This window comes from Bacillus paramobilis, assembly GCF_038096195.1.
Lineage (GTDB): Bacteria > Bacillota > Bacilli > Bacillales > Bacillaceae_G > Bacillus_A > Bacillus_A mobilis.
Window position 1 is genome coordinate 945,870 of sequence record NZ_CP151108.1, and the last position, 115,343, is coordinate 1,061,212.

Consider the following 115,343-nt stretch of genomic DNA (forward strand, 5'->3'; position numbering starts at 1 on the left):
ACCATGCTATATATGGCTTATATATTGCATTTACAGCTAAGAACAATGCGGTTTCTTACGGTTATTTCCGTAACTGGATGTTCGTCTTCCAAAGAATTTCAGGTATCGTTACGCTGATTTTCATTTCTTGGCACGTCTGGGAAACTCGTATTCAAGCAATGTTAGGTAAAGAGGTAAACTATGATATGATGGCAGATATTTTAAACAATCCAGCTATGTTTGCATTCTACTTAGTCGGTGTTGTTTCAACAATTTTCCACTTTGCAAATGGACTATGGACATTCTGCATCAGCTGGGGAATTACAGTATCTCCACGTTCACAAAGAATCTCTACTTATGTAACATTAGCTATTTTCTTAGGTCTATCTTATGTAGGTGTGAGTGCATTATTAGCGTTCATCGATCCACAGCTAGCAAACCAGTAAGGAGTGGGAGAGCATGAAAGGGAAACTTATAGTAGTCGGCGGTGGCTTGGCTGGCTTAATGGCAACGATTAAAGCGGCGGAAGCAGGAGTAAATGTTGAACTGTTTTCTTTAGTACCAGTAAAACGTTCGCATTCTGTATGTGCCCAAGGTGGAATTAACGGTGCCGTAAATACAAAAGGTGAAGGGGATTCTCCATGGATCCACTTTGACGATACAATTTATGGTGGGGACTTCTTAGCGAACCAACCACCAGTCAAAGCAATGTGTGAAGCAGCACCTGGTATCATTCATTTAATGGACCGTATGGGTGTTATGTTCAACCGTACGGAAGAAGGACTTCTTGATTTCCGTCGTTTTGGTGGAACACAACATCACCGTACAGCATTTGCTGGTGCGACAACTGGACAGCAATTACTATACGCATTAGATGAGCAAGTACGTCGTCATGAAGTAGCAGGACTTGTAACGAAATACGAAGGTTGGGATTTCTTACGAGCTGTTGTGGATGACGAAGGTGTGTGCCGAGGAATCGTTGCACAAGACTTACAAACAATGGAGATTAAAAGTTTCCAAGCTGATGCCGTGATTATGGCAACAGGGGGCCCTGGTATCATCTTTGGAAAATCAACTAACTCTATTATAAATACAGGTACAGCAGCTTCTGCTGTATATCAACAAGGCGCATATTATGCAAACGGCGAGTTCATTCAAATCCATCCAACGGCAATTCCTGGAGACGATAAATTACGTCTTATGAGTGAATCTGCACGTGGTGAAGGTGGACGTGTTTGGACATATAAAGATGGTAAGCCATGGTACTTCCTAGAAGAAAAATATCCGGCTTACGGAAACCTTGTACCTCGTGATATTGCAACGCGTGAAATCTTTGACGTTTGCGTAGAGCAAAAACTAGGTATTAACGGTGAAAACATGGTGTACTTAGATCTTTCTCATAAAGATCCGAAAGAACTAGATATTAAACTTGGTGGAATTATTGAAATCTATGAGAAGTTTACAGGTGATGATCCTCGTAAACTACCAATGAAAATCTTCCCAGCAGTTCACTATTCAATGGGCGGGTTATGGGTTGATTATAAGCAGATGACAAGTATTCCAGGTTTATTTGCGGCAGGTGAGTGTGATTATTCTATGCACGGTGGTAACCGCCTTGGTGCGAACTCACTATTATCAGCAATTTACGGTGGTATGGTAGCAGGACCGAACGCGATTGAGTATATGAAAGGTCTTTCTAAATCATCTGATGCTGTTTCATCTACTGTATATGAACAAAATGAATTAATCGAAACAGAGAAATTTAACAATATTTTAACGCTCGATGGTAACGAAAATGCGTATGTTCTTCATAAAGAGCTTGGAGAATGGATGACAGATAACGTTACAGTAGTTCGTGAAAATAAAAAGCTACTAGAAACTGATGCGAAAATTGAAGAGTTAATGGCTCGTTACAAACGCATTAACATTAACGATACAGCGAGATGGAGTAACCAAGGTGCTTCATTTACACGCCAACTTGCAAATATGTTTGAGTTAGCACGTGTCATTACAATTGGCGCATATAACCGTAATGAAAGCCGCGGAGCGCATTACAAACCAGAATTCCCAAATCGTGATGATGCAAACTTCTTAAAAACTACGATGGCGAAATTTGAGGGAGAAGGAAAAGCACCAGCATTCCATTACGAAGAAGTGGATGTTTCATTAATTAAACCACGTAAACGTGACTATTCCTCAAAACATGATGTAGCTGCTAAGGGTGAAGAGAAGGGGGATAAGCAACATGTCTGAGAAAACAATCCGCCTCATCATTACGAGACAAGATGGACCAGATGCACAAGAGTTTGACCAAGAGTTTGAAATTCCATATCGTCCAAATATGAACATTATTTCGGCACTGATGGAAATTCGTCGTAATCCTGTTGATTCAAAAGGAAACCAGACGACTCCGATTGCATGGGATATGAACTGTTTAGAGGAAGTATGTGGCGCATGTTCGATGGTGATTAACGGAAAACCACGTCAATCATGTACAGCTCTTATTGATCAATTAGAACAACCAATTCGCTTAAAGCCGATGAAGACATTCCCAGTTGTACGTGACTTACAAGTTGACCGTAGTCGCATGTTTAACGCTCTAAAACGCGTTAAAGCTTGGATTCCAATTGATGGTACGTATGACTTAGGACCAGGACCAAGAATGCCTGAGAAGAAACGTCAATGGGCTTATGAGCTTTCAAAATGTATGACATGCGGTGTTTGCTTAGAGTCATGTCCAAACGTAAATAGTAAATCTGACTTTATTGGACCAGCACCGTTATCACAAGCTCGTTTATTCAACTCACATCCAACGGGTGAAATGCATAAAGCAGATCGCTTACGTGCAATTATGGGAGATGGAGGACTTGCAAACTGTGGTAACTCTCAAAACTGTGTGCAATCATGTCCAAAGGGTATTCCATTAACAACTTCAATTGCGGCATTAAACCGTGATACAACAATTCAATCGTTCAAAGATTTCTTTGGTAGCGACAATAACTATTAATAAATATTGCCTCTTCATGTAGAAGAGGCAATATTTATAACTTTATTTTTCTGTTTATTCTGTTTATTTTGAGGCGAAAAGGAGAGGGAACAATGAAGAGAATTTCTTATATTGAAGACTTTGAGCAATGGGAAAGTGGTTTTTCATTCTACAATCCTGTAAAAGTTCGTTTTGGTGAAGTAGATATGTTTGGACATGTAAATAATGTCGTTGCCTTTACTTATTTTGAAGAAGCACGTATCGCATTGTTTAAAGAACTTGGATTTATGCAAGAATGGACGCATGAATCTTCAGAAACAATGATTGTTGTTGCAGATTTACAATGCAATTTTATTAAGCAAATATATTTTGATGAACAGTTGAAGGTGTATGTAAAAGCGGGAGCGGTTGGGAATTCTTCTTTAGATTTGCATTATATGGTGAAGAATGCAGAAGGAGAAGTTTGTTTAGTTGGTCGTGGAATGATGGTTCAAGCATCGAAAAAAACAGGAAAAGGCGAACCGTGGCCTGGAGAGTGGAAGAAAAAATTACTACAATGATAGAGTGAAAGAAAAATAAGAGAGCAATTTGCTCTCTTATTTTTTGTCTTTCATTGCTTCTTCTAATGTTAAATGATGTTTATATATGTATGTAGCGTATGGATTACCGACGTAGCGTAAATGCCAAGGTTCATATGCATATTCTGTTGTTTCTGTTTTATCTTCTAAATAACGAATGACAAAGCCAAATTCATGAGCATGTTCTGCAACCCATTTTCCTTCGGCTGTCTCTCCGAAGATAGGCTCTAATTGGAATTTAGCAGATTTTGAACTAATATCCATTGCTAAACCAGTTTGATGTTCACTCGTACCAGGAATGGCACTTACTGAATCAGCTTCAGCTTTTCCTTGACGTCTAACATATGTATCATGTAATGATTTTTGGCGTTTGTATGAACGATAACCAGATACAGCTGTAAGTTCAAGTCCTTCTTTCTTTGCCGCTTCAAACATATTTTCAAGCGCATCTGCAGCATCTTTGCGCAGCAATGTTTTTTCTTTATCTTTTGGACTAGTAAATGGTACGTTCGGTCTTGTTAAGTCTTCAGGTGTGTATCCGTCTGGTAGTTTTCGATGTTTATTAACTAAGACAAGATTAGACTCTGGATTTGTTACAACGGAAAAATCATTGTCTAGTTTCTTTGCATTATGATCAGCTTTTGGAAAAGCAGGAATCTCTTCTTTTTGGTGATTACTATGCTGTTGATTTTCGACAGCTTTCGCCTCGTTTTGCAGTTGTGATTTAGAACCAAAGTAAGCGAAAGAAGTGATACCGATTACAATAGTAGTGGCAGAAATAATGATTATCTTTTTCATGATGCCTTGTAATCACAGTCCTTTCTTAATAAAATATGTATCGTTTTTTATTATAAATCTAGTTTACAGAAAAAGAAATATAAGAGTCGTAACGTAATAGAAATGCAAAGAAAATGTCAGAAAATGTGTGAAATTGTAGTATTTTTTCATATAATTCATTTCTTATCTTTCATGAAATTCATTTTTTATGTAATATATATACATAAGAAGATGTAGCGATTATCGAGAATGAAGAACTTCTTGTATAGACTAGGAGTGAATGGGAATGGATTTTGCAACAATTATTGGGCTCATTTTAGGATTTGTAGCGGTAGTAGTAGGGATGGTCGTCAAGGGCGCTGACGTAACAGCCTTATTGAATCCTGCCGCAGCATTAATTATTTTTATCGGTACATTTGCTGCAGTATGTATAGCATTTCCGATGAATCAACTAAAAAGGGTTCCAAAATTATTTAAAGTTCTTTTTGGTTCAAATAAAAAGGATTTAAGTTATGAACAGTTGCTAGAATTGTTTGTTCATTGGACATCAGAAAGTAGAAAATACGGTATTTTGTCTTTAGAGCAACAATTAGACAAAATTCAAGATGAATTTCTTTTACGTGGTATGAAATTTGTGATTGATGGCGTATCCGCAGAAGATTTAGAGCAGATTTTAGAAGCTGAATTAGAAGCAATTGAAGAAAGGCATGCAAAAGGAGCGGCAATTTTTTCTCAAGCTGGTACATATGCACCGACATTAGGGGTATTAGGTGCTGTTATTGGTCTTGTAGCTGCACTGGGCAATTTAACTGATATTGAAAAGTTAGGTCACGCTATTTCGGGTGCGTTTATTGCAACGATTTTTGGTATTTTTTCAGGCTATGTATTATGGCATCCATTTGCAAATAAATTAAAGCAAAAATCTGCAGCTGAATTAGAGAAAAAACGTTTAATTATTGATTGTTTATTAATGTTACAAGAGGGTACATATCCGTTTATTATGAAGAACCGCATTTTAGGTGCACTTTCTGCAACTGAGCGTAAAAAGCTTGAAAAAGGGGCAGAAAAAAATGCGGAGTAAAAAAAATAGAAGACGTAAGAAAAAAAAGCATGATGAACATATCGATGAAACTTGGTTAATCCCTTATTCTGATATGTTAACATTGTTATTTGCATTGTTTATCGTTTTATTTGCGATGAGTAGTATAGATGCTGCGAAGTTCAAACAGATGGCAGTAGCGTTTAGAAGCGAATTAGCAGGTGGAACAGGAAACAAAGAGTTTTTAAGTGATCAAAAGCCGAATGAAGAGAAAGAGTTATCGGCAAGTAGTCTAGAATCTGAGAAGATTAAAAAGAATGCTGAAGCTGAAGTAAAGCAGCAAGAAATGAACGAATTAAAAGCGGTACAAAAAGGTATCGATAAGTATATTGAGGAAAATCAATTATCTTCTTCTTTTAAAACTGATTTAACAGAAAAAGGACTAAAGGTAACGATATTAGAAAATGTACTATTTGATTCTGGGAAAGCGGACGTGAAATTAGAATCGCTAAGTATTGCAAAAGAAATGTCTAATTTACTTGTTTCAGCATCACCTCGTGAAATTACAGTATCTGGTCATACAGACAATGTTCCTATTGCAAATGCTCAATTTGCATCGAATTGGGAATTAAGTACGCAGCGAGCAGTTAATTTTATGCAGGTATTACTACAAAATAAAGAATTACAGCCAGGGAAATTTAGCGCAGTTGGTTACGGTGAATACCGTTCAATTGCCCCGAACGATACGCAAGAAGGAAAGGCGAAAAATAGACGTGTAGAAGTGTTTATTTTACCTTTAACGAGAAATATGCAATAAAGAGGATGGCGAATGCCATCCTCTTTTATTTTACATCAAATGATTTTAAGTTGTCGCGGCGGATTTTATCTTTTTCTGCATCTGATTTTTTGAAATCATAATCATATAAAGCACCTTCCCAATCACCATACATTGGATTCGGGAAAATAATAAATTTCTCACCAAATTGTGCTTTTGAATCTGCGACTGCTTGATTGCGATCGTTTACAGACTTTCCATCAAAACCAGTGAAATCAGATAAGTTATCGCCGAAGAATAAGACGATATCATGTGTTTGCGAAACGAGTTCACGGCGTTTTTCTTTTCCTTTTTCTTTCGGATCTTGTAGTAATATATGTTCTTTCGTTGCTTGAGGAGCACCTACACGCTCAAGATTTTTAATTGTTGCATCTAGTTGGTTCGTTTTACGATTTGAGATGTAGTAAATATCTACACCTTTAGATTCTGTATATTTTAAGAAATCAATTGCGCCTGGAAGGGCTTCAGCTTCAGCCTTATTAATCCAGTCATCCCATTTGTAAGGATAGCCTTTTCCTGTCTTTACACTCATTGCTTGATGAGGACTGTTATCTAAAACAGTTTCATCTAAATCCAGTACGATAGCAGGTTTTTTCTCTGTCCCTTTTGCAAGAATTGCATCGAGCTTTAATTGACCGATATTGTATCCTTGGTAGTAAAGTGCTTTCGTCTCACCAGCTGTTTGATACCATAAATCAGCCATTAATTGCTGGTCTGGTAATTTTGCCTTCTCTTCTTTCGCCACAGTTTTCTCTTGTGTTCCTGAACATGCTACAAGCGATGTAGATAGAACTGCTACAGATAATAAAGTGGTAATGCCCCTCTTCATCTTCATATGTATCCTCCTTGATGTTAGAAAATCAGTTAATATTATATATCGAAAAATAATATTTTTTGTATGAACATTTGCATATTGTCTTTTGTATATATAGTAGTATGTCCTATATTAGAAAGATAAGAAAAAATGATGGGAATTATTTTGACAAGTTTAATTGTCGAAATGACAATTATAATTGACAAATGACGTGATATTATTTACAATTTTAACTAAATAGAACAAATGATGGATTAAGGAGATGTTACATTTTAAAAGGGTGAAGCGTAGTGCTATATTTTATCCTGCATAAACATAGTCTTTGAAAGAGAGTATGAATGATATTAAAGGGGAGGCTTTATACTTTGAGTTTACAAATTCAAAACTTAACGAAACTATTTGGAGAATCAAAAGCAGTTAATGGCTTGCAAATTTCGTTACCTAAAGGTGAAGTGCTAGGATTACTTGGGCGAAATGGTGCAGGGAAAACAACGACAATCAAAATGCTTCTCGGATTATTAACGCCTAATGAAGGCTCTATTACATGGGATGGAAAAACATTTGGGACTAGTGGGGTAACAATTGGATATTTACCAGAAGAGAGAGGTTTATATACAAAAAGTAGAGTAATAGACCAGTTGCGATATTTTGGTAGATTAGAAGGAATGACGAAAAAAGAAGTAGATCTTGCTATTGATCACTGGTTAGATCGATTGGCAATACCGGAATATAAATTTAAAACGGCAGGAGAGCTTTCAAAAGGGAACCAGCAAAAAATCCAATTAATTGCTGCTCTTCTTCATAATCCTGAACTTCTCATTTTAGATGAACCGTTTAGCGGACTAGACCCAGTTAATGCTGGAATGTTAGCTAGCATTATTGAAGAACAAGTACAGAGCGGAAAGACCATTATTTTATCTAGTCATCGTATGGAACAAGTAGAGGCTTTTTGCCAGCATGTATGTATTTTGAAAAAAGGCGAAGCAGTCGTAAAAGGCCAGTTAAGTGATATTAAAAAAGAATATGGTTTCCGTAATTTAACGATTGAAGATACAGAAGAGAATGAGAAGGGATTAGAAGCTATACATGTATCGTATGAAAAACAACAAGGCCTTCTTTATGTGCAAGTACAAGATGATGCAGAAGCTCTAAAGATTTTGCAACAGTTGCAAGAACAAGGTGTTACTTTACGACAATTTAAAATGTTAGAGCCGACGTTAAACGAAATCTTTGTAGAGAGGGCGAAATAACGATGCGTAAATTTTCTCACGTATTTTCATTTTATTTTAGGGAATCATTTTTATCTAAAAGATCATTAATTACGAGTGCGATTTTGTTTTTAATTGTGTTTGGGATTTTTGCATTTAATCATTTTACTTCAAGTAATGATAAAAATAAGGATAAAGATAAAATTGCAGTTGTAGTAGAGAGTTCTACATATAAAATACAAAAAGAAGAGTTAAATAAGTTACTACCATCAGCTAAATTAACAATTGGTCTAAAAGAAGATTTTAATAAACTACATAAACAAGTAGAAGAAGGCGAGCTAGACGGTTTATTTCGTATAACTGAAAAGAATGGAGTTCCAGAAGTTACGTATATGTTTAATGGGTTCCCTAGTGAAACAACTTCTACAATTATGGCTAGTTATTTTAAGGCGCAATATACGGCGGTAACAATTGCTACACATAATGTTTCACCGGAAATTGCACAACAATTGCAAACTGAAATCTCAGTGAAACAAGAAGCGATTAAAGATCGTTCTGCTTCTTTCGGAATTGCCTATTTCTTTACATTTGCTTTGTATATGTTTATTGTCATGTTCGGAAGCACAATTGCGATGAATATTGCTTCTGAAAAAGCTTCTCGCGTTATGGAGGTCATGATTCCGAAAGTAAAACCGCTTACGATGATGTATGCGAAAATTTTAGCGGTTGTTTCAACGGCTTTATTACAACTTGTCATATTGGCATGTGGTTACCTAGTTCCTTGGTTACTAGGATGGGTAGATTTAGAAAATGGTTCCTTATTTGGATTGCCAATTGATTTTACAAAGTTAGATGCACAAGTTATCGGTATGTTCCTCATTTATTTTGTTACAGGATATTTCCTCTATGCGATGATGTATGCAGCGGCTGGTGCGGTTGTTTCTAAGACTGAGGATTTACAAGGTGTAATGGTACCGGTGTCGATTTTAATAATGGCAGCATTTTTTATAAGTCTTAAATCGCTAGGTGATCCAAATAGTACGATTGTTGTTGTAAGTTCTTATGTTCCATTCTTTACCCCGATGGTCACATTCTCACGCTTTGTAGCTGGTGAGACGGGTATGTTAGAAATTACGATAACACTGCTAGTTCTTTTAACGACAATCGGCATATTAAGTGCTGTTACAAGCCGCATTTACGTAAACGGTGTAATGAATTACTCAGATAAAGTGAAATTTAAAGATTTAGCGAAGTTTATAAAGCGTCAATAATGAGAGAAAAGTATGATTTCTTATTGGAATCATGCTTTTTCTTTATGTATAAATTAAAAATAGTATATAATAATAAGAGTCGTCTTTTAATAGAATGAATACAAAGGAGGGTGTGCAGATGGGGATTAGTAGTCGTTTTACAGTAGGTGTTCATATGTTAACGTTACTTGCGATAGATCGAAACTCTCGCTGTACCTCTGAATGGATTGCTGGTAGTGTGAATACAAATCCAGTTGTGATTCGTCGCATTACAGGAATGTTGAAGAGAGCAGGACTTGTTGATGTACAAGCTGGTAAAGGTGGTACGACACTTGCTCGTGATTTAGAAGAAATTACATTACTTGATGTATATAAAGCAGTGGAAGTTGTAGAAGAAGGACAGCTATTTTCCTTCCATGAAAATCCCAACATTGAATGTCCAGTAGGAGCTAATATTCAATCAGTACTAGAAATTATTTTAATGCAAGCGCAAGAAGCGATGGAAAACGTACTTGCAAATGTAACGGTAGATCAATTAGTTACAAACTTAAAGTCTAAAATGAAAGAGTAAAAAAGCGAGCATCCTCATAATGAGGGCTCGCCTTTTTTTATTCAGAAATATTGAAAATTCTATTTTTCAGTATTTAAAATAAATTTACCAACAATAGCTGCTACGATACCACCAAGAATTGGTGCAACGATGAATACCCATAGTTGAGAAAGTGCTTCTCCGCCAGCGAATAAAGCTGGTGCGATACTACGAGCTGGGTTAACAGAAGTTCCAGTTAACGGAATTCCTAATAAGTGAACTAAAACTAATGTGAAACCAATTACTAATCCTGCTAGAGAAGAACTTCCTTTTTTACCTGTTACAGCAACGATAACTAATACGAATACGAAAGTTAAAATAAATTCAACTAGAAATGCTCCAGATAAACCAAGAGTTCCAAAACCATTTTGTCCTAAATTATCTAAAGGTGTTTTAGCAGAGCGTAAAATCGTTACTAAAGTTGCAGTTCCTAATAAACCACCTAAAATTTGAGCTAATACATAATAACAAAGTTCCATAGCGTTCATTCTTTTGTTGATGAACATAGCTACTGATACTGCTGGGTTAATGTGACATCCAGAAATTGTTCCGATGCTATATGCCATAGCCACAATAGATAGACCGAAAGCCATAGCGATTCCTAATGTTCCAATTCCTTCAATTCCGCCGCCAATGACAGCTACTCCAGTTCCGAATAATACAAGTACAAATGTACCAATAAATTCAGCGATTGCTTTTTTTAACATAATTTACCTCCTAATATTGCACATGAAACGTATTATAACATAGGTTTTAGTATAAACAGCTAATGAAATACTATTCTGATAAGGCGAAATAGGGGGACAATAAAAAAGAGTATGGTTCTTTGTTATAGAACCATACTCTTTTTTATGCTGTTTTTTTCTGTTTAACGACTGGAACAGAGCGGTTTAAAATGCTATTTGCAACCATTCCTAACATAATAATAATCATTCCAATTAGGGAAAGACCACCAGGGAATGAACCATTTAAGAAAACAATTTCGCCAAGTACGGTAAAGACCATCGTTCCAGCTTGTGTTGCTTCAACAGCTCCAAGTAGAGCGAGGTTATCTTTTGCTAAGTCAGTAGCAAAGAAAAATGTCATCGTTGCAATTACGCCAGAACATAATGCTAACAAAAAGCCTTGCAACATTTGACTCGATGTTGGAATACCGGTAGTAGAAAATCCGTATATACCAAGTAAAATTGTTATAGGAAGACTTCCGATTGCCATTCCTAATACGCGTTGAAACGTATCGAGACGCCCGCCAACAAGTTCCATCATTTTTCGGTTGCCGAATGGATATAAGAAGGCTGCTACTACGACAGGTAAAAATCCTGAAATAAACTGAGTCATTGTAATATGACCTGCTGCAGTTGCTTGCATACAAATTACACCAAGTAAAATAAATAATGCAACATATAAACTGCGAAGTGGAATTTTTCCACGTACAAGTTTTGTGCCTGATTTCGTTTCTATTTTAATGAAGAATAATGGGGATAAAAGTAACCCTGCTAATATCGTAACTTGCCAAGTTCCAGCAACGAGCCAAGCTGGAGAAAAGACAGCTGCAAAACTTAATAAAGAATAGAAACCAATACCAGCAACAGAACCCCATCCGATCCATGCTAATGGATGTTTCTTTAATTCTTCCCATAAGTCTCTTAAGTTTTTGCGAAATAAAACGATAAGGAATAAAATAGGGAGAGCAAATAAAAAACGGAAGGAAGCTGTCCAGGCCCAGCTCGTTCCAGATACATTCATCGCTCGATTAATAATAAAGGTTGCGGAAAAAAAGGCTGATGATAAAAGGCCTAATAAAATTGCGCGCATAAAGTATTGCACTCCTTTCGGAATTTGATGATTATGTATAGTATAATATACTTTAAAAAGATAAAAGTAAACTATTTTATACTTTAAGGTGGTTTTATAGATGAAAGAACATGAAGATATGCAAACGAAAGAAGTCATTCAGCAAGTAGGTCAGCTATTAAGACAAATTCGAAATGAACAAAAATTAAGTTTAGAAGAATTAGCCCAAAAAACAGGAGTTAGTAAATTAACATTAGGAAAGATTGAGAGAGGAGAAACGAATCCGACGTTAGCTGTCATTTGGAAAATAACAAAAGGGTTATCGATTCCTTTATCGAGGTTGATGGTTGTTGGAGAACCTGTAGCTGTTGCGCGCTGCGGAGAAGGATTTGCAGTAGATGTAGGACAAGCATGGCACTTAGAAACGATGTTCCGTTATACGAAAGAAACAGGAATGGAAATGCACCGTGCTTGTTTAAGATCGAATAGTATATATGAACCAGAAGCTCATCATGAAGGTGCTATTGAGCTTGTAACGGTCATGAAGGGGAAAGTATCGATTCAAGTGGAAAACGATGTATACGAATTAAATGAGTTTGACTCTATTCAATTTGAAGCGAACAAAAAACATAGTTATAGAAATGAAGAAGATGAAGTAGCGGTATTACATTTAACGATGAAATATTCTTCATAAAAAAATCACCTATAGAATTCTATAGGTGATTTTTTATATTTCGATTAAGTATATGCAGGATGACACTAGTACGAACGTGGCATAAGTAATAAACAAATGAAATAAACTAAAAAACCAGTCCCAAAACATAAAACAGCAATGACCCAAAGTATGCGAATGAGGGTAGAGCTAATATCAAAATATTCCCCTAAACCACCGCATATACCAAATAGCATTTTATCAGTTTCGGATTTACATAACCTTTTTGACATCTTCCAATCCACTCCTTTTTTAGCAAGCTATATACTTCTATTCTATATGGAAATTTATGAGAAGACTATGCGGTTGTATTACATTTTTTTTAGGGAACAGTCGTATTAATTGTCTTAATTTTCAGTTGATATTAAAATTATAGTAAGAGGTATGAGGTAACTTTTAATAAAGGGTGGGGGAATAGAGATGATGGTATATTGGTTGACTAATGTAATGCTTGAATCGGGATATACATATGAAGAGGGGAGAATTTCCCAAACAGAAACAGAGTTATGTAGTTTACTCATTGAAGATGGACGAATTAAAAAAATAATAGCAGGGGCTGTTCAAGAGGAAGGGGTACTAATTCTTGATGCTAATCGTTTATTAATTTTGCCTGCTTTCGAAGAGATGCATATTCACATTGATAAAACCTATTATAGTGGCCCTTGGAAGGCATGTATGCCAGCAGAGAATATTTTCACGCGTTTTAATGAAGAAGAAAAAATTTTGCCGAAGCAATTAGCAACTGCTCAAGATAGGGCGGAAAATATGTTAGCGTTATTGCTTCGAAATGGTGCAACGAATATAAGAACGCATTGTAATGTTGATCCGGTAATTGGACTTGGTAATTTGGAGGCGACGTTAGCGGCGTTGGAAACATATAAAAATCAGGTTTCTGGTAGAATTGTTGCTTTTCCGCAACATGGATTATTGCGCAGTAATTCTGTGCAACTTGTGAAAGATGCGATGCGTATGGGGGCGAATCTAGTCGGTGGAGTAGATCCAGCTACAGTGGATAATGATATTGAAAAATCATTACATACCATTATGGATATCGCAGTAGAATTTAATGCGGATGTTGATATTCATCTGCATGATGCGAATAATCTTGGAACGTTTACGATGAAGAGATTGGCAAGTCTAACAGAAGAAGCGGGATGGCAAGGTCGCGTAACAATTAGTCATGCGCTTGGACTTGGTGGTGTTACGGATAAAGAAGCTGAAGAAGTGGTGGAAAGACTAGCTGCTTTAAACATTGATATTACTTCAACCGTGCCAATTGGGAAACAAGTAATCCCGATTCCGTTATTAGATAAAAAAGGTGTGAAAGTTTCGTTAGGAAATGATAGTATTACTGATCATTGGTCACCGTTTGGAACAGGTGATATGCTGCAAAAGGCAAATCGATTGGCAGAACGTTTTGGGTGGAGTGATGAAAGGTCTTTAGGAAAAGCCCTTCGCTTTATTACGGGAGGAAAAGAAACGTTAAACAATGAGGGGAAGCGAGTATGGCCGAATGTAGGAGATGAAGCGAGTTTTGTTTTGACAAATGCAATATGCGTCGCTGAAGCAGTAGCGCGTCAAACAGAGAAGCGTTTCGTTGTACATAAAGGAAATATTGTTGTTGGTAGTTTAAATGAGGTGGAATTAAATAATCTTGTGTAAAAGAATCGTTTGAATGCTTTGAGGAGGGTTCTAATTGTGAGTGTAGAACTCTTCTTTTTTATGCTTACAATATATTTCTTATAGGTTAGCTAGGAAGGATGAAAAAGTTGGACAATCAACATAACCAAAATCATATTATGGGAACTTTGCAATGGTTTATATTTTTATTAGCGAATTCAATCGCATTACCAATTGTCGTTGGCGGATTATTTCATCTTACGACGGAAGAAATATTTTATTTAATGCAGCGTACATTCTTTGTAGTTGGTATATCTTCTTTTTTACAAGGTTGGCTTGGACATAGACTACCAATTGCGGATGGACCAGCTGGATCTTGGGTTGGCGTATTTACTGTACTTGCCTACGCAACTGTCGGGCAAGATCAATTACATAGTACGTTGCAAATTTTAGAATTAGGAATGATAATTTCCGGTGTTGTTTTAATAGGATTAGGAATCACTGGTTTTATCGGACGTATTTTATTTTTATTTACGCCGCTTGTGACAGGGACGTTTTTACTTTTATTATGTTTACAATTAAGTGGTGTATTTCTAAAAGGAATGCTAGGAATTACTGCTACCGTTTCTCAAATCGATGGATTTACAGCGATAATTGCGTTTAGTATATTTCTTTTCGTTATTATACTATCTAACTTCGGAAAAGGTTTTGTCAAAAGTTATGCGGTTTTAATAGGATTAATTAGTGGGTGGATTCTTTTTCTAATGGCAGGAAAAGTGACGATTCCATCTCAAGTAACTCATTTTGTGCAACTTCCACAAATATTTGCTTGGGGACTTCCGAAATGGAATACAGGTATGGCTGTATCAAGTTTCGTTATGGTATGTATTTTAGTTTCTAATACAGTGGCAGCTATTATAGCGATTAATCAAGCTACCATTCAAAAAGGGACTATTGAACAGAAACAGTTGAAGGATGGTACATGGGTTGGAGGGATCTCGCATATCATTTCTTCTGTATTTTCAACTGTAGGTGTCGTGCCATTACCAGCGACGGCAGGGTTTATACGTTTAACGAAACAAAAGTATATACAATCGTTCTTACTAGCATGTATGTTACTAGTCGTAATGTCGCTGTTTCCAAGTATTATTCGTTACTTAGCATCGTTGCCATCCGCTGTCGCATCTGCAGTTTTAATGGCTTCGTTCGTACAGCTAATTGGAATTGGATTTCATAATATAAAACAAGTGCCAATGAGCGAAAGGAATGTAACGATTTTAGGAGTTGCTGTATTATTTGGAAGCGGTGTTATGTTTTTACCGTCTGGAGCACTCCAATCACTGCCGTCTGTGATGCAATATATATTCGGAAATGGTTTGTTCGTAGGTACAGTTGTCAGCATATTACTAGAACAAATATGGCGTACTGAAAAGTGAGTGGATACAAAGAGTGTCTGCACTGTATAAAAGTCTAAAATAACATGTGAAATAAAGCCCATTTTCATTCACCACCCGCACATTTCGTTCATACAATATCTTGACTAAATAAACACCCAACTTACACACACACGGCTCTGGCTTAAGCAAGGAGGGTTATACCAGTTGAAGGAAAAAGCGTATCAATCTAAACCGTTACTCACAAAGAGAGAGAGAGAAGTATTTGAATTACTGGTTCAAGATAAAACAACGAAGGAAATTGCAGGTGAACTTTTTATCAGTGAAAAAACAGTACGCAACCACATCTCAAACGCAATGCAAAAGCTAGGAGTTAAAGGACGTTCACAAGCAGTTGTTGAGCTTCTTCGCATGGGAGAGCTCGAACTATAAAAAGAAAGCCGACTTTTATATGAAGAGTCGGCTATTTTTCTGTCTGTTTCATGTTCTATAAGAACACTTCATACATAAATAGGTAGTAAGGAGGGGATATGTTGAAAAGGATATTGTTAGTTTCAACAAGCGCTCATGATATGAATGGACACCCGACTGGTTTGTGGCTGGAAGAGCTCGCAGCTCCTTATAATGTATTTAAAAAGGCTAAGTTCGATGTTGATATTGTGTCGATAAAGGGTGGTAGAGTACCTATTGATAGAGTGTCTATTCCGAACGGGATACCTCGTGAATTTAAGCATGTTGCTTCTTTATTGCAAAATGCGAAGCCGATCTCAACGGTTCAGTTTTCGGATTATGATGCGGTTTTATTTGGTGGTGGGCACGGAGCAATTGTAGATTTTCCAGGTAATCCATATGTTGCAAATTTGATTGAGAATATGTACAACAATAACCGGATTGTAGCAGCTGTTTGTCACGGAGTAAGCTCTTTAGTCGGTGTGAAAAATAAAGATGGCTCGTTTTTTGTTGCCGGTAAGCGTATAACAGGTTATACGAATGATGAGGAAAAAGCTGTACATTTAGAAAAGCGAGTGCCTTTTTTATTAGAAAGTAAATTGAAAGAAGAAGGGGCTTTGTTTTATGTTGCTCCAAATTTCACGCCGCATGTCGTAGTAGATGGGCGTTTAATTACAGGGCAAAATCCGCAGTCTAGTATGGAAATAGGTAAAGCTATAAGAAGAGCTGTTAATACATTATAGAAAAAGTGCTCGCTACTCACAAATATAGCGGGCATTTTGCTATAGTGTAAATAATAAATCCCTTAAACTAAAAAGATATATTGAGTATAATGACTTCATTTATAATTAATCGTGAATTTGCTATACTATTTGTATGGACAAAAGGGGAGGCTCTTTTAATGAGAAAAGTCGCGTGTGCAAATACTTATATTAATAAAATAAAGCCCGTTATTAGAAAAACGAGTTTTAGTCAATTGAAAATAGATGAAATTGCGAAATATATGGATATTAGTAAAGCTACTTTATATAAACGTTTTTCTTCAAAAGATGAGATTATTGAAGCTGTGGTAGAAGATTTTATGAACTACCTTCTTGAAGGAGATGCGGATAATCAAGATGAAAGTATGTCTTTTGCAGAACGTTTCCAAAAGACGTTTATCCACTCTTTAAAATGTGTGACATATATTTCCGATGTCTTTTTACAAGATTTGAAAGAGGCATATCCGCACTTATCTGATCAGTTAGTCGCTGCACAACAAAATCGTAATCAAAATTTGCAAATGTTTTTTGAAGCTGGTATGGAACAAGGCTACTTTAATAAAATGAATGCGCAATTATTTATGGTGCAAGATGATGTGATGTTAAGACGTATTATAGATCATTCTTTTTGTATTCAGTACGATATTACGTTAAAGAAAGCGATACTTGATTTTTATCAACTAAAGAAGTATCAACTTTTTAAACCAGAGTATATAGAAGCAATTGATGATTCTAAAGTTGAAAAAGAAGTTATTGCTATTTTGCAAATGATTTCGTAAAAAAGCAGATTTTCCTGGATTAATGGAAAATCTGCTTTTTTATTACTTGTTATTTGTTTACGTGTTGTAATACTAATTCAGCTACTGAACCACCTGAAGCTGGGTTTTGACCAGTGATAACACGATTATCTTCTACAGCGTAAGCTTCCCAAGGCTGCGCAGCTTTTTCGTAAAGCCCTCCGTTTTTAATGAGTTCATCTTCTGTTAAAAATGGAACGAATTGATCTAGTTCCGCTAATTTTTCTTCTTCGTTTGAAAATCCTGTTACTTTTTTACCGCTAATTAAACGTTCCCCATTACTTAATGTGATGTGAAATAAACCAGCAGCTCCGTGACAAACAGAGGAAACAATTCCGCCATTTTCATAAATGTTGCGGCTAATCATTTGAAGTTCTTTATTTTCTGGGAAGTCCCAAATTACACCGTGACCGCCTGCGTAATAAATAACAGCGTAGTCTTCTGGATTCAATTCACTCGGCTTCATTGTAGAACCGAGACGATTCATAAATTCTTTCTTTTGATACCATTCCCAATCGATGCTCTCCGCCATTGCTAAACTATGCGGATCAATCGGTGTATAGCCGCCTTGTGGGCTGACATAATCTACTTCGTAACCAGCGTCTTCTACTTTTTTTACAAAATGGACAGCTTCACCGAGCCAAAGCCCAGTCGCTCTATTTAAATTTGGATATTTTTCTACGCTTGTTAATACGACTAACATTTTTTTCTTCATCATAATCCTCCTGTAATTTTTCTTCTATATAAAAGTTCTTTATTTATTTGGTTTTATTAAGTTAGAAATTGCAAATTTGAATAACCATGTCAGTCCTCCTTATATCGGATTCGAAATTAGTGTATAACAATTTTTGAACAAAGTAAACTAAAAACACTAAATCAGTTCACTTTGTATATTTTTCGTTGACAAACTGTAATGCTGAAACTATGATAGTTCCATGAATATCGAACAACGTACGTGTTTCGTTTCGAATTCAGTTTGTCGCGCGATACATGTATATATTTGATGCAGTTGTTCAGTAGTGATAGAGGAGCTAAACAACTTTATCCCGCATTAACGGGCAGTAAGATCCTCCACCTCTAAATTCAGCGAAAGCAAAGAAGTTAGGTGGGGATCAACTGTCCGTAAAAGCCCGATTGGTGAAGGCTAATAATCAGCAGGGAATGAAGAACCCACGCTGATTAAAGTTTCACTTTGTTTTTCATTTACAGTTACTACAATCAAGAGAGGTGTTACACATGGGGAAAGATATAAGTAACCATTCAAAATGGTTTGTTTTCACATTATGTTTTATCGTTTTATTAGGACCGATGAATGCGGTTTTATTTAATGTAGCGTTAGAGGATATGGCTCATGATTTATCCATTAGCCAGTCGAAAGTAAGTTGGGTTGTAGTAGGTTATTCCTTAATTGTCGGTATTGGTTCGATGATATATGGGAAGCTGGCTGATCGTTACAGTGTAAAAAAACTATTAATTATTTCAATTATCATATTTGTAGCGGGTTCTATTATTGGATTTATGAATCAATCTTATGCGGTTACCATTATTGCAAGATTAGTGCAGGCGAGTGGAGGAGCGGCGTTTATTGCGCTTAGTATGATTGCAGTGGCAAAGTTAGTTGTTCCTGCTAAGAAGCCTGGTGCGTTAGCTATGATTAGTTCATCTATTGCATTAGCGATAGGTATTGGTCCTTTAGTTGGTGGCGCTATTACAAATACATTAGGGTGGCCATATTTATTTTTATTTATGGTTATTTCAGTAGTGGGGATTTTCTTGCTTATAAAATTTATGCCAGAAGAAGCGCGGCATACGGATGGAGCGTTTCATTTTGATTACATTGGAGCGGCGTTATTATTTGCATTCATTACGACTGTGTTATTAGGAGTAAATATTAATAGTTGGCTATTTGTGTTATCGGTTGCTTTCTTATTTTTATTCATGGTTCGTATGAAGAACGCGGAGCATCCATTTATTGATATTGAGTTGTTTACAAATAAACCATTTCTTCGTTTAATAGCGGTCGGATTTATAATGAATGTGGCACTATGTGCTAGTTTATTATTATTACCATTACTGTTAGGAAGAGAGCACGGATTGTCTCCATTCGTTATCGGAATTGCACTGTTTGTTGCATCACTCTTTGGTATTGTATCTAGTTTTCTTACTGGAAAGATTGTCCCTTCGTTTGGAAATGTGAACATGATTTATGTAGCGTCTGCCATTATGATTGTTGGCTTTTTAATTTTAGGGCTTATTCCGAATGGAAGTATAGTCGTTATTGTATTGGCGATTATTTTAACGTTTATGAGTTATTCGGCTATTCAAGTATCAGTAAACACATTTATACCGAAAACATTACATCCAGCTAAAGTTGGAGTCGGTCTTGGTTTATATAATTTAATTAACTTTTTCGGTATGGCATTTGGACCAGCTGTAGCGAGCAAAATTATGGAATCTACAAATAGTTATCGTTTGAATTTTATTTTAATCGTCATGTTAATTTCTGCTCATTTCTTCTTATTAATAGGAATGTCTTCCTTCCAAAAAAAGATGGAGCAATAAATACGCGCTTTATATAGAAGAAACCGACTTTCATATAGAAGGTCGGTTATTTTTCTATCTTGCAAATTATGAAAAAAAGGAGCAAAATAAAAAAGGTCCTAGTCTATACAGGTACAAATGAAAATTTTCATACAGAAGCAGTTTAAGTTAGCCAACTTAAAGTGTGTAAAATATAATGATAAAAAAAGATGATGAATGAGAAAACGGGTGATGAAGTTGAATAGAGCAATCGGTGTTATCGATTCAGGAGTTGGCGGTTTAACAGTAGCGAAGGAATTAATTCGTCAGTTGCCGAAAGAGCGTATTATATATTTAGGGGATACAGCACGTTGCCCTTATGGTCCGCGTTCTCGAGAAGAAGTGCGTCAATTTACGTGGGAAATGACGGAGCATTTACTAGATTTAAATATCAAAATGTTAGTTATTGCGTGTAATACAGCAACTGCGGTTGTGTTAGAAGAGATGCAGAAACAATTACCAATTCCAGTGGTAGGAGTTATTCACCCAGGATCACGTACAGCTTTAAAAGTGACAAACACGTATCATGTTGGGATTATCGGAACGATTGGAACGGTGAAAAGTGGTGCATACGAAGAAGCGTTAAAGTCTATTAATAACCGTGTTATGGTAGAAAGTTTAGCGTGTCCGCCTTTCGTTGAGCTTGTAGAGAGTGGCAATTTTGAAAGCGAAATGGCATATGAAGTTGTAAGAGAAACGTTGCAACCGCTGAAAAATACTGATATTGATACACTTATTTTAGGTTGTACACATTATCCGATTTTAGGTCCTGTTATTAAAAAAGTAATGGGAGATAAAGTGCAACTAATTAGTTCAGGTGATGAAACAGCACGCGAAGTAAGTACAATTTTATACCATAGTAAAATGTTGAATGAGGGAGAGGAACAAAGTGATCATCTCTTCTTAACAACAGGAAAAATAGGCCTATTTAAAGAAATTGCATCAAAATGGTTCGGTCAACCGATTGAAAATGTGAAACATATTTATTTAGAAAAAGAATAATAGTAGAATTCATATAAGTGAACTCCTGAGAAATCAGGAGTTTTTTGTTTAGAAGAAGCACAGCTTGTTCTAAAACATGAAACAGCTCGTATACATAATAGTACAAACTTAGATTTTAGGGGGGAATGGCATGCCTAAATCCACTTTTAAATGGGTTGTTGGTGCTACTGTGAGCGCTGTTTTACTAACAGGGTGTGGCTTTATAAATCAGGAGAAAGCAACGGAACAAATTGATCCGCCAAAACAAGTTACGTATACAGAGGGTGGAAAGAAAGAAGTAGCTAAGAAAGATAAGCAAGGACAAATGGTGAATAGAGAACTATACCTTGTTGATAAAAATGGTTATGTTGTACCACAAACGTTAGCTGTACCTACTCCGAAAGCAAATGAGGTTATTCAGCAAACGTTAGAGTACCTTGTGAAAGATGGACCGGTAACGAATTTATTACCGAATGGGTTCCGTGCAGTTATTCCAGCAAATACATCGATGACCTTGGATTTGAAAAAAGATGGGACGGCAGTCATTGATTTCTCTAATGAAATGAAAAACTACGCAAAAGAAGAAGAACGTCAAATTGTTGAGTCAATAGCGTGGACGTTGACGCAATTTAAAGAAGTAAAACAAGTGCAGTTCCAAATAAATGGTGAGAAATTGGCGAAGATGCCTGTTGGTGGTACCCCGCTTGGTGAAGGGGTGAGCCGTGCTAACGGTATCAACTTCGATGACGAGCAAGTAGCGGATGTAACAAATACAAAACCAGTTACACTTTATTTTATGGCACAAAATAATAATAAACAGCAATACTACGTACCCGTAACACGCCGCGTTGTAGAAGGAAAAGAAAATGATTATGCAGCAATTATAGATGAGCTTGTAAAAGGACCGATTCATCAGTCGCTTCTGAATGATTTTAATCCAGGAGTTAAGCTTATTACGAATCCGAAATTACAAGATGGAAATCTTACATTAAACTTTAACGAAAATATATTTATAAACCCAGATAAAAATATGGTTTCAAATTACGTATTGAAGTCGTTAGTTTTATCTTTAACTGAAAAGAAAGGTGTGAAAAGTGTTTCTATTGAAGTAAATGGTAAAGCAAATCTTATAGATGAAAAGGGCGGAAAGTTAATAAAACCTGTAGATCGTCCAGAAAACGTGAATACAGGTAGTTTTTAATCGTCAATAATTTGATATACTTATTAAGTAAGAAAGGGGAATTGCTTTTTGGGTTCCTCTTCTTTTATTGTATACATATCATACATTTAAATTTGGCTATACTAACAAGTAGTTATGAGGAGGTTATTTTTATGCGAGTAGATGGTAGAGAGAAAACAGAATTACGCCATATACATATTCATACGAATTATTTAAAACATCCAGAGGGATCAGTATTAATTGAGGTTGGGGATACAAAGGTAATTTGCTCAGCGACAATTGAAGAGCGTGTCCCGCCGTTTATGCGTGGAGAAGGAAAGGGCTGGGTAACAGCTGAATACGCGATGATTCCACGTGCAACAGAACAACGTACAATTAGGGAGTCAAGTAAAGGGAAAGTAACAGGACGTACAATGGAAATCCAACGCTTAATTGGACGAGCTTTACGTGCAGTAGTTGACTTAGAAGCACTTGGTGAAAGAACAGTTTGGATTGATTGTGATGTTATTCAAGCGGATGGTGGAACGAGAACTGCTTCTATTACAGGTGCATATGTAGCAATGGTATTAGCGTTTGAGAAGTTATTACAAGCAGAAAAAGTATCTAAAATTCCAGTAAAAGATTATTTAGCAGCAACGTCAGTAGGGATTGTTGAAGAACAAGGTGTTGTTTTAGATTTAAACTACGCAGAAGATTCTAAAGCAGACGTGGATATGAACGTAATTATGACTGGAAAAGGTCAGTTTGTTGAAGTGCAAGGAACTGGAGAAGAAGCGACGTTTAGCAGAGCGCAGTTAAATGAATTACTTGATGCTGCGGAACAAGGTATTTTCCAACTGATTGACATGCAAAAAGAAGCGTTAGGCGACATCGTATCTCATATAGAGTAGAGGTGGAAAGTATGAAACAAGTTGTTGTAGCGACAAAAAATATGGGGAAAGTACGTGAATTTGCTGAGTTATTTGAGCGATTTGATTTAGAAGTGAAATCATTACACGATTTTCCTCATATTGAAGAAGTCGAAGAAACTGGTGAAACATTTGAAGAAAATGCGATTTTAAAAGCGGATAGTTTGAGCAAACAGCTGAATGCGATCGTAATTGCGGATGATTCAGGTCTTATTGTAGATGCTTTAAATGGAAAACCAGGCGTTTATTCAGCTCGTTTTGCTGGAGAGCCGAAAGATGATCAAGCGAATATTGATAAAGTGCTACAAGAATTAAATGAGGTAGCGTTTGATAAGCGTAAAGCTCGCTTCTACTGTGCATTAGCAGTGGCTTTCCCTGAAGGTGATAAAAAGCCTGTCATTGTAAACGGGACGTGCGAAGGGTATATTTTAGAACAGCGCCGCGGAGAAAACGGCTTCGGATATGATCCGATTTTTTATGTGGAAGAATATAAAAAAGCGATGGCGGAACTAAGTTCAGATGAGAAAAATGCCATTAGTCACCGAGGACGTGCTCTTCGTAAATTAGAAGAAAAAATCCCTGAATGGTTTTTAGGAGAATAAGGGAGAGAGATTGATGAAAGCTTTAATCGTAAGCGATAGTCATAGCTCTGTGAAGGAATTACAACAGTTAAAAGAGAAATATGAAGGGAAAGTAGATATCATGATTCATTGCGGTGATTCAGAGCTAACGCCTGCTCATGAAGAGCTGCAAGGTTTCCATGTTGTAAAAGGGAACTGTGATTATGCTAACTTTCAAGATGAAATTGTAACTGATTTAGATGGCATTCGTTTCGTAGTTGTGCACGGACATCGTCATAACGTGAAAATGACATTACAAACATTAGCGTACCATGCAGAAGAGGTAGGGGCGCAAGTTGCTTGCTTCGGACACTCTCACGTATTAGGTGCGGAATTAATCGATGGCGTTTTATTTATTAATCCAGGCAGCATTTTATTACCGCGTCAGCGTGTAGAAAAGACATTTGCTTTATTAGAAATGGATGAAAATCAAATGGAAGTTCGTTTTGAAACATTAGATGGACAACTAGTTGAACAAGCAGTTTTTAAAAGAGGATAAGAAAAATTATCCTCTTTTAAAAAAGGTGTTGACTTTATGTATGGTTATACATATAATAAATATTGTCGATAGGGCAACAGCGCTAACGAAGAAAAATAAAATAACATATGCGGGTGTAGTTTAGTGGTAAAACAAGAGCCTTCCAAGCTCTGGTCGAGAGTTCGATTCTCTTCACCCGCTCCATGTCCCAGTAGCTCAGCCGGATAGAGCATACGCCTTCTAAGCGTACGGTCGGGAGTTCGAATCTCTCCTGGGACGCTAACAAAACCTTGTTATCTTTTGATAACAAGGTTTTTTGTTTGTCTAAAAATTGATGTATGTGCAAGAAGTGTAAAAAATATAACGTAACATATGATAATTATTATATACAACAGATTAAAGTGCATTAAAAAGAGCGCCGTTTATGCGCCCTGTTCCTCATATTTAATTTAAAGAATAAATAGGTTTATGATGGAACTCGAATTCATATCCAGATTCCCCTAATTAATCACTTAGAATGTTATAAAACTTTTTACAATTCTAGTACGATTGAGCAGCTGTGATCGAAACTTATCCCCGACAGTGTGTTACAATTAATAGAAGCGGAAAGCGAGAATCTCCAATTGACTGGACGTGTGATGGGTTGGACAGTTTAAGAAGGTTGTATAAAAAAGGGAGATGGCGCAAAGATGGCGAGATCAAATGAGAATGATTTAACGGAGAAATTGGCAGAAGGTCACCGAAAATATGGTGATGGCAACTTTACAGTACAGAACATCGGTGATGAAACTAACCCGGATTGGACTGTCGTAAAAAATGTGAGGAAGGGATCGGCAGGCATTCGCGAAGGCGAAGATATATTAAGACTGCGATCAAAATATATAAAATAGTACGGAAATGGGTGCTCAGGAGTTCGAATCTCTCCTGGGGCGCCAAGAAACCCTTGTTATCTTTTGATAACAAGGGTTTTTGTTTAGTTATTAATAAACTTCTCAAATACAAAACCATAATCTTTCAAGTTATATTGTTTCTTCGTATCAACGAGCCAGTTAAAGGCGATTTCATTCATTTCTTTAAACTGCTCTGCTAAATTTACTTGTGCGTTTGAAATACGGCTGAAAGCGTTAGATGCCATATCTAGACTTTTATGTGCATATTGCAATGTAATATCGTTGTCGTATGAGATTTCTTCTATTTTAAGTAAAGCTTTATATAAATCTTTTAATTCTTCAATATGTTTTTTATGAACATCAATTGAATAATGCTCATCTCCCATTTGAAACTTAATTTCTACATCTAAATCAATTGTTCCAGCAGTTTCAAGTGCTACGTTTTTAATTTGATATTTACTATAACTAAAGCGGCGTAGTGTACGTTTTTTACTTGTTGCGCTTGTGCCATCTAGGTGGAGTAATCCTTTGTTTGTGAAACAATATTCATCTGATTTTGATTTAATGAGAAAATAAATTTTCTCCCCATCTTCATGCATCACGTAATCATCAGCATCAACTTTATCGTAGTCTTTTGGTGTGATGACAGAACCTACATCGCTTAGTCCTAATACATCTGCAGCCATTTTTTTAAACATACATAATCCCCCTTTTAAATTAAATTCTTAATTGTATAAAAATATATTAACACGATTTCAATAAAGTGTTTTCTTATAAATGAAAACATTTGAAGGTAAGTTAAGGAAAGTAACGAATAATTATTTCAACCCTAAGTTATTTAGTAAATCTATTAGTTTAAGGGTGGATTCTCCGAAAAATAACCAAGAGAAAAACAAGTGCTTATAGAGAAATTCCGTGATGTCATCTCAAGTAATATGAGGTATTTTTCTATCCTTTTTTGAAATCTTACAATTCTGTAAGGTAACTGTAAGGAAGTTCGATGGTAACAAATTGCTAATCCTCTATAATGAAGGTAACAACGATAAAACGAGGAGGAAAAGATGATGAAAGGGTTAATCGTAACGGGTTTAACAGTTGCTTTTGGATTTGTAGCGTATGAGAAATTAACGTATGTAGTTGATGTTGTAAAACATTTAATCGCTTAGTAAAAAAACTGCCATGAGAGGGAAAGGGAATGAGTGAATGAATGGAATGGTTATTTGGAATTATAGGTACTTGTAGTGTAGTGTTATTGTTCTTTGTCCCGAGTGGTATACTTAGTTCGACAACGAGTTTGTTCTTCTTAAGTTTGTTTGCTTGTACGATGCTTATTATTATGTTTTTAATGAAGCGAAGTAAACCAATCTTCTATTTTAGCATGATTGTTATGGCAATTATTGTTCTCCAAATTATTACCCTTGTTATATACCCCACTATTATAAAAGCTTTCCATTAATGATGAATCCTCTGCTTTAATTGCTGAGGGTTTTTATTTGCACATTTTTAATTTTTAGTAAGGATTTGTTTATATTGAAATATAGAAATTGAATATTTTTATATTTCAAACAAAAGGTTTTGGGATGTTGTGTTCTCATTACTCATTTGATATATTTACTTTAAAGATAATTAAAATCTAGAAAAAGAGGCGGACGTATGGATAAAAAAGAAAATACGGTCGTATTGTTTCCGCAGCTATCAGAGCGATATATTGATGAAGGTTTTTTAGCACTGAAAGAGCGGAAATTCGAAGATGCATTGCGCTGCTTTGAAATATTACGTCAGTATAATGCAGAAACGGAACAAACGGAACTCGCTTCTGTTATTTGTTTGTTAGAATTAAAGCATATGGAAGAAGCGAAAGACAAATGTGAACAGTTGCTTGAAACAGGAGCTGTGTTATTTGGTGATATTCTTGAAACATATGTGACGATTTTAGTTCAAACAAATGATTATGAAGGCGTTATTGAAACCGTCGAAAAAGTTTTGCAAACGAAAGATATAGTGCCTGAGCAAAAGGAAAAATTAGCACAGCTCGCTTTATTTGCAGAAGGTATGATAAATGAAGTAGATACGTCACTAGTCGATTCGAATTTTGAGTTGGATGAGTTTACTAATGAAATGTTTGGAGAAAACTTTGGGCAAAAGTTAAGAGCGATTCAGCAACTTTCGTTAAAAGACTTGGATCTTGCATTACCTATTTTAAAGAAATTTTTAATAGACGAAAAACAGCACCCGTATTTGAAAACTTCTATTTTGTATAAAATGATAGAAAATCAAATAGAAGAAGAAATAGAGGTAGAAAAGTTTGGGAATACGATTAAGGTGATTCCAGCATTTACAGGTCATAATGAGGAGCAATCCGATAACATTATACATACACTATCAAGCCGATTAGAGCAAAATTATCCCGATATATTTGATGCGATGGTTACATATTGGAAAGAATTGCGAATTAGCATTTTCCCATTTGCTCTATTAATGGATAAAGTAGAGATTTGGGCTGCTGTTTTAGAGAGAATTGGAAGAAAGCGTTTCGGATTAATTATTGATGAAGAAGAGCTTATGACAGCGTATAATATTGAATTGGAAGAGTTTCATATTGCCTATCAATGGTTATTACGTGTTGAAAGAGAAGGATATTTGCCCGTATAATTATGAAAAAGAATCGTTCGGTTCTTGAAACGAGCATATTCTATGTTATAATGTAAGGGTTGCAAAAGGCAGAAATCTGCCTGTTTGTAAGAGAAGAGAAGTGTAATTCTCTTACTTAATATGTTTCATATTATTCTCGAACAAAATATACCGTAGTTGTCTCTTAGGCAATTAGTAGATTGGAACATTATATCTGAAAGCTTTTGCTAGAGGATTATTTGTATTTTTGTTATTTCGAAAAAGAGATAATGAAGATTTTAATCTATAGAGGTATGTGCATACATTATTATAGTTGGAGGGAAAGAATAAATGGCTGCAAAATGGGAAAAATTAGAAGGTAACGTAGGCGTTTTAACAATCGAAGTTGATGCTAAAGAAGTAAACAACTCTATCGACGCTGCGTTCAAAAAAGTAGTACAAACAATCAACGTACCAGGTTTCCGTAAAGGAAAAATGCCTCGTCCGTTATTCGAACAACGCTTTGGTATCGAATCTTTATATCAAGATGCTATAGATATCATCTTACCAAAAGCATATGGTGAAGCGATTGATGAAGCTGGTATCTTCCCAGTTGATCATCCTGAAATCAACATCGAGAAGTTCGAAAAAAATGCTAACCTTATCTTCACTGCAAAAGTTACAGTGAAACCTGAAGTTAAATTAGGTGAGTACAAAGGTTTAGCAGTAGAAAAAGTTGAAACAACTGTAACTGACGAAGATGTAGAGAACGAATTAAAATCTTTACAAGAGCGTCAAGCTGAATTAGTTGTTAAAGAAGAAGGAACTGTTGAAAACGGTGATACAGCTGTAATCGACTTCGAAGGTTTCGTTGATGGCGAAGCATTTGAAGGCGGAAAAGGCGAAAACTACTCTCTAGCAATCGGTTCTGGTACATTCATCCCAGGTTTCGAAGAGCAAGTAATTGGTCTTAAATCTGGTGATTCTAAAGATGTTGAAGTATCATTCCCAGAAGAGTACCACGCTGCTGAATTAGCTGGCAAACCAGCAACATTCAAAGTAACAATTCACGAAATCAAAACAAAAGAACTTCCTGAGTTAAACGACGAGTTCGCTAAAGAAGCAGACGAAGCTGTTGCAACTCTTGATGAATTAAAAACAAAACTTCGTACAAACTTAGAAGAAGGCAAAAAGCACGAAGCTGAGCACAAAGTACGTGACGAAGTAGTAGAATTAGCTGCTGCTAACGCTGAAATCGAGATTCCAGAAGCTATGATCGACACTGAGTTAGATCGTATGGTTCGTGAATTCGAGCAACGTTTAAGCCAACAAGGTATGAACCTTGAGCTTTACTACCAATTCACAGGTACTGACGCTGACAAGTTAAAAGAGCAAATGAAAGAAGACGCTCAAAAACGCGTAAGAATCAACCTTGTTCTTGAAGCTATCATTGAAGCTGAAAACATCGAAGTTACTGAAGAAGAAGTAACTGCAGAAGTTGAAAAAATGGCTGAAATGTACGGTATGCCAGTAGACGCTATCAAGCAAGCTCTTGGAAGCGTAGACGCTTTAGCTGAAGATCTTAAAGTGCGTAAAGCTGTAGATTTCTTAGTAGAAAACGCTGCATAATAAAATAACAAGGCACGATTTTAATCGTGCCTTGTTTTATAAATATAGAAATATATTTATAAAACTTTTCGATGAAGAAGGAAAACTTCCTTTACAAGTCGAATATACATATTTCAAAAGTTTTAAAATTTTTTTATTTGTACATAACTAGTCATATTATTTGTATTTCTCGCCACGTAGTGACATAATATGTATTTACATACGATACATTTATCGTGTACATACGAAGGCAAGAGGTTAGCACTTTGTAAGGGGTGTGAAAATATGTTTAAATTTAATGATGAAAAAGGTCAATTAAAATGTTCTTTCTGTGGTAAAACACAAACGCAAGTTCGAAAGTTAGTTGCAGGTCCAGGTGTTTACATTTGTGACGAGTGTATCGAACTTTGTACTGAAATTGTACAAGAGGAGCTTGCGAAGGACGAAGAAGTAGAATTCAAAGATGTACCGAAACCGGTAGAAATTCGTGAAATCTTAGATGAGTATGTCATCGGACAAGATAACGCGAAAAAAGCACTAGCGGTAGCGGTATATAACCATTACAAACGCATTAATTCTAACAGCAAAATTGATGATGTAGAATTAGCGAAGAGTAATATTTCACTTATTGGGCCAACAGGTAGTGGTAAAACATTACTGGCACAAACATTAGCGCGTATTTTAAATGTTCCATTTGCGATCGCGGACGCAACATCTTTAACAGAAGCTGGATACGTTGGGGAAGATGTAGAAAATATCTTACTAAAATTAATCCAAGCAGCTGATTATGATGTAGAGAAAGCGGAAAAAGGAATCATTTATATTGATGAGATTGATAAAGTGGCACGTAAGTCCGAAAATCCATCAATTACACGTGATGTATCTGGTGAAGGTGTGCAGCAGGCACTTCTGAAAATTTTAGAAGGTACTGTAGCAAGCGTTCCGCCTCAAGGTGGTCGTAAGCATCCGCACCAAGAGTTTATTCAAATTGATACAACGAATATCTTATTCATCTGTGGTGGAGCGTTTGATGGCATCGAGCCAATTATTAAACGTCGTCTTGGTGAAAAAGTAATTGGATTTGGTGCTGAGAAGAAAAATGCTGATGTAAATGAGAAGCATGTTTTATCTCACGTATTACCAGAGGACCTTTTAAGATTTGGTTTAATTCCAGAGTTTATCGGTCGTCTTCCAGTTATTGCGAACTTAGAGCCGCTTGATGAAGATGCACTTGTTGATATTTTAACGAAACCGAAAAATGCACTTGTTAAGCAATTCCAAAAACTATTGGAGCTTGACGATGTTGAGTTAGAGTTTGAAGAAGGTGCACTAATTGAAATTGCGAAAAAAGCAATTGAACGTAAAACAGGTGCTCGTGGACTTCGTTCTATTATTGAAGGCTTGATGCTTGATGTAATGTTCGAACTGCCATCTCGCAAAGATATTGAGAAGTGTATTCTTACGAAAGAAACAGTAGCTGATAATGAACCGCCGAAATTGGTGCTACAAGACGGTACTGTACTTGATACAAAAACATCTGCATAGTGCGAAGAAGAAACAGCAATTTTTATAATTGCTGTTTTTCTTTATGTTTAGCTATGTTCCTCCGCGGAAATACTAAGAGATAAAACATTGCGGGAGGAAATAAATGATGAGCTGGACAAATATATTTTTACTTGTTCAACTTGTTTTTGGTGTAATTGTCGGATTGTACTTTTGGCATTTACTTCGAAATCAGCGAACACAAAAAGTTTCAATTGATCGAGAATCGAAAAAAGAATTAGAGCAGCTTCGTAAAATGCGCGAGATTTCTTTAACAGAGCCGCTTGCGGAAAAGGTGCGTCCTACATCCTTTTTAGATATTGTAGGGCAAGAGGACGGGATTAAGTCGTTAAAAGCGGCTCTTTGTGGCCCGAACCCGCAACATGTGATTATATATGGTCCACCAGGTGTTGGAAAGACAGCGGCAGCACGTCTTGTTTTAGAGGAAGCGAAACGAAATCCAAAATCTCCATTTCGCACGAATGCAACATTTATCGAACTTGATGCGACAACAGCAAGGTTTGATGAACGTGGTATTGCAGACCCTTTAATCGGTTCGGTACATGATCCGATTTATCAAGGTGCTGGTGCAATGGGGCAAGCGGGTATTCCGCAACCGAAAAAAGGTGCGGTAACAGATGCACATGGTGGTATTTTGTTTATTGATGAGATTGGTGAACTACATCCGATTCAAATGAACAAAATGTTAAAGGTGTTAGAAGATCGGAAAGTGTTTTTGGAAAGTGCATACTATAGTGAAGAGAATACGATGATTCCAACATATATACATGACATTTTTCAAAAAGGTTTGCCAGCCGATTTTCGCTTAGTTGGAGCGACGACGCGTTCGCCAGAGGAGATTCCACCTGCTATTCGGTCCCGCTGCTTAGAAGTATTTTTCCGTGAGTTAGATACAGAAGAAATTCAAAAAGTAGCGAAGAATGCAGCTGATAAAGTGGAAATGCAAATAGGTGAGAACGGTATTGAAATGATCGGGATGTATGCAAGAAATGGACGAGAAGCGATTAACCTTGTACAAATTTCTGCTGGTATGGCAATAAATGAAGAACGTTCTTTCATTAAAGATGAAGATATAGAGTGGGTTGTTCACTCTAGTCAACTTACACCGAAATATGAAAAACGTATTTATCCTATTCCGAGAATCGGCCTTGTAAATGGACTGGCTGTATATGGACCAAATACAGGCGCGTTATTAGAAATTGAAGTAACAGCAATCAAAGCGAAAGATAAAGGATCGGTAAATGTTACCGGAATTGTTGAAGAGGAAAGTATTGGTAGTCAAACGAAATCCATTCGCCGTAAAAGTATGGCGAAAGGTTCTGTAGATAATGTATTAACGGTACTTCGTTCTCTAGATGTGTTGCCAGAAGGGTACGATATACATATTAATTTTCCAGGTGGTATCCCAATTGATGGGCCTTCCGCAGGTATTGCTATGGCAACGGGTGTATATTCAGCAGTGCATCGTACGTATGTGAATAATGAAGTAGCGATGACCGGTGAAATAAGTATACACGGTGAAGTGAAACCTATTGGTGGTGTGTACGCAAAAATAAAAGCTGCGAAAAAAGCAGGTGCGAAGAAAGTCATCATTCCTGCTGAAAACATGCAACCGTTTTTGTACACAATAAAAGGAATTGAAATCATTCCTGTTCGTAAGTTAAAAGAAGTATTTGAGCTAACATTTATGCAGGAAAATATGCATCGAGAGCTGGATATACATACTGCTGTGGACGAAACAGATGCACAATCAATGTGAGAATGAACGATAATAAAATTTGCCAGACTTCGTTTAAGTTTGTATGCTTAAGCGGAGTCTTTTTTCCTTTTTATAAGGGAGAAAAACGAGGGATTTACAATTGCGGAAAATCTCTGCAATTGCATCTAGATGTATTGTAATATAAAATAGTTGAACAGGAGTTTAATTTATTATGGAGGTGCTATGTCTAGTATGAATACGAATGAAAGAATCGTACCCCTCCTACCATTAAGAGGCGTTCTCGTATATCCAACGATGGTTCTGCATCTTGATGTAGGACGTGATAAATCGATACAAGCACTAGAGCAGGCGGCAATGGATGAAAATATCATCTTTTTAGCGATGCAAAAAGAAATGAATATCGATGATCCGAAAGAAGATGACATATATAGTGTAGGTACAGTAGCGAAAGTGAAGCAAATGTTAAAATTGCCGAACGGTACGCTTCGTGTCCTTGTAGAAGGTTTACATAGAGCTGAAGTAGTAGAGTTTATCGAAGAAGAAAATGTAGTGCAAGTTTCTATCAAAACGGTAACGGAAGAAGTGGAAGATGATTTAGAAGAGAAAGCTCTTATGCGTACATTACTGGAGCATTTCGAACAATATATTAAAGTTTCGAAAAAAGTTTCAAATGAAACATTTGCAACGGTAGCTGATGTAGAAGAGCCAGGAAGATTAGCTGATTTAATTGCTTCTCACTTGCCGATTAAAACGAAGCAGAAACAAGAAATCTTAGAGATTGTATCTGTGAAGGAACGATTACATACACTTATTTCAATTATTCAAGATGAACAAGAGTTACTTAGTTTAGAAAAGAAAATTGGACAAAAAGTGAAACGTTCAATGGAGCGCACGCAAAAAGAATATTTCTTACGTGAGCAAATGAAGGCGATTCAAACTGAACTTGGCGACAAAGAAGGTAAGGGCGGGGAAGTTGAAGAACTTCGTGAGAAAATTGAACAATCGGGAATGCCTGAAGAAACAATGAAGGCTGCACTGAAAGAATTAGATCGTTATGAAAAGTTACCAGCAAGTTCTGCGGAGAGCGGTGTTATTCGTAATTATATGGATTGGTTATTAGCACTTCCGTGGACAGAAGCAACAGAAGATATGATTGATCTTGCTCATTCTGAAGAAATTTTGAACAAAGATCATTACGGTCTTGAGAAAGTGAAAGAGCGCGTACTCGAATATTTAGCTGTACAGAAGTTAACGAATTCATTAAAAGGACCTATCCTTTGCTTAGTAGGACCTCCTGGGGTCGGGAAAACTTCGTTAGCGCGTTCGATTGCAACATCATTAAATCGTAATTTTGTCCGTGTATCCCTTGGTGGTGTACGTGATGAATCTGAAATCCGTGGTCACCGTCGTACGTACGTTGGAGCGATGCCAGGACGTATTATTCAAGGTATGAAAAAGGCGAAAACAGTTAATCCAGTCTTTTTATTAGATGAGATTGATAAAATGTCTAACGATTTCCGTGGAGATCCATCAGCAGCATTACTTGAAGTGTTAGACCCAGAACAAAACCATAACTTCAGTGATCATTACATTGAAGAACCATATGATCTATCGAAAGTTATGTTTGTAGCAACTGCGAATACACTTTCAAGTATTCCAGGTCCGTTACTTGACCGTATGGAAATTATTTCGATTGCTGGCTATACAGAACTTGAAAAAGTGCACATTGCCCGTGAACATTTATTGCCAAAACAATTAAAAGAGCATGGTTTACGAAAAGGTAATTTACAAGTACGTGATGAAGCGCTTCTTGAAATTATTCGTTATTATACACGTGAGGCTGGTGTTCGTACACTAGAGCGTCAAATTGCAAAAGTTTGTCGTAAAGCAGCAAAAATTATCGTTACAGCAGAACGCAAGCGTATTGTAGTAACAGAGAAAAACATTGTTGATTTACTTGGTAAGCACATATTCCGTTATGGGCAAGCTGAAAAAACAGACCAAGTTGGTATGGCGACAGGGTTAGCGTATACAGCAGCAGGCGGCGATACACTTGCGATTGAAGTATCTGTAGCGCCAGGTAAAGGGAAATTAATTTTAACTGGGAAACTTGGGGATGTTATGAAAGAATCCGCACAAGCAGCGTTTAGCTATATTCGTTCTCGTGCAGAAGAGCTTCAGATTGATCCGAATTTCCATGAGAAGAATGATATTCATATTCATGTTCCAGAAGGAGCAGTTCCAAAAGATGGACCGTCAGCAGGTATTACGATGGCAACGGCACTTATTTCTGCACTAACAGGTATTCCTGTAAGTAAAGAAGTGGGGATGACAGGTGAAATTACACTTCGTGGTCGTGTATTACCAATTGGTGGTTTAAAAGAAAAAACATTAAGTGCTCACCGCGCAGGCTTAACAAAAATTATTTTGCCAGCAGAAAACGAGAAAGATTTAGATGATATTCCAGAAAGCGTAAAAGAAAACCTTACGTTTGTGCTTGCATCTCATTTAGATGAAGTATTGGAGCACGCATTAGTAGGAGTGAAACAATGAAAGTAACAAAAGCAGATATTGTAATTAGTGCTGTTAAACCAGAACAATATCCAGACAGTGATTTACCAGAAATTGCATTAGCAGGTCGTTCAAATGTCGGGAAGTCTTCCTTTATTAATAAAATTTTAAATCGTAAAAAGTTAGTACGTATTTCTTCTAAACCAGGAAAAACGCAAACGCTGAACTTTTTCTTAATCAATGAGATGATGCATTTTGTTGACGTTCCAGGTTATGGATATGCGAAAGTATCTAAATCAGAGCGCGCAGCATGGGGCAAGATGATTGAAACATACTTTACAACGCGTGAGCAATTAGACGCAGCTGTATTAGTAGTTGATTTACGTCACCAACCAACAAACGATGACGTGATGATGTATGATTTCTTAAAGCATTATGAAATCCCAACAATTATTATTGCGACGAAAGCCGATAAAATTCCGAAAGGGAAATGGCAAAAGCATTTAAAAGTTGTAAAAGAAACGCTTGCTGTTGAAATTGGCGATGAAATTGTTCTATTCTCTTCTGAAACAGGACTTGGAAAAGAAGAAGCGTGGAAGGCAATTCATAGAATGACAAAAACAAAAAACGCGTGACGAATGTCGCGCGTTTTTTGTTTTATTTACTAAATTTTTTTATCTTACGTTTAATGTAACCTCAATATTACCTCTTGTTGCTTTCGAATAAGGACATACACCGTGAGCAGCTTCTACAAGTTCTTGTGCTTCGGCATGAGAAACGCCAGCAACGTGTACATCAAGTACAGCAGATAGGCCGAAACCACCATCTGTATCTTTTCCGATAGAAACGTGAGCAGTTACTTCTGTACTTTCTACTTTCACACGTTTCGTACGAATGACAAGTTGTAATGCACTATCAAAACAAGCGGCATAACCAGCAGCAAATAGTTGTTCTGGATTTGTTGCCTCTCCGCCTGCACCACCTAGTGCTTTCGGCATTTTTACATCAAGATTTAATATGCCATCATCTGAAATTACTTTTCCGTTTCTTCCACCTGTAGCAGTTACTGAAGCAGTATATAATTTATCCATGTTTATTCCCCTTTTCTATCATTTATTGTTTTCATTGTTTCAATTAGTTTATTTAATTGAATTAATAAAGAACGATATTCTTGTTCTGTAATTCCTAAATTTGTTGCCATTGTTGTCGGCAATGAACAAGCCTTTTCTTTTAAATCTTTACCTTGTTCTGTTAATTCAATACAAACTTTGCGCTCATCTTCTTTGGAACGAACGCGTTTTACAAGTTGTAATGATTCCATTCGTTTCAACATAGGTGTTAACGTACCGGAATCTAAAAATAGACGTTCTCCAATTTCTTTTACTGTTAATCCATCTTGCTCCCATAGTACGAGTAAAGTAATGTACTGTGGATACGTAATACCCATCTCTTCTAAATATGGTCGATAAAAGCGGGTAACTTCTTTAGAACAGGCGTAAATAGAAAAACAAAGCTGGTTATCTAGATGTAAAGAATTCTCTGTCATACATAACTCCCTTCTGATTAAGTTGTGCACAATTTAATTTTGTAAAATCAATATAACGAAAAATAAATACAATGTCAAATACATTGTATTGAGAAAGTTTGTGCTACAATTTGGAACAATCATACATATTTTTCTTCATGATGAAAGAAGATAGGAAAGATGATGTTATAATTCATATGGAATAGTTTCCATCACTTGATTATGAGTGCTTTTTTTGGTAACGTACAAATAGAGTTATTAATTTATAATCATTATAAAGTAGGAAGTCTTTATTAGTTTTACTGAATCTCCTTTATTACATACGGAGAATAAATAAAAATAATCGGTTGTTCACACGATTGTCAGATTCATAAGAGGAAAGTTGTATTATGATAGTAGATAAAGTGATAAAACGGGTGAAGGGGGACATGCTGCGTGCATATTCTTGTTGTTAGTGTAAATTATCGAACAGCCCCTGTAGAATTTCGTGAGAAACTCACATTTCAAGCAGCAGAGCTAGAGCAAGCAATGACTACATTACAAAATCAAAAGAGCGTGTTAGAGAATGTCATTGTATCAACTTGTAATCGCACTGAGATTTACGCTGTTGTCGATCAATTACACACGGGACGGTATTATATTAAGAAGTTTTTAGCTGATTGGTTTCAGCTTGAAATAGAAGAAGTTGCACCATATTTAACTATTTTTGAACAAGATGGTGCAATAGATCATTTATTCCGCGTGACGTGCGGTTTAGATTCTATGGTAGTCGGAGAAACACAGATTTTAGGCCAAATAAAAGATAGCTTTTTAGAAGCGCAACAAGTAAAAGCGACAGGCACAATTTTTAATGAATTGTTTAAGCAAGTGGTTACGTTAGCGAAACGTGCGCACTCAGAAACGACGATTGGTGAAAGTGCGATGTCGGTTAGTTATGCTGCTGTCGAGCTTGGGAAGAAAATATTCGGCGAGCTAACAGATTGTCACGTACTTATTCTTGGTGCGGGCAAAATGGGTGAACTGGCACTGCAAAATTTATATGGAAGCGGTGCTCGTAAAGTAACAGTTATGAATAGGACGCTGACGAAAGCGGAAGTAATGGCTGAGAAATATATGGGACATGCAAAGCCTTTAAGTGAACTACAATGTGCACTACTAGAAGCAGATATTTTAATTAGTTCAACTGGTGCATCGGAGTATGTCATTACGAAAGAGATGATGACAAAGGTAGAGAAAATGCGCTCTGGTCGTCCTTTATTTATGGTGGATATTGCAGTGCCACGTGATATTGATCCAGCGATTGATGAGCTAGAAGGTTCTTTCTTATATGACATTGATGATTTGCAAGGAGTAGTGGAAGCAAATCGTACGGAGCGTTTGAAAGAAGCAGAGAAAATTCAATTTATGATTGAAGAGGAAATTGTTTTATTTAAAACGTGGTTAAGTACACTTGGTGTTGTACCGTTAATAGCAGCTCTTCGTGATAAGGCACTTGCTATCCAAAGTGAAACGATGGATAGTTTGGAACGTAAAATACCGAATCTTAGTGATCGTGAGAGAAAAGTAATTAGTAAGCATACGAAAAGTATTATTAATCAATTATTAAAAGACCCAATTTTAGTAGCAAAAGAAATAGCTGCTGAAGAGGGAGCAGACGAAAAATTAGCGTTATTTGCAAAGATTTTCGATTTAGAAATGGAAGACGTAGAGAGTAGTGCGGAAGAAGTAGAACATAAAAGAGCGTGGACACCATCCGTTCCATCTTTATAATTTGGAAGGATGATCGGATGAGTTTTTTAAATAACAGTATTATTTATCATATTGCAATTATTTTATATGCTTGTAGCATTAGTTTATATTTTATAGATTATTTTCAAAGTAACCGAAAGGCGAACCGATTTGCTTTTTGGTTACTTTCGATTGTGTGGGTTCTGCAGTCTATCTTCATGTTACTTCGGGCTACAGATTCAGAAACGAACCCTATATTAACTTTATTATCAGGGATTTATTTTTATGTTTGGCTATTGATTACAATGTCGTTAGTCATTAATCGATTTATGAGAATCGACTTTCTAGTCTTTTTTACAAATGTTGTCGCATTTGGCGTAAGCGCTTTTTCTATTTTTACACCGCTCGGAAAGATGTCGCCGGTACTCGCGGAGCAATTAGTTTCGGAACTTGTATATGTACACGTCGGTATGGCTATTATTTCTTATGCAACATTCACTGTATCGTTCATTTTTTCTATCATGTATTTATTACAATATCGCCTATTAAAAAAGAAAAAATGGAATGCGAGATTAAGAAGGTTAGGGAATTTACCGAAGCTAGAATCGATGTCTTACGGATTAAATTTATTTTCTGTTCCATTTTTCTTACTAGCTATTTTATTAGGTTGCATATGGGGATATACGAAATTGGACAATTTCCATTGGTATGATACGAAAGTGATCGGATCTTTTGTCGTTCTATTTGTATATTGTGCTGGTCTATATTTACGAGTGGCAGATGTGTTGCAAGGGAAGAAAATCGTACAGTGGAACATCGGAGCATTTCTCGTAATGCTAATTAATATTTTTCTATTAAGCAGTTTATCCAACTTCCACTTTTGGTATTTATAATGAGGAGAGAGAATTATGCGCAAAATTATTGTAGGGTCACGAAAGAGTAAATTAGCATTAACGCAAACAAACTGGTTTATTGATCAGTTAAAAGCGCTAGGTTTACCATATGAATTTGAAGTGAAAGAAATTGTCACAAAAGGTGATGTTATTTTAGATGTTACTCTTTCAAAAGTAGGCGGAAAAGGCTTGTTTGTGAAAGAGATTGAACATGCGTTACTTACGAAAGAAATTGATATGGCTGTACATAGTATGAAAGATATGCCGGCCGTACTTCCAGAAGGATTAATGATTGGTTGTACACCGAAGCGTGTTGACCCTCGTGATGCTTTTATCTCAAAAAGCGGAGCATCGTTTAAAGATTTAGCAGAAGGCGCTATTTTAGGTACGAGTAGTTTAAGACGCAGTGCACAATTATTAGCTGCTAGACCAGATTTACAAGTGAAATGGATTCGCGGAAATATCGATACACGTTTACGCAAATTACAAGAAGAAGATTACGATGCAATCATTTTAGCGACAGCTGGATTACAAAGAATGGGCTGGGATGATGAAGTTATTACAGAGCATTTAGATGAGACGTTATGTGTACCTGCTGTAGGACAAGGTGCATTAGCGATTGAGTGCCGTGAAGACGATAAGGATTTACTACAGCTGTTAGCGCATATGAATGATGCAGTAACAGAAAGAACAGTGGCAGCAGAACGAGTATTTCTTCATAAACTTGAAGGTGGATGCCAAGTTCCGATCGCTGGATATGCAACCCTTACAGAAAATGATGCAATCGAATTAACAGCTCTTGTCGGTTCTATGGACGGTTCTGTTTTATTGAAAGAGACAGTAGTAGGAACTAATTCAGAAGAAGTAGGATTAGAGGCTGCGGACCGTTTAATTAAACAAGGCGCAAAAGAACTCATTCTTGCTGCAAATAAGGGGCAACAATAAATATGAACGCTCTCGCTGGCAAAACGGTATTGATTACACGTGCCCAGCATCAAGCAAAACAAATGAGTGTAGTGGTGAAAGAAAAGAGCGGAATTCCATTGGAAATTCCGCTTTTGCGTATGGAAGGTATGTCTGATAGACAGATTCAACATATAGCAGGGCAACTACATTCGTATGACTGGGTTATTTTTACGAGTAAAAATGGGGTAACTTTTTTTCTAGATCGTTTGAGAAAGAAGCTTCCCGTAACGACTAAAATTGCTGCAGTAGGCGTGAAGACAAGGTTAGAGTTAGAAAAACGGGGCTATGAAGTGGAATTTGTTCCAACTTCATTTGTTGCAGAAGTATTTGCAGAAGAGTTTGTAAAAAGACTAAGTGGAAACGAATGCATTTTATTTCCGAAAGGGAATTTAGCAAGAGATGTAATTCCAGTTGCACTTCGCGAAATTGGTGTTTCTCTAGATGAGCTAATCGTATATGGTACGAAAGAAAATGCAGAGAAAAAACAAGAGTTGATAGAAGCGTTAGAAGTAGGGAAAGTAGACATTATTACATTTACGAGCCCTTCAACTGTTACTAGTTTTGTTCGTTTACTTGAGGGTACAAACTGGAGAGAATGGACAAAAAAATGTACAATTGCTTGTATAGGGCCTATTACGGAAAAAGAGGCGAGCCTTTATTTTCCGCATATTATTATGCCGAAAGAGTACACTGTAGAAGCATTGCTACAATGTATTTGTGAATCTATAAAGTGAAACTTTAATTAGTAGGGTCTTACTGCCCGCAAATAGCGGGATAAAATAAAAGAATGGGGATAGAAATTTATGAACTCTTTACAATTTAATCGTCATCGTCGCTTAAGACAAAGTGGTAATATGCGTGCGCTTGTGCGTGAAACGTTTTTACATACGGAAGATTTTATTTACCCTATTTTTGTATTAGAAGGAGAAAACGTTCGTAATGAAGTGCCTTCTATGCCAGGCGTATATCAAATGTCTTTAGATTTATTGCAAGCTGAAATGCAAGAGGTTGTTGATTTAGGTATTCGTTCTGTTATTGTATTTGGTTTACCTGCTGAAAAAGATGAAGTTGGATCATCAGCATATTGTGATCATGGAATTGTGCAACGTGCAATTCAACAAATTAAAGGTGAATTCCCTGAGCTAGTAGTAGTTGCGGATACATGTTTATGTCAATTCACAAGCCATGGTCATTGCGGTGTAATTGAAGATGGTATTATTTTAAATGACGAGTCTCTTGCGGTTCTTGCGAAAACAGCTGTCAGCCAAGCGAAAGCGGGAGCGGACATTATTGCGCCATCAAACATGATGGACGGATTTGTAACAGCAATTCGCCACGCATTAGATGAAAATGGTTTTGGGCATGTACCAGTTATGTCATACGCTGTGAAATATTCATCAGCATTTTACGGGCCATTCCGTGATGCGGCGCACGGTGCACCACAATTTGGTGATCGTAAAACATATCAAATGGACCCAGCGAACCGTATGGAAGCATTCCGTGAAGCAGAATCAGATGTAATGGAAGGGGCAGATTTCTTAATTGTAAAGCCAGCTCTTTCTTACTTAGATATTGTTCGTGATGTGAAAAATAACTTTAATTTACCAGTTGTTGCTTATAACGTAAGCGGTGAATATTCAATGATTAAAGCGGCAGCGCAAAATGGCTGGATTAATGAAAAAGAAGTTGTACTTGAAAAATTAATTAGCATGAAACGTGCAGGAGCAGATTTAATTATTACGTATCATGCGAAAGATGCAGCAAGATGGTTACAAGAAGGAGGCGCTAAATAATGAAAAAGTTTGATAAGTCGATTGCGGCGTTTGAAGAGGCGCAAGATTTAATGCCTGGAGGCGTAAATAGCCCAGTTCGTGCCTTTAAGTCTGTTGGTATGAATCCGTTGTTTATGGAGCGTGGAAAAGGCTCTAAAGTATATGATATCGATGGAAATGAATACATCGATTACGTATTATCATGGGGTCCTTTAATTCATGGTCATGCGAATGATCGTGTTGTGGAAGCTTTAAAATCTGTTGCTGAAAGAGGGACAAGCTTCGGTGCTCCAACGGAAATTGAGAATGAATTAGCGAAACTTGTTATTGAGCGCGTACCATCAATTGAGATTGTACGTATGGTTAACTCAGGAACAGAAGCGACAATGAGTGCGCTACGTTTAGCTCGTGGTTATACAGGTCGTAACAAAATTTTGAAATTCATCGGTTGTTACCACGGTCATGGTGATTCGTTATTAATTAAAGCGGGTTCTGGTGTGGCGACGCTAGGTTTACCAGATAGCCCTGGTGTACCAGAAGGTGTAGCGAAAAATACGATTACAGTAGCCTATAACGATTTGGAAAGTGTGAAATACGCTTTCGAACAATTCGGTGATGATATTGCTTGTATAATTGTAGAACCAGTAGCAGGGAATATGGGTGTTGTTCCTCCGCAACCAGGATTTTTAGAAGGTCTTCGTGAAGTAACGGAGCAAAACGGTGCATTGCTTATTTTTGATGAAGTCATGACAGGATTCCGAGTTGCTTATAATTGTGGACAAGGTTATTACGGTGTAACACCTGATTTAACTTGTTTAGGTAAAGTAATCGGTGGTGGCTTACCAGTAGGAGCATACGGTGGTAAAGCAGAAATTATGCGACAAGTTGCACCGAGCGGGCCGATTTACCAAGCAGGTACTTTATCAGGTAACCCACTTGCAATGGCAGCAGGTTATGAAACGTTAGTACAGTTAACGCCAGAATCATATGTAGAATTCGAGCGTAAAGCTGAAATGTTAGAAGCTGGCTTACGAAAAGCGGCTGAAAAACATGGCATTCCGCATCATATTAACCGTGCGGGTTCTATGATTGGTATCTTCTTTACAGATGAACAAGTTATTAATTACGATGCAGCAAAATCTTCAAACTTAGAATTCTTTGCAGCTTACTATCGTGAAATGGTAGAGCAAGGTGTGTTCTTGCCACCATCTCAATTTGAAGGCTTATTCTTATCGACAGCACATAGTGATGCAGATATTGAAGCGACAATTGCAGCGGCTGAGATTGCCATGTCAAAATTAAAAGCTTAATCGAATAAAGAAAATCGCTCTCCATAAGGGGGGCGATTTTTTTTATTCATAAAGTCAGCTTTCCGTACATAAATCTGTAATGACATATAGTTTGGGAGGGGGAAAAGAAGTGGTAACAGATCATTCATTACGTTTTTCATTAAAAGAATCTGTTTGGTTCCAAAAAGGACAGGAAGTCGAAGAACTTTTGTCAATTTCGTTAGATCCAGACGTTGAGATAGAAGAGCTTGATCATGAAGTTATCGTGAGAGGGCAATTAGATTTAACGGGAGAGTATGTTGCAAGGCAAGATGATTCGGCTTATTCATTAAGAGATCTATCACCGGCGAAGTCAATTGATTATGTGGAAACAAGAGAAGATGGGGTTAATGAACTTGTTCATTCCTTTCCGCTTGAAATATCAATTCCGAGAAACCGTGTGAAAGTAATTGAAGAACTATATGTATCTATCGAGGAATTTGATTATGAATTAAAGGAAAATGGTTGCTTACAATTATTAGCGGATATATCTATAACTGGTTTATGTGATGAAGAAAGAATTGAGGATGAAGAGGAAGAAACGGCGTATGCTGAGTTAGAAGATGATGCAGCGCAAGAGTATGAAACTAGACCGACGCCACAAGTAGAAGAACCAGCTTATAAGGAATCAGATGAGTGGGAAGATTACGCATTTGAACCGTTCCAACTAGAAGAAAGAAAAGAGCAGGAAGTAGAGGAAGAGGAAATAGAAGAACATGAATTTGTAGAGCGTGAAGAAGAGAAAGAAACAACGCCGCAATTTGAATTGTTCGGACGAAAAGATTTTAAGAAAGAGAAAGATAAAAAGAAAAAGCAAGAAGAGCAAGAAGAAGAAGCGTATTCACAGCGAGATGAAAATGCGCTATATTTAACGAAATTATTTACGAAAGAACCGGAAGAAGAATTTACAAAGTTAAGAATGTATTTCGTGCAAGAAGGAGATACGATCGAATCTGTTGCAGATCGTTATGAAACGTCTGTACAAAACTTATATCGTGTCAATCAAACAGAAGATATATATTTAACAGCAGGGCAAATTATTTATATTCCCGTTTCAAGGGCAAAAGCGAAATAAGTGAGTGTTTTTCACTCACTTATTTTCCTAAAGGCTATGTTTTGAATAGAAAGGGTTATTCGTATGGATATGGAATTACGAAATCGCTATGAACCCATTGTAAGGCAATATAGATTGGATACGCAGCATATGGAAGAGCACGGAAGCGTAACGAAAATTTACACGAATCAAGGTCCATATGCGCTCAAGAAAATAGAAGGCAGAAAGTTAGAGCGGAATAACTTTCTGCACCATATTCAATATTTGAAAGAGAAAGGTTTTTCAAATTATGTACCTATATACCATGCGACGGATGGAAATTATATTTTAAGTGATGGTACGTATAATTATTATTTAATGCCTTGGTTAGAACGTGCGGAAGGGAACGGTGAGGATAATGATCAATACCATAAAATGTTCCAGACTCTCGGAGCGTTGCATCAAAAAACGGTAAAAGAAGAAACGTATACAGAAGAAGATTTAGAGAAACATTATACAAATATATCCGATCGTTGGGAAAATGATGGTGAGATGTTAGAAGAGTTTCTTGTAGAATCTGAAGCGAAGTGGTATATGTCTCCGTTTGAATTGCAATATTGTACGTACTATCATCATGTCATGAGGGCGCGTGAGTTTGCAACGAAGCAATTAAATGAGTGGAACGATGCGATGAAAGAAAAAGAAAAAACACGCATTACTTTTGTGCATGGTAACGTATCACTTAATCACTTTTTATTTGATTATGAACGGAATGGCTATTTTATTAGTTTAGAAAAATCGAAGTTTGCAACACCTGTGCAAGATATAGTAGGGTTTTATTCTCGGTCTTTAAACACGTATCCAATTGCGCGAAGTGATCGGTTTGAATGGTATCAAATGTACCAAAAAAATTTCCCTTTTACGAAAGAAGAGCAACTACTCATGTTTGCGTATATGACGTATCCATCGCAATTTATTCGGCAAATCCAGTCTTATAAGAAAAGAAGAGAGAGTCGTAATGAGGAAAATGAACTCCTCGGAGTAAAGAGCTTACAACAATCGCATTGGCTCGTTAGCAATATAGAATATTTCCTTTCGCAATTACAAGCTGCCCAGCAAGGGAACGGATAAAAAGATAAGTAGCATCCTCTACTTATCTTTTTTGTGCGTTAAAAAATTCGTAGTCTTAAATTTATCTTGACGAATAGGGTTTCGTTTTTTACACTATTGTATATAATAATTAACAATCATATAAATGCCTTGAAGGGGAAGAGTATAACAAGAAACGTCTTCAGAGAGGAGAATCATTAGCTGGGAGATTCTCTAGATAGTTATGTTAGAAGGTAGCCCTGGAGCATCTTTTCTGAACGGAATAGTTCTCATTAGGAAAAGACGGATTTGTCCGTTATCAAATTAAGAGTATAAGCAAATTCTGAATTTGTTTGTAAATAAAGGTGGTACCGCGATGTCCCTCGTCCTTTTTTGGATGAGGGGCATTTTTTATTTTAAGGAGGGAAAATAATGTCAAACACGGAAAAGAATTTACCAACTAAATATGATCATATGTCCGTTGAAGAAGGCCTTTATCAGTGGTGGTTAGAAGGCAAATATTTTGAAGCAACAGGAGACGAGAAGAAACAACCGTATACAATTGTAATTCCACCTCCGAACGTAACTGGTAAGTTACACTTAGGTCATGCTTGGGATACAACTCTTCAAGATATTTTAACTCGTACGAAGCGTATGCAAGGATACGATGTATTATGGCTTCCAGGAATGGACCATGCGGGTATCGCAACACAAGCGAAAGTAGAAGGGAAACTTCGTGAAGAAGGTATTTCACGTTACGATCTTGGCCGTGAGAAGTTCCTTGAAAAAGCTTGGGAGTGGAAAGAAGAATACGCGTCTCACATTCGTCAACAATGGGGGAAAGTTGGTTTAGGACTAGACTATTCTCGCGAACGTTTCACATTAGACGAAGGTTTATCTGATGCAGTTAATAAAGTATTCGTTCAATTATATGAAAAAGGCTTAATTTACCGCGGTGAATATATTATCAACTGGGACCCAGCAACACGTACAGCCCTTTCTGATATTGAAGTAATTCATAAAGAAGTTCAAGGTGCATTCTACCATATGAACTACCCATTAACAGATGGTTCTGGTCATATTCGTCTTGCAACAACTCGTCCAGAAACGATGCTTGGTGATACAGCAGTAGCCGTTCATCCAGAAGACGATCGTTACAAGCATTTAATCGGAAAAACAGTTACACTTCCAATCGTAGGCCGTGAGATTCCGATTATTGCTGATGAGTACGTAGAAAAAGATTTCGGAACAGGCGTTGTAAAAATTACACCAGCTCATGACCCGAATGACTTTGAAGTAGGTAACCGTCATGACTTACCACGTATCTTAGTAATGAACGAAGATGGATCGATGAATGAAAAGGCTGGTAAGTATAACGGCATGGATCGTTTCGAATGTCGTAAAGCGTTAGTAAAAGACTTACAAGAAGCGGGCGTATTAGTAGAAATCGAGCCTCATATGCATTCAGTAGGTCATAGTGAGCGTAGTGGTGCAGTTGTTGAGCCTTACTTATCAACACAATGGTTCGTAAAAATGGCTCCACTTGCTGAGAAGGCAGTAGAGCTTCAACAAAAAGAAGAAGAGAAAGTAACGTTCGTACCAGAGCGTTTCGAAAACACATATTTACGCTGGATGGAAAACATTCACGACTGGTGTATTTCTCGTCAATTATGGTGGGGACACCGTATTCCAGCTTGGTACCATAAAGAAACTGGTGAAGTATACGTAGGTACAGAAGCGCCAGCAGATATTGAAAACTGGAATCAAGATAACGACGTACTTGATACATGGTTCAGTTCAGCGTTATGGCCATTCTCAACACTTGGTTGGCCAAATGAAGATGCAGCAGACTTCAAACGTTACTATTCAACAGATGCACTAGTAACGGGTTATGACATCATCTTCTTCTGGGTATCTCGTATGATTTTCCAAGGTTTAGAGTTTACAGGCGAGCGTCCATTTAAAGATGTATTAATTCACGGTTTAGTTCGTGATGAGCAAGGACGTAAAATGAGTAAATCTCTTGGTAACGGTATTGATCCAATGGATGTTATCGAGAAGTACGGTGCAGATGCAATGCGCTATTTCTTATCAACAGGAAGCGCACCAGGTCAAGATCTACGTTTCAGTATGGAGAAAGTAGAGTCTACTTGGAACTTCATTAATAAAATTTGGAACGCATCACGTTTCGTATTAATGAACATGGATGATATGAAGTATGAAGAAATCGATTTAACTGGTGAAAAATCAGTTGCGGATAAGTGGATTTTAACTCGCTTAAACGAAACAATCGAAAGCGTAACGCGTAACATGGATAAATATGAGTTCGGTGAAGCTGGTCGTTCATTATACAACTTCATTTGGGATGATTTCTGTGACTGGTACATTGAAATGGCGAAACTTCCACTATACGGTGAAGATGAAGCAGCTAAGAAAACAACTCGTTCTATTTTAGCTTACGTATTAGACCAAACAATGCGTCTATTACACCCATTCATGCCATTCGTAACAGAGAAGATTTGGCAACATTTACCACATGAAGGTGAATCTATTACAGTAGCAGCATGGCCAACAGTTCGCGAAGATTTACAAGATACAGAAGCTGCGGCAGAAATGCACCTTCTAGTTGATATCATTCGCTCTGTTCGTAACATCCGTGCGGAAGTTAATACGCCAATGAGCAAAAAAGTTCAAATGCAAATTAAAGCAAAAGATGAGGCTATACTTGCTCAACTTACAAAAAACAGCTCTTACATTGAGCGTTTCTGTAACCCAAGCGAATTAATAATTCAAACGGATTTACAAGCGCCAGAAAAAGCAATGACTGCAATCGTATCAGGTGCAGAGTTATTCTTACCGTTAGCTGATCTTATCAATCTTGATGAAGAGAGAGCACGTCTTGAGAAAGAATTTGAGAAGTTCGACAAAGAAGTAGAACGTGTACAGAAGAAACTTTCAAACCAAGGTTTCGTAGCGAAAGCTCCTGCAGCAGTTATTGACGGAGAGCGTGCGAAAGAGCAAGACTACCTAGAAAAACGTGAAGCAGTTCGCCAACGTCTAGCAGATCTTGAGAAATAAAATGTTTTTTAGGGACTCACTATATTGGTGAGTCTCTTTTCTTTGCGTATAATAGGAGTATGAAGGTTGTCTTTTGAAAGGGGAAAGCATACGTGATACATACATACGAAGAAGCGATAGGGTGGATTCATAGCCGATTGAAGTTTGGTATTAAACCAGGATTAGAAAGAATGAGATGGATGCTAGAAGAGCTTGGAAATCCAGAGCGTCACATAAAATGTGTTCATCTTGCTGGTACAAATGGAAAAGGTTCAACGTTAACATATATGCGCTACATGTTAGAAGATGCAAAATATAAGGTAGGAACATTTACATCTCCTTATATTGAAACATTTAACGAACGTATTAGTGTGAACGGAACACCAATTGCAGATGAAGAGATTACTGAACTGGTAAAGATGGTAAAGCCAGTCGTTGAAAAACTAGATGAGACGGATTTAGGGGAAGCGACTGAGTTTGAAATTATTACTGTTATGGCAATTTGTTATTTCGGTAAAGTTAATTTCTGTGATGTTGTTTTATTTGAAACAGGGCTTGGAGGGCGCTTTGATTCTACGAATGTTATTCATCCTGTTCTCACGATTATTACAAATATAGGCCACGATCATATGCATATTTTAGGAAATACACTAGGAGAAATTGCATATGAAAAGGCGGGGATTATTAAGTCTGGTGTTCCGGTTATTACTGGTGTACAAGATGAGGAAGCATTGCAAGTCATTCAAAAGGTTGCAAAGGAAAATCATGCAAACTTATACGAGATGGACAAGCATTTTACAGCGTTACATAAACAGTCTAGCGAAGAGGGAGAACAGTTCGATTTCACTTGTCCTTTCGCCACTTTTGAAGATTTGCGAATCTCAATGAAAGGTAGTCACCAAGTAGGAAACGCAGCACTTGCACTTATGGCAGTCATGTATGTCAAAACATACTTATCATTTTTAATTGAGGAAGAAGAAATAAGAACTGGATTACAGGAAGCGTATTGGATTGGGCGCTTTGAAAAACTGCAAAGTAATCCAGATATTATTATAGATGGTGCCCATAACCCAGAAGGTATTGAAAGTCTTGTGAAAACAGTAGAATCACATTACAAAGATAAAAATGTAATAGTTTTATTTACTGCCCTTGGTGATAAACAGTTGCATAATATGGTAGGTCAATTAGAAACAATTGCCGATGAAATTATTTTTACAACATTCGCCTTTGATCGTGCTATTTCTGCTGACAAGCTTGCATCGTATTCAAAGAAAGAGTCAAAATTAGTTTTTGAAAATTGGAAAGAGGCAATTGATACGAAGGTTGAAATGATTGGAGAAAATGATGTTTTTATCATAACAGGTTCTCTTTATTTTATTTCGGAAGTTCGAAAATATATTCGCGAGAAAAACTAGATAGTCTTTGCTATCTAGTTTTTTTGTTCTACAAATGAAGTCAAATGCATACATATAAGATAAATATATAGGGTTATTTGGCGAATTCCTCTGACAAATATCTCGTTTTTTTGTGAAATGAATATGATATGATGCGGACAACGATAAGAGGTGAGGTGTGAGTGTATGGACAAGCAATCACGAACGATCTCAGTGAAAGTGAATGGAACAGAAGCGAAGTATGAGGAGAAGAAGAAAGATGAATTTGAATGGATGGTAGTAGAAAGTGAAAGACCGAAAAACGTTGTTCCGTTTCAAAAAGCGAAATTGGTGTCTAAGGAAAAAAAACGAAAGAAGTGGAGCAATACGTTAATTGCAATTGTTGCAACTGCGATTGTTATTGGTACGGCGTTTGGGATGGGAATGCTACAGTTACTTAAAGGACAAGGTGCGACAGGGGGAAGCGAAGTAACAGCTTCGAAGCAGATGCGAAATGAAGAATCAAAGGTGGGCGGAACGGCAGAACAAACACCGGCATCAAAAGAGGAAAAACAAAAAGCACAGACAGGAACGTCATTAGATCCAATGAAATTATTTTTTGTTCAAGGAGGGATTTATTCTTCCGAAGAAAAGGGACAGGCTGCTCTTGAAGAGTGGAAAGGTAATGGAGGCGTAGTAGCTTTAAAACCGAGCGGTGATAAGTATGCATTAGTTGTTGGTATTGCTAGTGATGAACAAGGCATAAATCAATTAATGACGCAGTATAAAAATGATAATGTCTCTGTATTGAAAAAGAACTGGGATATAACAGATAAAGCGTTACTTAAAGATGATAAAGAAGTTGGTGCGTTTTTAATAAAAGTACAGCCATTATATACTCATTTAGCAAAATATGCTTCTAGCGTACAAGCTAGTGGAAAAAGTAATGCAAAAGATATAGGTGCGATTGAAAAAGAGTGGAAAGCAATTGAAAAAGAAGGAAAAAGTATGAAGCAGGAAGAAGCAAAGAAATTGTATATGTATACGTCAGTAGCTGTGCAAACAGTGAAGGATGGAAAAGGTGATAAGGAATCTTTGGCGAAATTAAATCAAGTTATTATTGATGGTATGCTTTCGTATGAAAAAATTGTTTCACAAAAGGCGAAATGATAGGATAATGAAATGACGAAGGAAGAAGTATAGGTACTTCTTTCTTTTCTTTTGAATTTAGAGCAAAGTGCTTTCTCTATGACAGGACTATAATCGTATTTTAGTAAAGAAATATTATTTTGCTTAGAGAAAATAATATTTCTTTCATTTGTGGACAAACTATTCCTTTGATACGATTGATGTAAATGATTCTGCTTCATGTGAGAAAGGAAGGAGAAAATATGAGAAAAATTATTTTAGCATCAGGGTCACCTCGCAGGAAGGAATTGCTTGAGTTAGCGGGTGTACCATTTGAAATCATTGTAAGTGAAGTAGAAGAAACGATAGGTGCGTATTCCTCACCTTCTGATATTGTTATGTCCCTTTCCCTGCAAAAAGCATCTGCGGTAGCAGAAAATAACAGTGATCATATTGTGTTAGGTGCAGACACAATTGTTACATATGAATCGCGTATTCTTGGAAAGCCTTCTAATGAAGCTGAGGCGAAAGAAATGTTGCAATTATTATCAGGGAAAACACATGAAGTGTATACTGGGGTTGCAATTATAACAAAAGACAAAACAGTCACTTTTTACGAGCGTACAGAAGTTACGTTTTGGGAATTAACAGAAGAGGAAATTGATGCATACGTTGCATCAAAAGAGCCTCTTGATAAAGCGGGAAGTTATGGAATTCAAGGTAAAGGATCTATTTTTGTTCAACATATTCAAGGGGACTATTATAGTGTAGTCGGTTTACCAATTTCACGTCTTGTTCGGGAATTAAAACAATTTAATATTGATGTAACCCATGCGTAAAATTGCATGGGATTTTCTTTGAGAGAACAAATAAAAGGGGTGGAGAAATGAACGGTATTCGTGATGTTGTCAAAGAAGAACAGCCACGGGAGCGTTTATTGTTAGAAGGAGCTGGAAGTTTATCGAATCGGGAGCTTCTTGCGGTGTTACTCAGAACAGGTTCTAAAGAAGAAACAGTTTTAAAGTTATCAGATAAAATTTTACATCACTTTGATGGTTTACGTATGTTGAAAGATGCAACGTTAGAAGAGCTTGTCAGTATACATGGTGTTGGGATTGCAAAGGCAGCCCAGCTTATAGCTGCTTTTGAACTTGGTAGAAGAATGGTACGTTTAGAATATCAAAATAGATACAGCATTCGAAGCCCAGAAGATTGTGCGAGATATATGATGGAAGAAATGCGCTTCCTGCAGCAGGAGCATTTTGTATGTTTATATTTGAACACAAAGAATCAAGTTATACATAGGCAAACGATTTTCATTGGAAGTTTAAACACATCAATTGTACATCCAAGGGAAGTTTTTAAAGAAGCGTTCCGCCGTGCAGCAGCCTCTATCATATGTCTTCATAACCACCCTTCAGGAGACCCCACGCCGAGCCGAGAGGATATTGAAGTAACAAAACGCTTAGTAGAATGTGGCCAGATTATCGGAATTGAAGTGCTTGATCATATTATAATAGGTGACCATAAATTCGTGAGTTTAAAGGAAAAAGGTCATATTTAAGACTATGCTTTTTACTTATTTTGTTTTATAATGTGATTTATGAGTTTTTTGTAGAAATTTATCTACAAGAAGGATAAAGATATAAAAAACGTACTGTTTTTATAATATAAAGTAAGAAAAAATGAGTCCGTGAAAACAAGAAAGGAAGATAAATAATATGTTTGGATTTGGTGGCTTTACTCGCGATCTTGGAATAGATTTAGGAACTGCGAACACGCTTGTATATGTAAAAGGAAAAGGTGTAGTTTTACGTGAACCTTCAGTAGTAGCGTTACAAACTGATACGAAACAAATCGTTGCTGTAGGTAGCGATGCAAAACAAATGATTGGTCGTACACCAGGAAACGTTGTGGCACTTCGCCCGATGAAAGACGGTGTAATTGCTGATTACGAAACGACAGCAACAATGATGAAATACTACATTCAACAAGCTCAAAAATCAAATGGATTCTTCTCACGTAAACCATACGTAATGGTTTGTGTACCGTCTGGTATTACAGCTGTAGAAAGACGTGCAGTAATCGATGCGACTCGTCAAGCGGGTGCTCGTGATGCTTATCCAATTGAAGAACCATTTGCAGCAGCAATTGGTGCAAACTTACCTGTTTGGGAACCAACTGGTAGCATGGTTGTTGATATCGGTGGTGGTACAACAGAAGTTGCAATCATTTCTTTAGGTGGTATTGTAACAAGTCAATCAGTTCGTGTTGCTGGTGATGATATGGACGATTCAATCATTCAGTACATTAAGAAAAGCTACAACTTAATGATTGGTGAAAGAACAGCTGAAGCATTGAAATTAGAAATCGGTTCTGCAGGCGAGCCAGAAGGTATCGAGCCTATGGAAATTCGCGGTCGTGATTTAGTAAGTGGTTTACCAAAAACAGTACTAATTCAGCCAGAAGAAATCGCAGATGCATTAAAAGATACAGTAGATGCAATTGTAGAATCTGTTAAAAATACGTTAGAGAAAACTCCACCTGAATTAGCGGCAGACATTATGGACCGTGGTATCGTATTAACAGGTGGCGGAGCATTACTACGTAACTTAGATAAAGTGATTAGTGAAGAAACAAATATGCCAGTTCTTGTTGCAGAAGACCCACTAGATTGCGTAGCAATTGGAACGGGGAAAGCATTAGACAATATCGATCTTTTCAAAACTGCTGCTCGATAATATTGCAAAATAAAAATCAATGAAATTAAGAGGGTGTGAACGTGCCACAGTTTTTCTTAAACAAAAGATTAATTGTTTTGTTAGTTAGTATTATTCTTCTCGTGGCATTGATTGGAATCTCATTGAAAGAACGGAACAGTTTAACATGGCCAGAGCAGTTTGTTAAAGACACTGTCGGTGTTGTAGAACGTGTATTCCAAAAGCCAGCGAAATACGTAGCTGGATTCTTCGAAAATGTAGAGGATGTAAAGCGCACGTATGAAGAGAATAAAGAATTAAAAGCAAAATTAGATAACTATGCAAAGTTATCAGGTGACGTAAAGCAATTAGAAGATGATAAAAAGAAGTTACAAGAGTTAACGGGTAAAAAAGAGTTGCCTAGTGATTATACTGAAATTCCAGCTACTGTCGTTTCTCGTAACCCGGATAAATGGTACGATTTAGTTGGAATTGATAAAGGTGCACAGCAAGGAATTAAAAAAGATATGGCTGTAGTAACTTCACAAGGTCTAGTTGGACGAGTGAAAAGCGTATCTCAGTTTACATCATCAGTAGAATTGCTAAGCTCTATGAGCCGAACGAATCGTGTTTCTGCTATCGTACAAGGTGATGAAAAAATCTTTGGATTGATTGAAGGTTACGACAAAGAAAAGCACTTACTTCTTTTCACAAAGATTGGCTCTGATGCAGATGTAAAAACCGACCAACTAGTAGTAACATCTGGACTCGGTGATATTTTCCCGAAAGGTCTTGTAATTGGAACAATCGTTGATGTTCAGCCAGATCCATACGGTTTAACAAAAACAGCTTATGTAAAACCTGCCGCTGATTTAAATGACGTAGAGCATATTATGGTTGCGAAACGTGCAATGCCTTCAGCGCCATTAGAATAGGAGGGAGAGAAGAGATGATGAAGATTCTAAAAAGAGCAGCTCTTCCTCTTTTGCTCCTTTTTGTTTTTCTATTTGAAAATATGTTTGCTACTATTGTTCCAACAGAGGTTTTTTGGAAAGACAGTATAGCAGCACCTCATTTCTTTATAATTGCGTTATGTTTTATTACTGTGTACTATAGTCCGGTCCAAGGGATTTATTACGGACTATTATTTGGTTTCTTATTTGATACCGTATACACAGAACTTGTCGGTATATATATTTTTGCGTATCCGATTTTAGCTTATTTAGTTTATAGTGTGATGAAGATACTACAATTGAATTTATTTATTGTTGCTTCTATCGTACTAGCTAGCATTGTAGCACTAGAGTATTATGTGTATGGATTTTTAACTTTGTTAGGACGTACTCATATGTCAGCGTATGTCTTTTTCACAGATCGTCTCCTGTCTACTTTATTGCTAAATGCAATTTTCTTATTGATAGTTTGTTTCCCACTGAGACGATATTTAGTGCGTCTTTCAAAAGCGATGGAAGAAAAAGAAAAAAGGATTTTCTAATTTTATGTCGAATTGAATCGGTGGGGTGAACTTTAGTGGAAGAAAAAAAGCAACAAAATGTAACAATAAAAGGGACAAAAGACGGAATAACGCTTCATTTAGATGATTGTTGTTCATTCTCTGAATTACTGGAGGAATTGGATGAAAAGCTTTCTACACATTACTATGATGGTGATGGGCGCTCTTTAATTGAAGTGCATGTGAAAGTGGGAAATCGTTATTTAACAGAAGTCCAACAAGAAGAGATTCGTACGTTAATTCGTAATAAAAAGAATCTTGTTGTGGATTCAATTGAAAGTGATGTTATAACTAAAGCAGAAGCAATAGCTTGGAAAGAAGAAACAGAAATTGTCCCTATTTCCAAAATTGTTCGCTCTGGACAAGTTTTACATGTAAAAGGAAATTTATTGTTAATTGGAGATGTTAATCCAGGCGGAACGGTTATCGCTGGGGGGAATATTTTTGTCGTAGGATCATTAAGAGGAATTGCGCATGCTGGGTATTATGGGGATTCGGATGCTGTAATCGCTGCATCTGATATGAACCCGATGCAACTTCGAATTAGTGATGTGGCAATGCGGGCTCCGGAAGAGAAAGAAGACGGAGCGGAGGCGGCAGAATGTGCGTATATTAATGAGAACAATCACATTGTTGTCGATCGACTGCAACTTCTCACTCATCTTAGACCTAATTTAACAAAGTTAGAAAGGGGAATTGTATAGCTGTGGGAGAGGCAATAGTAATTACATCTGGAAAAGGCGGAGTAGGTAAAACTACAACGTCTGCGAACATTGGTACAGCCCTGGCGTTATCTGGAAAGAAAGTGTGCTTAATTGACACAGATATCGGTCTTCGAAACTTAGACGTAGTAATGGGGCTGGAAAATCGTATTGTATTTGATCTTGTTGATGTCGTTGAAGGGCGTTGCCGTTTACCTCAGGCGCTTATTAAAGATAAGCGTTTTGATGATCTTTATTTATTACCTGCAGCACAAACGAGTGATAAATCAGCGGTAACACCTGAACAAATGGATGAATTAATACAAGTATTACGTCAAGATTATGATTACATATTAATTGATTGTCCTGCGGGGATTGAGCAGGGATTTAAAAACGCGGTAGCTGGTGCGGATAAAGCAATCGTTGTTACGACGCCAGAAGTATCCTCAATGCGCGATGCGGATCGTATTATCGGGCTTTTAGAAAAAGAGGATATTGAACCACCGAAACTTGTTATTAATCGTGTGCGTAGTCATATGCTTCATGAGCAGGATATGTTAGATGTTGATGAAATCGTACGTACATTGTCAATCGAGCTTCTTGGTGTTGTCGAGGATGATGATGAAGTTATTCGTGCTACAAATACAGGTGAACCTGTAGCGTTGCAACCGAGCGGAAAAGCAGCGTTAGCTTATCGTAATATTGCAAGACGCTTGTTGGGTGAGAATGTACCATTGCAAGCATTTGAACAAGAAAAGGTATCGGTATTTACAAAGATGAAAAACTTCTTTGGAATTCGTTAAAAGCACTTCGCGCATATGCGAAGTGCTTTCTTTTTTCTTCACACGAATATCTTTCTTTCTTAGCTCATACATATGTACAAACTGTATACAACTGTTTCTAATTTAATTAGCTTAACGAAAGAAAGGAGACAGTATGAAGAATAGACGTGTAGAAGAAATTAAAAAACGGATTGCGAAAAGGAAGGCAGAGCAAGAAAGGATGGAGGAAGAGCAGTATTTTGCTGGAGGGAATTTCGATAGTGAAACAGTATTTATTGAAGATGGAGAAAAGGAAATTCATCCTTTATTTCGAAAAGAAGTATTTTTCTTCAAATTTTTGTTATCAGCAATATTAGTTCTCTCTGTCGCTATTTTATATAAGAATGCACCCTCTTCTTTCGACGGTGCAAAAGCTGTTACAGAAAAAGTGATGAAAGAAGAATTTCAGTTTGCTACTGTAGCGAAATGGTACGAAAAGCAGTTTGGAAAACCGCTCGTATTTTATTCACCTACTGAGAAAAAGGAAGGAACCATTCAGCAAAAAGATTATGCAATTCCTGCTTCAGGAAAGGTAATGCAAGGGTTTCAAAAAAATGGCCAAGGTGTATTTGTTCAAACAGCTACAAATGCAACTGTTGAGTCAGTGAATGAAGGGCTAGTTGTTTTTGCAGGAAAGAAAGAGGAACTTGGTAATACAGTTCAAATTCAGCATGCAGATGGAACGGAATCGTGGTATGCGAATTTAAATGACATGTCAGTGAAATTATATGATTACGTTTCAAAGAAACAAAAAATTGGAACGGTAAATAATGATGCAAATAATAAAAATGGTAAGTTTTATTTCGCGATAAAAAAGAATGAAAAATTTATTGACCCAATTCAGGTGATTTCATTTGATTAAATATAGAGAAGTTTTAACGAAGATTTCAGTGCATCCGTTGTTTTGGGTTATTATTGTCATTGGTATTTTTACGGCACGTTTTAAAGAGTTACTACTGTTATTTTGTATCGTTCTTATCCATGAACTTGGGCATGCCTTTGCGGCGGCACACTACAATTGGCGTATTAAAAAGATTCAACTTTTACCGTTTGGTGGTGTGGCTGAGCTTGAGGAACATGGGAATAAGTCATTGAAAGAGGAACTCGTTGTCGTAATTGCAGGACCTATACAACATATTTGGATGATGGCGGTAGGTTATATAGTGTTTGAAGCTGGTTGGCTGGGGGCGGATTTATATTATTTCTTTATATGGAATAATATAATCATTTTAGCATTTAATTTACTGCCTATTTGGCCGCTTGATGGCGGGAAAGTATTGTTTAACGTATTATCATATCGTTTTCCTTATTTACAAGCACATGAAAAGATGATGAAATTATCATGTGTTTTTTTTAGTGTAATACTAGTGTGGCAGTTACTTTGGAATAGTAACAATATTATGATGTGGGTACTACTCATATTTTTAGCAGTGTCGCTATATCAAGAGTGGAAACAAAGACAGTATGCCTTTATGCGTTTTTTATTAGAACGTTATTATGGGAACAAAAGAGGAATTGAAAAGATTGCACCTATTGAAGTGCAATCAGAAGATCATTTATATAAGATATTCACAAAATTTCGTAGAGGGTATAAGCACTCTATTATCGTTCATGGAAAATATAAAGAACATTACACATTGGATGAAAATGAATTACTCTATGCGTATTTTACTGAAAAACGAACAACTTCATCGGTTGAAGAATTAATCGGTTAGTGTTGACGATAGCACTAACCTTTTATTATTGTAAAAGCAAAGAAGATTATAAAGTGAGGAAAGAATTTTGAAAACGTTATATATGAACTACGCAGGATCGGAAAAACGCGTTGCAATTGAAGAGAAGAAAAAAATTGTTGAGTTTTTATGGAAACGAAATGAAGAACAAGAGATTGTTGGGCATATTTATGTCGGACGTATCGTAAGAACAATAGCTGGAATGAACGCAGCATTTGTAAACATCGGTTTAGAAAAACATGCGTATCTTTCATATGATGATGTACCATCTTCATATCGTATACATGAAGGGCAAGCGGTGCTCGTACAAGTTGTGAAAGAGGCAATTGATACGAAAGGGCCGAAGTTGACAGCAAACATAGAATTTACCGGGAAATATGTCGTTTATATGCCATATGATAAAATGCGTGCAGTTTCTCGAAAGATAAAAAATAATAAAAGAAGGCAACAGCTACTCCAAATTGAGGTAGAAGGGACAGGAGGGTACATTTTCCGCTCTGCTTCTGAAAAAGGAGAAATTGAAGAAATACAAGCTGAAATGCAAAGGTTACAGCAGTTATATGAAGAGTTAAAAAGAAAAGAGGACCAAGGAAAGGCGCCGTTACTACTTCATCGACCGGCCACCTTTTTAGATCGTGTATTTCAAGAGAATCCAATTGAAACGATTGAAAAAGTAGTTGTAGATACAAGAAGTATAGTGAAAGAATTAGAAGAAAAAGTAGGAAAAGAAAAAGTATCTTTTTATAATGAAAAATCGTCAATGTTTAACCATTTTGGAATAGAGCGTGAGATTGAGAAAGCACTTCAAAAAATTGTGTGGCTCCCGAATGGTGCTTATTTAATTGTGGAACAAATGGAGACGATGACTGTAATTGATGTGAATACGGGCAAGTTTACTGGAAAACAGAATTTACAAGATACAGTCCTTCGTACAAATGAGGCGGCAGCGGAAGAGATTGCACGTCAATTAAGACTGCGTGATATCGGTGGTATGATATTAATTGATTTTATTAATATGAAAAGAAGAGAAGATAAAGAAAAGGTAAGAGAATGTCTCATGGCTGCTATGAAAAATGATCGCACATATACAAGAGTGCTCGGTTTTACAGAGTTAGGGATTTTGGAGATGACACGTAAACGTAAGAAACATTCTTTACGCGACGTATTACTAGAAGAGTGTGTACCGTGCAAAGCGACGGGGTATGTAATGTCATATGAAACAATTGCGTATGAGTTAGAGAGAGAGCTAATTACATATGGCGATATAGAGGATGAGGCAGTATTAATTGCTGCACCTAAAGAATTACAAAAACAATTTTTGCAAAAAGAATTACAAAAAAATATTCCATTTGAAATTTATTTCAAAGATGATATGATCGAAAAGTACGCTATTATTCGTTTTGGAAGTAAAAAAGAAATTGTAGAACGGAAAAAATAGTTAGTAGAACTTTCATTGACAATAGTCAATGAATTATGGTAACATCTTTATGTTATAGTTTATAGCACCTAAACGGCTATATGCTACAACCGCACAAAACAGGTTCCCTAAAGACATTTATGTCTACCTCGTTTTTGGCGAGTCTTAGTAATTAAGAGGAGGTGCAAGTATGTACGCAATTATCGAAACAGGTGGAAAACAAATTAAAGTTGAAGCTGGTCAAGCAATCTACATTGAAAAATTAGATGTTGAAGCTGGTGAAACTGTTACTTTTGACAAAGTTCTTTTCGTTGGTGGCGAAAACGTTAAAGTTGGTAGCCCAGTTGTAGAAGGTGCAACAGTTACTGCGAAAGTTGAAAAACAAGGTCGCGCTAAGAAAATTATCGTTTTCAAATACAAAGCGAAAAAGAACAATCGTAAGAAACAAGGTCATCGTCAACCTTACACTAAGCTAGTTGTTGAAGCTATCAACGCTTAATCCAGGTTAACATGATTAAAATTACGATAAGTCGCACGAAATTAGGAAGTATCCAATCATTTAAAATGACTGGACATGCCAATTATGCGCCACATGGACAAGACCTTGTCTGTGCTGGAACTACAGCGGTTGTGTTTGGTTCTATAAATGCAGTGGAAGAGCTTTGTAATGTGCAGGCAACTATTGAACTCGGAAGTGATGGTGGATTCTTAACGTATGAATTGCCTAATGATTTAGACGTTCATACAGCAGAAAAAGCACAGATACTTTTAGAAGGATTGGTTGTTTCGCTTAAGACGATCGAACTTGATTACGGAAAGTATATCCGTTTAATAGAAAAAGTGCAGGAGGTGTAACGTATGTTAAGATTAGATCTTCAGTTTTTCGCATCTAAGAAAGGTGTAGGTAGTACAAAGAACGGTCGTGACTCTCAGTCAAAACGTCTTGGTGCTAAACGCGCAGATGGTCAAACGGTTTCAGGTGGTTCAATTCTTTACCGTCAACGCGGTACAAAAATTTATCCAGGTGTTAACGTTGGTCGTGGTGGCGATGACACTTTATACGCGAAAGTTGACGGCGTAGTACGCTTTGAGCGTCTTGGCCGTGACCGCAAACAAGTGAGCGTATATCCTGTTGCTCAAGAAGCATAAGAACTCACGGAAAACTCTAACCTGAGTGCAGGTTAGAGTTTTTCTATATTAAGGGGTATCTAAATGAATGAAAAATGGACAATTATAGATGCATTGCGCCATTCAAGACATGATTGGCTCAATCGTATGCAGATGGTGAAAGGAAACCTTTCCCTTGGAAAAGTGGAAGAAATTCATAGTCTCATCGATCGTTTTGTCCAAGAAGCGAGACAAGAATCCAATCTGATAGGGCTATCAATGCCTTTATTTTCAGAGTGGATTTTAACATATAATTGGAAACAGCAGCCGTGCTTATTGGAGTACGAAGTATTAGGGAATTTACATAACTTATCTCACTTAGATGAGACTGTATGTACATGGACGAATCAATTTTTCTCAATGCTTCAGCATAGTTTAGACGTATATGTTGAAAATTATGTTTGTATCACAATTGAATGTGACGCGGAGAATGCTCGTTTCTTTTTTGATTTTCGTGGTAAGCTAACGAGTGTAGAAGAACTACAGAATTGGCTTGCGACCCAAAACAATAAATGGTATTCCATTTCTTATACAGTACGAGACGAAGAAGTCTCAGTTATATTACAACCAATTGAAAAAAGTGTGGTGAAATAATGTTTGTAGATCAGGTCAAGATATATGTAAAAGGTGGCGACGGTGGTAACGGAATGGTTGCGTATCGTCGTGAGAAGTATGTACCTAAAGGTGGCCCAGCAGGTGGCGACGGTGGTAAAGGTGCAGATGTTGTTTTCGTTGTTGAGGAAGGCTTACGTACATTAATGGACTTCCGCTACCAACGTCATTTCAAAGCTGATCGTGGTCAGCACGGAATGAGTAAAGGTCAGCACGGTCGTAAATCTGAAGATTTAATCGTAAAGGTTCCACCAGGAACAATAGTAAAAGATGAAAAAACAGGACAAATTCTTGCCGATTTAGTAACGCATGAGCAAACAGCTGTAATCGCAAGAGGTGGTCGTGGTGGCCGTGGTAACTCACGTTTCGCAACAGCAACGAATCCAGCGCCAGAAATCGCTGAGAACGGGGAACCAGGTCAAGAACGTGATGTCATTCTAGAACTTAAAGTGCTAGCAGATGTTGGACTTGTTGGATTCCCAAGTGTAGGTAAATCTACATTATTATCTGTTGTATCATCAGCGCGTCCGAAAATTGCAGAGTATCACTTTACAACAATCGTTCCAAATCTTGGTGTTGTTGAAACGGGTGATAACCGCAGCTTCGTTATGGCTGACCTTCCAGGACTAATCGAAGGCGCACATGCCGGCGTTGGACTTGGACACCAATTCTTACGTCATATTGAGCGTACACGTGTAATCGTACACGTTATTGATATGTCTGGTTTAGAAGGCCGTGAGCCATATGAAGATTACGTAACAATCAATAATGAATTAAAAGAATACAATATGCGTTTAACAGAGCGTCCACAAGTTGTTGTTGCAAACAAAATGGATATGCCAGATGCAGAAGAAAACTTACAAGCATTTAAAGAGAAAGTGGGAGACGAAGTAAAAATCTTCCCAATCTCAGCTGTAACAAAACAAGGTGTTCGTGACTTACTATTTGAAGTAGCGAACTTATTAGAAACAACACCAGAATTCCCAATGTACGATGTTGTCGAAGAGTCTGAAGCAAGTGTAATGTACAAATTTGATGCTGAAAGTCTTAAATTTGAAATTACACGTGAAAGTGACGGCACATTTGTTATTTCTGGTTACGATATTGAGAAGACATTTAAAATGACAGACTTCTCACGTGATGAATCTATACGTCGTTTCGCTCGCCAAATGCGTGGAATGGGTATTGATGAAGCGCTTCGTGCACGTGGTGCAAAAGATGGAGATATTGTAAAAATTCTTGAATATGAATTTGAATTTATCGACTAAGACTGCCGAAATATGGCAGTCTTTTTTATGTAAATGTCTGATTCGTATAGGAAAAAATACCCACTAATTAAATTTTCAATTTATAATAGAACAAGGAGTGGTGTTGGAAGAATTTTTTATGGGGAGAAAACGAATATGTATAAAATATTAATTGTAGAAGACGATGAAAAAATAGCGGGAATATTAGAGGAGCATTTAGAAAGGTATGGCTATCAATCATTTAGAGCAAGTGATTTACGTCATATAAAAGATGAGTTCGTGAAAATAAATCCTCATCTCGTACTACTGGATATTAATTTACCATATTTTGATGGGTTTTATTGGTGTCGTCAAATACGTACTGTATCGAATGCACCAATTATTTTTGTTTCTGCAAGAACAGGGGAAATGGATCAAGTAATGGCAATTGAAAATGGCGGAGATGATTACATTACGAAGCCGTTCCATTTAGATATCGTAATGGCAAAGGTGAAAAGTGCACTCCGCCGTGGCTATGGTGAGTATGCCTCTGTTGCTGAGAGTGATTGTTTAGGTGTAAATGGATTGTTGTTATTCCCGTCACAACACATTGTTGAGTGGCAGGGGCAACAAACGGAGCTGACAAAAAATGAATTTTACTTATTAGAGTGTTTAATGAAACAAGCAAATCAATATGTAACGCGCGAAGAACTGTTAGAAGCTCTGTGGGATGAGGTAGCTTTTGTTGATGATAATACATTAACCGTTAATGTAAAACGCGTAAGGAAGAAACTAGAGGAGCTAGGCATTCAAAATGCAATTGTAACGAAACGTGGATATGGTTATGCGCTTCTTACAGAGTGGGGCGAAGGGCATGAAGGTTAAAAATTACCTCATGGACCGCTTTTCTTTACTTCTTTCTTATATTGTTAGCCTCTGTTTATTTGGGCTTGTAATGCAGTTGCAAAGTCTTTTAGAAAAACGATCCATTGATTGGAGTACGTGGTTATATGGGCTTTTATTAGGGACAGTTGTATTTACTGTATACCTCATTTACGATTATCGAAAACGAAGTGTGTTTTTAAAAAGAATTGAAAAATATGTTGCCAGCGGAAATACATTACACGATTCTTTACTTATTGATACTTCTTATACGTCAGAGCAAGAGATGGTCGTTGAATCGTTTACGCTATTAAGGCAGCAATATATGAATGAAATTCATAAACAACATGCGAAAGAACAACAGCAAATGATATTTATGAACCAGTGGATTCATCAAATGAAAACACCAGTATCGGTTATAGAATTGCTATTACAGAAGTTTGGTAAAGATCATCGTGAAGCAAGAGCAACAGTTGAAAGTATTCGTGAAGAAAATAACCGTATACTAAATGGTTTAGATTTAGCGTTACATATGGCAAGGTTAGAACAGTTTGCAAAAGATTATAAAGTAGAAGTAGTAAATGTAGTAGATATTATTCGAGGCATTATTAATGAAAATAGAAAGTTGTTCATTCAATCGTCTGTATTTCCGAAAGTAATGTTTGATGAAGATACTTGTATGGTTGCATCTGATAGAAAATGGCTCAGTATTGCTATAGGGCAAATTGTTGTAAATGCAATTAAGTATACGAAAATTTCAGAAGTAGAGAAAAAGGAAATTCAATTTCAAATTGAAGAGAAAGATCAAAAGGTGTTATTACATATTAAGGACAATGGAATTGGTATTCCAGAGCAAGATATAAAGCGAGTATTTGATCCGTTCTTTACAGGAATAAATGGCCGTAAAACGAGAGAAGCGACTGGAATGGGTTTATATATTACGAAGGAAATTTGCGATAATTTACATCACGGTATTTATGTGCAATCGGCTGAAGGAGAAGGGACAACATTCACCTTCCAATTTGCAAAAGATGAAGAATATCATACATTAATGAGAAAAATGACAAAACTGTAAGATAACAAAACGTTTTGTAAGGGAAATCACTCGTTTCTATTTCTTATTTTTCTTATAGTAAATGTAAGAAGAAAACACATAGGGGGATTAGAAATGAGTGTTCTTGAAGTAAAAGGATTAACGAAGGTGTACCAATCAAAAGGTTCAGTAGCGACGACTGCTTTAAATGATATAAATTTTAAAATAGAAGAAGGCGAATTTGTAGGGATTATGGGTCCTTCAGGAAGCGGGAAAACAACGCTTTTAAACTTATTAGCAACAATAGATAAGCAAACTTCAGGTCATGTGCTTGTAAATGGCGAAGCAATTAATCAAATGCGTGCTGCAAAATTAGCGGAGTTTCGCCGTACACATTTAGGATTCATCTTCCAAGATTTTAACTTGCTTGACACGTTATCGATTAAAGAAAATATTATTTTACCACTTGTCATGGCGAAGAAATCTGTAAATGAAATCGATGCGAAAGTGCTTGAGATTGCAAAGTTTTTAAATATCGAAGAAATTTTAAATAAAAAAGTATATGAAGTATCAGGCGGACAACAACAACGTGCAGCAGCAGCGAGAGCAATTATTCATGAGCCTACGTTGATTTTAGCGGATGAACCAACTGGAAACTTAGATTCGAAGTCAGCAAAATCATTAATGAGCGCGTTGCAAGACTTACATGAACAAAAGAAAGTGACAATTGCAATGGTAACGCATGATCCGGTAGCTGCGAGTTATTGCGAACGTATTCTATTCATTCGGGACGGAGAAATTTTCTCAGAAATACATAAAGGAAGAACGAAACAAGCCTTTTTCCAAGAAATTTTGGACGTACTTGCGATGCTAGGAGGAGAGTATCATGAACTTTCGCCAGCTCGCGCTTAATAACGTAAAAGGAAATTGGCGTAATTATAAAGCGTTTCTTATAAGCAGTTGCTTATCGATAGTCGTATTTTTCATGTATGCTTCCTTTATTTATCATCCAGATGTCGTAAGCGGTAATATTAGTATGAAGACGATGATTACAAAAGGATTAGAATCGATGAATTATATTGTAGTCATCTTCTCAGCACTCTTTATTTTATATGCAAATTCAACATTTTTACGAGCAAGGAAAAAAGAGTTTGGTCTATTAACATTAATAGGCGGAACGAAGTCTCAACTTGGCCGAATGATTATATTAGAACAATTGATGTTAGGTAGTATTGCCATTGTAGCAGGTATTGGAATTGGAATGCTTTGTTCAAAATTGTTTTTCCAAGCACTGAGTGTATTACTAAAAATTGATAAAACACTTCCGCTTGTATGGAATAGCAAAGCAGTTCTTATTACAGCTGGTGTGTACTTTATTCTATTTTTAATCCTATCATTGTTTAGCGTTTGGACAGTAGGGCGCTTGCAAATTATTGATTTATTAAGAGAAGCAAGAAAGCAAAAAGTAGAGCCTTTTGCATTTACATGGTTATGTGTAGCCGGTATAGGATGTATCATTGGTGCATATGTCCTTTGCTTCCAAGTAACAATTATGAATTTTATTATGTATTTCTTACCGATTGTAGGATTGACCATTGGCGGAACGTATTTACTATTTACACAAGGTAGTACAGTCGTATTAAAGACATTACAAAAACGAAAAAAATCTTTTTATACATATCCAAATATGTTTGTACTTAGCAACCTTATTTATAAAATGAAAGATAATGCTCGTTTTCTATTTGTAATTTCTATCATTACGGCGGTTGTTTCTTCAGCGGTAGGTACGCTTTATGTATATTTTGAAAATATGAGTGCGAAAACGGTAGAGCTTACGCCGCATGCTATTTCGTATGAAGAAAAGGGAATAAATACGCATAGCCTTATTAATGAAGAAAGAGAACAAGAAATTGTAAAAAAACATGGGTTTGAAGATGCACGAAAAGTAACTTACGTAAAACTACCTGCAACAAAGAAAATAATGTTGTTTAACAGTGAACATGAAGTACCTATGGCGGTTATTTCAGAAAAAGAATATAACGCGGAAGTGCGTAAACAAAAGAAAGAGCAAATTACAGAGGTTCATAACGCACCAGGTAGTGCGACGATGGTTATGGTTGATGCAGCAAATGAACTTATGAAAATAGATCGTACGAAACCGTATGAATTTACAATTAACGGACAAAAGCAGTCTGTTCAATTAAATGAGACAACGTCATATTCTGTTTTTAACGATAGTGAATATCTTATTGTGAATGATCAAGATTTTGAGAAATACGCAAAGCTCGTACCAGATGAAGAAAAGACGAAATATTACGGTTATTATATAGAAGACTGGAAAAGTACGGAAGACCTTGTGTTAGATTTGAAAAAGGAAGTTGCGCCGGATAAGCAAGGGGAATTAAATAACTCGGTGCTCGCTTATAAAAATATAAGGGAATCAGGAGCAATTACGATGTTTATCGGTTTCTTTGTAGCTGTACTGTTCTTCTTCTTCGCTTGTAGTATGACATACTTTAAGTGGTTTAACGATAAAGAACAAGATCGTATTCAATTTAAATCGTTAAAGAGAATCGGTATGACAGATAAAGAAATTCGTAAAATTGCAATTCGACAAATGGGCGTTATCTTTTTTATCCCGATTATAATCGGTGCAATTCATAGTGGATTTGCTCTTTATACGTTAGGGAATATGCTTTATATCGATTTATGGAAATCAGGTGCGATTGTAATTGGAGCATATATTTTAGCTTCTGCCATTTACTTTATGATTGCGCAAAGAGGATATTTAAAACACGTAAAAAGCTAGGGGAATCTCTAGCTTTTTGCCTATGTAGTAAGTTACAGGAGGACGATAGATGAACATTCGGCAACTAGCGCTGCAAAATATAAAAGGGAATTGGCGTAATTATAAAGTGTTTTTCTTAAGTAGTTGTTTTGCGATATTTGCTTCTTATGCATACATGTCTGTCATTGTACATCCGTATATGCAAGAGACAATGTGGTATCAAAACGTACGCTGGGGACTTATCGTATGTAATGTTATAATCATTTCTTTTTTCGTCATATTTATTTTGTACTCTACTTCTATTTTCATAGAGGCACGTAAGAAAGAATTAGGATTATATATGTTAATGGGAGCAACGAAATCTAACGTAATAGGAGTGATTATGACCGAGCAAATGTTGATCGGGGTATTTGCTAATATTTTCGGCATTGGGCTTGGTATGATCTTTTTAAAGCTCTTCTTCATGGTGTTTAGTATGTTACTGGGGCTTCCGAAAGAACTCCCTGTCATATTTGACGTGAGAGCGATTTGGGTAACGTTCATTACATATATGGTTGTTTTTATTTTGTTATCTTTTATAAGTGCTTTACGTATATGGAATATAAAAATCATTCGGTTATTGAAAGAATTTCGAACGGATAAAAAAGAGAAGAAAACATCAATGTGGCTTTGTACATGCGGCTTTATTTGTTTAGGGACAGGATACGCGTTAGCGCTACGAGTGACGATGGAAACGATAGGATTATATTTTTTCCCTGTGTCTATACTTGTCTTTTTCGGAACGTACTTTTCTTTTACACACGGTACAATCCAATTGTTAGAAATGATTAAACGAAATAAAAAGATTATGTATACATACCCGTATTTATTTATAGTGAATCAATTGTCATATCGAATGAAAGAAAATGGTCGCTTTTTCTTTATGCTTTCTATGGCAACGACGTTTGTAGTTACGGCAACAGGTACGGTGTTCTTATATTTTTCTAGCATGCAAGATATGTGGCGGGATGGGGGCGCGCACTCATTTTCATATATAGAAAAAGGTGTTTCTACCCATGAAGTCTTTGAGGAGGATGCGGTTGAAAAGTTACTACATCAGTATGGGTATGATGATTTTCAATCTATGAGTTTTGTTGGAGTGTATGCATCCTTTCAGTCTAATAAAGGAGAAACAACAATAGCACCGCTTATAAAAGAAAGTGAATATAACCAAGAAGCGAGGAAACAAAAACAGAAAACATATCGTCCTAAAAAAGGTACAGTGACACTCGTGTATTATAATAAATACAATAATTCAAATGTATATAATCAAAAAGAGATTCAATTGCAAGTAATGAACCAACCATATCAATTCGTATTTAACGGTCAGAAAGAAGGGGTTCAATTTAACTATCACCTTTCGTACATTAATGGTCTGTTCTTCGTCATGAATGATGAAGATTTTGACAGTATAGCAAATAAGGTTCCGGATTCTGAAAAAATGATATATAGAGGATACACATTACCAAATATCGAAAATACGAAAAAATTAAATGAAGATTTACGGAAACATATGAAACAAGATGATAATAACGCATTTCGAAGTAATATGGAGTTATATGTGAATATGAAAGAGTTCGGCAATATTACTCTATTTATAGGCTCATTCATTAGTATATTATTTTTCCTTACATCATGTAGTATCGTATATTTTAAATGGTTTCATAATATTTCATCGGATAGAAAGCAGTACGGGGCACTCTCTAAACTGGGAATGACGAAGGAAGAAGTATGGAAGATTTCTCGCTGGCAATTGTGTATGCTATTTTTTGCGCCAATTATAGTGGGGAGTATGCATAGTGCGGTTGCGTTATATACGTTTCATAATACGATCTTTATGGATGGTTCATTAAGAAAAGTAGGCTTGTTTATTCTGTATTATATCGCTGCATGCATCATGTATTTCTTTTTCGCTCAAAGAGAATATAGGAAACATTTAGACTAGCGAACGCTAGTCTTTTTTTAAATATTCGAAATTTGCATAGAAGAATATAAAAAAGTATGGTATAACAGTAAGAAAACGAAAAAGAGGGGAAAAGACGATGATTCGAGTAGGATATTTAGGACCAGAAGCAACATTTACAAATATGGCGGTGAGTCGTTTTTTTCCAGAAGCAGAGCATGTACCGTATCGAACGATTCCAGATTGTATGGATGCAGCTGCAAATGGAAATGTAGATTATGCAGTGGTACCACTAGAAAACGCCATAGAAGGTTCAGTGAATATAACGGTTGATTATCTTGTACATGAGCAACCACTTTCTATTGTAGGAGAAATTACAGTACCCATTCAGCAACATTTACTTGTACATCCGCAGTATGCAGAATTGTGGGAAGAGGTATATGCAGTGCATTCTCATCCGCACGCTATTGCGCAATGTCATAAGTTTTTAAATGAAGAACTAAAAGGGGTAACTGTCCGAGATATGACATCAACAAGTGCTGCTGCACAATATGTGAAAGAACACCCTGAAGAAAAAATCGCTGCTATTGCGAATGAAGCAGCTGCAGAAAAATACGGATTAACGATCGTAAGACGTAGTATTCATACGCATAAAAATAATCATACACGCTTCCTTGTGCTTCATAAGAAAAAGAAAGCAATACTTCCAAATAACGGAGAAAACCGCGGAGAGAAAACGACGCTTATGATAACGTTACCTGCTGATTATGCAGGGGCACTATACCAAGTGTTATCAGCTTTCGCATGGAGAAAATTAAATCTATCAAAAATCGAATCTCGCCCGATGAAAACAGGTCTTGGTAATTATTTTTTCTTAATCGATGTCGATAAAGCATACGATGATGTATTATTGCCAGGCGTAACGATGGAACTTGAAGCACTCGGCTTTTCTGTTACTGTGCTGGGGAGTTATTCTTCTTATTGGTTGTAAAGGGGAGTATTTGTAGTTAAGTCGATATCATTTCAGTCGCTAGTATAATGTGCGATAGATAAATAAAATCCCACCTATAAATGGTGGGATTCTTTATTTTAATTTCGCAAGACGATCCTCTAACTGACCACGCCAAATATCGGCTAGTTCTGGAACAGCAAGAATCTTTTCAATGCCATCTTTATCTTTTCTATTATGAAAATAAATTTCGTTAGAGAACAAAACAGAAACGTTGCTCGGTTGACGTTCTAGTAATGTGATTTTTGAATCTTTACGTACAGTACCTTCTTGAAGAACACGGCATAAGTAGCCAGTAAATCCAGTTGCTACAATGCGCGGCAGTATGCCAGGGATGCCAAGACGTTTTGAAATTGTGCTACAAGGTACGCGGGCTTGCGTCACTTGAATGATTGCTTCACCTAGTTGATATGTATCTCCGATGCAAACATCACGTTCTAACATATTTGTTACGGTAATGTTTTCGCCAAATGTGGAAGCTGGAAGTGTTGTTTGAAATTCCTCTTCCCATAGTGCGTAATGCTCATGTGGGTATACACAAACAGCGCGATCAGGTCCCCCGTGATGTTTTAAATCCGCTACATCATCCCCACGAAATCCATCTTTTGAGAGGAAAGCTTCTTCTGCAAGTTCTTTACATATACCTGTTATCATTTCTTTATCTTCGCTATATTTCATTTGTTTCGGTTTGCCAATGCTAAAGTGAACGAGTTCAATTCCCATATTTGATCTCCTTTACGATTGATTACAATATTATAGCATTAAAAAAGCACAGAGAAGGATAAAAACTCTGTGCTTTACATGAATTAATAAACAAGAAATCCTGCTTTATCTAGTGCCTCACAAGCAGCGTCTAACTTTTCTTTTGAATCTGCCTCAATTGTATGTAAGTGAATACCATCTGTTAGTTGCGAAAGATAGGAAGCATTTGTGTTTTCGATTTTTTGTAAATATTGCTCTACATCAAAGCGATTACTTACCATGATGGATGCTGTTAAGTCACCGTATACAGGATGCTCAACTTTTACATCTTTAATCGTAATGCCGTGGTCAACAAGCATTGTAAGTTCCTGACGTACTTCCGCTGGTTTATGTTGGCATACGATTACGCGTTCGAAAGCTTGTTGTTTCTCTTGTGGTTTTAAATATAAATATCCTTGAGCGGTTGCAATAATCGGTTCGTTTCGTGCTTTAAGTAAGGAAATATCTTGCACGATCACTTGTCGACTTACGTTTGTCTTTTTCGATAATTCATTCCCAGATAACGGTTCATTTGCAGCAAGAAGCCACTGAAGGATAAGCTGTCGTCTTTCTTCGCCTAAAATCTTTTTTTGTTCATTTTGTTTCATTATGATTTAACACCTCTATAAAATTGATTTCCAATTGTGTGTAGTGCATGAATAGTAGTATCAATTTGATCTTTCGTTGTTTGTTGTCCGAAAGAGAAGCGGACATATTGTTTCGCCTCTTCATACGTTTTTCCAATTGTAAGCATTGTTTTCGAAGGTTCTTGTTTACCGACTTGGCAAGCACTTCCGGTGGAAATGGCAATACCATGACGATTACATTCTAGCATTGTATATTGACCTTCTATTCCTTTTATTGTAACCCCAATAATATGTGGTAAACAAGAAGTAGAATGACCTTCTACTTGAATTTCTAGAGGAAGTGTTTGTAATCGCTCTAAAAAGTAGGATCGTAACTCTTTAAAACGTAAGCTTTCTTCCTGTTGATTTTTTAATATATTCTCAGCAGCTGTTAAAAAAGATGCGATGCCAGGAACGTTTACTGTACCTGGGCGAAACCCTTTTTCGTGAGAAGTTCCCGGAAATATTTGTGCCCAGCGAACTTGTGGATTTATATAGCAAGCACCGACACCCTTTGGTCCGTATATTTTATGTGCTGAAACAGAAAGACTATCAATTCCCATCTCAAAAACATTGATAGGAAGTTTACCAAATGTTTGCACACAATCTGAATGAAATAAAACGTTATATTTCTTTAAAAGTGCCCCGATTTCTGCGATGTTTTGAACGGTTCCAATTTCAGAGTTTCCGTGCTGTATGCTTGCTAGAACGGTATTTTCTGTAATAGCTGTTTCTAAATCATCTAAATGAATGAGCCCGCCTTCATCAACAGGAATTTCAGTAATTGTATACCCTTCTGATTGTAAGGATTGAAAATAACTTCGAATGGATGCATGCTCCATAGGTGTCGTAATAATATGTTTCTCGCTTCTAGCCTTTAAAAGGGATTGAATCGCAAGGTAGTTGGATTCCGAGCCGCCGCTCGTGAAGAATACCCCTTGTTCCTTTCCACCAATCATGTCAGCAAATGTTTTTCTGCAAACTTGTAGTAAAGAAGAAGCTGTTCCTCCAATATCATGTAAACTTTGTTCATTTCCGAAGTATTGCGATGCTGCTTTCATATATGTTTGTAACGCCTCTTCACTCATAGGTGTAGTAGCTGCATAGTCAAGATATATCATCATGTAAGTTCCTCTCCCTAGTAAGAGTTACATTTCTTGTATTTTTTAAATGGTAGTGAAAATAAGAATTATAAAAAAACTCTTGTCATTATTTTAAAACTATGTAAATATAGGTGTCAAGACAGTTGAAAAGTGTAAAGTAGGAGGCAACGATTATGCCAAGTGCAGATGTCTTAATTATTGGAAGTGGCGTTGCGGCACTTCGTGTTGCGAAAGAGATTTGTCACGAAAAGAATGTGATTATTATCACAAAGGAAACGAATCGTAATAATAATACATATTTAGCGCAAGGTGGAATTGCAGCAGCATTTGCTACATATGACAATCCAAATGATCATTTTGAAGATACGTTAGTAGCAGGATGTCATTATAACAATGAAGATGTGGTCCGTTATTTAGTCGAAGAAGGGCCGAAAGAAATGAATAATCTCATTGGAAATGGAATGAAATTTGATGGAGATGAAACGGGTCCTCATCTTGGAAAAGAAGGCGCACATCGAAAGCGTCGTATTTTACATGCAGGTGGCGATGCAACAGGAAAGAATTTATTAGAGCATTTCATTCAAGAAGTATCTCCGCACGTTACGGTAGTGGAACAGGAAATGGTGCTCGATTTTATTATAGAAAATGATAAATGTGTTGGAGTTTTAACGAGAACTAGTGAAGGGAAGTTGAAGCGTTACGTTGCAGATTATACGGTGTTAGCAACAGGTGGGATTGGCGGTTTATACGCCTTTACTTCTAACGATAAGACAATTACGGGTGATGGACTTGCGATGGTATACCGCGCAGGCGGGGAGCTCGTGGATTTAGAGTTTGTACAATTTCATCCAACAATGTTATATGCAAACGGGAGATGCTGCGGCCTCGTCTCTGAAGCTGTCCGTGGTGAAGGAGCTGTCCTTATAAATGGAAAAGGGCAGCGTTTTATGATGGATATACACCCGAATCACGATCTCGCGCCACGCGATGTAGTAGCAAGAGCGATTCATGAGCAGCTTTTGGCGGGTGAAAAAGTGTATGTAAATATCGAGTCTATCCAAAATTTCGAAGAACGTTTTCCGACTGTATCATCATTGTGTAAAAAGAATGGTGTCGATATAAATGAAAAACACATTCCGGTCGTACCTGGTGCTCATTTTCATATGGGTGGCGTGAAAACGAACTGTGATGGAGAGACGTCCATTCCAAATTTATATGCGGTTGGTGAAGTAGCTTGTAATGGCGTTCACGGTGCAAATAGGTTAGCAAGTAATTCATTATTAGAAGGTCTTGTGTTTGGAAAAAGAATAGGACAACATATTTTAACGAAAGCGGCAAAAGACAGATTGAACATCCTAGCTGAGAAGGAAAAGAAGTTTATCGTTTTGAATCATTTGCCGGCGAAGGAAGAAATACAAGAATGCATGATGAAATACGTTGGGATTGTGCGAACAGAGCAAAGTTTATCTTCCGCAAAGAGATGGCTTAGTAAGTACGGTGTTCGAAATATGATCTTACAACATGATGCTCTTACAAATGAAGAGATAACGCTCATTAATATGTTAACAGTCTGTGAGCTTATAGTTGTATCAGCTTTGCAAAGAGAAGAAAGCATTGGTGGTCATTATCGAAGTGATTATCCGGATAGAAATAGAGTAAAAAAAGAGATCGTTCGAGTGAAAAGAAAACTACAACTTGTGTGATGAAGGGAAGAGGGGCTTTATGAACACGATAAAAGTGAAAGAAGCATTAAATCGATTTTTTCTAGAAGATATAGGAGAACGAGATGTAACATCTCAGCTTATTTTTCCAGACAATTTACTTTCAAAAGGAACGTTTCTTGCGAAGGATACAGGGGTCTTTGCGGGGCGTTTAGTAATTGAAGAAGGATTTAAATTAATTGATGAAAGAATTGAAGTGGAGCTTCATAAAAAAGATGGAGATCTTGTAGAAAAGGGCGAAATAATAGCAACTGCGCAAGGACCAATTGCGTCGTTATTAACGGCAGAGCGCGTTATATTAAACGTTATCCAGCGTATGAGCGGGATAGCTACGATGACACATAAAGCTGTGCTTGCGTTAGATAGCGGCCATACACGTATTTGTGATACACGAAAAACAATGCCGGGGCTACGTATGTTTGATAAGTATGCAGTCGTGTGCGGAGGCGGATTTAATCACCGTTTCGGTTTATATGACGGTGTCATGATTAAAGACAATCATATTGCTTTTGCTGGTTCTATTACGAAAGCTGTTACATCGGTGAAAGAAAAATTAGGACATATGGTGAAAGTAGAAGTGGAAACAGAAACAGAGGAACAAGTGAGAGAAGCTGTAGCTGCTGGTGCTGATATCATTATGTTTGATAATCGTACGCCAGATGAGATTCGGGAGTTTTCAAAGATTGTACCAAGTGCCATCGTTACGGAAGCATCAGGAGGCATTATAATTGAAGATTTATCGGAATATGGAAAAACAGGTGTTGATTATATTTCACTTGGAGCGTTAACACATTCAGTGAAAGCACTTGATATTAGTTTCAATATTGAGGCGTAAGGAAAGTGGCTTAGAGGGGGAGAAAGGAATATGAGTATTTTAGAAAACGTACAACCGATTGAAACGATGTTACCAGAGCGTTATTACACGATGACAACAGAAGATATGGAAAAGCGTGTTCGTGAAATTAAAGAAAAAATGGGGAAAACATTATTTATTCCAGGACATCATTACCAAAAAGATGAAGTGGTACAATTTTCTGATGCAGCAGGAGATTCACTTCAGCTTGCACAAGTTGCAGCGAGCAATAAAGAAGCAAAATATATTGTATTTTGTGGTGTGCACTTTATGGCAGAAACAGCAGATATGTTAACGACAGACGATCAAATCGTTATTTTGCCAGATATGCGTGCAGGCTGTTCGATGGCAGATATGGCAGATATCGAACAAACAGAAAGAGCGTGGAAAGAGCTCACAAAATTATTTGGAGATACGATGATTCCGTTAACTTATGTTAACTCTACAGCTGCAATTAAAGCGTTTTGTGGTCGTAATGGCGGAGCAACAGTAACTTCTTCTAATGCAAAACAAATGGTATCTTGGGCGTTTACACAAAAAGAGCGTCTTGTCTTTTTACCGGATCAACATTTAGGAAGAAATACAGCGTACGATTTAGGTATCCCGTTAGATAAAATGGCAGTATGGGACCCGCATACAGATTCATTAGAGTACGATGGAGATATAGAAGAAATTCAAGTGATTTTATGGAAAGGGCATTGTTCGGTTCATCAAAACTTTACAGTGAAAAATATTGAGAATGTACGGAAAAATCATCCGGATATGAATATTATCGTACATCCAGAATGTTGTTATGAGGTTGTTGAGGCTTCGGATTACGCAGGATCAACGAAATATATTATTGATATGATTGAAGCAGCGCCCCTTGGAAGTAAATGGGCAATTGGTACAGAGATGAATTTAGTGAACCGAATTATTCAGCAACATCCAGATAAAGAAATTGTTTCACTTAATCCATTTATGTGTCCGTGTTTAACGATGAACCGAATTGATCTGCCGCACTTATTATGGGTGCTTGAAACAGTAGAAAAAGGAGAAGAAATTAACGTTATTAGCGTAGATAAACAAGTGACCGAAGAAGCGGTTCTTGCATTAAATCGTATGTTAGAGCGTGTGTAAAGCAGCGGGATTTCCGTTGCTTTTTTTCGTACATATAATCATAACGAGAATGAAATGGGCATACATTGTTGTGAAGAAATCATTGCGATTTTTTTATACTTATTCCACTTCGAACTATATTGAAAATAGAAGAAGTGTTAAAAGTGAAAAGAAGTTAACGTTATTTAGAAGATGTTACTTCATGAGATTTGTTACTTATAGATAAGTTATACAGGAGGGGGAAAATTTGAAAATTCATATCGTGCAAAAAGGGGATACCCTTTGGAAAATTGCGAAAAAGTACGGAGTGGATTTTGATACGTTGAAAAATACAAATACACAACTTAGTAATCCAGATTTAATCATGCCAGGTATGAAAATTAAAGTACCATCAAACAGCGTTCACGTAAAACAACATGCTGGAGCAGGTTCAGCACCTCCAAAACAATACGTAAAAGAAGTGCAACAAAAAGAGTTTGCATCAACGCCAACTCCGCTTGGAATAGAAGATGAGGAAGACGTTACGTATCAATCAGCGCCAATTACACAGCAACCTGCTATGCAACAAACACAAAAAGAAGTGCAAGTAAAACCACAAAAAGAAGTACAGGTAAAACCACAGAAGGAAATGCAAGTGAAACCGCAAAAAGAGGTACAGGTAAAGCCACAAAAAGAAGTGCAAAAAGAAAAGCCAATTCAAATAGAAAAACCAGTTGAAAAACCGTCTGTTATTCAAAAACCACCGGTTATAGAAAAACAAAAACCAGCAGAAAAAGAAAACACAAAGTTCTCGGTAAATGTATTACCACAGCCACCGCAACCACCAATAAAAGCGAAAAAAGAATATAAAATTTCAGATGTAATTAAAAAAGGAAGCGAGTTAATTGCTCCTCAAATTACTAAAATGAAACCTAATAACATCATTTCTCCGCAAACAAAAAAAGATAATATCGTGTCACCGCAAGTAAAGAAAGAAAACGTAGGAAATATCGTGTCACCGCAAGTAAAGAAAGAAAATATAGGAAATATCATGTCACCGCAAGTGAAGAAAGAAAATGTAGGAAATATCGTGTCACCGCAAGTAAAGAAAGAAAACGTAGGAAATATCGTGTCACCACAAGTGAAGAAAGAAAATATAGGAAATATCGTGTCACCGCAAATAAAGAAAGAGAATGTAGGAAATATCGTGTCACCACAAGTAAATAAAGAAAATGTAGGAAATATTGTGTCACCAAATGTATCGAAAGAAAATGTAGTGATTCCACAAGTTATACCGCCAAATATTCAAATACCAAACATCATGCCAATCATGGACAATATCCAACCACCGAATATGATGCCAATCATGGATAACAATCAACCACCGAATATGATGCCAATCATGGATAACAATCAACCACCAAATATCATGCCAATTATGGATAACAATCAACCACCAAACATCATGCCAATTATGGATAATAACCCAATACCAAACATGATGCCGATAATGGATAACAACAAAATGCCAAATATGATGCCGATAATGGATAACAGCCAAATGCCAAATATGATGCCGATAATGGATAACAATCAAATGCCAAATATGATGCCGATAATGGATAACAATCAAATGCCGAACATGATGCCAATCATGGATAACAATCAAATGCCGAACATGATGCCAATCATGGATAACAATCAAATGCCGAACATGATGCCAATCATGGATAATAATCAACCACCGAATATGATGCCATATCAAATACCATACCAACAGCCTATGATGCCGCCGAATCCGTATTATCAACCACCAAATCCATATCAGATGCCGTATCAGCAAGGAGCACCGTTTGGACCGCAATATACGTCTATGCCAAATCCAAATATGATGCCAATGGATAATAATATGCCACCGCTCGTGCAAGGAGAGGAAGATTGTGGGTGCGGAGGTGAGAGTAGGCTATATAGTCCGCAACCTGGAGGACCACAATACGCGAACCCTTTATATTATCAACCAACTCAATCGGCATATGCACCACAGCCAGGAACGATGTATTATCAACCAGATCCACCAAATGTATTTGGGGAGCCAGTTTTAGAAGAAGAGGATGAAGAAGAAGTTTAAAAAAGGTGGGATTATTCCCACCTTTTTTGTATGTAGAGCCGTTCTGAAACAGGAAGATTTACACCAGATGTTAGAAAATTCCCAGTGAAATATTAACAGTGTAAAAACCTTCTCTGTTACTCATCATAAGAGGGAGCTTTTCGGAAGAGAAGCTCATTCTAACAGAGGGGGTTTTTGTATTGAATACGAAAGTAAAAGTGATTGCTGCTTCTTTGTTAGTTACCAGTGCATTAGCTGCATGTGGTACACCAAAAGATAACAATGCAATGGATGGACGTAACTACAATTACGAGCGTACATCTTATAATGATACACACCAGTATCGTGATAATGTAACGCGTAATGATCGTTATACAGATTATGTAACATATAGAAATGGTCGTAACGATACAGGATATAACAATTATTACCGCGATGTAAATTACAACGGTCAAATTGCTAATCCACATCCAACACGTAATATTACAATGAACAATTCATACATTAACAATGATGGTAAAACAGCAGAAAGAATAACAAATCGTGTGAAACGTATGAATAACGTAGACCGTGTGTCTACAGTTGTATATGGAAACGATGTAGCGATTGCAGTGAAACCACGTAATCCAGTATCGAATGAAACAGCGCTTGCAAATGAAGTTCGTCAAGCTGTTGCAAATGAAGTTGGAAACAGAAACGTATATGTTTCTGTAAGAAATGACATGTTTACTCGTGTCGATGCAATGAGTACACGACTGCGTAACGGTACAGTTACAAACGATTTCAATCGTGACATAACAAATATGTTCCGAGACATTCGTTACGGTTTAACAGGTACTATGCGATAACAAAACAAAAGAGGAAGGGCTAGCCCTTCCTCTTTATTCATCGTCGTCTTGTAAACGACGTTTTTTTATAAAATAACTAACGGAATAAGAACCTAAAAAGCATATGAAGAGAATACCACCTGTTAAAATAGCTTCAAAGAGAGGTCTTTCTGGACTGAAAATAATATAAATAATAGCCATAACGATTCCTACAATAAGAGAACGTAAAACAATTTTGTAATAAGGAGTTAATTTTATTTCCTTTTCGCTTTCTTCTACATCGATAGAAACGCTTAACTGTAAATAAGAAAGCACAATACTCGTAAGTATAAATAATAGCCATAATGGAGATTTTGTAATTTGATCCATTCCTTCAGTTAATCCGATATAGCCTAAAATGCCAATTATACCGAGTGATTGAAAAAGAAAAGCGATGCGTACGTTTTTTAATGTTTGCAGAATAAGACGTTCATCCTTAATTTTTTTCATAATATCTATCTCCTGTTTATTATAATTTCGCTGTTACATCAATTGTAACATATATATTACATTTATCAATTTATAATTTACATTTAATTCATTTGGATGAAAGAGGAAATAAAATATTTTTATAAACATGTTGCACTTATACGCTATTAATGTTATATTAGCAAAGCGATGAGCTAATTTACGTAAGACGAGAGATATGCTTAAGTGCTAAACACGCGAATGTGGTCGCCTGGTCTCTCGCCGTAAACGCATCAAGACGCCTGCTTTGCAGGCGTCTTTCATTTTATATGAATGTAATGGGAAGAATGGAGAAATCCAAGCTTCCCTTTTTTATTGGAATAAAAGTCGGAAAATAAAGTTATTTACAAGTGTATATGAAAGAGTTACTATTTAATGGTTATATATTACATGTTTTTTAGATATAAAAGGTTGGGATGAATAGGATATGGAGAACTTTGAATGTAGAAATACAGAAGTTGTATTAGAGAAATTTCAGGTCGTAACCCCTATATTTCAGGCGTTGGGAGATGAGAATCGTCAGCAAATTATTATGCTGTTATTAGAAAATAAACAGATGAATGTAACGCAAATAACAGATAAAATGGGGATTTCTAGACCGGCTGTTTCGCATCATTTGAAAATTTTAAGACAGGCAGAACTAATTGTAGCGGATCGAAATGGAAAAGAAATTTTTTATTCTATAATAGCCGGGGAATTTTTAAAACAGGTGAAGGATTTACTTCAAGCAATAGAATCAAATTATTAATTTTTTTTAACTAACACGTAAACAAGTTTAAACTTTTAAACCTGTTTACGTGAAAGGGGGAATAAAAATGAACAGAATAAATCGTATGTATATCATTATGTTGCTTGTTCCGTTATTTTGGGGTGGATCTTTTGCAACAGCAGAGCATGTTATTACTGAAATTCCACCGATTACTGCGGCAACAATTCGTTTTGGTTTAGCAGGTTGTATTTTAATAGGCATCGTGTTTATGAAGTCTGAGTGGAATACGAGTTTGTTATTAAAGAATTGGAAAGGGCTGTTATTTGTATCGTTAACAGGTATTTTTGGCTACAATGTTTTTTTCTTCATGGGACTTAACTATACTTCCACTCTGAATGGATCGCTTATTATTGCTACAATGCCCGTTTTTGTAACATTGGGAGCAATATTGTTTTTTAAAGAGTCTTGGAGTATAAAAGTCGGAATAAGTTTAATTTTTTCCCTTGTCGGTGTAATAGTGGTTATTACGGGTGGTTCAATGCGTATACTTATGTCTTTGTCATTTAATAAGGGAGATCTTTTATTTATAGCTGCTTTAACCTGTGGGGTTTTATATAGCTTAACAGGAAAAAAAGTTATGAGTGGTGTCTCCCCTTTGTTAACAACAATGAGTATGACGGTATTGGGTACTGTGTTTTTAGCAGGCCTTTCTCTATATGAAGATGGGTGGGGAAAGGTTGCAACGTTTTCTTTACAGGGATGGATAGAAATGTTGTATATGGTCGTATGCGGGACGTTAGTTGGATATATCGTGTTTAATAAAGGGGTAGAAGAACTAGGTGCAAGCAAAGCTAGTATGTATTTAAATCTAACTCCTATTGTGGCTACTGGTATATCAGTTATATTGTATGGAGCAGCTGTTACGTGGCAACAAATAGTTGGGATGATAATCGTATTAATTGGGGTTTATATAGCAACGGTACAATCAAATAAAGGTATAAAAAGTTTTCACGTAATCAATACGTTTCGAAATAGGTAGAAATCATTGCACTCTATAAGTCTTAATGAGAGTAATCTATGAATTAGGGATAAAACCTCCATTTCCGGAAAAACTACTAATGAAAGTTTGATCTTGCCTAAAAGAGGTGAACGGAAATGAGATGGATACTGATTGCGATGCAAGCTTTCGTTATGATGTTTTGCTTAGCTTATGAAACGAGTGCGAGGGCGGAAGGGCCAGTACCAGAAGTAACAGAAAAAGAGCCTGAAGTTACAATTTTATTAGAGCGAATGTATGTTGATGGAGAAGTAAGTGAGGAAATCTTTACAGAAAAAGTGGCGGATTTAGAAAAGTTTTTACAGCAGTATAAAGAATGGCAGCTCGTTGATCGTGATGATGTACAGATCGTATTACAAAAGAAAGTTGATGATATTTCTCCGTTATTAAAGACGAGCGGTTATTTTGGTGTGTCAGAGGAAGGGATATTACAAATTTTCAAAGGTGTACCGAAAAGTGATAATGCGATTCATTCCTTCTTTCAAATTGATATGAAAAAGCTGGAGAGTTATGAGCGTGCGAAATTGAAGCGTGGTATTCGGATTAAATCAAAAGAAGGTTTTGTGAAGACGATTGAAAAAATGAAGCAATACGCAGTGCAAAACAAGAAAAAAAGCAGCTCATGGTGAGCTGCTTTTTTTCTTATTTATTTTTCGCCAAAATTTGTTTTGCGATTTCATCAATTAGCATGTCTTTTCCGATTGGATTGAATGCTTTCGTATTGAAGACTTCATTCGATACTTCGTATACGTGATTATTTTTAACTGCTTTGTTGTCTTTCCAAACGGCACTGTTTTTGTAGTCTTCGTAAACTTTATCAGCTTCGCCGCCAAAGTTTACAATGAACATTTGATCAGGTTGGAATGCAACAAGACCTTCTAGCGATACTTGTGCCATCGTTTGTTTTAAATCTGTACCTTTTGTTGCTGGAAGTTTTAAGTCGTTAAAGATGATGTCACCGTATCCGAAGCTACCGTATACACGGAAGTTTTGTGGTGTAACTGCGACGAACATAAAGTTCTCATCTTTTGTTTTTTCTTTAATTTTTTTAGATAAAGAGTCTGCTTTTTTATCGTAGTCTGCAATCCATTTGTCTGCTTTCTTTTCTTCGTCAAATAGTTTACCTACTTCTTTAAACTTACCGCGCCAGTCTTCTAAGTTTGTTTCTAAAACAACTGTCGGTGCAACCTTTTCTAATTGGTCATAAATCTTCAATTGACGATTATTTAAAATAATTAAATCTGGTTTTAAAGCAGTAACAGCTTCTAAATCAACTTTAGGTGCCCAGTACCAACCTACTGCTTTTACGCCATCTAATTTCTCTGTTAAATGATTTTGTATTTTATCTTTATATGTATTTGCTGTACCAACAGGTTTGTGTCCAAGAAGTAATAATTCTTCTGTTGATCCAGATAAATCAACAATTCTCTTTGGATTTACTGGAATTGTAGCTTCCCCTTTAGCATGTTTTACAACTTTTGTTTTCGGTTGTTCTTTCGCTTTTGCTTCTTCTTTTTGAGAAGAGCAGCCAACGATAGAAAGAACCACTAGCATAATAGTAAATAAAATAAATAACTTCTGTTTCATCCTGATGTAACCCCTTTAATTAATATTGATAATCATTATCGACCTCTGTATATTAAGGTGCTTCGCGCTTTCTGTCAATGGAAAATAACAGAAGTTTCTAATAGAGAACATTTGTTGGGGTAGTCTCGCTTTTCTATCATTAAATATGTTAAAATGGAATACATGATTTAAGAGGGAGAGATCGTATTTTGTTTGAATATGTTACAGGTTACGTGGACTATGTAGGACCGGAATATGTCGTAATTGACCATAATGGAATTGGGTATCAAATTTTTACACCGAATCCGTATGTATTTCAAAGAAGTAAGCAAGAAATCCGTGTCTTTACATATCATTATGTGAGAGAAGATATTATGGCACTTTACGGGTTTAAAACACGTGAAGAGCGTTTATTATTTACAAAGTTGTTAGGTGTATCTGGCATTGGACCAAAAGGCGCTCTTGCAATTTTAGCTTCTGGTCAAACAGGACAGGTCGTTCAAGCAATTGAACATGAAGACGAGAAGTTTTTAGTGAAATTCCCGGGCGTCGGAAAGAAAACAGCGCGCCAAATGATTTTAGATTTAAAAGGAAAACTAGCTGATGTCGTGCCAGATGCATTTGTTGATTTATTCTCAGATACAGAACGTTTTGATGAGAAGAAAGGTTCATCAGTTGAGCTTGATGAGGCGCTGGAAGCCCTGCGCGCACTTGGATACGCAGAACGAGAAGTTTCTCGCGTTGTACCAGAGTTATTAAAAGAATCATTAACGACGGATCAGTATATTAAAAAGGCACTTAGTCTTTTACTAAATGGTAAGAGGTGAGTATAATGGACGAACGTCTCCTTTCAGGGGAATCTGCATATGAAGATTCGGATTTAGAATATTCATTACGGCCACAGACGCTCCGTCAGTATATTGGCCAAGATAAAGCGAAACATAATTTAGAGGTGTTTATTGAAGCAGCGAAAATGCGTGAAGAAACGTTAGATCATGTGCTTCTATATGGACCACCAGGACTTGGTAAAACGACGCTTGCAAATATTATAGCAAATGAAATGGGCGTTAATGTTAGAACAACTTCAGGCCCAGCAATTGAAAGACCAGGAGATTTAGCAGCTGTATTAACAGCGCTTCAGCCAGGGGATGTATTATTTATTGATGAAATTCATCGCTTGCATAGATCGATTGAAGAAGTGCTATATCCTGCGATGGAAGATTTTTGCCTTGATATTGTAATTGGGAAAGGGCCGTCAGCTCGGTCTGTACGTTTAGATTTACCGCCATTTACATTAGTTGGAGCGACGACGCGTGCGGGGGCATTATCAGCGCCTCTTCGTGACCGTTTCGGTGTACTTTCAAGATTAGAGTACTATACAGTAGATCAGTTGTCTGAGATTGTAGAACGTACAGCAGAAGTGTTTGAAGTTGAAATTGATTCGTTAGCTGCACTAGAAATTGCAAGACGTGCTCGTGGTACACCTCGTATTGCGAATCGTTTATTACGACGTGTACGAGATTTTGCACAAGTTCGTGGTAACGGAACAGTTACAATGGAAATTACACAAATGGCGTTAGAACTACTGCAAGTAGATAAATTAGGTCTAGATCATATCGATCATAAATTATTGCTTGGTATTATTGAGAAATTCCGCGGTGGCCCAGTCGGGTTAGAAACGGTTTCGGCAACGATCGGAGAAGAATCTCATACGATTGAAGATGTATATGAGCCATATTTATTACAAATTGGCTTTTTACAACGAACACCAAGGGGCCGAATTGTAACGCCGCTTGCATATGAGCATTTCGGAATGGAGATGCCAAAAGTATGACGGAGATGCCAAAATTGCTTATTACAGCAGGTATCTTACTCATTGTTGTCGGATTAGCTTGGAAGTTCATTGGAAGACTTCCAGGCGATATTTTTGTGAAAAAAGGAAACGTTACCTTTTATTTTCCTATCATTACATGTATTGTGTTAAGTATTGTATTATCTTTTATTATGTATATAATAAATCGATTCAAATAAGAAATAGGTGGATATAGTTATGGATATAAATCTGTTTGATTTTCATTTACCAGAAGAACTTATTGCACAAGTCCCGTTAGAAGATCGTGAAACATCAAGATTAATGGTGTTAGACCGTGAAACAGGCGATATTGAGCATAAACATTTTACGGACATTCTTTCTTACTTACATGAGGGGGATTGCTTAGTTTTAAATGAAACGAAAGTTATGCCTGCTCGTTTGCACGGTGTGAAAGAAGATACAGGCGCACACATTGAAGTACTTCTTTTAAAACAAGAAGAAGGCGATACGTGGGAAACGCTTGTTAAGCCAGCGAAACGTGTAAAAGAAGGAACTATTATTTCTTTTGGCGAAGGGAAATTAAAAGCAACTTGTACAGGAACTGCAGATCAAGGTGGACGTCAGCTTGAATTTTCATATGACGGCATCTTCTATGAAATTTTAGATGAACTTGGGGAAATGCCACTTCCTCCATATATTAAAGAGACGCTAGAAGATCGCGATCGCTACCAAACGGTATATGCGAAAGAGATCGGCTCAGCAGCAGCGCCAACTGCAGGACTTCATTTTACAGAAGAGTTACTGGAGAAGTTAAAACAAAAAGGCGTCGGGTTAGCTTTCATTACACTTCACGTAGGGCTTGGAACATTTAGACCAGTTTCTGCCGATACGATTGAAGAACACCATATGCACGCAGAATATTACCATATGTCTGAAGAGACAGCGGCATTATTAAATCGTGTGAAAGAGAGTGGTGGACGTATTATTACGGTAGGTACGACTTCAACTCGTACGTTAGAAACAATTGCGACAGATCATGATGGCAAGCTTTGTGCTGCTTCGGGCTGGACAGACATTTTTATGTATCCAGGTTATGAATTTAAAGCAATTGATGGTTTAATTACAAACTTCCATTTACCGAAATCAACATTAATTATGCTTGTAAGTGCATTTGCGAACAGAGATAATGTACTTCATGCTTATAATGAAGCAGTAAAAGAAAAATATCGTTTCTTTAGTTTTGGTGATGCAATGTTCGTTGCATCTCACGCTAAAATGGGAAACAAATAAAAGGAGTAAATTATGACAGCAATTCGTTATGAATTTATTAAAACTTGTAAACAAACAGGTGCCCGTTTAGGACGCGTACATACGCCGCACGGTTCATTTGATACACCAACATTCATGCCAGTTGGTACACTTGCAACAGTTAAGACAATGTCACCAGAAGAATTAAAAGCAATGGATTCTGGCATTATTTTAAGTAATACGTATCACTTATGGCTACGCCCAGGTCACGAAATTATTCGTGAAGCAGGTGGTTTGCATAAATTTATGAACTGGGATCGTGCAATCTTAACGGATTCTGGTGGTTTCCAAGTATTCAGTTTAAGTGACTTCCGTCGTATTGAAGAGGAAGGCGTTCACTTCCGTAATCACTTAAATGGAGATAAATTATTCTTATCACCAGAAAAAGCGATGGAAATTCAAAATGCATTAGGATCAGATATTATGATGGCATTTGATGAGTGTCCACCATTCCCAGCTACTTTTGAATATATGAAGAAGTCTGTAGAGCGTACAAGCCGCTGGGCAGAACGTTGTTTAAAAGCGCATGAACGTCCACAAGATCAAGGCTTATTCGGTATCGTACAAGGCGGAGAGTTCGAAGAGCTTCGTCGTCAAAGTGCAAAAGACCTTGTTTCAATGGACTTCCCTGGTTACGCTGTAGGTGGTTTATCTGTTGGAGAACCAAAAGATATTATGAACCGTGTACTTGAGTTTACAACACCACTTCTTCCAGATAATAAGCCACGTTACTTAATGGGAGTAGGTTCTCCTGACTCATTAATCGACGGTGCAATTCGTGGTATTGATATGTTTGATTGTGTACTTCCAACTCGTATCGCTCGAAATGGTACATGTATGACAAGTGAAGGCCGTCTAGTTGTAAAAAATGCGAAATTCGCAAGAGACTTTGGTCCGCTTGATCCGAATTGCGATTGCTATACATGTAAAAATTACTCTCGTGCGTACATTCGTCACTTAATGAAATGTGATGAAACGTTCGGAATTCGTTTAACGTCTTATCACAACCTTCATTTTCTGTTAAACTTAATGGAGCAGGTGAGACAAGCTATTCGTGAAGACCGTCTTGGCGATTTCCGCGAAGAATTCTTTGAACAGTATGGCTTTAATAAACCGAATGCTAAAAACTTCTAATACATAATTTAAAAGGAGGAAAAAAAGATGAATCCAGGTATGATGAATATCGTTATGATCGTTGCGATGTTTGCGATTTTCTATTTCTTATTAATTCGCCCGCAACAAAAGCGTCAAAAAGCAGTTGCTCAAATGCAAAGTGAGTTATCAAAAGGTGATGCTATCGTAACAATCGGTGGTTTACACGGTACAATCGAATCAGTAGATGATACGAAAATCGTTATTAAATCTGGTGGTTCACACTTAACTTTCGATCGCAATGCGATTCGTGAAGTTGTGAAAAACTAATGAGGAAGGCCCTGCATGAAATGTGCAGGGCTTTTTTTAGTTATTTTGTTTTGACATATTTACCCCAAAAATACCACCGAGTGTACTCGCCCCCATTAATGCTAATTGATAAAGTAACTGTGAGTTCGATAAAGTTTGAGAGAAGCCTAAATAGTTAACTAGAAAAACAAGTATAGCGAATGTAAGACCTGTTGTGAAACCTACTAGCCAACCTTTCCCTTGTGCCTTTTTGCCGGCAGTAAATCCGGATATAAGCATAGATAAAAGAGCAAGTATGAAAATAGTAACGGCTAATGTGCCTTCATTCATATCTGTAAACTTTAATAAAAGAGCCATAACCATGCTAATAATTGTTGCCAGAATTAATAAGGTAATGATACCAAAGCCGATTGCAGTTGATAATTTTTTCGTTCCATCCATTTATACATTCCCCCTTTTTAATACAAGCATATTTTCTTTTTGCTGAAGTTAGACTAGTTTATTTTTTATAGGGGAGTCTATATGTAAAAAAGGAGATGTAGAAATGGAATGGGTATCAATCATTGGCCGGACGATGCTTTTGTATATCATCATATTAATTATTTTTCGTCTTATGGGTAAACGTGAAATTGGAGAGCTAAGTGTATTAGATTTAGTCGTATTCATTATGCTTGGTGAAATGGCTGTAGTCGCAATTGAAAATACCGATAAATCACTTTGGCACCAATTAGTTCCGATGACTTTTCTTATGTGTATACAGATCATTTTGTCAGTCATTTCATTAAAGTTTCAACGATTTCGGCATTTAATAGAAGGTGAGCCGGCTATTCTTGTAAATGCGGGAAAGATTGATGAAAAGAAGATGAGAAAGCAACGTTATAATATAGATGATTTAATGATGCAGTTAAGGGAGCAGGGAGTCGGAGATGTACGGGATGTAGAATACGCTATTTTAGAACCATCTGGGAAGTTATCTGTCTTTCAAAAACAAAAAGGTAAACAGGATGCATTGCAGTTTACTCTTCCTCTTATTATTGATGGAGAAATTCAATCGAATCATTTACAAATGATTGAACATACAGACGAATGGCTCATTGGCAAATTAAAAAACTTAGGTTATAACGATATCAAACAAATTTTATACTGCAGCTTTCAAAATGGACAATTTTTTGTTGATTTGAAAGAAAACTAGAGGCTTACTATATGAAATAGTAAGCCCGTTTACTTCAAAAATGAAAGTTTTCGAATGATTGGAAGTCGACTTAACTCTTCTTTTCGAATGAGTTTGAAAGTGAAGAGGAGGATAATATAAACGATTGTTGTTAAAGTGATTTCCCATAATGTTTGTACGCCGAGTGAATGAGAGAAAATCATATATTTATGAAGGTAAAAACCGAAAGCGCCTGCGATGCCGATAGCAAGTCCACCGAAAATATAGTCCTTTGCATAAATGGTAAATGTAATTTTCTTTAAAACAGTAGCGTAATGAAGGAATGTTACCGTTACTATATTTGCAGCGATAGCGAGTGCAACCCCCATCATTTGAAAATCTGGCCTTGAAGCTAGTACAAAAATAACGATTAATTTCACGATTGCGCCAATAAATGTATTCATCATCGCAGCCCGTGCTAAGTTTAAAGCTTGTAAAACAGAGGTAAGTGGACTTTGAAAGTAATGAAATAAAAAGCAAGGTGCAAGAAGCTGGATGAATGCTGTTGCACTATCCGATCCATACATAAGAGTTAAAACAGGAGAAGCGAATACGTACAATATAACGACTGACCACCCACCGGTAATTAATGAAATGCGAAGAGCTTGTTGTAAGCGGTGCTCCACTAATTTATGCTGTCTTTTAGCCATCGCTTCACTAATAGATGGAACGAGTGCTGTAGAAAGGGCGTATGTAATAAAGGCTGGCAGTGAAAGAAGTGGGAAGGCATAACCGTTTAATATACCGTATTGCTGGGTTGCGACAGAGGCAGCAACGCCGGCAATCGCTAAGCTTTGCATAACGACGATAGGCTCAAAGAAATATGAAACGGAACCGATTAAACGACTTCCTGTAGTTGGAAGAGCGATATCCATAAGCGAATAAAATGTCCCTTTGCTTTCTTTTACAGTAGTGAAAAATCCAGAGCGTATAGATAAATGTTTTTCGCGCTGAAATAAAGTGAGTAAAAATAATAACGATGCAACTTCACCGAGAACGGCTGATAACATAGCACCAGCTGCAGCGTATTCTACACCGTAAGGTAAAAATAACTGAATGCATATAGCGATAATTGTAATGCGGACAACTTGTTCTATAACTTGGGCGTAAGCACTAGGTTTCATGTTTTGTTTCCCTTGGAAATAGCCGCGTAAAACAGAAGAAACGGCAATAACAGGAACGACAGGTAAAATGGCCATTAATGGATAGTACGTTCTTTCATCAGTTAATAATGTTTTTGCTAAAATAGGTGTGAGGAGCATAATTCCAATTGTTAAAATGATACTAATAACGGATGTAACTGCTAATGATACTGTTAATATTTTTTTAACTCTTTGTTTATCATTCACAGCTTCTGCTTCTGCTACAAATTTTGCGATTGCGACAGGAAGGCCGACTTGTGTTAATGTAATTGCTAGAATGAATGTAGGAACGGCCATCATATAAAGGCCAACGCCTTCTTCTCCTAAAATACGTGCCATTACAATCCGGTTAATAAATCCAAGGATTTTGGTAATAAAGCCGGCAATCATTAAAATAAATGCGCCTTTTAAAAAGCTTTGTCTCGTCATGGTCTTCTCCTACCTTCTCAAAATCAGTGGAATGATTTACAATAATTTATATGCACGTACGAGACAAGAATGACAAGCATTTGAGAGAGTGAAGTATGATTGTGCTCTTGAAAGTAGTTATTGCTGTCCATTAGAGCGGGATTAAAAGCGACTTTTCGTGCTGAAATAAGAAGGAGATGTTATGTATGTTAGAAAAAGAGGCTTTGGTAGAATCATACCGCGGACAGTTACAAGTCGTTTTAGAAAGCAAAGTAGAAGAGTTCCACATGTTCGGTTATGACCGAGTAACAGATGATGACATTTGGAAGTTTCTTAAAGTGAAAAAGTGGAAGAAGATAGACAGCGATGTGAGGTTATATGAATTAGTAAATGATGTATTAAGAGTAAGTGCTAATGAATATATGACTTATTTAACTGTTGAAGCATATCAAGCGCCACTTTGGTCATTTGATGAATATGAAAATAAATAACCGACTGCAATTGGTTTGTTCTTCCTTTTGCAGTATAATGATAGGTATTGATAATGAGGAAATGATTATGTCTAAGATTATATATAAAGGGGGTAGTGAAGAGAAAAAATAAATAATGAAAGTGTAGGTATTATGAAAAACTTACCGACACAGCTAGTGATGAACTAGCAAAATTATAGAAAGGAAGTCTACTAACTAGGCGTATGCACACGTGTAAAAGTGAATCGTAAGAGATTTATTTAAAGTGTTAGTAGCAGAAAGAGGGTACATATGGCAAAGCGTGGTACGAGAATTGCCGCCTTTTTCCTCATCGTTTTATTAATCGGTGGAGTAATTGGTGCGGCAGGAAAAGACATAGCAAAAGGAATTAGTCTAGGACTAGACCTTCGCGGTGGTTTTGAAATTCTGTATGAAGTAAAACCAGCCAAAAAAGGTGATAAAATCGATCGAGACGTACTTGTAAGTACAGTAGGTGCTCTGGAAAATCGTGTCAATGTTCTTGGTGTAAGTGAGCCGAACATTCAAATCGAGGGGCAAGATCGAATTCGTGTACAGCTAGCTGGTGTACAAGATCAGCAAAAAGCACGTGAAATGTTATCAACGCAAGCGAAATTAACATTCCGTGATGTAGATGATAACCTTCTTATGGACGGAACGGATTTAAAAGGCGGCGGAGCGAAGCAAACATTTGATGAGCAAGGTCGTGCGAGCGTAGGTCTTACACTAAAGAGCGCTGAAAAATTCCGTGAAGTAACTGAAAAAATTTCAAAAATGCCACCACCAACGAATTTAATGGTAATCTGGCTAGACTTTGAAGAAGGAAAAGATTCGTATAAAGCAGAATCTGCAAAGCCGAATCCGAAGTTCTTATCAGCAGCAACAGTAAGCCAAGTGTTTAACCAAGCTGAAGTATCTATCGTAGGTGGAAACTTCACAGTTGAAAGTGCGAAACAACTTTCATCTTTATTAAATGCAGGTGCACTTCCTGTTGATTTAAAAGAAATGTATTCAACATCAGTTGGAGCGAAATTTGGTCAACAAGCATTAGACCAAACGATTTTCGCTAGTGCGATCGGTATCGCTCTTATTTTCTTATTTATGCTTGTATATTACCGTTTACCAGGGCTTGTAGCTGTAATTATGTTAGGTCTATACATTTTTGTTACGCTACTCGTATTTAACTGGATGCATGCGGTTCTTACATTACCAGGTATTGCGGCATTAGTGCTCGGGGTAGGTATCGCGGTTGATGCGAATATTATTACGTACGAGAGACTGAAGGAAGAGTTGAAAATTGGTAAGTCAATGATGTCAGCATTCCGTGCTGGTAACCATCGTTCATTAGCGACAATTTTAGATGCAAACGTTACGACTCTGGCAGCTGCAGGTGTGTTATTCGTATATGGTACAAGCTCAGTACAAGGGTTTGCGACAAGTTTAATTGTAAGTATTTTAGTCGGTTTCGTTACAAACGTATTCGGTACTCGTTTCTTACTAGGATTACTTGTAAAGAGTCGTTACTTCGATAAAAAACCAGGATATTTCGGTGTGAAACAAAAGGATATTATTCCATTAACAAAAGGTGTAGTACATCCACCAACGAAATTTGATCGTATTAACTTTGTAAATGTCGGTCATAAATTCCTTATCTTCTCAATGGTAGTTGTAATTGCGGGTGCAATCATTTTACCAATTTTCAAACTGAATCTTGGTATTGACTTTGCGAGTGGTACACGTATGGACTTGCAATCAAAACAAGCAGTTACCGTGTCTGATGTTCATAAAGATTTTAAAGAATTGAACATAGATGTGAAGGAAGAAAATATTGTACCGACTGGGGATGACAATAAAGGGTTCGCAGTTCGTACATTAGGTGTTCTATCAAAAGATGAAATTGCGAAAACAAAAACATTCTTCCATGATAAATATGGTACAGAGCCAAACGTAAGTACAGTTTCACCGACAATTGGTAAAGAGATTGCACGAAATGCATTTATCGCTGTACTGATTGCTTCTGCGGTTATCATCCTATACGTAAGTATTCGATTTAGATTTACGTATGCATTATCTGCAGTACTTGCATTATTACATGATGCGTTCGTTATGATTGTTATGTTTAGTATTTTCCAATTAGAGGTAGACTTAACGTTTATCGCTGCGGTATTAACAATCATCGGTTATTCTATTAATGACTCGATTGTTACATTTGATAGAAACCGTGAATTATACAAACAGAAAAAACGAGTTCGCGATATAAAAGACTTAGAAGAAATCGTAAATGCAAGTATTCGCCAAACGCTTGGTCGTTCGATTAACACCGTATTAACAGTGTTATTCCCGGTAATTGCGTTACTTATCTTCGGTAGTGAGTCATTACGTAACTTCTCGTTTGCGTTACTTGTTGGATTAGTTGTAGGTACGTACTCTTCTGTTTTTGTCGCTTCTCAAATTTGGTTAATGCTTGAAAACCGTCGTTTGAAAAAGGGCAAAAACAAGAAAAAGGTTGAGAAAGTAGAATCTGAACCGCAAGTATAAAAAAGATGATGTCTCTTTATGAGGCATCTCTTTTTTCGTTTGTGGATACAATAAGATAGCAACTTTGAAATGGGTAAATGGAAGAGACTGGTGATGTTATCGCTATTTTTGTTACAATAAAAAGATAGGTTAAGAAAAGAAGGGATTTTAATTATGGAAAAAGATGAACGTTTTAAACAGGCCGAGTTTGGTGCTATTGTCGGGATCGTTGGTAATATTATATTAGCGATTGTAAAGGCGGTAATTGGTTATATTGGGAACAGTAAAGCGCTATTAGCGGATGCCGTGCATTCTGCATCAGATGTAATTGGTTCGCTAGCTGTACTGTTTGGATTGCGAGCAGCAAAGCAACCGCCTGATGAAGATCATCCGTATGGTCATGGTAAAGCGGAATCGATTTCAGCTATTATTGTTGCAGTATTATTATTTATTGTGGGAATCGAGATAGCAATTTCGTCTATAAAAGCTTTTTCGCAAGAACTAGAACCACCGAAAGGAATTACGATTTTTGCTGTTGTTCTTTCGATTGTTGTGAAAGAAGGAATGTTTCAATATAAATTCCGATTAGGGAAGAGAGTAAATAGTGATGCAATTATTGCAAATGCATATGAGCACCGTTCGGATGTATTTTCTTCAATTGCAGCTTTAATCGGTATTTGTGCAGCGATTATCGGTGGTAAGTTCGGATTAGATTGGCTTGTATACGCCGATCCAATTGCAGGATTATTTGTTTCACTTCTTGTTGCAAAAATGGCATGGAGTATTGGGACAGAAGCAATTCATGCAACGCTTGATCATGTTCTGCATGAGGAAGATGTTGTTCCGCTTAGAGAGGCTGTACTTCAAATAGACGGTGTGAAAAAAATTGGCTCTTTATATGCAAGGGAGCATGGTCATTACGTTATTGTTGATATTAAAGTTTCTGTAGATCCATACATTACTGTAGAGGAAGGGCACCGCATTGGAAAGCATGTGAAAGAAACGCTTATGAAACAAGATAACGTACAAAATGTGTTTGTACATATAAATCCGTATTCTCCAAATTAAACATTATTAACATTTTAGTATATAGATATTGCGTCGTAGTTTGCATTATATTGTCACCCCTTAATCTGTCTTGTATAATGAACAGGTTAAGGGGTGATTTCGTGTTACAACCGAAGACGCGTTGGAAAGAAAAAGAATATAATGGTGAACGAGTGAGTGAATTAGCAAGTAAATTACAATTATCACCACTTGTCGTTTCGTTATTCCTTGGTAGAGGACTAGATACAGAAGATAAGATTTTAGATTTTTTAAATACAGAAAATCAAGAATTTCATGATCCATTTTTATTAGAAGGAATGGATAGAACGGTAGAACGTGTAAATAAGGCGATTCAAAATGGAGAGCAAATATTAATATTTGGTGACTACGATGCGGACGGAGTAAGTAGTACGACTGTGTTATATCTTGCCTTGCAAGAATTAGGGGCAGACGTAGAATTTTATATCCCAAACCGTTTTACAGAAGGATATGGACCAAACGAAGAAGCATTTCGTTGGGCACATAGCGCAGGGTTCTCGCTAATTATTACTGTTGATACTGGTATCGCAGCAGTTCATGAAGCGAAGGTAGCGAAGGAGCTTGGAGTAGATCTGATTATTACGGATCACCATGAGCCACCGCCGGAATTGCCAGAAGCACTTGCGATTATTCATCCGAAATTAGATGGCGGTGTGTATCCGTTCCACTATTTAGCTGGTGTAGGTGTTGCGTTTAAAGTTGCGCATGCACTATTAGGCCGTGTACCGGAACATTTATTAGAAATTGCAGTAATTGGTACAGTAGCCGATTTAGTGTCACTTCATGGTGAGAATAGATTGCTAGTGAAGCGCGGTTTAAAACATATGCGCATGACAAAAAATATCGGACTAAAGGCGCTGTTTAAAGTTGCTAACGTATCGCAAAGTGAAATTACAGAAGAGAGCATTGGCTTCTCGATCGCACCGCGTATTAATGCAGTTGGGCGTTTAGAAGATGCTACGCCGGCTGTACATCTTTTATTATCAGATGATCCGGAAGAAGCGAAAGAGTTGGCTGAAGAAATTGATGAGCTGAACAAACTGCGAAAAGATATTGTAAAGCAAATTACAGAAGAAGCTATCGCTGAAGTGGAAAATAATTTCCCGCCAGAAGACAATAAAGTACTAGTACTGGCAAAAGAAGGCTGGAATCCAGGTGTAATTGGAATCGTCGCATCTAAATTAGTTGAACGTTTTTATCGTCCAACGATTGTATTATGCATTGATCCTGTAAAAGAAACAGCAAAAGGTTCAGCACGTAGTATTGCAGGATTTGATTTATTTGCAAACTTGTCAGATTGTAGAGAGTTATTGCCACACTTCGGAGGACATCCAATGGCAGCGGGAATGACGCTACATATGAATGATGTAGATGAATTGCGCCGCCGCTTAAATGAACATGCAGAGGTAATTTTAACAGAAGAAGATTTTATTCCAATTACAGCTGTTGATGTTTTTTGTAAAGTGGAAGATGTAACGCTTGCAGCAATTGAAGATATGCAAAAGTTAGCGCCATTTGGTGTTGGAAATCCAAAACCGCGTATTGCAGTGAAGGACGCAGAGCTAGAAAGTATTCGTGCAATCGGATCAGATGGTTCTCATTTGAAAATGGCTCTTCGCGATGGACAAGCGACACTGGATACAATCGGATTTGGTTTTGGTGCGTATGCGAAAGAAATTTCTCCAGTTGCAAAGGTATCTGTAATAGGAGAAGCATCTATCAATGAATGGAATAATTTTAAGAAGCCGCAATTAATGGTACAAGATATTGCTGTAGAAGCGTGGCAATTATTTGATTGGCGTAGTATGCGTAACGTAGAAGCGAATGTAGCAGAACTTCCGAAAGAAAAAATTACGATGGTGTATTTTTCTGAAGAGGTATTGAATAAATTTTCTTTAGAAGACTATAAAGAGCATATGATGCATGCATCAGAAGTAACCCAATTGGATGATCAATACATCGTGTTACTTGATTTACCAAAAGGAACAGATGAATTACGAGATTTATTTAAAGTTGGGTTCCCATCGCGAATTTATACGCTATTTTATCAAGAGAATAATCATTTATTTAGTACTGTTCCAACGAGAGAACACTTTAAATGGTACTATTCGTTCTTGAGCCAAAAAGCACCATTTTCTTTAAGACAATACGGAGCACAACTTTGTCAACATAAAGGTTGGTCAAAAGATACAGTAAATTTCATGACACAGGTGTTTTTTGAGTTAGAATTTGTTACAATAAAAGATGGCGTCATTTTTATGGCAGACAAAAAACAAAAGCGTGATTTAATTGAATCGAACACATATCGTGAGAAAATGAACCACTTACAATTAGAAAAAGAATTGGTTTATAGCACATATCAGCAACTATATACATGGTTTGAAACGATTCGTAATCATAAAGAAGTAGAACAGTTAGGGTAAAGGATTTGTATTTACAAACCTTTTAGATCTGAGGAGGATTCAGAAATATGGATTTCAAGCAACATATCGCAATTGTACCGGATTATCCAAAAGAAGGTATTGTATTTAAAGACATTACACCGTTAATGAACGACGGTAAAGCATACAAAGCAGCAACAGATGCAATCGTTGAGTATGCAAAGAAAAGAGACATTGACGTTGTAGTGGGGCCAGAAGCACGTGGCTTCATTATCGGTTGCCCAGTTTCTTATGCATTAGAAGTAGGTTTTGCACCAGTTCGTAAATTAGGGAAATTACCACGTGAAGTAATTACAGTTGACTACGGTAAAGAATATGGTAAAGATGTTTTAACAATCCATAAAGATGCAATTAAGCCAGGTCAACGCGTATTAATTACAGATGATCTATTAGCTACAGGTGGAACAATTGAAGCGACAATTAAGCTAGTTGAAGAACTTGGCGGAGTTGTAGCTGGAATTGCATTCTTAGTAGAGCTTACTTACTTAGATGGTCGTAAAATGTTAGATGGTTACGATGTATTAGTATTAGAAAAATACTAATCACTATATAGGTAAAACTACGGTGATAAAAAGTACCCGTGAATCTCTTGGAGAGGAGCGGGTACTTTTGTATAATTGCACAAAAAAATAAGGTGAAATGTCAGTAAAATCTTTTCCTTTTCACAATTCACAATCATTAGGTTATAATGATAGAATATAATTTATTCTAACTTAATTAAGATAAAGTCAATTTTCAATAAAAGGTGATTCGATGGCAAATGAGCAGGTACTAACAGCTGAACAGGTACTCGAGAAAGCAAGTCAATATTTAGCGGATGAAGATATTGAGCTAGTGGCACGTGCCTATGAATATGCACGTGATGCGCATAGCGAACAATATAGAAAATCGGGTGAACCGTATATTATTCATCCAATTCAAGTTGCAGGTATTTTAGTTGATTTACACATGGATCCAGCTACAGTATCAGCAGGTTTCTTACATGATGTAGTGGAAGATACAGAGATTACATTAGAAGATATTGAACGGGAATTTAATAAAGAAATTGCTATGCTTGTCGATGGTGTAACGAAGCTCGGAAAGATTAAATATAAATCTCATGAGCAACAACAAGCAGAAAACCATCGCAAAATGTTTATTGCAATGGCTCAAGATATTCGAGTTATTTTAATTAAACTAGCTGATCGTCTTCATAATATGCGTACATTGAAACATTTGCCTCAAGAGAAGCAGCGTCGCATTGCGAATGAAACGTTAGAAATCTTTGCACCTTTAGCACATAGACTCGGAATTAGTACTATTAAATGGGAGTTAGAGGATACGTCACTTCGCTATTTAAATCCACAGCAATACTATCGTATTGTAAATTTAATGAAGCGTAAACGTGCAGAGCGTGAAGAATATTTAGACGAAGTAATGACTGGTATTCGTGAGAAATTAAAAGAGGTTTCAATTCAACCTGAGATTTCTGGAAGACCAAAGCATATTTACAGCATTTATCGTAAGATGGCACTGCAAAATAAACAGTTCAATGAAATTTACGATTTATTAGCTGTACGTGTCGTTGTCAATAGTATTAAAGATTGTTATGCAGTGCTTGGAATTATTCATACGTGCTGGAAGCCGATGCCAGGTCGTTTTAAAGATTATATTGCGATGCCGAAAGCAAATCTATATCAATCTCTTCATACGACTGTAATTGGGCCGAAAGGTGATCCGCTTGAAGTGCAAATTCGTACGAAAGAAATGCATGAGATTGCAGAATTCGGGATCGCGGCGCACTGGGCGTATAAAGAAGGAAAAACAGCAGAAACAACAGGTACATTAGAGAAGAAACTTACTTGGTTCCGTCAAATATTAGAATGGCAAAATGAAGCTTCTAATGCAGAAGAGTTTATGGAGTCATTAAAAATTGATTTATTCTCTGACATGGTATTCGTCTTTACACCGAAAGGCGATGTAATGGAATTGCCACTTGGATCTGTTCCGATTGACTTTTCGTATCGCGTGCATTCAGAGATTGGAAATAAAACAATTGGTGCAAAAGTAAATGGGAAAATGGTGACACTTGATTATAAATTAAAAACTGGTGACATCATTGAAATTTTAACATCGAAACATTCGTATGGACCAAGTCAAGATTGGGTGAAACTTGCCCAAACATCTCATGCGAAAAACAAAATACGTCAATTCTTTAAGAAGCAACGTAGAGATGAAAATATTGAAAAAGGCCGTGAACTTGTTGAAAAAGAAGTACGTGGCTTAGAGTATGAGATGAAAGAAGTGCTAGCTCCTGACAATTTAAAACGTGTTGCTGAGAAGTTCAATTTTGCAAATGAAGAAGATATGTTTGCAGCAGTTGGATATAGCGGGATTACAGCGTCGCAAATTGTTACGCGACTAACGGACAAATTCCGTAAGCAACGTGAAGAAGAAGAGATTGTTGAAGTTAAAGAAGTTCGTAAACCGATGAAAATTCGAAAATGGGATTCTGGCGTTAAAGTAAGTGGTGCGGATAATTTATTAATTCGTTTATCAAAATGCTGTAACCCGGTTCCAGGTGATGATATCGTTGGGTATATTACGAAAGGCCGAGGTGTATCGATTCACCGCCGTGATTGTGTAAATGTTCATACAGAAGAAGCTATAGAACGTTTATTAGAAGTAGAGTGGGAAGGTAGCCCTGAAAAAGAAATTGAGTATAACGTTGATATCGAAATTTCAGGTTACGATCGCCGTGGCTTATTAAATGAAGTATTACAAGCTGTTACAGAGACGAAAACGTACATTTCGGCAGTTTCTGGTAGAAGTGACCGTAATAAGATGGCGACAATTAATATGTCAATCTCTATTCGTAACTTACAGCATTTGAAAAAAGTAGTAGAACGCATTAAACGTGTTCCAGAAATTTATGCAGTACGACGCATGATGCATTAATAGGGAGTGTAGAAAAGATGAGAGTTGTTTTACAACGATCAAAAGAAGCGTCTGTCACAGTAGACGGTGAGATCGTAGGACAAATTCCGTTCGGTTTAACATTACTAGTTGGCATTACGCATGAAGATACAGAAAAAGATGCAACTTACATTGCAGAAAAAATTGCGAACTTACGTATTTTTGAAGATGAGAGCGGAAAGATGAACCATTCTGTACTTGATGTAGAAGGACAAGTTTTATCAATTTCGCAATTCACATTATACGGAGATTGCCGCAAGGGAAGACGTCCAAACTTTATGGGCGCTGCTAAACCTGACTATGCAGAGCGTTTATACGATTTCTTTAATGAAGAAGTTCGTAAGCAAGGATTGCATGTAGAAACAGGGACGTTCGGAGCAATGATGGATGTTTCTTTAATTAATGATGGTCCGGTGACCTTAATTGTGGATAGTAAATAGTGCTATTCAAGAAGAGGGGATGATATCATCCTCTCTTTTTTTATACATTGTTGTATGTTTTGTTCATTTATCCCGTTATTTGTGGACAGTGAACCCCGCGGATGAAAGGGTCACTTGCTTTGGAATCAATAGCTTTTTCGTTTATGTATAACTCTCTAATCAATATGGAACAATAAAAAGTAAAACATCCATATTGAATGTGAGGGATATACGTATGCGTATGAATGAAAAAGGGCATTCTGTTACAAATGGTGCAAATCAATTGTTTAACGTGAATTTTCATGATTTTATTTCAAAAGAGCAAAACAATACTTCAATGGAGCTCGCTTCTGAGTTTGGAATTTCTCTTCAAGATGTAAAGCGTTTAAAGAAGCAGATTGAACGCTCTTAGAGTACTTGACAATCCTACTCAACAAACGTATAGTAATTTTATATTTACATATGAATATAACCGTTGATAGAGAAGAGTAAATGAGACACACATGGCAAGAGAAGAAATGTCTTAGGCTGAAAACATTTCTACATGATGACTGATTGAATGACACTCTAGAGGTTTCAACTTGAACGGCGTATATGCTTAGTAGGGATGAACGCACATTTAAGCGTTATTAAAAAAGTGGAAGCATTCGTGCTTCAATTAGGGTGGCACCACGGGTATAATACTCTCGTCCCTACTGTTCAAACAGTAGAGGCGGGAGTTTTTTTATTTTTATTAAGATTAAAACAATTTGAGGAGGAACTGAATATGTCTATTCAAATCCCACGCGGAACGCAAGATATTCTTCCAGGCACTGTTGAGTTATGGCAGTATATCGAAGGGCAAGCACGCGAAATTTGCCGTCGTTACAATTATAAAGAAATTCGTACACCAATTTTTGAACACACTGAGCTATTTTTACGTGGTGTTGGTGATACGACAGATATCGTACAAAAAGAAATGTACTCATTCCAAGATCGTGGAGAGCGTAGTTTAACATTACGTCCAGAAGGTACTGCACCTGTTGTACGTTCTTACGTTGAAAACAAAATGTTCGGTGACGCAACACAACCAACAAAATTATACTATATCGGCCAAATGTTCCGTTACGAAAGACCACAAGCAGGTCGCTATCGTCAATTCGTACAATTCGGTATTGAAGCAATCGGTAGTAACGATCCTGCAATTGATGCAGAAGTAATTGCACTTGCTGTAGAGTTTTACCGCGGCATGGGCTTAAAAAATATTAAAGTTGTATTAAACAGCTTAGGTGATGCGGCGAGCCGTCAAGCACACCGTGATGCGTTAATCGCACACTTCGAGCCACGTATTGGCGAGTTCTGTTCTGACTGTCAATCTCGTTTAGAAAAGAACCCGCTTCGTATTTTAGATTGTAAGAAGGACCGTAACCATGAATTAATGGGAACAGCACCATCTATTACAGAATACTTAAACGAAGATTCAGCAGTATACTACGACAAAGTTCAAGAGCTATTAGCGATGATGGATGTTCCATTTGAAAAAGATCCGAACTTAGTACGAGGTTTAGACTACTATCAACATACTGTTTTTGAAATTATGAGTGAAGCAGAAGGATTCGGTGCTATCACTACATTAAGTGGTGGTGGACGTTATAACGGACTTGTACAAGAAATCGGTGGACCAGAAATGCCAGGTATCGGTTTTGCGATGAGTATTGAACGTTTAATTATGGCACTAAAAGCTGAAAACATCGAATTACCAATTGAACATAGTATCGATTGTTACGTTGTAGCTCTTGGTGAAAAAGCGAAAGACCATGCTGCGAAAGTTGCGTTTGATCTTCGTAAAGCTGGATTATCAGTGGAAAAAGATTATTTAGACCGCAAAATGAAAGCACAATTTAAATCAGCAGATCGTCTAAAAGCAAAATTTGTAGCTGTACTAGGGGAAGATGAGCTAGATAAAGGCATCATCAACTTAAAAGATATGGCAACAGGCGAACAAGAAGAAGTAGCATTAGATGTATTTGCTTCATACGTAGCAGAGAAATTAATATAGGGGGAACTTACAGTGGCTGAAAGAACACATGCATGTGGAAAAGTAACAGTAGAAGCAGTTGGACAAACAGTTCAATTAAAAGGTTGGGTACAAAAACGCCGTGATTTAGGTGGATTAATCTTTATCGACTTACGTGACCGTACAGGTATCGTACAAGTTGTATTTAACCCAGAAACATCAAAAGAAGCGCTAGAAGTAGCAGAAACAATTCGTAGCGAGTACGTATTACACGTAGAAGGTACAGTTGTTGAGCGTGGTGAAGGCGCAATTAATGACAATATGGCAACTGGTCGTATTGAAGTGCAAGCAACGAAAGTAAACGTATTAAATGCAGCGAAAACAACGCCAATCATTATTGCTGATGATACAGATGCATCAGAAGATGTGCGTTTAAAATATCGTTATTTAGACTTACGTCGTCCTGTAATGTTCAACACATTCAAAATGCGTCACGACGTAACTAAAACAATTCGAAACTTCTTAGACACAGAAGATTTCTTAGAAGTGGAAACACCAATTTTAACGAAGAGCACACCAGAAGGAGCTCGTGACTATTTAGTACCAAGTCGTGTACATGATGGTGAATTCTATGCATTACCACAGTCTCCACAGTTATTTAAACAGCTTCTTATGGTCGGCGGATTTGAGCGTTACTATCAAGTAGCACGTTGTTTCCGTGACGAAGATTTACGTGCAGACCGTCAACCAGAATTCACGCAAATCGATATCGAAGCTTCATTCTTAACACAAGATGAAATTTTAGATATGATGGAGCGCATGATGACGAAAGTTATGAAGGATGCAAAAGGTGTAGAAGTGAGTGCACCATTCCCTCGTATGAAATACGCTGATGCAATGGCTCGTTACGGTTCTGATAAGCCAGATACACGCTTTGAAATGGAACTAACAGACTTATCTGAGTTTGCAGCAGGTTGTGGCTTTAAAGTATTTACAAGTGCTGTAGAAAGCGGCGGACAAGTAAAAGCAATTAATGCAAAAGGTGCTGCGAGCAAATACTCTCGTAAAGATATCGATGCATTAACTGAATTCGTAAAAGTATACGGTGCAAAAGGTCTAGCTTGGCTTAAAGTGGAAGAAGACGGCTTAAAAGGACCGATTGCGAAATTCTTCGGTGAAGAAGAAGCAAACGCGTTAATGACTACATTAGAAGCTACTGCTGGCGACTTATTACTATTCGTAGCAGATAAGAAAAGCGTTGTTGCAGATAGCTTAGGTGCACTTCGTTTACGTCTAGGTAAAGAGCTTGAGTTAATTGACGAAAGTAAATTTAACTTCCTATGGGTAACGGATTGGCCACTTCTTGAGTACGATGAAGATGCAGATCGTTACTTCGCAGCTCACCACCCATTCACAATGCCATTCCGTGAAGATGTTGAGCTATTAGAAACAGCACCAGAAAAAGCACGTGCACAAGCATATGACCTTGTATTAAACGGTTATGAGCTTGGTGGTGGATCACTTCGTATTTACGAGCGTGACGTACAAGAAAAAATGTTCAAAGCACTTGGATTCTCACAAGAAGAAGCACAAGAGCAATTCGGATTCTTATTAGAAGCATTTGAATACGGTACGCCACCACACGGCGGTATCGCATTAGGTTTAGACCGTCTTGTTATGTTACTTGCAGGCCGTACGAACCTTCGTGATACAATTGCATTCCCGAAAACAGCAAGCGCAAGCTGCTTATTAACAGAAGCTCCAAGCCCAGTTGCAGAAGCACAGCTTGAAGAGCTAAGCTTAAAATTGAGCGTGAAAGAAGAGAAGTAAGAGAAGTAAAAATAAGGTCTAGATGGTTATACTAATACCATCTAGACTTTTTTAATGGATAATTGAGAGAAGAGGTAAAAGCGCGGTTTACACTATGCTTTCCTTCTCGAAATATGTATTTTTAGGAATTCTATAACTTTTTCTATACAAATAGTCGGAAAAACGCTAGAATACATGGTAGACCATTTTTGTAATAGGAGTGTAGAGCTGAATGTTACATCAATTTTCACGTAATGAATTAGCCTTCGGTAAAGAAGGACTTGAAATATTAAAAAATAGTACAGTCGGTATTTTAGGAATTGGCGGCGTAGGGTCATTTTCGGCAGAGGCGTTAGCGCGTTCTGGCGTTGGGCGTCTCGTATTAGTTGATAAAGACGTTGTAGATATTACAAACGTAAACCGTCAAATTCACGCTTTAGTATCTACTGTAGGACGTTCAAAAGTAGAATTAATGAAAGAGCGTATTGCAGACATTAATCCAGAGTGTGAAGTAATTGGATTAGAAATGTTTTATACTGATGAAACATATGAAGAGTTCTTCAAACATGGCTTGGATTTCGTAGTAGATGCATCTGATACGATTACGTTCAAAATTCATTTAATTAAACAATGTTTACGTCGCAAAATTAAAATTATCTCATGTATGGGTGCAGCAAATAAAATGGATCCAACTCGTTTCCGTATTGCGGATATCTCTAAAACACATACAGATCCAATTGCGAAAGTAATTCGTACGAAGCTTCGTAAAGAGGGTATTAAAAAAGGTGTAAAAGTTGTCTTCTCTGACGAAAACCCGATCGTAATTCGTGAAGAAGTACGTAAAGAAATCGTACCAGACGAAAATGCAAAAATTCGTAAAGCGAAATTACCACCTTCATCAAATGCATTCGTACCATCTGTGGCAGGCTTAATTATGGCAAGTCACGTTGTACGTGAACGCATTAAAAACGTAGAAGTGAAACGTGTAGGGCAAGAATAAAGTAAAAGCATATATCCATTTCGGATATATGCTTTTTTTGTATGTATTAAAGAAATAGGGATATTTGCATTACTACTAGTTCAAATGTAAGTAAGGCTAGTAAGTAATGATCATATTTATCTGATTTATAGGCGGACGTCTTTTTTAAACTGTTAATGGTGAAAAGAGCCAAAGTTAGGACGAGAACACCGAGTGTTATTTTGAAAACTATTAAAGAAATAGTAACCAGCTCCCTTTAAAAGTATATGTTTATAATAACATTTAAGTGGAAAATATCCAATTATTTCCGGTTGTTTCCTTGTGTGAACTTAAGGGTTTTTATTGTCAACTTTTGTCGGTAAGTCGATATTCTTTGTCGAATCGTCGATATATTAAAAAAATCGTCTATATAATTTCATTTACCGACACACACATACATATATACTCTCCACCAAAAAAACAAAAAGGGATGTCACTTAGTCAAAAAAGTGACATCCCTTTTCTAATTCTCAGCAGAATATATAATATCTAAATTTCCATTTTGATCTGTCTTGAAAATGGGAGCAATCTGTTCTTCTTGTTCTTCAACGGAAACGAGTTTTCGAGCACGGTCCATAATTCTAACAAGCATTGCATAATCTTCTTCGATTGCTTGTTGTTTTTTTGAGAGTACTGCTAATTTTGCTTCGAGTTCATGATTCGTTTTTTGCAGGGATGTGAGCTGAGCTTGTAATACGTCATTTTCAGTTTGTAACTTTGCGAGTGAAGGGTTATTGTGCTCTAAGTTTTGCAAAAATGAAATGACACTTTGCATTGTAAGTTCTTGTTTATTTGGCGTAATATCTTCTGAAAACTCGGCGTCAATTACGAGTTGTTTCGTTTGTGTGAAATGCTCTTTTTCTATTTTAGCTTCAGAGCGTTTTAATTCTTTACGTTGTTTTTTTGCAAGTTGCACCGCATCTTCGTAATTCGGTCGTACTTCAGCATTCCATCTAAAGCCGCAAGCTGCTGAAGTGCGGTTCAATGTATCGCCGACTTCATCGAATGCTTTTATTTGTGTACTGCCGCTGCGAATATGTCGTAAAACAGTTTCTGCTAAAAGGAGATCGTCTTCTTTTGTCCATGCATCTTGACGTGTTTTCATAAGCGAAGCCTCCGTAATGGTGACGTTTTCGCTTATGTTACCCTTTATTTTTCGTTTTATTCGAACTTTGTAATCTTTCATATACAGTAGAAAGTGCTTGCTCAAATTTCCCTGTCGTTTTCGGTTTATAATATTGTTTGTTTTTTATTTTATCAGGTAAGTATTGTTGTTGTACCCAACCATTTGGATGGTCGTGTGGATATAAGTATCCAATGCCTCTACCAAGTGATTCTGCACCTTTATAATGACTATCTTTTAAATGACTTGGAATGTCGCCTGTTTGACCGTTACGTAAATCGTGTAATGCAGCATCAAGTGCTTTATAAGCTGAGTTTGATTTTGGTGATAGGCAAAGCTCGATAACAGCATTTGCAAGTGGTATGCGTGCCTCTGGGAATCCAACACGTTCAGCTGATTCTATGGCTGCTAGTGTACGCGGTCCGGCTTGCGGGCTAGCAAGTCCGATATCTTCATATGCCATAATAAGAAGACGTCTACTAATGCTCTGTAAATCACCAGCTTCAATAAGGCGTGCTAAATAATGAAGTGCTGCATTTACATCACTTCCGCGCACTGATTTTTGAAATGCCGATAATACGTCATAATGAGCATCTCCGCCTTTATCGTGAACGAAGCTCTTTTTTTGCAAGCATTCTTCTGCAATTTCTAGTGTGATTTCCGCAGCTTTGTCATCCGTTGTAAAGCTAGATAAAACAGCTAGTTCAAGTGCGTTATAAGCGGAACGCATATCTCCGCCTGAAGCATTTGCGAAGTGATGTAATGCTTCAGGCGTAACGGTTACATCATACTCGCCAAGACCTTTTTCTTTATCTTCAAGTGCTCGTTTTAAGCCGATTAAAAGATCATCTTCTGTTAATGCGTGTAATTCGAAGATTTGACAACGACTTCGAATAGCAGAATTAATAGCATGGAACGGATTACTCGTCGTTGCACCAATTAAGGTAAGGAGTCCACTTTCTAAATGAGGTAATAGAAAATCCTGTTTTGCTTTATCTAGACGGTGTACTTCATCTAAAATTAAAACGAGGTGTCGATGCATCTTTGCCTCTTGTACGACAACTTCCATATCTTTTTTATTATGAGTAACAGCGTTTAATAGGCGAAAAGGGGTTCCGGTACTTCCTGCAATTGCGCTCGCAATGGATGTTTTTCCAGTGCCTGGAGGACCGTATAAAATCATAGATTGAAAATGATTTGCTTGGACCATTCGCCATAAAATTTTTCCTTCACCAACTAAATGTTGTTGTCCGATAATTTCTTGAATATTTGTAGGGCGCATTCGATGTGCGAGTGGTTGTTTCATTTTTACCGTCTCCCTTAATGTATAATCTCTTTCTATCGTATCATTTTTTTTAGTGGAATTTGAAATAGGATGCCGTTTTGTGGGAAAAATGAATATGAATATTTTCATTTTTCTTTCAATTGTAATAATTTCCGAGTTTTTCAATGTGATTTTATGTTATCATTTTGATACACAAGTTGAAATTTCTTATAATACTATATTATGCTATAATTTCATAGGATTTTAAATTGTGTTCTTTTATAAATAAGATATAACCAATAGAAGTGAAAATTTGAAAAGAGGTGCAAAATAGATGAAGATTTCAACGAAAGGCCGCTACGGCTTAACAATTATGATCGATCTTGCAAAAAAGTTTGGTGAAGGTCCGATTTCCTTAAAATCAATTGCGCAGGCACATGACTTATCGGAACATTACTTAGAGCAATTAATTTCACCACTTCGTAACGCTCGTCTAGTAAAGAGTACGCGCGGGGCATATGGCGGATATGTATTGTCAGATCAGCCAGCTAACATTACAGCTGGGGATGTAATCCGTGTACTAGAGGGTCCAATTAGTGTTGTAGAAATGATAGAAGAAGAAGAACCAGCACAACGCCAATTATGGATGCGTGTTCGTGATGCGGTGCAAGAAGTGTTAGATAGTACAACGTTAGAAGATTTAGTACGTTATGAGGAAGAAAATCACGGGGGCTATATGTTTTACATTTAATTCCTTGTGAAACGATTTGGAAAGAAGGAGATTTAATGGAACGCATTTACTTAGATCATGCTGCGACATCTCCGACTCACCCAGAAGTGGTCGAAAAGATGATTCCATATATGACAGAAACATTCGGGAACCCGTCTAGTATTCACTTTTATGGACGTCAAACGCGCCATGCAGTAGATGGGGCGAGACGTGTGTGTGCACGTAGCATTCATGCGAATCCGAATGAAATTATATTTACGAGTGGTGGTACAGAAGCTGATAATTTGGCACTTATCGGTGTAGCACGTGCGAATCGCCATAAAGGTAACCATATTATAACGACGCAAATTGAACATCACGCAATTTTGCATACGTGTGAATTGTTAGAGCGTGAAGGGTTTGAAGTCACATATTTACCTGTTGATGAAACAGGACGCGTTCAAGTTTCTGACATACAAAAGGCATTAACGGAAGAGACAATTCTCGTATCCGTTATGTTTGGGAATAATGAAGTTGGAACGATGCAATCAATTGCGGAAATAGGTAAGCTATTAAAAGAGCATCAAGCTTATTTCCATACAGATGCGGTACAAGCTTACGGATTAGTAGAAATAGATGTGAAAGAGTTCGGCATTGATTTATTATCGATTTCAGCTCATAAAATTAACGGGCCGAAAGGTGTAGGGTTCTTATTCGCTGGTGCAAATGTGAAATTTGAACCGTTATTAATAGGCGGGGAGCAAGAAAGAAAACGCCGTGCTGGTACTGAAAATGTACCGAGTATCGTTGGTTTACAGCACGCAATTTTGCTAGCTGAAAAAACTCGTGAGCAAAAAAATGCCCAATACGAAGAGTTTAAAGATATAATGGTATCTGTCTTCAAAAATGAAGACATTACTTTCGAGGTAAACGGAAACTTAGAATATCGCTTACCGCATGTGCTTAATATTAGTTTTACAGGAATGAACATTGAACCGTTTCTTGTGAACTTAGACTTAGCTGGCATTGCGGTATCAAGTGGTTCTGCTTGTACAGCTGGTTCAATTGATCCATCACATGTATTAGTAGCGATGTTCGGAAAAGACTCCGATCAAATACGTTCATCCGTACGCTTTAGTTTCGGACTTGGAAATACGAAAGAGCAAATTGAGAAAGCGGCGTACGAAACAGTGAAAATCGTGAAGCGATTAACACAAAATTAGCATAGGAGGTGACATGATGAACAAACTACCTCAAGAAACACGCGTTGTCATCGGGATGTCCGGTGGCGTCGATTCATCTGTGGCAGCTCTTTTATTAAAAGAGCAAGGTTATGATGTAATCGGAATTTTTATGAAAAACTGGGATGATACAGATGAGAATGGTGTCTGCACAGCAACAGAAGATTACAATGATGTAATTGAAGTGTGTAACCAAATTGGCATTCCATATTATGCAGTAAACTTTGAAAAACAATACTGGGATAAAGTGTTTACGTACTTCTTAGATGAGTACCGAGCTGGTCGTACACCAAACCCAGATGTAATGTGTAATAAAGAAATTAAATTTAAAGCATTTTTAGAGCATGCAATTGCGCTTGGTGCTGATTATGTAGCGACAGGCCATTATGCACGCGTTGCTTATATGGACGGCGAATATAAAATGCTTCGCGGCGTTGATGACAATAAAGACCAAACGTATTTCTTAAATCAATTAAGCCAAGAGCAATTATCAAAAACAATGTTCCCGCTTGGTGAACTGAAGAAACCACAAATTCGTGAAATGGCGAAAAAAGCTGGTTTAGCGACAGCGGCGAAGAAAGATAGTACTGGTATTTGCTTCATTGGTGAGCGTAACTTTAAAGATTTCTTAAGTAACTATTTACCAGCACAACCAGGTGTGATGCAAACATTATCTGGTGAAGTGAAAGGAAAGCATGACGGTTTAATGTACTATACAATTGGACAACGTCATGGCCTTGGTATTGGTGGTAACGGTGATCCATGGTTTGCTGTTGGGAAAAACTTAAAAGAAAACATTTTATATGTTGATCAAGGATTCCATAACGAACTTTTATATGGTGATGAAGTTATTGCTACGAATATCGGCTGGGTAAGTAATGAAGCGAAAGAAAAAGAATTTAAGTGCACAGCGAAATTCCGTTATCGTCAAGAAGACAATAAAGTAACGGTTCAAATCGTTGATGAAAATACAGTTCGTATTCTTTGTGACGAGCCAATTCGTGCAATTACACCAGGACAAGCAGTTGTTTTCTATGATGGAGATGAGTGCTTAGGCGGTGCTACAATTGATGAAGTGTACCGTAGCGGTAAGAAATTGGATTATTTAGGATAAAACGAGAAGCCTCTGCCGATTCGCGGTTAGAGGTTTCTTTTACATAAAGCGAATTTTCGTTCGCTTGGAAAATACATTCTTTGTTATAATTTGTTGTAGAGGTGAAGGACATGTCAAACAAACTTGAAACAGGTATTCAATATATGCAAGAAGGAAACTGGGAAGAAGCTGCTAAAAATTTCACAGAAGCAATCGAAGAAAACCCGAAAGATGCGCTTGGATACATTAATTTTGCGAACTTATTAGATGTACTAGGTGATAGTGAAAGAGCAATTTTATTTTATAAACGTGCATTAGAGTTAGATGATAAATCTGCTGCTGCTTATTATGGATTAGGAAACGTTTATTACGGTCAAGAGCAATTTGCAGAGGCTAAAGCTGTATTTGAACAAGCGATGAAAGCTGGATTACAATCAGCTGATGTAACATTTATGCTAGGTATTACACATGTTCAACTTGGAAATGATCGTCTTGCGCTGCCATTTTTACAAAGAGCAACAGAATTAGATGAAAACGATGTAGAAGCTGTGTTCCAGTGCGGACTTTGCTTTGCACGTTTAGAACATATTCAAGAGGCGAAACCTTATTTTGAAAAGGTATTAGAAATGGATGAAGAGCATGCAGATGCGTATTATAATTTAGGTGTTGCGTACGTATTTGAAGAAAATAACGAGAAGGCTCTTGCTTTATTTAAGAAAGCAACTGAAATTCAACCAGATCACTTTTTAGCTGGTAATGGTGTTCGTTTATTAGAGCAAGAAGCTGAATAAGATGAAAATATAGTTTAATGGGTAGTTATCCCTCATCTAAAAAGGTGGGGGATGTACTGCTCATTAAAAGTGAAATGAAACCGGAAAGGAGAGGAAGAATGGGAAATCAACATGCAATGGATTTGTTTGAGGAAGAGAAAAAGTTTATAAAAGCGCAAGTTCTTCATACCATTTTCCACAACGAAGAAAACCTCTATTCCGTTGTCAGTATGAAAGTCATTGAAACGAATGAAACGTACGACGAAAAAAAAGTGATGATAAACGGTCATTTTCCCCGCATGCATGAAGATGAAGTGTTTACATTGACAGGGCATTTTAAAGACCATCCGAAGTATGGGAAACAATATTTAGTTGAAACGTTTAAGAAAGAATTACCGCAAACAAAAGCTGGTATGGTGCAATATTTAGCGAGTGATTTATTTAAAGGGATAGGAAAGCGTACAGCTGAAAAAATTGTGGACCATCTCGGGGAACATGCCATTTCTAAAATTATGGATGATCCTGATGCGTTAAATGGTGTTGTTAACAAACAAAAAGCTCAGGAAATATATGAGACGATTGTTGAACATCAAGGGCTAGAGAAAGTAATGAGCTTTTTAAATGGCTATGGTTTTGGAACGAAGCTTTCTATTAAGATTTACCAACAATATAAAGAGATGACATTAGAAGTGATCCGTAATAATCCATATCAGCTTATTGAAGAAGTGGATGGAATTGGATTTGGAAGAGCGGATGATATAGGACGTGCGTTAGGGATATCAGGTAATCATGATGATCGTGTACGTGCGGGATGTTTTTATACGTTAGAAAATGTATCATTACAACTTGGTCACGTTTATATGGGGAAAGATCAACTCGTAAGAGAAACGATGTCACTTTTAAATAATCAAGAAGGAAGAGTGACAGAGGAAGATATTGTAGGTTGCGTTGAAATGATGCAAAGTGAAGGGAAAGTTATCATAGAAGAAGAACGAGTGTATTTAGCTTCGTTATTCTACTCTGAAAAAGGTGTTGTAAAGTCTATCCGCAGGCTCATGAATCAAGAGGAAACACCTTCATTTCCTGAAGCAGAAGTGTTAAAGACGTTAGGACAAATTGAAGAACAACTGAATGTGCAGTATGCACCATTTCAGCAAGAAGCGATTCAAACGGCACTTCATAAACCGATGATGTTATTGACAGGTGGACCAGGAACAGGGAAAACAACAGTTATTAAAGGCATTGTTGAAATGTATGCATCACTTCACGGGCTATCGTTAAATCCGAATGAATACAGTGATGATAATCCATTTCCGATATTATTAACGGCTCCAACAGGAAGAGCGGCGAAGCGAATGAGTGAATCAACAGGGCTTCCAGCTTGTACAATTCACCGTTTACTTGGCTGGACGCCAGAAGGGTCTTTCCAGCGTAATGAAACGGATCCGGTACAAGGGAAATTACTCATTATTGATGAATTTTCAATGGTTGATATTTGGCTTGCAAATCAGCTGTTTAAGTCATTGCCGACTAATATTCAAGTTATCGTTGTAGGCGATGAAGATCAATTACCATCTGTAGGTCCTGGGCAAGTGTTGAAAGACTTATTGAATGCAGGTGCAGTTCCGACAGTAAAGCTTACTGAAATTTATCGTCAAGCGGAAGGCTCATCTGTTATTCAACTCGCCCATGCGATAAAAAATGGAACGCTCCCGCCAGATTTAGCGCAAAATCAAAAAGATCGTTCATTTATCGGCTGTACAGGAGCTCAAATTGTTGAGGTTGTTAAGAAGGTTTGTGACAACGCTAAGACAAAAGGGTTTAGCGCAAGAGATGTACAAGTATTGGCGCCGATGTACCGTGGGCCTGCTGGTATTAATGTACTAAACGAAGCGTTGCAAGAAGTGTTTAATCCGAAAAGGGAAAAGAGTAAAGAAATTGCTTACGGTGATGTTGTATACCGAAGAGGCGATAAAGTATTGCAGCTCGTTAATCAGCCGGAGAGCCAAGTGTTTAATGGTGATATCGGAGAAATTGTTTCGGTGTTTTATGCGAAAGAAAACGTTGAGCAACAAGATATGATTATCGTTTCATTTGATGGAATTGAAGTAACGTATACAAAGCCAGACTTAAATCAAATTACACATGCCTATTGCTGTTCGATTCATAAGTCGCAAGGTAGTGAGTTCCCGATTGTGATTATGCCGATAGTAAAAAGTTACAATCGTATGTTACGTCGTAATTTAATTTATACTGGTATTACAAGAAGTAAGAAGTTCCTTATTATTTGCGGGGAGGAAGCAGCTTTCCAGTCTGGTGTAAATCGCCTTGATGATGCAATGCGTCAAACGACTTTAGCGAGTCGCTTGCAAGAATCACAAGGAGAAGTACAAATGGTAACAGTTAATGGCGAGGAAATGGACGTGGAAAACATTTCACCGTATGATTTCATGTAACAAGGTGAAATTATATAGTGAAACTTTCAAACGTATACCGTTGAAAGGCTCCAGCAATGTATAAATGAATGCGGTTTGGACATAATGGCGAATAGAATCTGGGAGACTGTAAGGAGATGAAAGCCATATGTTCATTTGTCCAAATTGCAAAGGGAAAGACATTGGAAAAATAGGTGTCAACCAATTTTATTGCTGGAATTGTTATATCGAATTATCGGTTTCAAAGGGGAAAATCCATACGCATCAAGTAGAAGAAGATGGTTCATTAAGCTCACTTGATGATTTATTTGATGAGAACGAAAGAACGATCGGATAACGAAAAGGGGGATTTACTTTGAATCTACGCAATTCATTAATCGCATTAGGTGTTGGAGCGGCAGCATATCAATATGCTCGCAAGCAAGATGTATTTTCAAAACGAAATATGAAAAAAGCACGTAAGATGATTAAATCTTATCTATAAGCGTAAAAAACTCCCTTCATCATAAGGGAGTTTTTTTATGCACTTGTATGCAAATATAAAAGTCCAATTTCAGAGAAGAGATAAGATAGGCCGTAACATCCAACGCCAAGCATTCCGTAATGAAATAATTGCTTCGCTCTTTCTTTTCGTGAGGAACGAATAAAGAAACCTTTCCAAATACCAAACCCGATACAAACCCATTCAAGAATCATAAAAAGTGCTGATAATACGAGCATAAATAAAACCATCATGAACCCTCCTGATTATATTATTTCATGCTGCATTCTCAGGGTGCTTGTCCTTGTTATGTTATGTATATGTACGTCTTTATAAAACAGTATGGTCTGGATAAAAAGATTTTAAAACTTTTGCACATAACCTACCCTATTTATTTTCAAAATAAAGGTGGAGGAGGTTTTTCGTGTGAAGAATCTTAAAATTATTTGGATATATCGTTTAGGGTTATTGTTACTCGTATTTCTTTGCTTGCTCGTCTTTTTAAAAATTAAGCCGCTATGGGCACCGATTATTTTTGTATTTAAAGTGGCCGTTACACCGTTTCTTATTGCGTGTTTTATTGCGTATTTATTGCATCCTTTAATTGAAAAAATTCATAAGGAAGGGATGCCGCGCACACTCGCTATTTTGCTCA

At 37.0% G+C, this 115,343-nt stretch carries 112 protein-coding genes, 2 tRNA genes, 2 pseudogenes and 3 other annotated features (2 of these 119 cut by a window edge); of the genes and pseudogenes, 97 read left to right on the top strand and 19 right to left on the bottom strand.

Annotation, left to right across the window (positions count from 1 at the left end):
- The 4 genes from sdhC to AABL52_RS04950 form a co-directional block, all read left to right on the top strand.
- Window positions 1–425, top strand: partial view of a succinate dehydrogenase cytochrome B558 gene (sdhC, locus tag AABL52_RS04935; protein WP_000678354.1) — the 3' portion only. The gene continues 202 nt to the left of window position 1, outside the view; only the last 425 of its 627 coding nucleotides appear in the window; its start codon lies beyond the left edge, outside the window; the stop codon is at window positions 423–425.
- 13 nt (window positions 426–438) lie between these two features.
- Complete coding sequence (sdhA, locus tag AABL52_RS04940; RefSeq protein ID WP_061677094.1) at window positions 439–2,232, top strand: succinate dehydrogenase flavoprotein subunit; 1,794 nt, start codon at window positions 439–441, stop codon at window positions 2,230–2,232.
- A complete protein-coding gene (gene sdhB / locus AABL52_RS04945; RefSeq protein ID WP_001291830.1) occupies window positions 2,225–2,986 on the top strand; it encodes a succinate dehydrogenase iron-sulfur subunit in 762 nt (253 codons plus the stop codon). Before sdhA ends, sdhB begins: the two co-directional genes overlap by 8 nt.
- Before the next feature lie 92 nt (window positions 2,987–3,078).
- Window positions 3,079–3,525, top strand: coding sequence for an acyl-CoA thioesterase (locus AABL52_RS04950; RefSeq protein ID WP_000822737.1), 447 nt, complete (start codon window positions 3,079–3,081; stop codon window positions 3,523–3,525).
- Window positions 3,526–3,561: 36 nt separating this feature from the next.
- On the opposite strand, the gene AABL52_RS04955 is transcribed toward AABL52_RS04950, so the two are convergent.
- A complete protein-coding gene (locus tag AABL52_RS04955) occupies window positions 3,562–4,341 on the bottom strand; it encodes a M15 family metallopeptidase (protein ID WP_341519003.1) in 780 nt (259 codons plus the stop codon).
- A gap of 265 nt (window positions 4,342–4,606) precedes the next feature.
- Between AABL52_RS04955 and motA the strand changes: the two genes are divergently transcribed.
- Window positions 4,607–5,401: a flagellar motor stator protein MotA gene (gene motA, locus AABL52_RS04960; RefSeq protein ID WP_063261307.1), complete on the top strand. Its 795-nt coding sequence runs from the start codon at window positions 4,607–4,609 to the stop codon at window positions 5,399–5,401.
- A complete protein-coding gene (gene motB, locus AABL52_RS04965; protein ID WP_063261306.1) occupies window positions 5,391–6,176 on the top strand; it encodes a flagellar motor protein MotB in 786 nt (261 codons plus the stop codon). The genes motA and motB overlap by 11 nt, the downstream gene beginning before the upstream one ends.
- A 25-nt stretch (window positions 6,177–6,201) precedes the next feature.
- Here the strand turns inward: motB and AABL52_RS04970 are convergent, their stop codons facing one another.
- Window positions 6,202–7,029, bottom strand: a complete 828-nt coding sequence (locus tag AABL52_RS04970; protein WP_341519004.1) for a 5'-nucleotidase, lipoprotein e(P4) family — start codon at window positions 7,027–7,029, stop codon at window positions 6,202–6,204.
- 344 nt (window positions 7,030–7,373) lie between these two features.
- Here AABL52_RS04970 and AABL52_RS04975 point away from each other — a divergent pair, with 344 nt between their 5' ends.
- The 3 genes from AABL52_RS04975 (at window position 7,374) to AABL52_RS04985 (ending at window position 10,037) form a co-directional block, all read left to right on the top strand.
- Window positions 7,374–8,258, top strand: coding sequence for an ATP-binding cassette domain-containing protein (locus tag AABL52_RS04975; protein ID WP_141524312.1), 885 nt, complete (start codon window positions 7,374–7,376; stop codon window positions 8,256–8,258).
- Between the two features lie 2 nt (window positions 8,259–8,260).
- A complete protein-coding gene (locus AABL52_RS04980; protein ID WP_341519005.1) occupies window positions 8,261–9,487 on the top strand; it encodes an ABC transporter permease in 1,227 nt (408 codons plus the stop codon).
- 118 nt (window positions 9,488–9,605) lie between these two features.
- Window positions 9,606–10,037, top strand: coding sequence for an Rrf2 family transcriptional regulator (locus tag AABL52_RS04985; protein WP_000512998.1), 432 nt, complete (start codon window positions 9,606–9,608; stop codon window positions 10,035–10,037).
- A 59-nt stretch (window positions 10,038–10,096) separates the two neighbouring features.
- Here AABL52_RS04985 and AABL52_RS04990 read toward each other — a convergent pair whose 3' ends face one another.
- Window positions 10,097–10,762: an MIP/aquaporin family protein gene (locus AABL52_RS04990; RefSeq protein WP_000913206.1), complete on the bottom strand. Its 666-nt coding sequence runs from the start codon at window positions 10,760–10,762 to the stop codon at window positions 10,097–10,099.
- Window positions 10,763–10,904: 142 nt separating this feature from the next.
- Complete coding sequence (locus AABL52_RS04995; RefSeq protein WP_341519006.1) at window positions 10,905–11,870, bottom strand: DMT family transporter; 966 nt, start codon at window positions 11,868–11,870, stop codon at window positions 10,905–10,907.
- Between the two features lie 100 nt (window positions 11,871–11,970).
- Here AABL52_RS04995 and AABL52_RS05000 point away from each other — a divergent pair, with 100 nt between their 5' ends.
- Complete coding sequence (locus AABL52_RS05000) at window positions 11,971–12,543, top strand: helix-turn-helix domain-containing protein (RefSeq protein WP_098764102.1); 573 nt, start codon at window positions 11,971–11,973, stop codon at window positions 12,541–12,543.
- Window positions 12,544–12,608: 65 nt separating this feature from the next.
- Here the strand turns inward: AABL52_RS05000 and AABL52_RS05005 are convergent, their stop codons facing one another.
- Window positions 12,609–12,794, bottom strand: a complete 186-nt coding sequence (locus tag AABL52_RS05005) for a PspC domain-containing protein (protein ID WP_000044337.1) — start codon at window positions 12,792–12,794, stop codon at window positions 12,609–12,611.
- A gap of 187 nt (window positions 12,795–12,981) precedes the next feature.
- Between AABL52_RS05005 and AABL52_RS05010 the strand changes: the two genes are divergently transcribed.
- The 5 genes from AABL52_RS05010 (at window position 12,982) to AABL52_RS05030 (ending at window position 17,565) form a co-directional block, all read left to right on the top strand.
- Window positions 12,982–14,223 carry an amidohydrolase family protein gene (locus AABL52_RS05010; protein WP_341519007.1) on the top strand — a complete coding sequence of 414 codons (1,242 nt, stop codon included), beginning with the start codon at window positions 12,982–12,984 and terminating at the stop codon, window positions 14,221–14,223.
- Window positions 14,224–14,321: 98 nt separating this feature from the next.
- Window positions 14,322–15,617, top strand: coding sequence for a purine/pyrimidine permease (locus AABL52_RS05015; protein WP_341519008.1), 1,296 nt, complete (start codon window positions 14,322–14,324; stop codon window positions 15,615–15,617).
- A 165-nt stretch (window positions 15,618–15,782) separates the two neighbouring features.
- Window positions 15,783–16,007: a spore germination transcription factor GerE gene (gerE, locus tag AABL52_RS05020; protein WP_000659484.1), complete on the top strand. Its 225-nt coding sequence runs from the start codon at window positions 15,783–15,785 to the stop codon at window positions 16,005–16,007.
- Window positions 16,008–16,105: 98 nt separating this feature from the next.
- Complete coding sequence (locus AABL52_RS05025; RefSeq protein ID WP_097844049.1) at window positions 16,106–16,768, top strand: type 1 glutamine amidotransferase domain-containing protein; 663 nt, start codon at window positions 16,106–16,108, stop codon at window positions 16,766–16,768.
- Window positions 16,769–16,926: 158 nt separating this feature from the next.
- Window positions 16,927–17,565: a TetR/AcrR family transcriptional regulator gene (locus AABL52_RS05030; protein ID WP_098238399.1), complete on the top strand. Its 639-nt coding sequence runs from the start codon at window positions 16,927–16,929 to the stop codon at window positions 17,563–17,565.
- Window positions 17,566–17,614: 49 nt separating this feature from the next.
- On the opposite strand, the gene AABL52_RS05035 is transcribed toward AABL52_RS05030, so the two are convergent.
- Complete coding sequence (locus AABL52_RS05035) at window positions 17,615–18,298, bottom strand: type 1 glutamine amidotransferase domain-containing protein (RefSeq protein WP_000728499.1); 684 nt, start codon at window positions 18,296–18,298, stop codon at window positions 17,615–17,617.
- A 521-nt stretch (window positions 18,299–18,819) separates the two neighbouring features.
- Between AABL52_RS05035 and AABL52_RS05040 the strand changes: the two genes are divergently transcribed.
- From AABL52_RS05040 to AABL52_RS05080, 9 genes are all read left to right on the top strand, one after another.
- Window positions 18,820–20,145, top strand: a complete 1,326-nt coding sequence (locus tag AABL52_RS05040) for an MFS transporter (RefSeq protein WP_341519009.1) — start codon at window positions 18,820–18,822, stop codon at window positions 20,143–20,145.
- A 210-nt stretch (window positions 20,146–20,355) separates the two neighbouring features.
- A complete protein-coding gene (racE, locus tag AABL52_RS05045; protein ID WP_000774001.1) occupies window positions 20,356–21,165 on the top strand; it encodes a glutamate racemase in 810 nt (269 codons plus the stop codon).
- A gap of 130 nt (window positions 21,166–21,295) precedes the next feature.
- Window positions 21,296–22,345: a spore germination protein GerM gene (gene gerM, locus AABL52_RS05050; RefSeq protein WP_001126753.1), complete on the top strand. Its 1,050-nt coding sequence runs from the start codon at window positions 21,296–21,298 to the stop codon at window positions 22,343–22,345.
- A 131-nt stretch (window positions 22,346–22,476) separates the two neighbouring features.
- Entirely contained in the window at window positions 22,477–23,214 is a 738-nt protein-coding gene (gene rph, locus AABL52_RS05055; protein WP_001261765.1) for a ribonuclease PH, read from the top strand.
- An 11-nt stretch (window positions 23,215–23,225) separates the two neighbouring features.
- Window positions 23,226–23,834, top strand: coding sequence for an XTP/dITP diphosphatase (locus AABL52_RS05060; protein ID WP_000815930.1), 609 nt, complete (start codon window positions 23,226–23,228; stop codon window positions 23,832–23,834).
- Window positions 23,835–23,847: 13 nt separating this feature from the next.
- A complete protein-coding gene (locus AABL52_RS05065) occupies window positions 23,848–24,351 on the top strand; it encodes a metallophosphoesterase (RefSeq protein WP_097844045.1) in 504 nt (167 codons plus the stop codon).
- A 109-nt stretch (window positions 24,352–24,460) separates the two neighbouring features.
- Window positions 24,461–24,534: transfer RNA gene (locus tag AABL52_RS05070), tRNA-Gly, on the top strand.
- A 1-nt stretch (window position 24,535) separates the two neighbouring features.
- A tRNA-Arg gene (locus tag AABL52_RS05075) sits at window positions 24,536–24,609 on the top strand.
- 410 nt (window positions 24,610–25,019) lie between these two features.
- Window positions 25,020–25,220: a hypothetical protein gene (locus AABL52_RS05080; protein WP_000124458.1), complete on the top strand. Its 201-nt coding sequence runs from the start codon at window positions 25,020–25,022 to the stop codon at window positions 25,218–25,220.
- Window positions 25,221–25,303: 83 nt separating this feature from the next.
- Here AABL52_RS05080 and AABL52_RS05085 read toward each other — a convergent pair whose 3' ends face one another.
- Window positions 25,304–25,918: a PH domain-containing protein gene (locus AABL52_RS05085; RefSeq protein ID WP_097844041.1), complete on the bottom strand. Its 615-nt coding sequence runs from the start codon at window positions 25,916–25,918 to the stop codon at window positions 25,304–25,306.
- A 509-nt stretch (window positions 25,919–26,427) separates the two neighbouring features.
- On the opposite strand from AABL52_RS05085, the gene AABL52_RS05090 reads away from it, so the two are divergent.
- From AABL52_RS05090 to ysxC, 7 genes are all read left to right on the top strand, one after another.
- Window positions 26,428–26,676 (top strand): hypothetical protein, encoded by a 249-nt coding sequence (locus AABL52_RS05090; protein ID WP_001983650.1) that lies wholly within the window; start codon window positions 26,428–26,430, stop codon window positions 26,674–26,676.
- Between the two features lie 197 nt (window positions 26,677–26,873).
- Entirely contained in the window at window positions 26,874–27,872 is a 999-nt protein-coding gene (locus tag AABL52_RS05095; protein ID WP_097844039.1) for a hypothetical protein, read from the top strand.
- A 309-nt stretch (window positions 27,873–28,181) separates the two neighbouring features.
- Window positions 28,182–29,459 carry a trigger factor gene (tig, locus tag AABL52_RS05100; RefSeq protein WP_327800987.1) on the top strand — a complete coding sequence of 426 codons (1,278 nt, stop codon included), beginning with the start codon at window positions 28,182–28,184 and terminating at the stop codon, window positions 29,457–29,459.
- A gap of 264 nt (window positions 29,460–29,723) precedes the next feature.
- Window positions 29,724–30,983: an ATP-dependent protease ATP-binding subunit ClpX gene (gene clpX / locus AABL52_RS05105; protein ID WP_000472283.1), complete on the top strand. Its 1,260-nt coding sequence runs from the start codon at window positions 29,724–29,726 to the stop codon at window positions 30,981–30,983.
- 106 nt (window positions 30,984–31,089) lie between these two features.
- Window positions 31,090–32,760, top strand: coding sequence for an ATP-dependent protease LonB (lonB, locus tag AABL52_RS05110; protein ID WP_033656407.1), 1,671 nt, complete (start codon window positions 31,090–31,092; stop codon window positions 32,758–32,760).
- Between the two features lie 183 nt (window positions 32,761–32,943).
- On the top strand, window positions 32,944–35,274 hold the full coding sequence (gene lon, locus AABL52_RS05115) for an endopeptidase La (protein ID WP_000097311.1): 2,331 nt from the start codon (window positions 32,944–32,946) through the stop codon (window positions 35,272–35,274).
- Entirely contained in the window at window positions 35,271–35,867 is a 597-nt protein-coding gene (ysxC, locus tag AABL52_RS05120; RefSeq protein ID WP_000869115.1) for a ribosome biogenesis GTP-binding protein YsxC, read from the top strand. Before lon ends, ysxC begins: the two co-directional genes overlap by 4 nt.
- A 39-nt stretch (window positions 35,868–35,906) precedes the next feature.
- Here ysxC and AABL52_RS05125 read toward each other — a convergent pair whose 3' ends face one another.
- Window positions 35,907–36,323 (bottom strand): organic hydroperoxide resistance protein, encoded by a 417-nt coding sequence (locus tag AABL52_RS05125; protein WP_002160351.1) that lies wholly within the window; start codon window positions 36,321–36,323, stop codon window positions 35,907–35,909.
- 2 nt (window positions 36,324–36,325) lie between these two features.
- The gene (locus tag AABL52_RS05130) at window positions 36,326–36,778 is read right to left on the bottom strand and encodes a MarR family winged helix-turn-helix transcriptional regulator (protein WP_000138544.1); all 453 of its coding nucleotides are present in this window, start codon (window positions 36,776–36,778) and stop codon (window positions 36,326–36,328) included.
- A 414-nt stretch (window positions 36,779–37,192) separates the two neighbouring features.
- Here AABL52_RS05130 and hemA point away from each other — a divergent pair, with 414 nt between their 5' ends.
- The 32 genes from hemA (at window position 37,193) to pheA (ending at window position 70,649) form a co-directional block, all read left to right on the top strand.
- Window positions 37,193–38,527 (top strand): glutamyl-tRNA reductase, encoded by a 1,335-nt coding sequence (gene hemA / locus AABL52_RS05135; RefSeq protein WP_000547848.1) that lies wholly within the window; start codon window positions 37,193–37,195, stop codon window positions 38,525–38,527.
- Between the two features lie 17 nt (window positions 38,528–38,544).
- Window positions 38,545–39,378 (top strand): cytochrome c biogenesis protein, encoded by an 834-nt coding sequence (locus tag AABL52_RS05140; RefSeq protein ID WP_000008998.1) that lies wholly within the window; start codon window positions 38,545–38,547, stop codon window positions 39,376–39,378.
- Window positions 39,379–39,393: 15 nt separating this feature from the next.
- On the top strand, window positions 39,394–40,323 hold the full coding sequence (hemC, locus tag AABL52_RS05145) for a hydroxymethylbilane synthase (RefSeq protein WP_097844036.1): 930 nt from the start codon (window positions 39,394–39,396) through the stop codon (window positions 40,321–40,323).
- Window positions 40,324–40,325: 2 nt separating this feature from the next.
- Window positions 40,326–41,078, top strand: coding sequence for a uroporphyrinogen-III synthase (gene hemD, locus AABL52_RS05150; RefSeq protein ID WP_000992366.1), 753 nt, complete (start codon window positions 40,326–40,328; stop codon window positions 41,076–41,078).
- Between the two features lie 69 nt (window positions 41,079–41,147).
- Window positions 41,148–42,137, top strand: a complete 990-nt coding sequence (hemB, locus tag AABL52_RS05155) for a porphobilinogen synthase (RefSeq protein WP_001087079.1) — start codon at window positions 41,148–41,150, stop codon at window positions 42,135–42,137.
- Window positions 42,137–43,426 (top strand): glutamate-1-semialdehyde 2,1-aminomutase, encoded by a 1,290-nt coding sequence (hemL, locus tag AABL52_RS05160; protein ID WP_000712933.1) that lies wholly within the window; start codon window positions 42,137–42,139, stop codon window positions 43,424–43,426. The genes hemB and hemL overlap by 1 nt, the downstream gene beginning before the upstream one ends.
- Before the next feature lie 109 nt (window positions 43,427–43,535).
- Window positions 43,536–44,519: a stage VI sporulation protein D gene (gene spoVID / locus AABL52_RS05165; protein WP_341519010.1), complete on the top strand. Its 984-nt coding sequence runs from the start codon at window positions 43,536–43,538 to the stop codon at window positions 44,517–44,519.
- A 63-nt stretch (window positions 44,520–44,582) separates the two neighbouring features.
- Complete coding sequence (gene ysxE, locus AABL52_RS05170) at window positions 44,583–45,608, top strand: spore coat protein YsxE (protein ID WP_000366996.1); 1,026 nt, start codon at window positions 44,583–44,585, stop codon at window positions 45,606–45,608.
- A gap of 120 nt (window positions 45,609–45,728) precedes the next feature.
- Window positions 45,729–45,960 (top strand) — a binding site (T-box leader).
- 38 nt (window positions 45,961–45,998) lie between these two features.
- Entirely contained in the window at window positions 45,999–48,644 is a 2,646-nt protein-coding gene (locus tag AABL52_RS05175) for a valine--tRNA ligase (RefSeq protein ID WP_336181924.1), read from the top strand.
- Between the two features lie 92 nt (window positions 48,645–48,736).
- Complete coding sequence (locus tag AABL52_RS05180; protein ID WP_000582051.1) at window positions 48,737–50,038, top strand: bifunctional folylpolyglutamate synthase/dihydrofolate synthase; 1,302 nt, start codon at window positions 48,737–48,739, stop codon at window positions 50,036–50,038.
- Between the two features lie 165 nt (window positions 50,039–50,203).
- Window positions 50,204–51,166: a stage II sporulation protein B gene (locus tag AABL52_RS05185; protein WP_097844031.1), complete on the top strand. Its 963-nt coding sequence runs from the start codon at window positions 50,204–50,206 to the stop codon at window positions 51,164–51,166.
- A 221-nt stretch (window positions 51,167–51,387) separates the two neighbouring features.
- Window positions 51,388–51,963, top strand: coding sequence for a Maf family protein (locus tag AABL52_RS05190; protein WP_001226279.1), 576 nt, complete (start codon window positions 51,388–51,390; stop codon window positions 51,961–51,963).
- A 47-nt stretch (window positions 51,964–52,010) separates the two neighbouring features.
- Entirely contained in the window at window positions 52,011–52,688 is a 678-nt protein-coding gene (gene radC, locus AABL52_RS05195; RefSeq protein WP_001013378.1) for a DNA repair protein RadC, read from the top strand.
- Window positions 52,689–52,845: 157 nt separating this feature from the next.
- Complete coding sequence (gene mreB / locus AABL52_RS05200) at window positions 52,846–53,865, top strand: cell shape-determining protein MreB (RefSeq protein ID WP_000466737.1); 1,020 nt, start codon at window positions 52,846–52,848, stop codon at window positions 53,863–53,865.
- 41 nt (window positions 53,866–53,906) lie between these two features.
- Window positions 53,907–54,758 (top strand): rod shape-determining protein MreC, encoded by an 852-nt coding sequence (gene mreC, locus AABL52_RS05205; protein WP_098872234.1) that lies wholly within the window; start codon window positions 53,907–53,909, stop codon window positions 54,756–54,758.
- Window positions 54,759–54,772: 14 nt separating this feature from the next.
- Window positions 54,773–55,318 carry a rod shape-determining protein MreD gene (gene mreD, locus AABL52_RS05210; RefSeq protein ID WP_000975756.1) on the top strand — a complete coding sequence of 182 codons (546 nt, stop codon included), beginning with the start codon at window positions 54,773–54,775 and terminating at the stop codon, window positions 55,316–55,318.
- Window positions 55,319–55,353: 35 nt separating this feature from the next.
- A complete protein-coding gene (gene minC / locus AABL52_RS05215) occupies window positions 55,354–56,040 on the top strand; it encodes a septum site-determining protein MinC (protein WP_000391511.1) in 687 nt (228 codons plus the stop codon).
- A gap of 2 nt (window positions 56,041–56,042) precedes the next feature.
- Window positions 56,043–56,840 carry a septum site-determining protein MinD gene (gene minD, locus AABL52_RS05220; protein ID WP_000503310.1) on the top strand — a complete coding sequence of 266 codons (798 nt, stop codon included), beginning with the start codon at window positions 56,043–56,045 and terminating at the stop codon, window positions 56,838–56,840.
- Between the two features lie 133 nt (window positions 56,841–56,973).
- Complete coding sequence (gene spoIVFA, locus AABL52_RS05225; protein WP_340421163.1) at window positions 56,974–57,720, top strand: stage IV sporulation protein SpoIVFA; 747 nt, start codon at window positions 56,974–56,976, stop codon at window positions 57,718–57,720.
- The gene (spoIVFB, locus tag AABL52_RS05230) at window positions 57,713–58,573 is read left to right on the top strand and encodes a stage IV sporulation intramembrane metalloprotease SpoIVFB (protein ID WP_340421164.1); all 861 of its coding nucleotides are present in this window, start codon (window positions 57,713–57,715) and stop codon (window positions 58,571–58,573) included. The genes spoIVFA and spoIVFB overlap by 8 nt, the downstream gene beginning before the upstream one ends.
- Before the next feature lie 67 nt (window positions 58,574–58,640).
- A complete protein-coding gene (locus AABL52_RS05235) occupies window positions 58,641–60,029 on the top strand; it encodes an Rne/Rng family ribonuclease (RefSeq protein WP_341519011.1) in 1,389 nt (462 codons plus the stop codon).
- Between the two features lie 77 nt (window positions 60,030–60,106).
- Window positions 60,107–60,184 (top strand) — a sequence feature (ribosomal protein L21 leader region).
- A 14-nt stretch (window positions 60,185–60,198) separates the two neighbouring features.
- Window positions 60,199–60,507 carry a 50S ribosomal protein L21 gene (gene rplU, locus AABL52_RS05240; RefSeq protein WP_000270907.1) on the top strand — a complete coding sequence of 103 codons (309 nt, stop codon included), beginning with the start codon at window positions 60,199–60,201 and terminating at the stop codon, window positions 60,505–60,507.
- Window positions 60,508–60,518: 11 nt separating this feature from the next.
- Window positions 60,519–60,863, top strand: a complete 345-nt coding sequence (locus tag AABL52_RS05245) for a ribosomal-processing cysteine protease Prp (protein ID WP_002008596.1) — start codon at window positions 60,519–60,521, stop codon at window positions 60,861–60,863.
- Between the two features lie 3 nt (window positions 60,864–60,866).
- A complete protein-coding gene (gene rpmA, locus AABL52_RS05250) occupies window positions 60,867–61,157 on the top strand; it encodes a 50S ribosomal protein L27 (protein ID WP_000944957.1) in 291 nt (96 codons plus the stop codon).
- 63 nt (window positions 61,158–61,220) lie between these two features.
- Window positions 61,221–61,769 (top strand): sporulation initiation phosphotransferase B, encoded by a 549-nt coding sequence (locus AABL52_RS05255; protein WP_341519012.1) that lies wholly within the window; start codon window positions 61,221–61,223, stop codon window positions 61,767–61,769.
- Window positions 61,769–63,055, top strand: coding sequence for a GTPase ObgE (gene obgE / locus AABL52_RS05260; RefSeq protein WP_000497121.1), 1,287 nt, complete (start codon window positions 61,769–61,771; stop codon window positions 63,053–63,055). The genes AABL52_RS05255 and obgE overlap by 1 nt, the downstream gene beginning before the upstream one ends.
- A 135-nt stretch (window positions 63,056–63,190) precedes the next feature.
- Complete coding sequence (locus AABL52_RS05265) at window positions 63,191–63,898, top strand: response regulator transcription factor (RefSeq protein ID WP_000276710.1); 708 nt, start codon at window positions 63,191–63,193, stop codon at window positions 63,896–63,898.
- Window positions 63,888–64,970 carry a HAMP domain-containing histidine kinase gene (locus AABL52_RS05270; protein WP_341519013.1) on the top strand — a complete coding sequence of 361 codons (1,083 nt, stop codon included), beginning with the start codon at window positions 63,888–63,890 and terminating at the stop codon, window positions 64,968–64,970. The genes AABL52_RS05265 and AABL52_RS05270 overlap by 11 nt, the downstream gene beginning before the upstream one ends.
- 93 nt (window positions 64,971–65,063) lie before the next feature.
- Window positions 65,064–65,840, top strand: a complete 777-nt coding sequence (locus AABL52_RS05275) for an ABC transporter ATP-binding protein (RefSeq protein WP_341519014.1) — start codon at window positions 65,064–65,066, stop codon at window positions 65,838–65,840.
- Window positions 65,815–67,737: an ABC transporter permease gene (locus tag AABL52_RS05280; RefSeq protein ID WP_341519015.1), complete on the top strand. Its 1,923-nt coding sequence runs from the start codon at window positions 65,815–65,817 to the stop codon at window positions 67,735–67,737. Before AABL52_RS05275 ends, AABL52_RS05280 begins: the two co-directional genes overlap by 26 nt.
- 49 nt (window positions 67,738–67,786) lie before the next feature.
- Entirely contained in the window at window positions 67,787–69,700 is a 1,914-nt protein-coding gene (locus AABL52_RS05285; RefSeq protein ID WP_098238412.1) for an ABC transporter permease, read from the top strand.
- A 97-nt stretch (window positions 69,701–69,797) separates the two neighbouring features.
- On the top strand, window positions 69,798–70,649 hold the full coding sequence (gene pheA, locus AABL52_RS05290; protein ID WP_341519016.1) for a prephenate dehydratase: 852 nt from the start codon (window positions 69,798–69,800) through the stop codon (window positions 70,647–70,649).
- Window positions 70,650–70,742: 93 nt separating this feature from the next.
- On the opposite strand, the gene AABL52_RS05295 is transcribed toward pheA, so the two are convergent.
- The 3 genes from AABL52_RS05295 to AABL52_RS05305 form a co-directional block, all read right to left on the bottom strand.
- Window positions 70,743–71,390, bottom strand: a complete 648-nt coding sequence (locus AABL52_RS05295) for an MOSC domain-containing protein (protein WP_000510685.1) — start codon at window positions 71,388–71,390, stop codon at window positions 70,743–70,745.
- 83 nt (window positions 71,391–71,473) lie between these two features.
- On the bottom strand, window positions 71,474–72,016 hold the full coding sequence (locus tag AABL52_RS05300) for a transcription repressor NadR (RefSeq protein WP_000812271.1): 543 nt from the start codon (window positions 72,014–72,016) through the stop codon (window positions 71,474–71,476).
- Window positions 72,016–73,158: an IscS subfamily cysteine desulfurase gene (locus tag AABL52_RS05305; protein WP_000973764.1), complete on the bottom strand. Its 1,143-nt coding sequence runs from the start codon at window positions 73,156–73,158 to the stop codon at window positions 72,016–72,018. The genes AABL52_RS05300 and AABL52_RS05305 overlap by 1 nt, the downstream gene beginning before the upstream one ends.
- 152 nt (window positions 73,159–73,310) lie before the next feature.
- Between AABL52_RS05305 and nadB the strand changes: the two genes are divergently transcribed.
- The 5 genes and pseudogenes from nadB (at window position 73,311) to AABL52_RS05330 (ending at window position 79,743) form a co-directional block, all read left to right on the top strand.
- Window positions 73,311–74,840 carry an L-aspartate oxidase gene (gene nadB / locus AABL52_RS05310; RefSeq protein WP_341519017.1) on the top strand — a complete coding sequence of 510 codons (1,530 nt, stop codon included), beginning with the start codon at window positions 73,311–73,313 and terminating at the stop codon, window positions 74,838–74,840.
- A gap of 19 nt (window positions 74,841–74,859) precedes the next feature.
- Window positions 74,860–75,693 (top strand): carboxylating nicotinate-nucleotide diphosphorylase, encoded by an 834-nt coding sequence (gene nadC / locus AABL52_RS05315; protein WP_098238413.1) that lies wholly within the window; start codon window positions 74,860–74,862, stop codon window positions 75,691–75,693.
- A gap of 30 nt (window positions 75,694–75,723) precedes the next feature.
- Complete coding sequence (gene nadA, locus AABL52_RS05320; RefSeq protein ID WP_000025331.1) at window positions 75,724–76,830, top strand: quinolinate synthase NadA; 1,107 nt, start codon at window positions 75,724–75,726, stop codon at window positions 76,828–76,830.
- Window positions 76,831–77,056: 226 nt separating this feature from the next.
- Window positions 77,057–77,213: pseudogene (gene safA / locus AABL52_RS27115) on the top strand (SafA/ExsA family spore coat assembly protein); the annotation flags it as partial.
- 1,882 nt (window positions 77,214–79,095) lie between these two features.
- Entirely contained in the window at window positions 79,096–79,743 is a 648-nt protein-coding gene (locus AABL52_RS05330; protein WP_001093531.1) for a YhcN/YlaJ family sporulation lipoprotein, read from the top strand.
- A 33-nt stretch (window positions 79,744–79,776) separates the two neighbouring features.
- On the opposite strand, the gene AABL52_RS05335 is transcribed toward AABL52_RS05330, so the two are convergent.
- A complete protein-coding gene (locus tag AABL52_RS05335) occupies window positions 79,777–80,211 on the bottom strand; it encodes a hypothetical protein (protein WP_000721247.1) in 435 nt (144 codons plus the stop codon).
- Between the two features lie 445 nt (window positions 80,212–80,656).
- Between AABL52_RS05335 and AABL52_RS05340 the strand changes: the two genes are divergently transcribed.
- From AABL52_RS05340 to AABL52_RS05350, 3 genes and pseudogenes are all read left to right on the top strand, one after another.
- Window positions 80,657–80,977, top strand: a complete 321-nt coding sequence (locus AABL52_RS05340; RefSeq protein WP_000426921.1) for an ArsR/SmtB family transcription factor — start codon at window positions 80,657–80,659, stop codon at window positions 80,975–80,977.
- Between the two features lie 67 nt (window positions 80,978–81,044).
- Window positions 81,045–81,973 (top strand): annotated as a pseudogene (locus AABL52_RS05345) (DMT family transporter).
- Window positions 81,974–82,093: 120 nt separating this feature from the next.
- The gene (locus AABL52_RS05350; protein WP_097844018.1) at window positions 82,094–82,624 is read left to right on the top strand and encodes a BofC C-terminal domain-containing protein; all 531 of its coding nucleotides are present in this window, start codon (window positions 82,094–82,096) and stop codon (window positions 82,622–82,624) included.
- A gap of 13 nt (window positions 82,625–82,637) precedes the next feature.
- Here AABL52_RS05350 and AABL52_RS05355 read toward each other — a convergent pair whose 3' ends face one another.
- Window positions 82,638–83,582, bottom strand: coding sequence for an iron-hydroxamate ABC transporter substrate-binding protein (locus AABL52_RS05355; protein WP_000810667.1), 945 nt, complete (start codon window positions 83,580–83,582; stop codon window positions 82,638–82,640).
- Window positions 83,583–83,770: 188 nt separating this feature from the next.
- Between AABL52_RS05355 and ruvA the strand changes: the two genes are divergently transcribed.
- The 6 genes from ruvA to yajC are packed head-to-tail and all read left to right on the top strand — an operon-like array spanning window position 83,771 to window position 88,104.
- Window positions 83,771–84,388, top strand: coding sequence for a Holliday junction DNA helicase RuvA (ruvA, locus tag AABL52_RS05360; protein ID WP_000464502.1), 618 nt, complete (start codon window positions 83,771–83,773; stop codon window positions 84,386–84,388).
- A 5-nt stretch (window positions 84,389–84,393) separates the two neighbouring features.
- Window positions 84,394–85,395 carry a Holliday junction branch migration DNA helicase RuvB gene (gene ruvB, locus AABL52_RS05365; RefSeq protein ID WP_000344467.1) on the top strand — a complete coding sequence of 334 codons (1,002 nt, stop codon included), beginning with the start codon at window positions 84,394–84,396 and terminating at the stop codon, window positions 85,393–85,395.
- Window positions 85,392–85,592 (top strand): DUF2905 domain-containing protein, encoded by a 201-nt coding sequence (locus AABL52_RS05370; RefSeq protein WP_000138162.1) that lies wholly within the window; start codon window positions 85,392–85,394, stop codon window positions 85,590–85,592. Before ruvB ends, AABL52_RS05370 begins: the two co-directional genes overlap by 4 nt.
- A 19-nt stretch (window positions 85,593–85,611) precedes the next feature.
- Window positions 85,612–86,664: a tRNA preQ1(34) S-adenosylmethionine ribosyltransferase-isomerase QueA gene (queA, locus tag AABL52_RS05375; protein ID WP_088097856.1), complete on the top strand. Its 1,053-nt coding sequence runs from the start codon at window positions 85,612–85,614 to the stop codon at window positions 86,662–86,664.
- A gap of 12 nt (window positions 86,665–86,676) precedes the next feature.
- Window positions 86,677–87,816, top strand: coding sequence for a tRNA guanosine(34) transglycosylase Tgt (gene tgt, locus AABL52_RS05380; RefSeq protein WP_000125362.1), 1,140 nt, complete (start codon window positions 86,677–86,679; stop codon window positions 87,814–87,816).
- Between the two features lie 27 nt (window positions 87,817–87,843).
- Window positions 87,844–88,104, top strand: a complete 261-nt coding sequence (gene yajC / locus AABL52_RS05385) for a preprotein translocase subunit YajC (RefSeq protein WP_001068068.1) — start codon at window positions 87,844–87,846, stop codon at window positions 88,102–88,104.
- Window positions 88,105–88,140: 36 nt separating this feature from the next.
- Here yajC and AABL52_RS05390 read toward each other — a convergent pair whose 3' ends face one another.
- Complete coding sequence (locus tag AABL52_RS05390) at window positions 88,141–88,524, bottom strand: TIGR04086 family membrane protein (RefSeq protein ID WP_000349143.1); 384 nt, start codon at window positions 88,522–88,524, stop codon at window positions 88,141–88,143.
- A gap of 103 nt (window positions 88,525–88,627) precedes the next feature.
- On the opposite strand from AABL52_RS05390, the gene AABL52_RS05395 reads away from it, so the two are divergent.
- Window positions 88,628–89,275, top strand: a complete 648-nt coding sequence (locus AABL52_RS05395; RefSeq protein ID WP_341519019.1) for a DUF421 domain-containing protein — start codon at window positions 88,628–88,630, stop codon at window positions 89,273–89,275.
- 29 nt (window positions 89,276–89,304) lie between these two features.
- On the opposite strand, the gene spoVB is transcribed toward AABL52_RS05395, so the two are convergent.
- Complete coding sequence (gene spoVB, locus AABL52_RS05400) at window positions 89,305–90,864, bottom strand: stage V sporulation protein B (RefSeq protein ID WP_341519020.1); 1,560 nt, start codon at window positions 90,862–90,864, stop codon at window positions 89,305–89,307.
- Between the two features lie 185 nt (window positions 90,865–91,049).
- On the opposite strand from spoVB, the gene AABL52_RS05405 reads away from it, so the two are divergent.
- The 11 genes from AABL52_RS05405 (at window position 91,050) to AABL52_RS05455 (ending at window position 105,554) form a co-directional block, all read left to right on the top strand.
- Window positions 91,050–91,334 (top strand): post-transcriptional regulator, encoded by a 285-nt coding sequence (locus AABL52_RS05405; protein WP_000890213.1) that lies wholly within the window; start codon window positions 91,050–91,052, stop codon window positions 91,332–91,334.
- A gap of 270 nt (window positions 91,335–91,604) precedes the next feature.
- On the top strand, window positions 91,605–93,869 hold the full coding sequence (gene secDF, locus AABL52_RS05410; RefSeq protein ID WP_063260738.1) for a protein translocase subunit SecDF: 2,265 nt from the start codon (window positions 91,605–91,607) through the stop codon (window positions 93,867–93,869).
- 153 nt (window positions 93,870–94,022) lie between these two features.
- On the top strand, window positions 94,023–94,916 hold the full coding sequence (locus tag AABL52_RS05415) for a cation diffusion facilitator family transporter (protein WP_073516592.1): 894 nt from the start codon (window positions 94,023–94,025) through the stop codon (window positions 94,914–94,916).
- 101 nt (window positions 94,917–95,017) lie between these two features.
- Window positions 95,018–97,357 carry a single-stranded-DNA-specific exonuclease RecJ gene (gene recJ / locus AABL52_RS05420; RefSeq protein WP_341519021.1) on the top strand — a complete coding sequence of 780 codons (2,340 nt, stop codon included), beginning with the start codon at window positions 95,018–95,020 and terminating at the stop codon, window positions 97,355–97,357.
- 47 nt (window positions 97,358–97,404) lie between these two features.
- A complete protein-coding gene (locus tag AABL52_RS05425) occupies window positions 97,405–97,917 on the top strand; it encodes an adenine phosphoribosyltransferase (RefSeq protein ID WP_000346221.1) in 513 nt (170 codons plus the stop codon).
- Between the two features lie 211 nt (window positions 97,918–98,128).
- Window positions 98,129–100,312: a GTP diphosphokinase gene (relA, locus tag AABL52_RS05430; RefSeq protein WP_001262800.1), complete on the top strand. Its 2,184-nt coding sequence runs from the start codon at window positions 98,129–98,131 to the stop codon at window positions 100,310–100,312.
- Between the two features lie 17 nt (window positions 100,313–100,329).
- On the top strand, window positions 100,330–100,770 hold the full coding sequence (locus AABL52_RS05435) for a D-tyrosyl-tRNA(Tyr) deacylase (RefSeq protein ID WP_097844010.1): 441 nt from the start codon (window positions 100,330–100,332) through the stop codon (window positions 100,768–100,770).
- 214 nt (window positions 100,771–100,984) lie between these two features.
- Entirely contained in the window at window positions 100,985–101,161 is a 177-nt protein-coding gene (locus AABL52_RS05440) for a hypothetical protein (protein WP_001242605.1), read from the top strand.
- 54 nt (window positions 101,162–101,215) lie between these two features.
- Window positions 101,216–101,446, top strand: a binding site (T-box leader).
- Window positions 101,447–101,515: 69 nt separating this feature from the next.
- On the top strand, window positions 101,516–102,787 hold the full coding sequence (gene hisS / locus AABL52_RS05445) for a histidine--tRNA ligase (protein ID WP_097844063.1): 1,272 nt from the start codon (window positions 101,516–101,518) through the stop codon (window positions 102,785–102,787).
- A 12-nt stretch (window positions 102,788–102,799) separates the two neighbouring features.
- The gene (gene aspS, locus AABL52_RS05450; RefSeq protein WP_098585858.1) at window positions 102,800–104,575 is read left to right on the top strand and encodes an aspartate--tRNA ligase; all 1,776 of its coding nucleotides are present in this window, start codon (window positions 102,800–102,802) and stop codon (window positions 104,573–104,575) included.
- Between the two features lie 211 nt (window positions 104,576–104,786).
- Complete coding sequence (locus AABL52_RS05455) at window positions 104,787–105,554, top strand: tRNA threonylcarbamoyladenosine dehydratase (protein ID WP_000903182.1); 768 nt, start codon at window positions 104,787–104,789, stop codon at window positions 105,552–105,554.
- Between the two features lie 481 nt (window positions 105,555–106,035).
- On the opposite strand, the gene AABL52_RS05460 is transcribed toward AABL52_RS05455, so the two are convergent.
- A complete protein-coding gene (locus AABL52_RS05460) occupies window positions 106,036–106,677 on the bottom strand; it encodes an RsfA family transcriptional regulator (protein ID WP_000857720.1) in 642 nt (213 codons plus the stop codon).
- A gap of 37 nt (window positions 106,678–106,714) precedes the next feature.
- Entirely contained in the window at window positions 106,715–108,001 is a 1,287-nt protein-coding gene (locus AABL52_RS05465) for a replication-associated recombination protein A (protein WP_341519022.1), read from the bottom strand.
- Window positions 108,002–108,293: 292 nt separating this feature from the next.
- Between AABL52_RS05465 and cymR the strand changes: the two genes are divergently transcribed.
- From cymR to AABL52_RS05500, 7 genes are all read left to right on the top strand, one after another.
- Window positions 108,294–108,710, top strand: coding sequence for a cysteine metabolism transcriptional regulator CymR (gene cymR, locus AABL52_RS05470; protein WP_000704116.1), 417 nt, complete (start codon window positions 108,294–108,296; stop codon window positions 108,708–108,710).
- A gap of 35 nt (window positions 108,711–108,745) precedes the next feature.
- Entirely contained in the window at window positions 108,746–109,891 is a 1,146-nt protein-coding gene (locus tag AABL52_RS05475) for a cysteine desulfurase family protein (protein WP_098258453.1), read from the top strand.
- 16 nt (window positions 109,892–109,907) lie between these two features.
- Window positions 109,908–111,023 (top strand): tRNA 2-thiouridine(34) synthase MnmA, encoded by a 1,116-nt coding sequence (gene mnmA / locus AABL52_RS05480; RefSeq protein WP_341519023.1) that lies wholly within the window; start codon window positions 109,908–109,910, stop codon window positions 111,021–111,023.
- A gap of 110 nt (window positions 111,024–111,133) precedes the next feature.
- A complete protein-coding gene (locus AABL52_RS05485; protein WP_097844006.1) occupies window positions 111,134–111,793 on the top strand; it encodes a tetratricopeptide repeat protein in 660 nt (219 codons plus the stop codon).
- Between the two features lie 98 nt (window positions 111,794–111,891).
- Window positions 111,892–114,228, top strand: coding sequence for an ATP-dependent RecD-like DNA helicase (locus AABL52_RS05490; RefSeq protein ID WP_097844005.1), 2,337 nt, complete (start codon window positions 111,892–111,894; stop codon window positions 114,226–114,228).
- A gap of 127 nt (window positions 114,229–114,355) precedes the next feature.
- Window positions 114,356–114,544, top strand: a complete 189-nt coding sequence (locus AABL52_RS05495) for a hypothetical protein (RefSeq protein WP_000469281.1) — start codon at window positions 114,356–114,358, stop codon at window positions 114,542–114,544.
- An 18-nt stretch (window positions 114,545–114,562) separates the two neighbouring features.
- Complete coding sequence (locus AABL52_RS05500; protein WP_001053553.1) at window positions 114,563–114,691, top strand: YrzQ family protein; 129 nt, start codon at window positions 114,563–114,565, stop codon at window positions 114,689–114,691.
- 35 nt (window positions 114,692–114,726) lie between these two features.
- On the opposite strand, the gene AABL52_RS05505 is transcribed toward AABL52_RS05500, so the two are convergent.
- Entirely contained in the window at window positions 114,727–114,939 is a 213-nt protein-coding gene (locus tag AABL52_RS05505; RefSeq protein WP_000242555.1) for a hypothetical protein, read from the bottom strand.
- 175 nt (window positions 114,940–115,114) lie between these two features.
- Here AABL52_RS05505 and AABL52_RS05510 point away from each other — a divergent pair, with 175 nt between their 5' ends.
- A protein-coding gene (locus AABL52_RS05510) for an AI-2E family transporter (protein ID WP_341519024.1) crosses the window boundary here: on the top strand, window positions 115,115–115,343 show its beginning. 839 nt of this gene lie beyond the right edge of the window; the window shows 229 of its 1,068 coding nt (coding positions 1–229); its start codon is at window positions 115,115–115,117; the stop codon falls past the right edge of the window.

Coding starts and splice junctions, on each gene's coding strand:
- sdhA (WP_061677094.1), top strand. CDS start 439: ATGAAAGGGAAACTTATAGTAGTCGGCGGTGGCTTGGCTGGCTTAATG.
- sdhB (WP_001291830.1), top strand. CDS start 2,225: ATGTCTGAGAAAACAATCCGCCTCATCATTACGAGACAAGATGGACCA.
- AABL52_RS04950 (WP_000822737.1), top strand. CDS start 3,079: ATGAAGAGAATTTCTTATATTGAAGACTTTGAGCAATGGGAAAGTGGT.
- AABL52_RS04955 (WP_341519003.1), bottom strand. CDS start 4,341: ATGAAAAAGATAATCATTATTTCTGCCACTACTATTGTAATCGGTATC.
- motA (WP_063261307.1), top strand. CDS start 4,607: ATGGATTTTGCAACAATTATTGGGCTCATTTTAGGATTTGTAGCGGTA.
- motB (WP_063261306.1), top strand. CDS start 5,391: ATGCGGAGTAAAAAAAATAGAAGACGTAAGAAAAAAAAGCATGATGAA.
- AABL52_RS04970 (WP_341519004.1), bottom strand. CDS start 7,029: ATGAAGATGAAGAGGGGCATTACCACTTTATTATCTGTAGCAGTTCTA.
- AABL52_RS04980 (WP_341519005.1), top strand. CDS start 8,261: ATGCGTAAATTTTCTCACGTATTTTCATTTTATTTTAGGGAATCATTT.
- AABL52_RS04985 (WP_000512998.1), top strand. CDS start 9,606: ATGGGGATTAGTAGTCGTTTTACAGTAGGTGTTCATATGTTAACGTTA.
- AABL52_RS04990 (WP_000913206.1), bottom strand. CDS start 10,762: ATGTTAAAAAAAGCAATCGCTGAATTTATTGGTACATTTGTACTTGTA.
- AABL52_RS04995 (WP_341519006.1), bottom strand. CDS start 11,870: ATGCGCGCAATTTTATTAGGCCTTTTATCATCAGCCTTTTTTTCCGCA.
- AABL52_RS05000 (WP_098764102.1), top strand. CDS start 11,971: ATGAAAGAACATGAAGATATGCAAACGAAAGAAGTCATTCAGCAAGTA.
- AABL52_RS05005 (WP_000044337.1), bottom strand. CDS start 12,794: ATGTCAAAAAGGTTATGTAAATCCGAAACTGATAAAATGCTATTTGGT.
- AABL52_RS05010 (WP_341519007.1), top strand. CDS start 12,982: ATGATGGTATATTGGTTGACTAATGTAATGCTTGAATCGGGATATACA.
- AABL52_RS05015 (WP_341519008.1), top strand. CDS start 14,322: ATGAAAAAGTTGGACAATCAACATAACCAAAATCATATTATGGGAACT.
- AABL52_RS05025 (WP_097844049.1), top strand. CDS start 16,106: ATGTTGAAAAGGATATTGTTAGTTTCAACAAGCGCTCATGATATGAAT.
- AABL52_RS05030 (WP_098238399.1), top strand. CDS start 16,927: ATGAGAAAAGTCGCGTGTGCAAATACTTATATTAATAAAATAAAGCCC.
- AABL52_RS05035 (WP_000728499.1), bottom strand. CDS start 18,298: ATGAAGAAAAAAATGTTAGTCGTATTAACAAGCGTAGAAAAATATCCA.
- AABL52_RS05040 (WP_341519009.1), top strand. CDS start 18,820: ATGGGGAAAGATATAAGTAACCATTCAAAATGGTTTGTTTTCACATTA.
- racE (WP_000774001.1), top strand. CDS start 20,356: ATGAAGTTGAATAGAGCAATCGGTGTTATCGATTCAGGAGTTGGCGGT.
- gerM (WP_001126753.1), top strand. CDS start 21,296: ATGCCTAAATCCACTTTTAAATGGGTTGTTGGTGCTACTGTGAGCGCT.
- rph (WP_001261765.1), top strand. CDS start 22,477: ATGCGAGTAGATGGTAGAGAGAAAACAGAATTACGCCATATACATATT.
- AABL52_RS05060 (WP_000815930.1), top strand. CDS start 23,226: ATGAAACAAGTTGTTGTAGCGACAAAAAATATGGGGAAAGTACGTGAA.
- AABL52_RS05065 (WP_097844045.1), top strand. CDS start 23,848: ATGAAAGCTTTAATCGTAAGCGATAGTCATAGCTCTGTGAAGGAATTA.
- AABL52_RS05080 (WP_000124458.1), top strand. CDS start 25,020: ATGGCGAGATCAAATGAGAATGATTTAACGGAGAAATTGGCAGAAGGT.
- AABL52_RS05085 (WP_097844041.1), bottom strand. CDS start 25,918: ATGTTTAAAAAAATGGCTGCAGATGTATTAGGACTAAGCGATGTAGGT.
- AABL52_RS05090 (WP_001983650.1), top strand. CDS start 26,428: ATGGAATGGTTATTTGGAATTATAGGTACTTGTAGTGTAGTGTTATTG.
- AABL52_RS05095 (WP_097844039.1), top strand. CDS start 26,874: ATGGATAAAAAAGAAAATACGGTCGTATTGTTTCCGCAGCTATCAGAG.
- tig (WP_327800987.1), top strand. CDS start 28,182: ATGGCTGCAAAATGGGAAAAATTAGAAGGTAACGTAGGCGTTTTAACA.
- clpX (WP_000472283.1), top strand. CDS start 29,724: ATGTTTAAATTTAATGATGAAAAAGGTCAATTAAAATGTTCTTTCTGT.
- lonB (WP_033656407.1), top strand. CDS start 31,090: ATGAGCTGGACAAATATATTTTTACTTGTTCAACTTGTTTTTGGTGTA.
- lon (WP_000097311.1), top strand. CDS start 32,944: ATGTCTAGTATGAATACGAATGAAAGAATCGTACCCCTCCTACCATTA.
- ysxC (WP_000869115.1), top strand. CDS start 35,271: ATGAAAGTAACAAAAGCAGATATTGTAATTAGTGCTGTTAAACCAGAA.
- AABL52_RS05125 (WP_002160351.1), bottom strand. CDS start 36,323: ATGGATAAATTATATACTGCTTCAGTAACTGCTACAGGTGGAAGAAAC.
- AABL52_RS05130 (WP_000138544.1), bottom strand. CDS start 36,778: ATGACAGAGAATTCTTTACATCTAGATAACCAGCTTTGTTTTTCTATT.
- AABL52_RS05140 (WP_000008998.1), top strand. CDS start 38,545: ATGAGTTTTTTAAATAACAGTATTATTTATCATATTGCAATTATTTTA.
- hemC (WP_097844036.1), top strand. CDS start 39,394: ATGCGCAAAATTATTGTAGGGTCACGAAAGAGTAAATTAGCATTAACG.
- hemD (WP_000992366.1), top strand. CDS start 40,326: ATGAACGCTCTCGCTGGCAAAACGGTATTGATTACACGTGCCCAGCAT.
- hemB (WP_001087079.1), top strand. CDS start 41,148: ATGAACTCTTTACAATTTAATCGTCATCGTCGCTTAAGACAAAGTGGT.
- hemL (WP_000712933.1), top strand. CDS start 42,137: ATGAAAAAGTTTGATAAGTCGATTGCGGCGTTTGAAGAGGCGCAAGAT.
- ysxE (WP_000366996.1), top strand. CDS start 44,583: ATGGATATGGAATTACGAAATCGCTATGAACCCATTGTAAGGCAATAT.
- AABL52_RS05175 (WP_336181924.1), top strand. CDS start 45,999: ATGTCAAACACGGAAAAGAATTTACCAACTAAATATGATCATATGTCC.
- AABL52_RS05185 (WP_097844031.1), top strand. CDS start 50,204: ATGGACAAGCAATCACGAACGATCTCAGTGAAAGTGAATGGAACAGAA.
- AABL52_RS05190 (WP_001226279.1), top strand. CDS start 51,388: ATGAGAAAAATTATTTTAGCATCAGGGTCACCTCGCAGGAAGGAATTG.
- radC (WP_001013378.1), top strand. CDS start 52,011: ATGAACGGTATTCGTGATGTTGTCAAAGAAGAACAGCCACGGGAGCGT.
- mreB (WP_000466737.1), top strand. CDS start 52,846: ATGTTTGGATTTGGTGGCTTTACTCGCGATCTTGGAATAGATTTAGGA.
- mreD (WP_000975756.1), top strand. CDS start 54,773: ATGATGAAGATTCTAAAAAGAGCAGCTCTTCCTCTTTTGCTCCTTTTT.
- spoIVFA (WP_340421163.1), top strand. CDS start 56,974: ATGAAGAATAGACGTGTAGAAGAAATTAAAAAACGGATTGCGAAAAGG.
- rplU (WP_000270907.1), top strand. CDS start 60,199: ATGTACGCAATTATCGAAACAGGTGGAAAACAAATTAAAGTTGAAGCT.
- AABL52_RS05245 (WP_002008596.1), top strand. CDS start 60,519: ATGATTAAAATTACGATAAGTCGCACGAAATTAGGAAGTATCCAATCA.
- rpmA (WP_000944957.1), top strand. CDS start 60,867: ATGTTAAGATTAGATCTTCAGTTTTTCGCATCTAAGAAAGGTGTAGGT.
- AABL52_RS05255 (WP_341519012.1), top strand. CDS start 61,221: ATGAATGAAAAATGGACAATTATAGATGCATTGCGCCATTCAAGACAT.
- obgE (WP_000497121.1), top strand. CDS start 61,769: ATGTTTGTAGATCAGGTCAAGATATATGTAAAAGGTGGCGACGGTGGT.
- AABL52_RS05265 (WP_000276710.1), top strand. CDS start 63,191: ATGTATAAAATATTAATTGTAGAAGACGATGAAAAAATAGCGGGAATA.
- AABL52_RS05270 (WP_341519013.1), top strand. CDS start 63,888: ATGAAGGTTAAAAATTACCTCATGGACCGCTTTTCTTTACTTCTTTCT.
- AABL52_RS05275 (WP_341519014.1), top strand. CDS start 65,064: ATGAGTGTTCTTGAAGTAAAAGGATTAACGAAGGTGTACCAATCAAAA.
- AABL52_RS05280 (WP_341519015.1), top strand. CDS start 65,815: ATGAACTTTCGCCAGCTCGCGCTTAATAACGTAAAAGGAAATTGGCGT.
- AABL52_RS05285 (WP_098238412.1), top strand. CDS start 67,787: ATGAACATTCGGCAACTAGCGCTGCAAAATATAAAAGGGAATTGGCGT.
- pheA (WP_341519016.1), top strand. CDS start 69,798: ATGATTCGAGTAGGATATTTAGGACCAGAAGCAACATTTACAAATATG.
- AABL52_RS05295 (WP_000510685.1), bottom strand. CDS start 71,390: ATGGGAATTGAACTCGTTCACTTTAGCATTGGCAAACCGAAACAAATG.
- AABL52_RS05300 (WP_000812271.1), bottom strand. CDS start 72,016: ATGAAACAAAATGAACAAAAAAAGATTTTAGGCGAAGAAAGACGACAG.
- AABL52_RS05305 (WP_000973764.1), bottom strand. CDS start 73,158: ATGATGATATATCTTGACTATGCAGCTACTACACCTATGAGTGAAGAG.
- nadB (WP_341519017.1), top strand. CDS start 73,311: ATGCCAAGTGCAGATGTCTTAATTATTGGAAGTGGCGTTGCGGCACTT.
- nadC (WP_098238413.1), top strand. CDS start 74,860: ATGAACACGATAAAAGTGAAAGAAGCATTAAATCGATTTTTTCTAGAA.
- nadA (WP_000025331.1), top strand. CDS start 75,724: ATGAGTATTTTAGAAAACGTACAACCGATTGAAACGATGTTACCAGAG.
- AABL52_RS05335 (WP_000721247.1), bottom strand. CDS start 80,211: ATGAAAAAAATTAAGGATGAACGTCTTATTCTGCAAACATTAAAAAAC.
- AABL52_RS05340 (WP_000426921.1), top strand. CDS start 80,657: ATGGAGAACTTTGAATGTAGAAATACAGAAGTTGTATTAGAGAAATTT.
- AABL52_RS05350 (WP_097844018.1), top strand. CDS start 82,094: ATGAGATGGATACTGATTGCGATGCAAGCTTTCGTTATGATGTTTTGC.
- AABL52_RS05355 (WP_000810667.1), bottom strand. CDS start 83,582: ATGAAACAGAAGTTATTTATTTTATTTACTATTATGCTAGTGGTTCTT.
- ruvB (WP_000344467.1), top strand. CDS start 84,394: ATGGACGAACGTCTCCTTTCAGGGGAATCTGCATATGAAGATTCGGAT.
- AABL52_RS05370 (WP_000138162.1), top strand. CDS start 85,392: ATGACGGAGATGCCAAAATTGCTTATTACAGCAGGTATCTTACTCATT.
- queA (WP_088097856.1), top strand. CDS start 85,612: ATGGATATAAATCTGTTTGATTTTCATTTACCAGAAGAACTTATTGCA.
- tgt (WP_000125362.1), top strand. CDS start 86,677: ATGACAGCAATTCGTTATGAATTTATTAAAACTTGTAAACAAACAGGT.
- yajC (WP_001068068.1), top strand. CDS start 87,844: ATGAATCCAGGTATGATGAATATCGTTATGATCGTTGCGATGTTTGCG.
- AABL52_RS05390 (WP_000349143.1), bottom strand. CDS start 88,524: ATGGATGGAACGAAAAAATTATCAACTGCAATCGGCTTTGGTATCATT.
- AABL52_RS05395 (WP_341519019.1), top strand. CDS start 88,628: ATGGAATGGGTATCAATCATTGGCCGGACGATGCTTTTGTATATCATC.
- spoVB (WP_341519020.1), bottom strand. CDS start 90,864: ATGACGAGACAAAGCTTTTTAAAAGGCGCATTTATTTTAATGATTGCC.
- AABL52_RS05405 (WP_000890213.1), top strand. CDS start 91,050: ATGTTAGAAAAAGAGGCTTTGGTAGAATCATACCGCGGACAGTTACAA.
- secDF (WP_063260738.1), top strand. CDS start 91,605: ATGGCAAAGCGTGGTACGAGAATTGCCGCCTTTTTCCTCATCGTTTTA.
- AABL52_RS05415 (WP_073516592.1), top strand. CDS start 94,023: ATGGAAAAAGATGAACGTTTTAAACAGGCCGAGTTTGGTGCTATTGTC.
- AABL52_RS05425 (WP_000346221.1), top strand. CDS start 97,405: ATGGATTTCAAGCAACATATCGCAATTGTACCGGATTATCCAAAAGAA.
- relA (WP_001262800.1), top strand. CDS start 98,129: ATGGCAAATGAGCAGGTACTAACAGCTGAACAGGTACTCGAGAAAGCA.
- AABL52_RS05435 (WP_097844010.1), top strand. CDS start 100,330: ATGAGAGTTGTTTTACAACGATCAAAAGAAGCGTCTGTCACAGTAGAC.
- AABL52_RS05440 (WP_001242605.1), top strand. CDS start 100,985: ATGCGTATGAATGAAAAAGGGCATTCTGTTACAAATGGTGCAAATCAA.
- hisS (WP_097844063.1), top strand. CDS start 101,516: ATGTCTATTCAAATCCCACGCGGAACGCAAGATATTCTTCCAGGCACT.
- AABL52_RS05455 (WP_000903182.1), top strand. CDS start 104,787: ATGTTACATCAATTTTCACGTAATGAATTAGCCTTCGGTAAAGAAGGA.
- AABL52_RS05460 (WP_000857720.1), bottom strand. CDS start 106,677: ATGAAAACACGTCAAGATGCATGGACAAAAGAAGACGATCTCCTTTTA.
- AABL52_RS05465 (WP_341519022.1), bottom strand. CDS start 108,001: ATGAAACAACCACTCGCACATCGAATGCGCCCTACAAATATTCAAGAA.
- cymR (WP_000704116.1), top strand. CDS start 108,294: ATGAAGATTTCAACGAAAGGCCGCTACGGCTTAACAATTATGATCGAT.
- AABL52_RS05475 (WP_098258453.1), top strand. CDS start 108,746: ATGGAACGCATTTACTTAGATCATGCTGCGACATCTCCGACTCACCCA.
- mnmA (WP_341519023.1), top strand. CDS start 109,908: ATGAACAAACTACCTCAAGAAACACGCGTTGTCATCGGGATGTCCGGT.
- AABL52_RS05485 (WP_097844006.1), top strand. CDS start 111,134: ATGTCAAACAAACTTGAAACAGGTATTCAATATATGCAAGAAGGAAAC.
- AABL52_RS05490 (WP_097844005.1), top strand. CDS start 111,892: ATGGGAAATCAACATGCAATGGATTTGTTTGAGGAAGAGAAAAAGTTT.
- AABL52_RS05495 (WP_000469281.1), top strand. CDS start 114,356: ATGTTCATTTGTCCAAATTGCAAAGGGAAAGACATTGGAAAAATAGGT.
- AABL52_RS05505 (WP_000242555.1), bottom strand. CDS start 114,939: ATGGTTTTATTTATGCTCGTATTATCAGCACTTTTTATGATTCTTGAA.